The sequence below is a fragment of the Roseicella frigidaeris genome, assembly GCF_003258945.1.
Taxonomy (GTDB): Bacteria; Pseudomonadota; Alphaproteobacteria; order Acetobacterales; family Acetobacteraceae; genus Paracraurococcus; species Paracraurococcus frigidaeris.
This window is the reverse complement of the sequence record NZ_QLIX01000009.1, coordinates 1-112,271: the sequence shown is the minus strand read 5'-3', so window position 1 is coordinate 112,271 and position 112,271 is coordinate 1. Positions and strand designations below refer to the sequence as shown.

General features: G+C 73.3%; 99 protein-coding genes and 2 tRNA genes (1 of these 101 running past the window's edge). 48 read left to right on the top strand and 53 right to left on the bottom strand.

Annotated features, from left to right (window positions below):
* Positions 1-377, bottom strand: the 5' portion of a protein-coding gene (locus tag DOO78_RS13900) for an SDR family NAD(P)-dependent oxidoreductase (RefSeq protein WP_111470415.1). 403 nt of this gene lie to the left of the window's left edge; only the first 377 of its 780 coding nucleotides appear in the window; the start codon lies at positions 375-377; its stop codon lies beyond the left edge, outside the window.
* A 70-nt stretch (positions 378-447) separates the two neighbouring features.
* The gene (locus DOO78_RS13895; protein ID WP_111470413.1) at positions 448-1,824 is read right to left on the bottom strand and encodes an aspartate aminotransferase family protein; all 1,377 of its coding nucleotides are present in this window, start codon (positions 1,822-1,824) and stop codon (positions 448-450) included.
* A gap of 116 nt (positions 1,825-1,940) precedes the next feature.
* On the opposite strand from DOO78_RS13895, the gene DOO78_RS13890 reads away from it, so the two are divergent.
* From DOO78_RS13890 to DOO78_RS13880, 3 genes are all read left to right on the top strand, one after another.
* The gene (locus DOO78_RS13890; RefSeq protein WP_243634542.1) at positions 1,941-3,485 is read left to right on the top strand and encodes a L,D-transpeptidase family protein; all 1,545 of its coding nucleotides are present in this window, start codon (positions 1,941-1,943) and stop codon (positions 3,483-3,485) included.
* A 149-nt stretch (positions 3,486-3,634) separates the two neighbouring features.
* Complete coding sequence (locus DOO78_RS13885; protein ID WP_111470409.1) at positions 3,635-4,108, top strand: surface-adhesin E family protein; 474 nt, start codon at positions 3,635-3,637, stop codon at positions 4,106-4,108.
* Between the two features lie 153 nt (positions 4,109-4,261).
* Positions 4,262-4,627 carry a response regulator gene (locus tag DOO78_RS13880; protein ID WP_165838887.1) on the top strand — a complete coding sequence of 122 codons (366 nt, stop codon included), beginning with the start codon at positions 4,262-4,264 and terminating at the stop codon, positions 4,625-4,627.
* Between the two features lie 60 nt (positions 4,628-4,687).
* Here DOO78_RS13880 and DOO78_RS13875 read toward each other — a convergent pair whose 3' ends face one another.
* On the bottom strand, positions 4,688-5,722 hold the full coding sequence (locus DOO78_RS13875) for an aspartate-semialdehyde dehydrogenase (RefSeq protein ID WP_111470405.1): 1,035 nt from the start codon (positions 5,720-5,722) through the stop codon (positions 4,688-4,690).
* A 318-nt stretch (positions 5,723-6,040) separates the two neighbouring features.
* On the opposite strand from DOO78_RS13875, the gene pqqA reads away from it, so the two are divergent.
* The 6 genes from pqqA (at position 6,041) to DOO78_RS13845 (ending at position 9,930) form a co-directional block, all read left to right on the top strand.
* The gene (gene pqqA / locus DOO78_RS13870; protein ID WP_207802898.1) at positions 6,041-6,133 is read left to right on the top strand and encodes a pyrroloquinoline quinone precursor peptide PqqA; all 93 of its coding nucleotides are present in this window, start codon (positions 6,041-6,043) and stop codon (positions 6,131-6,133) included.
* Between the two features lie 362 nt (positions 6,134-6,495).
* Complete coding sequence (gene pqqB, locus DOO78_RS13865; RefSeq protein WP_111470402.1) at positions 6,496-7,431, top strand: pyrroloquinoline quinone biosynthesis protein PqqB; 936 nt, start codon at positions 6,496-6,498, stop codon at positions 7,429-7,431.
* Positions 7,428-8,174: a pyrroloquinoline-quinone synthase PqqC gene (pqqC, locus tag DOO78_RS13860; protein WP_165838886.1), complete on the top strand. Its 747-nt coding sequence runs from the start codon at positions 7,428-7,430 to the stop codon at positions 8,172-8,174. The genes pqqB and pqqC overlap by 4 nt, the downstream gene beginning before the upstream one ends.
* A gap of 10 nt (positions 8,175-8,184) precedes the next feature.
* Positions 8,185-8,460 (top strand): pyrroloquinoline quinone biosynthesis peptide chaperone PqqD, encoded by a 276-nt coding sequence (gene pqqD, locus DOO78_RS13855; RefSeq protein ID WP_111470400.1) that lies wholly within the window; start codon positions 8,185-8,187, stop codon positions 8,458-8,460.
* Between the two features lie 28 nt (positions 8,461-8,488).
* The gene (pqqE, locus tag DOO78_RS13850) at positions 8,489-9,607 is read left to right on the top strand and encodes a pyrroloquinoline quinone biosynthesis protein PqqE (RefSeq protein WP_111470399.1); all 1,119 of its coding nucleotides are present in this window, start codon (positions 8,489-8,491) and stop codon (positions 9,605-9,607) included.
* 107 nt (positions 9,608-9,714) lie between these two features.
* A complete protein-coding gene (locus tag DOO78_RS13845) occupies positions 9,715-9,930 on the top strand; it encodes a hypothetical protein (RefSeq protein ID WP_111470398.1) in 216 nt (71 codons plus the stop codon).
* 262 nt (positions 9,931-10,192) lie between these two features.
* On the opposite strand, the gene DOO78_RS13840 is transcribed toward DOO78_RS13845, so the two are convergent.
* The gene (locus DOO78_RS13840; RefSeq protein ID WP_111470397.1) at positions 10,193-10,483 is read right to left on the bottom strand and encodes a hypothetical protein; all 291 of its coding nucleotides are present in this window, start codon (positions 10,481-10,483) and stop codon (positions 10,193-10,195) included.
* A 175-nt stretch (positions 10,484-10,658) separates the two neighbouring features.
* Here DOO78_RS13840 and DOO78_RS13835 point away from each other — a divergent pair, with 175 nt between their 5' ends.
* Positions 10,659-11,444: an enoyl-CoA hydratase gene (locus tag DOO78_RS13835; RefSeq protein ID WP_111470395.1), complete on the top strand. Its 786-nt coding sequence runs from the start codon at positions 10,659-10,661 to the stop codon at positions 11,442-11,444.
* 86 nt (positions 11,445-11,530) lie between these two features.
* On the opposite strand, the gene DOO78_RS13830 is transcribed toward DOO78_RS13835, so the two are convergent.
* Positions 11,531-12,628 carry an acyltransferase family protein gene (locus DOO78_RS13830; protein WP_165838885.1) on the bottom strand — a complete coding sequence of 366 codons (1,098 nt, stop codon included), beginning with the start codon at positions 12,626-12,628 and terminating at the stop codon, positions 11,531-11,533.
* Positions 12,629-12,779: 151 nt separating this feature from the next.
* Between DOO78_RS13830 and DOO78_RS13825 the strand changes: the two genes are divergently transcribed.
* Together DOO78_RS13825 and DOO78_RS13820 are read left to right on the top strand one after the other, a co-directional pair.
* A complete protein-coding gene (locus tag DOO78_RS13825; protein ID WP_111470393.1) occupies positions 12,780-13,352 on the top strand; it encodes a nucleoside 2-deoxyribosyltransferase in 573 nt (190 codons plus the stop codon).
* An 82-nt stretch (positions 13,353-13,434) separates the two neighbouring features.
* Complete coding sequence (locus tag DOO78_RS13820) at positions 13,435-14,436, top strand: Bug family tripartite tricarboxylate transporter substrate binding protein (protein WP_165838884.1); 1,002 nt, start codon at positions 13,435-13,437, stop codon at positions 14,434-14,436.
* Between the two features lie 200 nt (positions 14,437-14,636).
* Here DOO78_RS13820 and DOO78_RS13815 read toward each other — a convergent pair.
* A tRNA-Lys gene (locus DOO78_RS13815) sits at positions 14,637-14,712 on the bottom strand.
* A gap of 165 nt (positions 14,713-14,877) precedes the next feature.
* On the opposite strand from DOO78_RS13815, the gene DOO78_RS13810 reads away from it, so the two are divergent.
* On the top strand, positions 14,878-16,557 hold the full coding sequence (locus tag DOO78_RS13810) for a M3 family oligoendopeptidase (protein ID WP_111470389.1): 1,680 nt from the start codon (positions 14,878-14,880) through the stop codon (positions 16,555-16,557).
* Positions 16,558-17,049: 492 nt separating this feature from the next.
* On the opposite strand, the gene DOO78_RS13805 is transcribed toward DOO78_RS13810, so the two are convergent.
* Complete coding sequence (locus DOO78_RS13805) at positions 17,050-17,940, bottom strand: LysR family transcriptional regulator (RefSeq protein ID WP_111470388.1); 891 nt, start codon at positions 17,938-17,940, stop codon at positions 17,050-17,052.
* Between the two features lie 7 nt (positions 17,941-17,947).
* Positions 17,948-18,970, bottom strand: coding sequence for a thioredoxin-disulfide reductase (trxB, locus tag DOO78_RS13800; protein ID WP_111470518.1), 1,023 nt, complete (start codon positions 18,968-18,970; stop codon positions 17,948-17,950).
* Positions 18,971-19,063: 93 nt separating this feature from the next.
* Here trxB and DOO78_RS13795 point away from each other — a divergent pair, with 93 nt between their 5' ends.
* A complete protein-coding gene (locus DOO78_RS13795; RefSeq protein WP_111470386.1) occupies positions 19,064-19,543 on the top strand; it encodes an Lrp/AsnC family transcriptional regulator in 480 nt (159 codons plus the stop codon).
* Positions 19,544-19,574: 31 nt separating this feature from the next.
* Here DOO78_RS13795 and DOO78_RS13790 read toward each other — a convergent pair whose 3' ends face one another.
* The 8 genes from DOO78_RS13790 to carA all read right to left on the bottom strand — a co-directional run bounded on the left by DOO78_RS13790 (position 19,575) and on the right by carA (position 28,389).
* Positions 19,575-20,849, bottom strand: coding sequence for a threonine ammonia-lyase (locus DOO78_RS13790; RefSeq protein ID WP_408887575.1), 1,275 nt, complete (start codon positions 20,847-20,849; stop codon positions 19,575-19,577).
* A 199-nt stretch (positions 20,850-21,048) separates the two neighbouring features.
* Entirely contained in the window at positions 21,049-21,522 is a 474-nt protein-coding gene (gene greA, locus DOO78_RS13785) for a transcription elongation factor GreA (RefSeq protein WP_111470385.1), read from the bottom strand.
* A gap of 242 nt (positions 21,523-21,764) precedes the next feature.
* A complete protein-coding gene (gene carB, locus DOO78_RS13780) occupies positions 21,765-25,010 on the bottom strand; it encodes a carbamoyl-phosphate synthase large subunit (protein ID WP_111470384.1) in 3,246 nt (1,081 codons plus the stop codon).
* Positions 25,011-25,091: 81 nt separating this feature from the next.
* Complete coding sequence (locus DOO78_RS13775) at positions 25,092-25,304, bottom strand: hypothetical protein (RefSeq protein ID WP_111470382.1); 213 nt, start codon at positions 25,302-25,304, stop codon at positions 25,092-25,094.
* On the bottom strand, positions 25,301-25,573 hold the full coding sequence (locus DOO78_RS13770) for a hypothetical protein (protein WP_111470381.1): 273 nt from the start codon (positions 25,571-25,573) through the stop codon (positions 25,301-25,303). The genes DOO78_RS13775 and DOO78_RS13770 overlap by 4 nt, the downstream gene beginning before the upstream one ends.
* Positions 25,570-26,205: a LysE family translocator gene (locus DOO78_RS13765; RefSeq protein WP_111470379.1), complete on the bottom strand. Its 636-nt coding sequence runs from the start codon at positions 26,203-26,205 to the stop codon at positions 25,570-25,572. The genes DOO78_RS13770 and DOO78_RS13765 overlap by 4 nt, the downstream gene beginning before the upstream one ends.
* Positions 26,206-26,208: 3 nt before the next feature.
* The gene (locus DOO78_RS13760; RefSeq protein ID WP_111470378.1) at positions 26,209-26,967 is read right to left on the bottom strand and encodes an SDR family NAD(P)-dependent oxidoreductase; all 759 of its coding nucleotides are present in this window, start codon (positions 26,965-26,967) and stop codon (positions 26,209-26,211) included.
* A gap of 3 nt (positions 26,968-26,970) precedes the next feature.
* Entirely contained in the window at positions 26,971-28,389 is a 1,419-nt protein-coding gene (gene carA / locus DOO78_RS13755; RefSeq protein WP_111470377.1) for a glutamine-hydrolyzing carbamoyl-phosphate synthase small subunit, read from the bottom strand.
* 140 nt (positions 28,390-28,529) lie between these two features.
* Between carA and DOO78_RS13750 the strand changes: the two genes are divergently transcribed.
* From DOO78_RS13750 to DOO78_RS13720, 7 genes are all read left to right on the top strand, one after another.
* The gene (locus tag DOO78_RS13750) at positions 28,530-28,994 is read left to right on the top strand and encodes a GatB/YqeY domain-containing protein (protein ID WP_111470376.1); all 465 of its coding nucleotides are present in this window, start codon (positions 28,530-28,532) and stop codon (positions 28,992-28,994) included.
* 39 nt (positions 28,995-29,033) lie between these two features.
* Positions 29,034-30,995, top strand: coding sequence for a DNA primase (gene dnaG, locus DOO78_RS13745; protein ID WP_111470375.1), 1,962 nt, complete (start codon positions 29,034-29,036; stop codon positions 30,993-30,995).
* A 60-nt stretch (positions 30,996-31,055) separates the two neighbouring features.
* A complete protein-coding gene (gene rpoD / locus DOO78_RS13740) occupies positions 31,056-32,975 on the top strand; it encodes an RNA polymerase sigma factor RpoD (protein ID WP_111470374.1) in 1,920 nt (639 codons plus the stop codon).
* Between the two features lie 74 nt (positions 32,976-33,049).
* Positions 33,050-33,565, top strand: a complete 516-nt coding sequence (locus DOO78_RS13735; RefSeq protein WP_111470516.1) for a GNAT family N-acetyltransferase — start codon at positions 33,050-33,052, stop codon at positions 33,563-33,565.
* Between the two features lie 201 nt (positions 33,566-33,766).
* On the top strand, positions 33,767-33,973 hold the full coding sequence (locus tag DOO78_RS13730; RefSeq protein ID WP_111470372.1) for a cold-shock protein: 207 nt from the start codon (positions 33,767-33,769) through the stop codon (positions 33,971-33,973).
* A gap of 76 nt (positions 33,974-34,049) precedes the next feature.
* Positions 34,050-34,271, top strand: a complete 222-nt coding sequence (locus tag DOO78_RS13725) for a hypothetical protein (RefSeq protein WP_243634539.1) — start codon at positions 34,050-34,052, stop codon at positions 34,269-34,271.
* A 20-nt stretch (positions 34,272-34,291) separates the two neighbouring features.
* Positions 34,292-34,474: a hypothetical protein gene (locus DOO78_RS13720; protein WP_111470370.1), complete on the top strand. Its 183-nt coding sequence runs from the start codon at positions 34,292-34,294 to the stop codon at positions 34,472-34,474.
* A gap of 179 nt (positions 34,475-34,653) precedes the next feature.
* On the opposite strand, the gene DOO78_RS13715 is transcribed toward DOO78_RS13720, so the two are convergent.
* The gene (locus DOO78_RS13715; RefSeq protein WP_111470369.1) at positions 34,654-36,771 is read right to left on the bottom strand and encodes a sodium-translocating pyrophosphatase; all 2,118 of its coding nucleotides are present in this window, start codon (positions 36,769-36,771) and stop codon (positions 34,654-34,656) included.
* Positions 36,772-37,113: 342 nt separating this feature from the next.
* Between DOO78_RS13715 and DOO78_RS13710 the strand changes: the two genes are divergently transcribed.
* The gene (locus DOO78_RS13710) at positions 37,114-38,298 is read left to right on the top strand and encodes an E22 family MetX-like putative esterase (RefSeq protein WP_111470367.1); all 1,185 of its coding nucleotides are present in this window, start codon (positions 37,114-37,116) and stop codon (positions 38,296-38,298) included.
* Between the two features lie 27 nt (positions 38,299-38,325).
* Here the strand turns inward: DOO78_RS13710 and DOO78_RS13705 are convergent, their stop codons facing one another.
* Genes DOO78_RS13705 through DOO78_RS13695 form a run of 3 tightly spaced genes read right to left on the bottom strand, consistent with a single transcriptional unit; the run spans position 38,326 to position 41,590 of the window.
* A complete protein-coding gene (locus DOO78_RS13705; RefSeq protein ID WP_128080056.1) occupies positions 38,326-39,549 on the bottom strand; it encodes a glycosyltransferase family 4 protein in 1,224 nt (407 codons plus the stop codon).
* Entirely contained in the window at positions 39,546-40,175 is a 630-nt protein-coding gene (locus DOO78_RS27505; protein ID WP_165838883.1) for a DUF4214 domain-containing protein, read from the bottom strand. Before DOO78_RS27505 ends, DOO78_RS13705 begins: the two co-directional genes overlap by 4 nt.
* A gap of 41 nt (positions 40,176-40,216) precedes the next feature.
* Entirely contained in the window at positions 40,217-41,590 is a 1,374-nt protein-coding gene (locus DOO78_RS13695) for a glycosyltransferase family 4 protein (protein ID WP_111470365.1), read from the bottom strand.
* A gap of 279 nt (positions 41,591-41,869) precedes the next feature.
* Between DOO78_RS13695 and DOO78_RS13690 the strand changes: the two genes are divergently transcribed.
* Positions 41,870-44,116 carry a glycosyltransferase family 4 protein gene (locus DOO78_RS13690; protein WP_111470364.1) on the top strand — a complete coding sequence of 749 codons (2,247 nt, stop codon included), beginning with the start codon at positions 41,870-41,872 and terminating at the stop codon, positions 44,114-44,116.
* 79 nt (positions 44,117-44,195) lie between these two features.
* On the opposite strand, the gene DOO78_RS13685 is transcribed toward DOO78_RS13690, so the two are convergent.
* From DOO78_RS13685 to DOO78_RS27500, 5 genes are read right to left on the bottom strand one after another with little or no spacing between them, the layout of a single operon-like run.
* Positions 44,196-45,962: a polysaccharide biosynthesis/export family protein gene (locus DOO78_RS13685; RefSeq protein ID WP_243634538.1), complete on the bottom strand. Its 1,767-nt coding sequence runs from the start codon at positions 45,960-45,962 to the stop codon at positions 44,196-44,198.
* Entirely contained in the window at positions 45,952-47,070 is a 1,119-nt protein-coding gene (locus tag DOO78_RS13680; protein ID WP_128080055.1) for a capsule biosynthesis protein, read from the bottom strand. Before DOO78_RS13680 ends, DOO78_RS13685 begins: the two co-directional genes overlap by 11 nt.
* 40 nt (positions 47,071-47,110) lie before the next feature.
* Positions 47,111-47,758: an ABC transporter ATP-binding protein gene (locus DOO78_RS13675; protein WP_111470359.1), complete on the bottom strand. Its 648-nt coding sequence runs from the start codon at positions 47,756-47,758 to the stop codon at positions 47,111-47,113.
* 4 nt (positions 47,759-47,762) lie between these two features.
* Positions 47,763-48,560, bottom strand: a complete 798-nt coding sequence (locus DOO78_RS13670; protein WP_165838882.1) for an ABC transporter permease — start codon at positions 48,558-48,560, stop codon at positions 47,763-47,765.
* The gene (locus DOO78_RS27500) at positions 48,557-48,844 is read right to left on the bottom strand and encodes a hypothetical protein (RefSeq protein ID WP_165838881.1); all 288 of its coding nucleotides are present in this window, start codon (positions 48,842-48,844) and stop codon (positions 48,557-48,559) included. The genes DOO78_RS13670 and DOO78_RS27500 overlap by 4 nt, the downstream gene beginning before the upstream one ends.
* Before the next feature lie 350 nt (positions 48,845-49,194).
* On the opposite strand from DOO78_RS27500, the gene DOO78_RS13660 reads away from it, so the two are divergent.
* On the top strand, positions 49,195-50,940 hold the full coding sequence (locus DOO78_RS13660; protein ID WP_123060025.1) for a capsular polysaccharide export protein, LipB/KpsS family: 1,746 nt from the start codon (positions 49,195-49,197) through the stop codon (positions 50,938-50,940).
* A 167-nt stretch (positions 50,941-51,107) separates the two neighbouring features.
* On the opposite strand, the gene DOO78_RS13655 is transcribed toward DOO78_RS13660, so the two are convergent.
* Positions 51,108-52,502 carry an amidase gene (locus DOO78_RS13655; RefSeq protein WP_111470355.1) on the bottom strand — a complete coding sequence of 465 codons (1,395 nt, stop codon included), beginning with the start codon at positions 52,500-52,502 and terminating at the stop codon, positions 51,108-51,110.
* Positions 52,499-52,690: a hypothetical protein gene (locus tag DOO78_RS13650; protein ID WP_111470353.1), complete on the bottom strand. Its 192-nt coding sequence runs from the start codon at positions 52,688-52,690 to the stop codon at positions 52,499-52,501. The genes DOO78_RS13655 and DOO78_RS13650 overlap by 4 nt, the downstream gene beginning before the upstream one ends.
* 342 nt (positions 52,691-53,032) lie before the next feature.
* Between DOO78_RS13650 and DOO78_RS13645 the strand changes: the two genes are divergently transcribed.
* The 3 genes from DOO78_RS13645 to DOO78_RS13635 all read left to right on the top strand — a co-directional run bounded on the left by DOO78_RS13645 (position 53,033) and on the right by DOO78_RS13635 (position 55,513).
* The gene (locus DOO78_RS13645; protein WP_128080054.1) at positions 53,033-53,299 is read left to right on the top strand and encodes a hypothetical protein; all 267 of its coding nucleotides are present in this window, start codon (positions 53,033-53,035) and stop codon (positions 53,297-53,299) included.
* A gap of 112 nt (positions 53,300-53,411) precedes the next feature.
* On the top strand, positions 53,412-54,617 hold the full coding sequence (locus DOO78_RS13640) for a CaiB/BaiF CoA transferase family protein (protein WP_111470351.1): 1,206 nt from the start codon (positions 53,412-53,414) through the stop codon (positions 54,615-54,617).
* Positions 54,614-55,513: a hydroxymethylglutaryl-CoA lyase gene (locus tag DOO78_RS13635; RefSeq protein ID WP_111470349.1), complete on the top strand. Its 900-nt coding sequence runs from the start codon at positions 54,614-54,616 to the stop codon at positions 55,511-55,513. The genes DOO78_RS13640 and DOO78_RS13635 overlap by 4 nt, the downstream gene beginning before the upstream one ends.
* 165 nt (positions 55,514-55,678) lie before the next feature.
* Here the strand turns inward: DOO78_RS13635 and DOO78_RS13630 are convergent, their stop codons facing one another.
* Positions 55,679-56,215 (bottom strand): lipocalin family protein, encoded by a 537-nt coding sequence (locus DOO78_RS13630; RefSeq protein WP_111470348.1) that lies wholly within the window; start codon positions 56,213-56,215, stop codon positions 55,679-55,681.
* Positions 56,212-57,102 carry a polysaccharide deacetylase family protein gene (locus DOO78_RS13625; protein WP_111470347.1) on the bottom strand — a complete coding sequence of 297 codons (891 nt, stop codon included), beginning with the start codon at positions 57,100-57,102 and terminating at the stop codon, positions 56,212-56,214. The genes DOO78_RS13630 and DOO78_RS13625 overlap by 4 nt, the downstream gene beginning before the upstream one ends.
* A gap of 101 nt (positions 57,103-57,203) precedes the next feature.
* On the opposite strand from DOO78_RS13625, the gene cydD reads away from it, so the two are divergent.
* The 4 genes from cydD to DOO78_RS13605 all read left to right on the top strand — a co-directional run bounded on the left by cydD (position 57,204) and on the right by DOO78_RS13605 (position 61,895).
* Positions 57,204-58,877 carry a thiol reductant ABC exporter subunit CydD gene (gene cydD, locus DOO78_RS13620; protein ID WP_111470346.1) on the top strand — a complete coding sequence of 558 codons (1,674 nt, stop codon included), beginning with the start codon at positions 57,204-57,206 and terminating at the stop codon, positions 58,875-58,877.
* Between the two features lie 5 nt (positions 58,878-58,882).
* Positions 58,883-60,529 carry a thiol reductant ABC exporter subunit CydC gene (gene cydC / locus DOO78_RS13615; protein ID WP_111470345.1) on the top strand — a complete coding sequence of 549 codons (1,647 nt, stop codon included), beginning with the start codon at positions 58,883-58,885 and terminating at the stop codon, positions 60,527-60,529.
* Between the two features lie 128 nt (positions 60,530-60,657).
* A complete protein-coding gene (locus DOO78_RS13610) occupies positions 60,658-61,257 on the top strand; it encodes a hypothetical protein (protein WP_111470344.1) in 600 nt (199 codons plus the stop codon).
* Positions 61,254-61,895, top strand: coding sequence for a methyltransferase (locus tag DOO78_RS13605; protein WP_111470343.1), 642 nt, complete (start codon positions 61,254-61,256; stop codon positions 61,893-61,895). The genes DOO78_RS13610 and DOO78_RS13605 overlap by 4 nt, the downstream gene beginning before the upstream one ends.
* A 24-nt stretch (positions 61,896-61,919) precedes the next feature.
* On the opposite strand, the gene DOO78_RS13600 is transcribed toward DOO78_RS13605, so the two are convergent.
* Complete coding sequence (locus tag DOO78_RS13600) at positions 61,920-65,144, bottom strand: adenylate/guanylate cyclase domain-containing protein (protein ID WP_165838880.1); 3,225 nt, start codon at positions 65,142-65,144, stop codon at positions 61,920-61,922.
* A gap of 314 nt (positions 65,145-65,458) precedes the next feature.
* Between DOO78_RS13600 and DOO78_RS13595 the strand changes: the two genes are divergently transcribed.
* From DOO78_RS13595 to recQ, 3 genes are all read left to right on the top strand, one after another.
* Positions 65,459-66,415, top strand: coding sequence for a radical SAM protein (locus DOO78_RS13595; RefSeq protein ID WP_111470341.1), 957 nt, complete (start codon positions 65,459-65,461; stop codon positions 66,413-66,415).
* Between the two features lie 99 nt (positions 66,416-66,514).
* Positions 66,515-66,913, top strand: a complete 399-nt coding sequence (locus DOO78_RS13590) for an OmpA family protein (RefSeq protein ID WP_111470340.1) — start codon at positions 66,515-66,517, stop codon at positions 66,911-66,913.
* Between the two features lie 66 nt (positions 66,914-66,979).
* Positions 66,980-68,809, top strand: a complete 1,830-nt coding sequence (gene recQ / locus DOO78_RS13585; protein WP_111470339.1) for a DNA helicase RecQ — start codon at positions 66,980-66,982, stop codon at positions 68,807-68,809.
* 112 nt (positions 68,810-68,921) lie between these two features.
* On the opposite strand, the gene DOO78_RS13580 is transcribed toward recQ, so the two are convergent.
* The gene (locus DOO78_RS13580; RefSeq protein ID WP_243634536.1) at positions 68,922-69,911 is read right to left on the bottom strand and encodes a YihY/virulence factor BrkB family protein; all 990 of its coding nucleotides are present in this window, start codon (positions 69,909-69,911) and stop codon (positions 68,922-68,924) included.
* Positions 69,912-70,356: 445 nt separating this feature from the next.
* Between DOO78_RS13580 and DOO78_RS13575 the strand changes: the two genes are divergently transcribed.
* The 3 genes from DOO78_RS13575 (at position 70,357) to DOO78_RS13565 (ending at position 73,629) form a co-directional block, all read left to right on the top strand.
* The gene (locus DOO78_RS13575; protein ID WP_207802897.1) at positions 70,357-72,141 is read left to right on the top strand and encodes a PQQ-dependent dehydrogenase, methanol/ethanol family; all 1,785 of its coding nucleotides are present in this window, start codon (positions 70,357-70,359) and stop codon (positions 72,139-72,141) included.
* Positions 72,142-72,359: 218 nt separating this feature from the next.
* Positions 72,360-72,950 carry a c-type cytochrome gene (locus tag DOO78_RS13570; RefSeq protein WP_207802896.1) on the top strand — a complete coding sequence of 197 codons (591 nt, stop codon included), beginning with the start codon at positions 72,360-72,362 and terminating at the stop codon, positions 72,948-72,950.
* Position 72,951: 1 nt separating this feature from the next.
* On the top strand, positions 72,952-73,629 hold the full coding sequence (locus tag DOO78_RS13565) for a hypothetical protein (protein WP_128080053.1): 678 nt from the start codon (positions 72,952-72,954) through the stop codon (positions 73,627-73,629).
* A 163-nt stretch (positions 73,630-73,792) separates the two neighbouring features.
* On the opposite strand, the gene DOO78_RS13560 is transcribed toward DOO78_RS13565, so the two are convergent.
* The 8 genes from DOO78_RS13560 to DOO78_RS13525 all read right to left on the bottom strand — a co-directional run bounded on the left by DOO78_RS13560 (position 73,793) and on the right by DOO78_RS13525 (position 82,815).
* Positions 73,793-75,547 carry an ABC transporter ATP-binding protein/permease gene (locus tag DOO78_RS13560; RefSeq protein ID WP_111470336.1) on the bottom strand — a complete coding sequence of 585 codons (1,755 nt, stop codon included), beginning with the start codon at positions 75,545-75,547 and terminating at the stop codon, positions 73,793-73,795.
* Between the two features lie 25 nt (positions 75,548-75,572).
* Positions 75,573-76,022: a DUF1499 domain-containing protein gene (locus DOO78_RS13555; protein ID WP_111470335.1), complete on the bottom strand. Its 450-nt coding sequence runs from the start codon at positions 76,020-76,022 to the stop codon at positions 75,573-75,575.
* 25 nt (positions 76,023-76,047) lie between these two features.
* Positions 76,048-76,326 (bottom strand): DUF3253 domain-containing protein, encoded by a 279-nt coding sequence (locus tag DOO78_RS13550; protein ID WP_111470334.1) that lies wholly within the window; start codon positions 76,324-76,326, stop codon positions 76,048-76,050.
* Positions 76,327-76,351: 25 nt separating this feature from the next.
* Entirely contained in the window at positions 76,352-76,951 is a 600-nt protein-coding gene (locus DOO78_RS13545) for a pyridoxamine 5'-phosphate oxidase family protein (protein WP_111470333.1), read from the bottom strand.
* Between the two features lie 12 nt (positions 76,952-76,963).
* Positions 76,964-77,884 (bottom strand): EAL domain-containing protein, encoded by a 921-nt coding sequence (locus DOO78_RS13540; RefSeq protein WP_165838879.1) that lies wholly within the window; start codon positions 77,882-77,884, stop codon positions 76,964-76,966.
* A 286-nt stretch (positions 77,885-78,170) separates the two neighbouring features.
* Positions 78,171-78,911, bottom strand: a complete 741-nt coding sequence (locus DOO78_RS13535; protein ID WP_111470331.1) for a DUF1194 domain-containing protein — start codon at positions 78,909-78,911, stop codon at positions 78,171-78,173.
* 401 nt (positions 78,912-79,312) lie between these two features.
* Positions 79,313-79,891: a DUF924 family protein gene (locus tag DOO78_RS13530; protein WP_111470330.1), complete on the bottom strand. Its 579-nt coding sequence runs from the start codon at positions 79,889-79,891 to the stop codon at positions 79,313-79,315.
* Positions 79,888-82,815, bottom strand: coding sequence for an FAD-binding and (Fe-S)-binding domain-containing protein (locus DOO78_RS13525; protein WP_111470329.1), 2,928 nt, complete (start codon positions 82,813-82,815; stop codon positions 79,888-79,890). Before DOO78_RS13525 ends, DOO78_RS13530 begins: the two co-directional genes overlap by 4 nt.
* Positions 82,816-83,045: 230 nt before the next feature.
* Here DOO78_RS13525 and DOO78_RS13520 point away from each other — a divergent pair, with 230 nt between their 5' ends.
* From DOO78_RS13520 to DOO78_RS13510, 3 genes are all read left to right on the top strand, one after another.
* Positions 83,046-84,230, top strand: coding sequence for a pyridoxal-phosphate-dependent aminotransferase family protein (locus tag DOO78_RS13520; protein WP_111470328.1), 1,185 nt, complete (start codon positions 83,046-83,048; stop codon positions 84,228-84,230).
* A gap of 241 nt (positions 84,231-84,471) precedes the next feature.
* A complete protein-coding gene (locus DOO78_RS13515; RefSeq protein WP_111470327.1) occupies positions 84,472-86,205 on the top strand; it encodes a DcaP family trimeric outer membrane transporter in 1,734 nt (577 codons plus the stop codon).
* 316 nt (positions 86,206-86,521) lie between these two features.
* A complete protein-coding gene (locus DOO78_RS13510) occupies positions 86,522-87,160 on the top strand; it encodes a VOC family protein (RefSeq protein ID WP_123060024.1) in 639 nt (212 codons plus the stop codon).
* A 140-nt stretch (positions 87,161-87,300) separates the two neighbouring features.
* Here the strand turns inward: DOO78_RS13510 and DOO78_RS13505 are convergent, their stop codons facing one another.
* Positions 87,301-87,900, bottom strand: a complete 600-nt coding sequence (locus DOO78_RS13505) for a class I SAM-dependent methyltransferase (protein ID WP_111470325.1) — start codon at positions 87,898-87,900, stop codon at positions 87,301-87,303.
* 134 nt (positions 87,901-88,034) lie between these two features.
* On the opposite strand from DOO78_RS13505, the gene DOO78_RS13500 reads away from it, so the two are divergent.
* Positions 88,035-89,423: a PleD family two-component system response regulator gene (locus DOO78_RS13500; protein WP_111470324.1), complete on the top strand. Its 1,389-nt coding sequence runs from the start codon at positions 88,035-88,037 to the stop codon at positions 89,421-89,423.
* Between the two features lie 198 nt (positions 89,424-89,621).
* Here the strand turns inward: DOO78_RS13500 and rpmG are convergent, their stop codons facing one another.
* From rpmG to DOO78_RS13450, 11 genes are all read right to left on the bottom strand, one after another.
* Positions 89,622-89,789: a 50S ribosomal protein L33 gene (gene rpmG / locus DOO78_RS13495; RefSeq protein ID WP_111470323.1), complete on the bottom strand. Its 168-nt coding sequence runs from the start codon at positions 89,787-89,789 to the stop codon at positions 89,622-89,624.
* Between the two features lie 111 nt (positions 89,790-89,900).
* On the bottom strand, positions 89,901-91,331 hold the full coding sequence (locus DOO78_RS13490) for a S41 family peptidase (RefSeq protein ID WP_111470322.1): 1,431 nt from the start codon (positions 91,329-91,331) through the stop codon (positions 89,901-89,903).
* A 68-nt stretch (positions 91,332-91,399) separates the two neighbouring features.
* Positions 91,400-91,732: a S1 RNA-binding domain-containing protein gene (locus DOO78_RS28525; RefSeq protein WP_341538238.1), complete on the bottom strand. Its 333-nt coding sequence runs from the start codon at positions 91,730-91,732 to the stop codon at positions 91,400-91,402.
* Positions 91,684-93,159 carry a ribonuclease R family protein gene (locus DOO78_RS13485; RefSeq protein ID WP_456309467.1) on the bottom strand — a complete coding sequence of 492 codons (1,476 nt, stop codon included), beginning with the start codon at positions 93,157-93,159 and terminating at the stop codon, positions 91,684-91,686. Before DOO78_RS13485 ends, DOO78_RS28525 begins: the two co-directional genes overlap by 49 nt.
* A gap of 385 nt (positions 93,160-93,544) precedes the next feature.
* A complete protein-coding gene (gene topA / locus DOO78_RS13480) occupies positions 93,545-96,367 on the bottom strand; it encodes a type I DNA topoisomerase (RefSeq protein WP_111470321.1) in 2,823 nt (940 codons plus the stop codon).
* A gap of 72 nt (positions 96,368-96,439) precedes the next feature.
* Positions 96,440-97,591, bottom strand: a complete 1,152-nt coding sequence (dprA, locus tag DOO78_RS13475) for a DNA-processing protein DprA (protein WP_111470320.1) — start codon at positions 97,589-97,591, stop codon at positions 96,440-96,442.
* Positions 97,592-97,705: 114 nt separating this feature from the next.
* Complete coding sequence (gene plsY / locus DOO78_RS13470) at positions 97,706-98,302, bottom strand: glycerol-3-phosphate 1-O-acyltransferase PlsY (protein ID WP_111470319.1); 597 nt, start codon at positions 98,300-98,302, stop codon at positions 97,706-97,708.
* Entirely contained in the window at positions 98,299-99,573 is a 1,275-nt protein-coding gene (gene pyrC, locus DOO78_RS13465; protein ID WP_111470318.1) for a dihydroorotase, read from the bottom strand. The genes plsY and pyrC overlap by 4 nt, the downstream gene beginning before the upstream one ends.
* Positions 99,566-100,516 (bottom strand): aspartate carbamoyltransferase catalytic subunit, encoded by a 951-nt coding sequence (locus DOO78_RS13460; RefSeq protein ID WP_111470317.1) that lies wholly within the window; start codon positions 100,514-100,516, stop codon positions 99,566-99,568. The genes pyrC and DOO78_RS13460 overlap by 8 nt, the downstream gene beginning before the upstream one ends.
* 112 nt (positions 100,517-100,628) lie before the next feature.
* A complete protein-coding gene (gene ruvX / locus DOO78_RS13455; RefSeq protein ID WP_111470316.1) occupies positions 100,629-101,099 on the bottom strand; it encodes a Holliday junction resolvase RuvX in 471 nt (156 codons plus the stop codon).
* A 165-nt stretch (positions 101,100-101,264) separates the two neighbouring features.
* Positions 101,265-103,823: a mechanosensitive ion channel family protein gene (locus DOO78_RS13450; protein WP_111470315.1), complete on the bottom strand. Its 2,559-nt coding sequence runs from the start codon at positions 103,821-103,823 to the stop codon at positions 101,265-101,267.
* 368 nt (positions 103,824-104,191) lie between these two features.
* Here DOO78_RS13450 and gatC point away from each other — a divergent pair, with 368 nt between their 5' ends.
* The 4 genes from gatC to gatB are packed head-to-tail and all read left to right on the top strand — an operon-like array spanning position 104,192 to position 107,856.
* A complete protein-coding gene (gene gatC, locus DOO78_RS13445; RefSeq protein WP_111470314.1) occupies positions 104,192-104,479 on the top strand; it encodes an Asp-tRNA(Asn)/Glu-tRNA(Gln) amidotransferase subunit GatC in 288 nt (95 codons plus the stop codon).
* Positions 104,479-105,969, top strand: a complete 1,491-nt coding sequence (gene gatA, locus DOO78_RS13440) for an Asp-tRNA(Asn)/Glu-tRNA(Gln) amidotransferase subunit GatA (RefSeq protein ID WP_111470313.1) — start codon at positions 104,479-104,481, stop codon at positions 105,967-105,969. The genes gatC and gatA overlap by 1 nt, the downstream gene beginning before the upstream one ends.
* An 11-nt stretch (positions 105,970-105,980) precedes the next feature.
* On the top strand, positions 105,981-106,424 hold the full coding sequence (locus tag DOO78_RS13435) for a hypothetical protein (RefSeq protein WP_128080052.1): 444 nt from the start codon (positions 105,981-105,983) through the stop codon (positions 106,422-106,424).
* Positions 106,408-107,856 carry an Asp-tRNA(Asn)/Glu-tRNA(Gln) amidotransferase subunit GatB gene (gene gatB / locus DOO78_RS13430; RefSeq protein WP_111470311.1) on the top strand — a complete coding sequence of 483 codons (1,449 nt, stop codon included), beginning with the start codon at positions 106,408-106,410 and terminating at the stop codon, positions 107,854-107,856. The genes DOO78_RS13435 and gatB overlap by 17 nt, the downstream gene beginning before the upstream one ends.
* A gap of 257 nt (positions 107,857-108,113) precedes the next feature.
* Here gatB and DOO78_RS13425 read toward each other — a convergent pair whose 3' ends face one another.
* A complete protein-coding gene (locus DOO78_RS13425) occupies positions 108,114-108,392 on the bottom strand; it encodes an NINE protein (RefSeq protein WP_111470310.1) in 279 nt (92 codons plus the stop codon).
* A gap of 245 nt (positions 108,393-108,637) precedes the next feature.
* Between DOO78_RS13425 and DOO78_RS13420 the strand changes: the two genes are divergently transcribed.
* Entirely contained in the window at positions 108,638-109,267 is a 630-nt protein-coding gene (locus DOO78_RS13420; protein WP_111470309.1) for a glutathione S-transferase family protein, read from the top strand.
* A 131-nt stretch (positions 109,268-109,398) separates the two neighbouring features.
* Positions 109,399-109,491 (top strand) — tRNA-Ser (locus tag DOO78_RS13415).
* 46 nt (positions 109,492-109,537) lie between these two features.
* On the opposite strand, the gene DOO78_RS13410 is transcribed toward DOO78_RS13415, so the two are convergent.
* Positions 109,538-110,809, bottom strand: a complete 1,272-nt coding sequence (locus DOO78_RS13410; RefSeq protein ID WP_111470308.1) for a cation:proton antiporter — start codon at positions 110,807-110,809, stop codon at positions 109,538-109,540.
* Between the two features lie 119 nt (positions 110,810-110,928).
* Here DOO78_RS13410 and nhaA point away from each other — a divergent pair, with 119 nt between their 5' ends.
* Positions 110,929-112,137, top strand: coding sequence for a Na+/H+ antiporter NhaA (gene nhaA / locus DOO78_RS13405; protein ID WP_111470307.1), 1,209 nt, complete (start codon positions 110,929-110,931; stop codon positions 112,135-112,137).
* The last annotated feature ends 134 nt before the right edge of the window (positions 112,138-112,271 follow it).

Genomic DNA, 112,271 nt, shown 5'->3' with positions numbered 1-112,271 from the left:
AACACCCATTTCCAGTCGTCGAGCGCGGTCTGGATGGTGCCGAGCCGGGCGCCGCCCGCCCCCTTCGGCGAGATGCCGGCATTGTTCACCAGCGCGTCCAGCCTGCCGCCCTCGGGCTCCAGCCGCTGCCGGATCTCGTCGATGGCGCGCTCGGTGTCCTCCGGGCTCGCCAGGTCGCACTGGATGTGGTCCTCGGGCCCCATGGCCCAGGGGCATTCCTCCGGGAAGGGCTGGCGCGAGACGGTGATGACCCGCCAGCCGGCGGCGGAGAACACCTTCACCGTGGCATGACCGATCCCGCGCGAGGCGCCGGTGAGCAGCAGGACCCGGCGCGCCTGGTTGGGCAGGCGGTGCTGGCCGGCGATGGACGTCGACATGGGAGTCTCCTCGGTCGACCCTCAGGGTAGAGCAGATGCCCCGGGCCCGGATACGCCCGGATGGGCGAATTCACCCGGGCGACGGGCCCGCCCCCGGCGCGGCGGCGGCCAGCAGCGGGCCGCGCGCCGCCAGGAACTCCTCCACGGCGGCGAGGAAGCGGGCGCCGTCCGCCTCCGTCACCGCCAGGGAGAGCGCCGTCATGCCGCGCCGGGCGAGGTAGATCCCGGCCGCCAGCATGTCGAAGAAGAAGAGCTCCCGCAGCCCGTCCTCGGCCGCCGTGGCGGCATAGGGGGCGGTGATCGGGCCGGCGCGGAAATGCGCCGTCATCATGGAGCCGCGGCCGGTGAACTGCATGGCGCGGCCCGAGCGCGCGCAGGCGGTGTTCAGCGCCGCCCGCAGCGCCTCGCCGCGCGCGTAATGCGCCGCGGCGACCGCGGGGGTGAAGATCTCGCCCATGGCGACGCAGCCGGCCGCCATGGACCAGACATTGTTGTTGAAGGTGCCGGCATGCGGCAGCGTCCCCGGCCGGTGGCCGTCGAAGACCGCCATGATCTCGCGCCGGCCGCCGAAGGCGCCGAAGCTCATCCCGCCGGCCATGTACTTGCCGAGCGTCGTCATGTCCGGGGTGACGCCGGTCAGCCCCTGCAGCCCGGCGGGGCCGTGCCGGCTGGTCATCACCTCGTCGAAGACCAGCACCGCGCCGGTCCGCCGCGTCGCCTCCCGCAGCGCCCGCAGGAAGGCGTCGCTCGCCGGGATGCAGCCGCCGGAGCCGAGCATCGGCTCGACCAGCACGGCGGCGAGCCCATCCCCCTCGGCCAGGATGTCGCGGGTCGCCGCCTCCGGATCGTTGTAGTCGGTGAAGGCGAGCGGGATCGGCAGGTTCACCGGGTTGCGCTCGCTGGCGAAGGTCAGCACGCCGCCATGGTAGCCGCCGCGCATCACCAGGGTCTTCGGCCGGCCGGTGAAGGCGCGGGCGGCGGCCAGCGCCATCAGATTCGCCTCGGTGCCGCTGTTGGTGAAGCGCACCTGCTCGACCGAGGGGAAGCGGCCGGCGATGAGGCCGGCGAGCTCCGACTCCCTCTCGCCGACCGCGCCGAGATTGATCCCGGAATCGAGGGCGGCTTTCACCGCCGCCAGGATCCGGCCCTCGGAATGGCCGAACAGCCCGGCGCTGTATTCGCCGAGCAGGTCGAGATACGCGCGGCCATCGGCGTCCCAGAGCCGGGCGCCCGCGCCGCGCTGCATGGCGGTGGGGAAGGGGGCGTAGAACAGCACGCTGCGGGTGTTGCCGCCGGGCATCACCTCGCGCGCCCGGGCATGGAGGGCCGCGCTCCGCGGCCGGGCCGCGGCATAGCTCTCCCGCGCCTCGGCGAGGGCGGCGTCGAGGTCGCTGTTGCGGCCGGGCCCGGTCGGGTGGGGAGTGGCGAGCGGATCGAGCGGAGGCATGGCGGGTCTCCCGGAAGGCGGCCGAGGCTCCCGCGGGCCGGGGGCGGCGTCAACGCGGGGCGACTCGTTGCGGCTTCTGCTTGGCGATGCCGGCCGCCGCCCTGTATCACTGTGCCGTGCGTTCCCTCCCGGCCCTCGCCCTGCTCGCCGCCGCCGCGCTCGTGGTGCCGGCCGCCCATGCCTCGCCGCCCGAGCGGCCGGCCGCCCCGGCCATCGGCGTCCAGGGCGCCGAGGCCCTGCAGCGCCTGGCGCAACGCCTGCAACGCCTGGCCGAGGACGGGCTCGAGCCGCGCGACTACGGCATCCCGTCGGAGGGCCTCGCCCGCTCCGAGCCGGCCGTCTTCGCCGCGGCGCTGCGGCAGGCGGCGGTGGCGGCGCTGGCCGACCTGCTGCACGGCCGGGTGCGGGAGCTGCCAAACCGCCCGGATCTCCGCCGCGACACCGCCGCCCTGCCGCTCGGCCCCTGGGCGGCGGAGCTGGCGGCCGCGGCCGAGCCCGCCGCGGTGATCGACCGGGCGGCGCTGCTGCCGCCGGGCGCGGCGGTGCTGAAGCGGGCGCTGGCCGCGGCCCGCGCCCGCGTCGCCGCCGGCGGCTGGCCGCCCGTGCCCCCCATGCCGGGGATCGAGGCGCTCGAGCCGGGCATGGCCGATGCGGAACGGGTGCTGGCGCTCCGGGCGCGCCTCGCCGCGGGCGACCCGGCGCTGGCCCTGGCCCTGGCCGCGGCGCCGCCCGAGGACCCGCTGGTCTACGACCCGGCGCTGGTCGCCGCCGTGCAGCGCTTCCAGGCGGCGGAGGGGCTGGAGCCGGATGGGCGGATCGGCCGCATGACCTTCGCCGCGCTCAACCGCCCGGCGGAGGTCGCGGTCCGGCAGCTCCGCGTCGCCCTCGACATGCGCCGCGCCGCCGCGCCGCCCGGCGCCGAGCGGCGGATCGAGGTCAACATCCCCTACCAGCGCCTGCAGGTGGTCGAGGCGGGCCGCGTCACGCTGGAGATGGCGGTGATCGTCGGCAAGCCGGCGCGGCCGACGCCGGTGATGCGGGTGCGCCTCACCTCGGTGATGTTCAACCCGCCCTGGGGGGTGCCGGAGCGCAACGCGCGCGAGGACCTGCTGCCGAAATTCCGCGCCAACCCGCGCGCCATGATGGAGAAGGGCTTCCGCGTCTACGGCTTCGCCGATGGCCAACGGGTCGAGCTCGACCCCGCCGCGATCGACTGGCGCGCGGTGCAGAAGGACCGCTTCCCCTACCTCATCCGCCAGGATGCGGGCGAGGCCAATGCCCTCGGCCGGATCAAGTTCGTGATCCCGAACGGCGAGGACATCTTCATGCACGACACGCCGGACCGGGGCCTGTTCCGGCGGGCCGAGCGGGCCTTCTCCTCCGGCTGCATCCGGCTGGAGCGGCCGATGGAACTGCTCGGGGTGGCGCTGCAGGGCACGCCCGGCTGGGACCAGGCGCGGATCGAGCAGGTGCTCGCCAGCCGGCAGACGGCGGTCATGCCGGTCGGCCGCCCCATCCCGGTGCGGCTGCACTACACGACGGCGACGATCGAGGGCGGCGAGGCGCGGCTGCGCCCCGATCTCTACGGCCTCGACGAGGCCTATGCCCGCGCCCTCGACGCGCCGCGCCTGCCGCGCCTGGCCGAGCTGCGGACGCCCTGATCCGGGCGGCGCCGCGCGCGGCCGCCTCGCCGGGAGGGGGTGGCGCGGGCGGGCGCGGCGGTGCAGATGCGTCGGGCCGTGCCGCCGCGCATGGCCGAGTCCGGCGGCAGGTCGCGGCCGGGCGCGCCGCCGCCTCCGGAGCCCCTGGCATGCGTCCACCCGGCCTGACCCCGTCCTGCCTCGGCCTGCTCGTCCTGCTGCTCCTGCCCGGATGCGTGCCGCCGCCGCCCGCCGCCCCGCCGCCGCCCGCGCCGCCCGCGCTCACCCTGGCGCCGCGCGCGGCCTGGCAGCCGATCCCGCTCGACCGCCGCGGCGGGATCGCCGCCGCCTTCGCCGCCTCCGAGGTGGCGCATTGGCAGGAGGGGCTGCGGCGGGTCTGGATCGTGCTGAACCTGGCGACGCCGATCCGCCTGCCCGAGACCGGCGGCCAGGCCCGCAGCGTCGCCTTCCTCGCCGATTACCGCTGCGCCGAGCAGAGCTGGAACCCGATCGAGGGCAATTGGTACCGCAACGCCGATGCTGAGGGGCTCGAGCTCGAGGAGCGGCCGCGCGACCCCGGCGAGCGCGGGGTGCGGCAGGGCACCCTCATCGCCGTCTTCCTGGAGGCGGCCTGCGGGCTGTGACCGCCGCGGCGGGGGATCGGGGGCCGGGGCCGGGCGGAATGATCCATGGCCAGGGCGATCCAACCGCCGCCTGATGCGTTGCCCCGGCGACAGGGGCTGACGGGCCGGCCGGCGCGATGCCGCGCGCGGCCCGGTCGCCGGGAAGGAGGACCGATGCGGGTCTTGCTGATCGAGGACGACGCGCTGGTGCGCAACATGCTGTCCGAGACGCTGGACGGCGACGGCTTCGAGGTGGACGGGCTGGCCAATGCCGAGGATGCGCTGATCCTGCTCGGCGCCGGGCAGGTGCCGGACGTGCTGGTCGCCGACGTCAATCTCGGCGCCGGGCTGAACGGCTTCGACCTCGCCGAGATGGCGCGGGCGCGGCATCCGGATGTCGAGGTGATCCTGATCAGCGGCAGCGCGCCGGAGCCGGCGCGATGGGCCGGCGGGCGGCGCGAGCATTTCCTGCAGAAGCCCTTCGCGCCCGACCGGCTGGCCAGCATGATCCGCGAGGCGGGGGCCGCGCGCGCCCCCTGACGCTGCCCGCGGCTGGACCGCGATCCGCCCGCCCCGGTGGGCCGGAGGCGGCCTGGGCGGTCAGCCTCCCCGGCGCGGCCGGATCAGCCCCTCGGCATGCAGGGCCTCGGCGATCTGCACCGCGTTCAGCGCCGCGCCCTTGCGCAGGTTGTCGGAGACGCACCAGAAGGCGAGGCCGTGCGGCACCGTCGGGTCGCGGCGCAGTCGGCTGACGAAGACCGCATCCTCGCCGGCGGCGTCGACCTGGGTGACGTAGCCGCCATCCTCGCGCTTGTCGACGAGCTGCACCCCCGGCGCCTCGCGCAGCGCCTCGGCCGCCTGTTCCTCGTCGATCGGCCCCTCGAACTCGACATGCACCGCCTCGGCATGGCCGATGAAGACCGGCACGCGCACGCAGGTGGCGAGGACGGCGATGTCCGGGTCGAGGATCTTCCGCGTCTCCACCGCCATCTTCCACTCCTCCTTGGTCTCGCCCTCCTCCATGAAGCGGTCGATCTGCGGGATGCAGTTGAAGGCGATGGGCTTGCTGAACTGCTCGGGCACCGTCGGGTCGTTCACGTAGACGGCGCGGGTCTGGTTGAAGAGCTCGTCCATCGCCTCCTTCCCCGCGCCGGAGACGGACTGGTAGGTGGCGACGACCACGCGGCGGATGCGGGCGATGTCGTGCAGCGGCTTGAGCGCGACCACCATCTGGATGGTCGAGCAATTCGGGTTGGCGATGATGTTCCGCCGCGCGAAGCCCTTCAGCGCCTTCGGGTTGACCTCGGGCACCACCAGCGGCACCTCCGGCTCCATGCGGAACTGGCTGGTGTTGTCGATGACGACGCAGCCGGCCGCGGCGGCGCGCGGCGCATGCACCGCCGAGACGCTGGCGCCGGGCGAGAAGAGCGCGATCTCCGTGCCCTTGAAGTCGAAGCGTTCGAGCGCCTGGACCTTCAGCACCGCCTTCTCGCCGAAGGAGACCTCGAGCCCGGTGGAACGGCCGGAGGCGAGGGCGATCACCTCGCGCACCGGGAAGTCCCGCTCGGCGAGGGTCTTCAGGATCTCGCGCCCCACCGCGCCGGTGGCGCCGACGACCGCAACCCGGTAGCTCATGTGGTGACTCCTGCCAAAGATGATGTGGGGGGCGGATGGCGCTCCGGCCGGGCCTGGCCGGCCCCGGCGCCGGGCGCCGCAGGGGGGCCTCCACGCGCCGCCGCCGGACCGCTTCCAGGGCGGTCCCGGCGCGGCGCGCATGGTATACATTTAACCCTTCGCAGAGGATTGCCTTTCGACCCGCAATTTCAAGTCGTTGCCGATCGTGCCGCGAGGCCGGCCGCGCGCCCCGTCGCCTCCGCCGCCCTCCCTGGCCGCGACATCACTTGATCTGGCCTGGGCACTTGCCCACAATACGGGCAGGCGATCACCGCCTCGATGGAGGAAATCATGGCCTGGAAGAAGCCCCGCGTGACCGAGGTCTCCCTCGCGCTCGAGATCAACAGCTACGCCTGCGCCGAAATCGGCTGAAGCCCGGGCCGGCCTCCGGCTGGCCTGACGCCTCGGCCGCCGCGGATGCCGCCAGGCCCCGGGTTCGACCCAGGGGCCCTGGTACGCCTGCGGAGGGGGATTTGCCAGACGTGCTTGGCAGGCGGCCCGCAAGGATCTGCCGATGAATGGCCAATCCAGGCCTCGCACCCCATGTGCGGGGCCTTTTTCTTGGGCGGCGGCCCGGGGGTGAGGACGGCGCGGTCGAGGGCAGGAGGTCGCCCCCGGGAGGAGGGGGGCGGAGCGCCGGGCGGGCCAGCAGGCCAGGCCGGGAAGGTCCAGGGAGAACGTCCAGAATGACCCGTCCCATCACGCCCATCGCGCCGGCCGGCTGAGCGGCCGCCATGCTGCGCGCCATCGTCCTCGGCGCCGCCGCCGGCGGCGGCTTCCCGCAATGGAACTCGGCCGGGCCCGGCTGCCGCCGGGCGCTGGCCGGCGATCCCGCGGCGCCGGCCCGCTCGCAGGCCTCGCTCGCCGTCTCCGCCGATGGCGAGCGCTGGGTGCTGCTCAACGCCTCGCCCGATCTCCGCCAGCAGATCCTCGCCACCCCGGCCCTGCATCCGCGCCCCGCGCCGGGCGCGATCCGGCATTCGCCGATCGCCGCGGTGGTGCTGACGGGGGCGGAGGTGGACACCATCGCCGGGCTGCTGACCCTGCGCGAGCGGCACGCCTTCGCCCTCTATGGCGCGCCGCAGGCGCTCGACGTGCTGGCCGCCAACCCGATCTTCCAGGCGGTGAACCCCGCCATCGTGCCGCGCCGCGCCCTGCCGCTCGATGCGCCGCTGCCGCTGCGGGACGCGGCCGGCGCGCCGCTCGGCCTCACCGTCGAGGCCTTCGCCGTGCCGGGCAAGGTGCCGCTCTTTCTCGAGGATGCCTCGGGCGCCGATCCCGGCCGGGCGGAGGCGGGCGAGACCATCGGGCTCCGGATCGCGGCCGGCAGCCGGGCGCTGTTCTTCATCCCCGGCTGCGCCGCCCTGCCGCCGGCGCTGGCGGCGCGGCTGGAGGGCGCGGACTGCGTCTTCTTCGACGGCACGCTCTGGCGCGACGACGAGATGCTGCGCGCCGGCGCCGGGCCGAAGACCGGCGCCCGCATGGGTCATATGAGCATCGACGGGCCGGACGGCGTGATCGCCGCCTTCGCCCGGCTCGGCGTGCGGCGGCGCATCCTGATCCATATCAACAACACCAATCCCGTCCTGCTGGCAGACAGTCCGGAGCGCGCCGCGGCCGTGGCGGCGGGCTGGGAGGTCGCGGAAGACGGCATGGAGGTGACGCTGTGAGCGAGACGGATCTGCTGCCGCCAGAGGAGCTGGAGCGGCGGCTCCGCGCCATCGGGGCGGAGCGCTACCATGTCCACCACCCCTTCCATCACCTGCTGCATGGCGGCAAGCTGAGCAAGCCGCAGGTGCAGGCCTGGGCGCTCAACCGCTACTACTACCAGGCGAGCATCCCGGCGAAGGACGCGGCCGTGCTCGGCCGCCTGCCGACGCCCGAGCTGCGGCGCGAATGGCGCCGCCGCATCGTCGACCACGACGGCGACGGGGTGAAGCCGGGCGGCGTCGAGCGCTGGCTGAAGCTGACCGACGGGCTCGGCCTCGAGCGCGGCTACGTCACCTCGCTCGCCGGGCTGCTGCCGGGCACCCGCTATGCCGTCGATGCCTATGTGCAGTTCGTCAAGGAGCGCAGCCTGCTCGAGGCCGTCGCCTCCTCGCTGACCGAGATGTTCTCCCCCGACATCATCTCGCAGCGGGTCTCCGGCATGCTGCGCAACTACGACTTCGTCTCCGAGGAGACCCTCGCCTATTTCACCCCGCGCCTCACCCAGGCGCCGCAGGACGTCGCCTTCGCCCTGGCCTATGTGAAGCAACATGCCCGCACGCGCGAGCAGCAGGAGCAGGTGATGGCGGCGCTGCGCTTCAAATGCGACCTGCTCTGGGCGCAGCTCGATGCGCTGCACCATGCCTATGTCGAGCCGGGCCACATCCCGCCCGGCGCCTGGCGCCCCGGGGAAGCGGCGGCGTGAGCGGCCGGGCATGACCCTCTCGGGCGCCAGCGTGCCGCGGCTCGGCCGCGGCATGAAGCTGCGCGAGGACAAGGCGCGCGGCCAATGGGTGGTGCTGGGGCCGGAGCGGATGTTCGTGCCCGACGAGATCGCGCTCGAGGTGCTGCGGCTGGTGGATGGCGCCCGCCCCGTCGATGCCATCGTCGACGACCTCGCCACCCGCTTCGCCGCGCCGCGGGCGGAGATCCTCGGCGACGTCCTCGCCATGCTGGAGGATCTCGCCGCGAAGGGCGTGGTCGCCACATGAGGGGCGCGTCCCCATATGGAGGGGCAGCATGACCGCTCCCGCCGTCCCGCCCGCCGCTTCCCCCGCCGCTCCCTTGGCGCTGCTGGCCGAGCTGACGCATCGCTGCCCGCTGCGCTGCCCCTATTGCTCGAACCCGACCGCGCTCACCCGGCCGGGCGAGGAGCTCGACACCGCCATCTGGGCCCGCGTCTTCCAGGAGGCGGCGGCGCTCGGCTGCCTGCAGGTGCATCTCTCGGGCGGCGAGCCGACCGCGCGGCGCGACATCCTCGACCTGGTGCGGGCGGCGAGCGAGGCCGGGCTCTACACCAACCTCATCACCTCGGGCGTGCTGACCGGCGGCGCCAAGCTGCAGGCGCTGGCCGAGGCCGGGCTCGATCACGTGCAGCTCTCGGTGCAGGATGCCGAGCCCGCCTCGGCCGACCGCATCGGCGGCTATCGCGGCGGCCATGCGAAGAAGCTGGAATTCGCCCGGCTGGTGCAGGCCTCCGGCCTGCCGCTGACGCTGAACGCCGTGGTGCACCGGCAGAACCTCGATCGCCTGCCGCAGCTCGTCGCGCTGGCGCTCGAGCTCGGCGCCGGCCGGCTGGAGGTGGCGCATGTGCAGTATTACGGCTGGGCGCTCGCCAACCGCGACGCGCTGCTGCCGACCCGGGCGCAGCTCGAGGCGGCGACGGCGACGGTGGAGGCGGCGCGGCGCGCGTTGAAGGGGCGGCTGGTCATCGACTACGTCGTGCCGGACTACTACGCCAAGCGGCCGAAATCCTGCATGGGCGGCTGGGGGCGGCAATTCCTCGCCGTCTCGCCGGCCGGGCGGGTGCTGCCCTGCCATGCCGCGGAGAGCCTGCCGGGCTTCGACTTCCCGAATGTGCGGCAGGTCTCGCTGCGATGGGCGTGGGAGGCATCGGAGGCCTTCAACCGCTTCCGCGGCACGGGCTGGATGCCGGCGCCCTGCCGCGGCTGCGAGCGGGCCGAGATCGACTGGGGCGGCTGCCGCTGCCAGGCCTTCGCGCTCGCCGGCGATGCCGCGGCGACCGACCCCGCCTGCGCCCTCTCGCCGCATCACGGCGTGCTCTCCCTCGCGGTGGAGGCCGCGGTCGAGGCGGGGTTCGAGTTCACATACCGCGAACCGCAGAAGGTCCCGGGCTGAGCACGGGTTGCGGTGCCGGTCCGGCACGCCACTATGCATCCGATCGATCAGGAGAAGGCCGTCCCATGTTCCTGCCGCGTTGCAATCCCCTTGGTCTCCCAGGACCGATGACCGTGGCCGGCACGGCCATGGGCGGCATGGCGGTGCTCGCCGGCATCGGGCCCTTCCTGGCCGGCATCGGCGTCGGCGCCGGTATCGTCGGCGGCGCGATGCTGGCGCGCAAGGCGATGGGGCGGCGCTCCGGCTGGCGCGACGAGCCCGAGGACACGCTGCCGGACCTGCCCGACGAGGGTGAGGCGCTGCAGCCGATGAACCCGATTTAGGACTCCCCCCGAAACCGCGTCGCGGCGTTGCGGGGACCCCAGGGAGTCCCCTCCTGCCCAGGGGGGCGTCACAGCCTGCCGCGGCGAAGCCGCGGCAGGGCAACGGGCGACGGTTCCGACTGGACCATGGTCCGCGAACCCGACTGAACGGATCATGGCCTGGGGCGCTTCCCGCGAACCGGCGTTCACGGGAAGCGCCCTAGGTTCCTGTATTCAGAGCACCTTCACCCGATCAGGCGAGTCCGCCTGATCGGGACCTGCTCTAGCGGCCGGGGCGGGCCTCGCCCTCGCCGGCGATGGCGAGGCCGCTGGCATGGCCGGCCCGCATCGCCTGCCGCGCCCAGGGCGGCGCGGTCGGCAGCCAGGGCGGCAGGGCCGTGCCGATCAGGCCGAGCCTGACGCCCTGCGAGTAGCAGGCAGCGGAAAGCCCTGCATCGAAGGCGCGCCGCCGGCGATGCGCGAGGTGCGCCGCGAGCGCCGCCTCGTCGGGCAGGGACGGGGCCTGGACCCCTTGGGCCGCGGGCTGCCCCGCGGCGGTTGCGTCGCCTCCCATCCAGCCTCCCGCGCCTCGATCCTGCCTCGCGGCAGCCTCGTCCTGGCGCCGTGCCGCCGTCCATTCACGCCGGCGGGGCTGGGCGGAACGTGATGCGTCCGGATCGACCGGCCGCCGGCTTCCCGCCCCGGCGTCGATCTGCTCTACAGCGGCCGGTGCAAAGGGGGAGGGCCATATGCCGGGGGATATCCGCGTCGACATCCGCGAGGCGCCGGCGACCGGCCGCGTCGCCGTCGTGACCATCGCGCACGAGGCGAAGCTCAACACCCTGAATCCGCCGCTGATGCAGGCCTTCATCGCCGCCATGGAGCGGCTCTCGGCGGATGACGGGCTGCAGGCCGCGGTGCTGACCGGGGCGGGCGGGAAGGCCTTCGTCGGCGGCGCGGACATCACCGTCATGGCCGGCCTCGCCGATGGCGCCGCGGCGCGCGACTTCATCACCCTGGTGCATGGCTGCTGCCGCGCCGTCCGGGACTGTCCGGTGCCGGTGATCGGCCGGCTCAACGGCTGGACGCTGGGGGCGGGGCTGGAGCTCGCCGCGGCCTGCGACCTGCGGATCGCCGCCGAGCATGCGCAATTCGGCATGCCCGAGGTGCGGGTCGGCATCCCCTCGGTGGTGGAGGCGGCGCTGCTGCCGGGGCTGATCGGCTGGGGCCGTACCCGCCGCCTGCTGCTGCTGGCCGAGACGATCGGCGCCGCCGAGGCGCTCGCCTGGGGGCTGGTCGAGGCGGTGGTGCCGGCGGAGGGGCTGGACGCGGCGTTGGCGGAATGGCTCGGCCATCTCGGCGCCGCCGGGCGGCAGGCGCTGCGGCGGCAGAAGCGGCTGATCCGGCAATGGGAGGACCTGCCGATGCGCGAGGCGATCGCCGCCGGCATCCCGGCCTTCGCGGCCTCCTGGGAGAGCGAGGAGCCGCGCCGGATGCTGGGCGCCTTCCGGCAGCGCCGGAGGCCGGAAGGCTGACGCGGCCCGGCCGGCCCGGCGCCGGCCGAGCGTGAATCAGGCGGTCGAATGGCCGGGACGCCAATCCGCGACCCTCTGCGGGCGGATCATGGTCCAGGGCGGAGGCCGGGCCCGAGGGGCGCCGGCCGGCGGGCGGCGCGCCAGGCGATCAGCCGCCGCCCGAGCGCCATGCCCGGCCGCTCCACCAGCCGGTAGCCGAGGGCGGCGAGGACCAGCAGCGGCGGCAGGGTGATGGCCAGGGCCGCGAGATAGGCCGCCCCGCCCTGGCCGAAGGTCCCGACGATCCGGGCATAGGCCGGGCGCAGGGCCAGGATCAGCAGGAAGTGGAAGAGGTAGATGCTGTAGCTGCGCTCGCCCAGCCAGAGGGCGGCGCGGCAGCGCAGCAGCCAGGAGGGCCGCAGCGCCTGCCACAGGCAGAGCGCCGCGAAGACCACGCCGAAGAGCAGCAGGTCCGGATTGCCGGGCCCTGCCAGGGGCGCGGCGAGCGGCGAGAGCAGATAGGCCCCGAGGCCGAGGGCCAGCCCGGCGGCCAGCCCCGCGGCCATCCCCTCCCGGGCCGAGCCGCGGACGCGCTCGAAGAGGCGGAAGGCGAGCAGGGCGAGGACGAAGGCGAAGAGGTTGGTGACGAGCGCGGTCTGCGGATAGTCGCTGCCCGGCATCGCGGCTTCCAGCCAGAGGCGCGCCGCCCAGGAGATCAGCGTGGCCAGCAGGGTGGCGCCGGCCATCCCGGCGACGCTGCGCAGGCGCAGCAGCAGCGGCAGGAGCAGGTAGAAGGGCATCTCCACCCCGACCGTCCAGCCCGCCGGCACCAGCCCGCCCTGCCAGCCCGGGACGAAGTTGAAGACGAAGGCGAACTCGGCCGCCACCCGCGCTAGGCCCGGCCAGGCGCCGATCCCGAGGATCAGCAGCGTCATCAGCCAGTAGAGCGGCGCGATCCGGAAGACCCGCTTGACGAGATAGGGCCCCGGCTGCCGCGCCGCCTGCGGGTTGGCCCAGGCGAGCGAGAAGGCCGAGAGCGCGAAGAAGAGATGCACGCCCAAGCCGAAATGGCTGGCGATCCAGGGCAGGGCGGCCGGCACCGCGAGATGCGGGATCGCGTGCAGGTGAAACAGCAGGACCATCATGGCGGCCATGGCGCGGAGCCCATGCAGCCCCGGCAGCAACCCCTGTCTGTCCTGCGCCATGCCGTCCCCTCTCCGGCGACCGCCTATAGAGCAGGTGGCGCCCCGCTGGGAACGACCGGCGCCAGCGGCCCGGAGCGGCATGGCGATGCCGTGATGGCCGCGGCGCATCCTCCCGATTCCGCCAACGCCGCTTCGCAGGCAGCATGGCTCGATGCGAATCTATCTGGCGGGGCCGGAGGTTTTCCTGGCCGATGTCGAGGCCCTGGCGGCCGCGAAGCGCGGCCTCTGCGCCGCGCATGGCCTGACCGGCGTCTTCCCGCTCGACCCGCCGCCGCAGGCGCCCGATGCGGCCTGGCCGGACTGGCTGCGCATCTCCCAGGCGAACGAGGCGCATATCCGCAGCTGCGACGCGCTGATCGCCAACCTCACGCCCTTCCGCGGCCCCTCGGCCGATGTCGGCACGGTCTACGAGCTCGGCTTCATGCGCGCCCTCGGCCGGCCGGTCTTCGGCTACACGCATGTGGCGCGGCGCTTCGGGGCGCGGAGCCTGGCGGCGCTCGGCCCGGCGGCGCGGCGCCGGGCGGACGGCGCCTGGGAGGATGCCGAGGGCATGGCGGTGGAGGAGTTCGACCGCCACGACAACCTGATGCTCGAGGGCGGCATCGTCGCCTCCGGCGGCCGCTTCGAGGTCGAGGCGGTTCCGCCCGACCGGCGCTGGCACGACCTGACCGCCTTCACCCGCTGCGTGGCCGAGGCGGCGCGGGTGCTCGGCGCCTCCGCCTGAGGGCGGGCCGGCCGGTTCCGGCTTCCGACCGCCGGTGTTTCGCGGCATGAGGGCGGGAACGATCGGAGGATACGCCATGAGGATGCCGCGTCGCCGGGCCCTGCCGGCCCTCGTTCTTCCGGCCCTCGCCCTGCCCGCCCTGGCCTTGCCCGCCCTCGTCTTGCCCAGCCGGGCCCGGGCCCAGGAGGTCTGGCCGAGCCGTCCGCTCCGCGTCGTCGTCGCCTGGCCGCCGGGCGGCAGCACCGATACGGCGGCGCGGCTCGTCACCGCGCCGATGCAGCCGCTGCTGCGCCAGCCGATCGTCATCGAGAACCGCGGCGGCGCGACCGGCGCGGTCGGCTCCGGCGTCGTCGTCCAGGCCGCGCCGGATGGCTACACCTGGTTGATCGACGCCTCCGGCCAAGCGGTGAACCAGGCCCTGATGACCGGCCTCGGCTTCGACTACGCCACCGCCTTCGCACCGGTGACGCAGCTCACCCTCCTGCCGGCGCTGCTGCTGGTCCGCAGCGAGGCGCCCATCCGGAGCCTCGAGGCGCTGCTGGCGCATCTCAAGGCCCGTCCCGGGCTGGAGAGCTATGGCAGCAGCGGCATCGGCACCGGCTCGCATCTCGCCTCGGCCCTGCTGCTCAAGCGGGCCGGGCTGGCGGCGACGCATGTGCCCTATCGCGGCGGGGCGCAGCAGATCCAGTCGGTGCTGACGGGCGAAACGCTCTTCACCTTCTCGACCATCCCGACGCCGGCGCCGCTGATCCGCGACGGCCAGCTGCGCGTGCTCGGGATCTCCACGGCGCGGCGGACGCCGGCCTTCCCCGAAACGGTGCCGGTGGCCGAGCAGGGCTTCCCGGGCTTCGCCATCGCCGACTGGCACGGGCTGCTCGCCCCGGCCGGGACGCCGGGCGGCATGATCGGGACCATGGCGGCGGCGGCGGCGACGGCGCTGCGGCAGGAGGAGGTGCGGCAGCGCCTGACCCTGCTCGGTGCCGAGCCGGTCGGGGAGGGGCCGGAGGCCTTCGCCGGCTTCCTCGCCGCCGAGCGCCGGCGTCTTGGCGCCTTCATCCGCGAGGAGGGCATCCGCGCCGAGTAGCGGCCTGGCCCGCAAGAAAAAGGGTGCCCGAACGGATCGGGCACCCTGAGGGGATCAGTGATCGCAGGGATCGGATGTGGCTGTCTCCGATCCGTGGACAGAACGTCGCGCGGCGCCGCGGGTTCGAGCGGGAGCGGCCGGGATGACGCGGTCGGGGGATTGGTCGATCCGGGCGGCCAGGCGTCGGATCGGGGAAAGGGTGGTGGGCGCACAAGGACTCGAACCTTGGACCCGCTGATTAAGAGTCAGCTGCTCTACCAACTGAGCTATGCGCCCGCGGGCGTCGGCCAGGGCCGCGTCCGGGAGGGGGGTTTTAGCGTTCGCTGACGCTTTGTCCACCCCCCAAAGTGCCATCGTCGACACGCGGGATGCGGCGCCTCGGCAGGACGGACCGCGCCGTGCTACGTCCGATCCCTGGACGGTGGAGGCAATGGCGGCGGCATGAACGCGATCCCGAAATTCTCCGGGCTGTCCTTCCCACGCCCGACGCGCGAAAGCCTGGCGGAGGCGCATGCCGGCATCGCCGCGCATCTCGATTCCGGCGCGCTCGTCCCGGCGCTCGCCGCCTGGGACCGGCTTCGCCGCGACCACGAGAGCTGGTCCTCGCTGGCGCATCTGCGCTTCGCCCAGGACACGACGGATGCGGCGGCGAAGGCGGCGCGCGAATATGCCGATGCCCTGGCCCCGGTCGCGGAGGCGCATGACACGGCGCTGAAGCGGCGCCTGCTCGCCTGGCCGGACCGCGCGGCGCTGGAGGCGGCGGCGGGCGGCTTCGCGCTCCGGCTTTGGGAGATGGACGTCACCACCTTCGAGCCCGCGATCGCCGACGACCTCGAGGAGGAGTCCCGCCTCGGCGCCCGCTATACCGAGCTGCTGGCCAGCGCCAGGCTTCCGATCGGCGGCACGGAGGTGAACCTCTCCGGCCTCGCCCCCTATGCCGAGGCGCCCGACCGCGCCACGCGGCACCAGGCGGAGGCGCTCCGCTGGGGCTTCTTTGCGGCGCAGGGCGAGGCGCTCGACGGCTTCTACGACGACCTCGTCCGCCTGCGGCACGGCATGGCGCGGAAGCTCGGCTACGAGAATTACATCCCGCTCGGCTACCGGCGCATGCGCCGCACCGATTACGACGCCGCCGATGTCGCCCGCTACCGCGACGAGGTCGCCGCGCATGTCGTGCCGCTGGTCGCCCGGCTGCTGGAGCGCCGCCGCCAGGGGCAGGGCTGGGACCGGCTGCGCTTCTGGGACGAGGCGCTGGTCGATCCGCGCGGCAATCCCGGCCCGGTCGGCGACCACGACATGCTCTGCGCCCGGGCGCAGAGCATGTTCGACCGCATGGATCCGCGGCTCGGCGATTTCTGGCGGCAGCTCCATGCCGGCGGCTTCACCGATCTGCGCAACCGTCCGGGCAAGGCGGGCGGCGGCTTCTGCACCAGCTTCCCGAGCGTCGGGGCGCCCTTCATCTTCGCCAATTTCAACGGCACCCATCACGATATCGGCGTCTTCACGCATGAGATGGGGCACGCCTTCCAGAACTGGGAAAGCCGCGGCCTGCCGGGGATCGACTATCTCCGGCCGACCATGGAGGCGGCCGAGATCCATTCCATGTCACTGGAGTTCCTGACGCATCCCGAGATCGGCCTGCTGGTCGGCGAGGCGGAGGCCGAGCGGTTCCGCCGCATGCATCTCGAGGTCTCGCTCGCCTTCCTGCCTTATGGCGTCTGCGTCGACCACTTCCAGCACGAGGTCTATGCGCATCCCGAGGCGACGCCGGCGGAGCGGCATGCGATCTGGCAGCGGCTGGAGCGCCGCTACATGCCCTGGACGGATTACGGCGACCTCGCCCATCCCGCGAAGGGCGGGCGCTGGCAGGCGAAGCCGCATATCTACCGCTCGCCCTTCTACTACATCGACTACACCCTGGCCCTGTGCTGCGCCCTGCAATTCTGGACGCGGGCGCGGCGCGATCCCCGGGGGGCGCTCGCCGACTACATCGCGCTCTGCGGCCGCGGCGGCTCGGCGCCCTTCACCACGCTCGTCGCCTCGGCCGGGCTCGCCTCGCCCTTCGTGCCGGGGGCGCTGCGCGACGTGGTGGCGGAGGCGGAGGCGGTGCTCGGCGCCTGAGCCGCCGCCTCCCGCGCCTGGCGCAGGCGCTCGGCCCGCGCCTTGCGCGGGCCGCAGGCGGCGTATTCCTCGGCCGAGCAGTCCACCTGGCTGCAGCTCAGGCACATGTTCATGGCGTCCGGGACGGGCGCGACGACGTGCTGGCGGATGAAGTCGCGGAGTCGCTGCAGGCGCATGGCGGGGACCCTCCCTGGATGGACCAGGATCCCGGGCGCGCGAGCGGCCTGCCTTGCGATACGTCAAGCCATCGATCACGGCAGCGCGACGAATGGCGGCGGGCGTGAAGACGGGGCGCAAAAAAAGGCGGGCGCCAACCCTTGGGGGAAGGCGCCCGAAGTCAACAGGGAGGCTTCACGTCTGGGAGACGAAGGGGTTCGGGGCAGGCCCCGAGTTACCCTGCCCGACCGGGTAGGTCGGACATCCGGGAGCCTAGCGCGCTCGTTGCCATGCAGGTCCGGTCAATGCTGCCACCACCCATGCGAAAATGGCATATCAACCGTGCGTGGCCAATTCCGAGATGAGAAAATCGCGGAAGACAGAGACGCGCTTGGAGTGGCGCATCTCCTCGGGGTAGACGAAATAGGCATCCAACCGCGGCGCCTTCAGCTCGGGCAGCACCTGCAGCAGCCCGTCCAACTCGCTGCCCATGTAGTCCGGCAGGGCAGCGAGGCCGAGGCCGCTCTGCACCGCCCGCAGCATCCCGGTGAGGCTGTTCACCTCGACGGCGGCGCGCCGCGGCGCGCCGGGGCGGCGGCCGGCCTCGCTCAGCCAGTTCACCTCGTCGATCGGCGGCCGGTGGTCGCCCCAGACGACGAGGCGGTGGGCATCGAGATCCTCGGCCCGCTGCGGCATGCCGGCCTGCTTCAGGTAGGAGGGGGCGCCGCAGACCCGCCAGCCGAAGCTCGCCAGGTGCCGCTGGATCAGGTCCGGCTGGCGGGGCGGATGCATGCGGATGGCGACATCCGCCTCGCGCATCGCCAGGTCGAGGTCGCTGTCATCCATCAGCAGGGTGACGCTGACCTCGGGATAGAGCTGCAGGAAGCGCGCCAGCCGCGGCGCCAGCCAAGTGCTGCCGAAGCCGGTGGTGCTGGTCACCTTCAGCCGCCCGGCGGGCCGCTCGCGGCTCTCGGTCAGCAGCGCCTCGGTCATCGCCAGCTTGGCGAAGACCTCCCGCACCGTCCGGTTCAGCGTCTCTCCCGGCTCGGTCAGGATCAGGCCGCGGGCATGCCGGTGGAAGAGCGGCACCTGCAGCGCCTCCTCCAGCGCCTGGATCTGGCGGGAGACGGCGGATTGGCTGAGGTTCAGCGTCTCCCCCGCATGGGTGAAGGAGCCGGCTTCGGCGACCGCGTGGAAGACACGCAGCTTGTCCCAATCGAGCGGCATCGGCGTGTCAGGTCCAGGCTTCCAGGGCGGGCACCGAGTCCGGCAGGTGCGCCAGCCACTTCTCCGCCTCCAGCGCCGCCATGCAGCCGGTGCCGGCGGCGGTGACGGCCTGGCGGTAGATCCGGTCCTGCACGTCGCCGGCGGCGAAGATGCCGGGGAGGGAGGTGCGGGTGCTGCCCGGCTCGGTGAGGATATACCCCTCGGCATCCATCCCGATCTGGCCGCGGAAGAGGGCCGTCGCCGGGTCGTGGCCGATGGCGACGAAGACGCCGTCGAAGGCCCGGTCCTCGACCGCCCCGCTCCTCAGGTTGCGGGTGCGGAGCGCGCGCAGCGCCGGGAAGCGGCCCTCGCCCGCCAGCATCGCCTCCACCACCGTGTCCCAGACCACCGTGATGTTCGGCTTGGCCCGCACCCGCTCCTGCAGGATGCGCTCGCCGCGGAAGGCGTCGCGCCGGTGGATGAGGGTGACGGACTTCGCCAGGTTGGCGAGGTAGAGCGCCTCCTCCATCGCGGTGTTGCCGCCGCCGATCACGGCGACGTCCCTGCCGCGGAAGAAGAAGCCGTCGCAGGTGGCGCAGGCGGAGACGCCGAAGCCGCCGAGCTCCTTCTCGCCCGGCACGCCGAGCCAGCGGGCCTGCGCGCCGGTGGCGATGATCAGGCTCTGCGCCAGATAGGCATCGCCCGAATCGCCCTCGGCGCGGACGGGGCGGTCGGCGAGGTCGATGCGGGTGATCACGTCCTGCACGATCTCCGTCCCGCAATGCTCGGCCTGGGCCTTGAACTGCTCCATCAGCCAGGGACCCTGGATCGGCTCGGCGAAGCCCGGATAATTCTCGACATCCGTGGTGATGGTGAGCTGCCCGCCGGGTTGCAGTCCGGCGACGAGGATCGGCTTCAGCCCGGCGCGGGCGGCATAGATCGCGGCGGTGTAGCCGGCGGGCCCGGCACCGAGGATGAGGAGGCGGGTGCGATAGGTCTTGGGCAAGGTGCGATTCCCGACGGTCGGCGCGAAACGACCATAATTTGGCATCGGCGGGGCGGCCACAAGCGCAAGCCTTGCGGCCGATGCAGTGAGCAATGATATTGCGCCCGAAGCCAGATCACGGCAACGAATCCTGAAAGCATGAGTGCAGTCCCAGATCCCTCCCTCGACGATGTCGATCGTCAGATCCTCGCCGAATTGCAGGCCGATGGCCGGATGACCAATGTGGAGCTCGCCCGGCGGGTCGGGCTCTCGGCGCCGCCCTGCCTGCGCCGGGTGCGGCGGCTGGAGGAGGAGCGGATCATCCGCGGCTACCATGCCGATCTCGACCCCGTCGCGCTCGGCTACGAGATCACCTTCTTCGCCCTGGTCGGGCTGGAGAGCCAGAAGGAGACGGTGCTCACCGCCTTCGAGTCGCGCATGCGCCGCTGGCCCGAGGTGCGCGAGTGCCACATGATCCGCGGCGGCGGCGATTTCCTGCTGCGCCTCGTCGCGCGCGACACCGCACATGAGAATGCGCTGACGGCGCAGCTCACCGCGGCCGAGGAGGTGGCGCGGGTGCAGACCCTGCAGACCATCCGCACCTCGAAGGACGAGGCCGGGGTGCCGATCGCCCGCTGACCCGGCCGGGGCGTGATCGCCTGAGGCTGCTCTAGCCCTGGACCGGCGCGCTGCAGCCCCGCCGGACCACGTAGCGCCCGGCCTCCAGCGCCGCGACGATGGCATTGCCCTGCGCCGTGTCCCGGACCTCGACCATCAGTTCGAGCTCGGCGCTCTGCACGCTCGGCGCCGCGAAGAGGCGCTGGTGGCTCACCTCGATGACGTTGCCGCCGGCGGCGGCGACCCGGGCGGCGATATCGGCCAGCACGCCCGGCCGGTCGGGGATGTCGAGGTGCAGCCGCAGGATCCGGCCGTCGCGCAGCAGGTTGCGCAGCAGGACATTGGCCAGGATGCGGGCATCGATGTTGCCGCCGGTGATCACGGTGCCCACCGCCTTGCCGGCGAAGCGCTCGGGGAAGGCGAGGATGGCGGCGAGCCCGGCGGCGCCGGCGCCCTCGGCCACCAGCTTGGCGCCCTCGGCGAGCAGGGCGATCGCCTGCTCCACGGCGCGCTCCGGCACCACCAGCACCTCGGTGCCCATCTGCCGCAGCAGGGCGAGCGGCGCCTCGCCGACATCGCGGACGGCGATGCCCTCGGCGATGGTCGGCCCGCCGACCGCGACCGGGCCGCCGGCGAGGCGCTGCGCCATGGCCGGGTAGCCCGCCACCTCGACGCCATAGACCGGCAGCCCCGGCCGCAGCTCCCGCGCCGCCGCGGCGCAGCCGGCCAGCAGGCCGCCGCCGCCGACCGGGAAGACCAGCGCATCGAGCGCCGGCGCATCCTCGAGCATCTCGAGCACCATGGTGCCCTGGCCGGCGATCACGCCCGGATCGTCATAGGGATGGATGAAGGTGAGGCCGTCCCGCAGCGCCAGCTCATGCGCATGCGCCGCCGCCTCGGCCAGGGTTTCGCCATGCAGCACCACCCGGGCGCCCCAGCCCTCGGTGCGGACCACCTTGGTGGCCGGGGTGAATTGCGGCATGACGATCGTCGCGGCGATGCCGGCGAGCGCCGCATGCCGGGCGACGGCCTGGGCATGGTTGCCCGCCGACATGGCGACGACGCCCGCCGCCCGCTCCCGCACCGTCAGCAGCGCGATGCGGTTCGCCGCGCCGCGCTCCTTGAAGGCGCCGGTGGCCTGCAGGTTGTCGAGCTTGAGGAAGACCTGCGCGCCGACCGCCCGGGAGACGGCGTGCGAGGGCAGGGTCGGGGTGCGGAGGACGGCGCCCGCGATCCGCCGGGCGGCCGCCCGGATGTCGGCCAGGGTGACGGGGGCGGGAGCGACGGGCAGCGGCACGGCGTCGCCATCCAGGGCCAGGGCGCGCAGGGGCAAGGGCGGGGTCCTTCGCGGCAAGTCTCTCGATCCGCCACCGGCCGGGACGGGCAGGGGCCGATGGCGGGCAGCGCCCTATACGCCGATCCCCGGGCGGGAGCGACGCAGTTCGCCGCGAAGCGGCAACACGTTCCATCCAGTCATCGAACCACCCGGGCGGCGGGGCGCCCCGAGGCCGCCGGACCCGGCCGGCTCAGCGGAAGGCGACCGCCGTGATCTCATAAGCGCGGGCGCCGCCCGGCGCCGGCACCTCGACATTGTCGCCGACCTTCTTGCCGATCAGCGCCTTGGCCAGCGGCGAGGAGATGGAGATCGAGCCCAGCTTCATGTCCGCCTCGTACTGGCCGACGATGCGGTAGGTTTTCTCCTCCTCCGTCTCCTCGTCGACGACGGTGACGCGGGCGCCGAATTTCACCTGGTCGCCGGAAAGCTTGGAGACGTCGATCACCTCGGCGGCCGGGATGATGGTCTCGAGCTCGGCGATGCGGCCCTCGATGAAGGACTGCTTCTCGCGGGCCGCGTGGTACTCGGCATTCTCGGACAGGTCGCCATGCGCCCGCGCCTCGGAGATGGCGCGGATGACGGCCGGGCGCTCCTCGACCTTCAGCTGCTTCAGTTCCTCCTCCAACTTCGCCAGACCTTCCGCGGTCATGGGGAACTTCTGCACGGCAAGCCCTTCCTTACGAGCGGTGGCGGGCGAGTTCGGTGGCTTCGCCCGCGGGAACGCGACCGGCGGCTGCCACCCCCCGCCCGCCGGATGGCAGGCGCGGCGGGGCTGGCGACGGCGGGAAACAGAGCGGCCGAAGCGAAGTTCCCTGGCACCCGGAGGGCCGCCGACGATGCCGCATCCGAGCCGATGCGCACCGCAATTGCCGTCCGTCGGGCCGCGCCGGGTTCCGCGCCGTCCGCTCAAAATGAACGGGTAAAATAGGACTGTAGCGGCGCCACATCAAGGGTTCCGGCCCGGAGGGCGGCAATCGCATGCACCGCCGCCCGGGCGCCGGCCGCCGTCGTGTAGTGCGGCACCCCCTGGGTGAGGGCGGAGCGGCGGATGTCAAAGCTGTCCGCCACCGACTGGCCGCCGCCGGTCGTGTTGATGACGAGCTGGATATCACCGGACTTGATGGCGTCCACGCAATGCGGCCGGCCCTCGAGCACCTTGTTCACCGTCTGGCAGGCGAGCCCCGCCTCACGGATGCGGGCGGCGGTGCCGCGGGTGGCGACGATGCCGAAGCCCATGTCGATCAGCCGCCGGGCCAGCACCACGGCGGCCGGCTTGTCGCCCTCCTTGACCGAGATGAAGGCGGTGCCGGCGAGCGGCAGCTTCACCCCGGCGCCGAGCTGCGACTTGGCGAAGGCCCGCTCGAAGGAGGTGTCGAGGCCCATCACCTCACCGGTCGACTTCATCTCCGGCCCGAGGATGACGTCCACGTTCGGGAAGCGGTTGAAGGGGAAGACCGCCTCCTTCACCGCGACATGGCGGTAGACCGCCTCGCCGTCGAGGCCGAATTCGGCGAGCTTCGCCCCGGCCATCACCTGGGCGCCGATCTTGGCCACCGGCACGCCCGTCGCCTTGGCGACGAAGGGCGCGGTGCGCGAGGCGCGGGGATTGACCTCGAGCACGTAGATCTCGCCGTCCTTCACCGCATACTGCACGTTCATCAGCCCGACGACCTTGAGCGCCCGGGCCATCGCCTCGGTCTCGGCGCGCAGCTCGGTCACCACCGCCGGCGGCAGCGAATAGGGCGGCAGGGAGCAGGCGCTGTCGCCGGAATGGATGCCGGCCTCCTCGATATGCTCCATGACGCCGGCGACGAAGACCTTGCCGTCGGCATCGGCGATGCAGTCGACATCCACCTCGATCGCGTCCTGCAGGTACTGGTCGATCAGGATCGGGTTCTCGCCCGAGACCTTCACCGCCTCCTGGCCGAAGCGCAGCAGCTGCTCGCGGTTGTAGGCGATCTCCATCGCCCGGCCGCCGAGCACGTAGGAGGGGCGGACGACGACCGGATAGCCGATGCGCTCGGCCTCCTGCACCGCCTCGCCGAGGTCGCGCACCGTGCCGTTCCGCGGCTGCTTCAGCCCGAGGCCCTTCAGCAGCTGCTGGAAGCGCTCGCGGTCCTCGGCGATGTCGATCGCCTCGGCGCTGGTGCCGAGGATCGGGATGCCGGCTTTGTGCAGCGCCTGGCTGAGCTTCAGCGGCGTCTGCCCGCCATACTGCACGATGCAGCCGAGCAGCGTGCCCTTCTCCTGCTCGCGGCGGATCAGGGAGATGACGTCCTCGCCGGTCAGCGGCTCGAAATAGAGGCGATCGGAGGTGTCGTAGTCGGTCGAGACCGTCTCCGGGTTGCAATTGACCATGATGGTCTCGAAGCCCGCATCCTTCAGCGCGTAGCAGGCATGGACGCAGCAATAGTCGAACTCGATGCCCTGGCCGATGCGGTTCGGGCCGCCGCCGAGGATGACGATCTTCTGCCGCTCCGTCGGCCGCGATTCGCAGACCGGCTCGCCGAAGCCGCCCTCATAGGTCGAGTACATGTAGGGCGTCTCGGAGGCGAACTCGGCGGCGCAGGTGTCGATGCGCTTGTAGACCGGCGTGACGCCGAGGCCGAGGCGGGCCGCCTCCACCGTCGCCTCGGCCTGGCCGGTGAGCTGGGCGAGGCGACGGTCGGAGAAGCCGAGCGCCTTCAGCCGGCGCATCCCGACCGGCGTCCGGGGCAGGCCCTGGGCGGCGACCTCGCGCTCGGCGGCGACGATCGACTCGATCTCGCGCAGGAACCAGACATCGAATTTGCTGGCCTCCTGCACCTCCTCGAGCGAGACGCCGGCCCGCAGGGCCTGCGCCGCCATCAGCACCCGGTCCGGCTTCGGCGTGGCGAGCGCGGCATGGAAGGCCTGGGCGGAGCCATCGCCCGGGGCCGCCACCTCGTCGAGGCCGGAAAGGCCGGTCTCGAGGCTGCGCAGCCCCTTCTGCAGGGCTTCGGCGAAGCTGCGGCCGATCGCCATCGCCTCGCCCACCGACTTCATCGAGGTGGTCAGCGTGGGCGGGGTGCCGGGGAATTTCTCGAAGGTGAAGCGCGGGATCTTCACCACCACATAGTCGATGGTCGGCTCGAAGCTCGCCGGGGTGACGCGGGTGATGTCGTTCGCCAGCTCGTCCAGCGTGTAGCCGACGGCGAGCTTGGCCGCGACCTTGGCGATCGGGAAGCCGGTGGCCTTGGAGGCCAGCGCCGAGCTGCGCGAGACGCGCGGGTTCATCTCGATGATGACCATGCGCCCATCGGCCGGGTTGATGCCGAACTGGACGTTGGAGCCGCCGGTGTCGACGCCGATCTCGCGCAGGCAGGCGATGGAGGCATCGCGCATGCGCTGGTATTCCCGGTCGGTCAGCGTCAGCGCCGGGGCAATGGTGACGCTGTCGCCGGTATGGACGCCCATGGCGTCGAGATTCTCGATCGAGCAGATGATGATGCAGTTGTCCGCGCTGTCGCGGACCACCTCCATCTCGAACTCCTTCCAGCCGAGCACGCTCTCCTCGATCAGCACCTCGCTGGTCATCGAGGCGGAGAGCCCGGCCGAGACGATCTGCTCGAACTCCTCCTTGTTGTAGGCGATGCCGCCGCCCGTGCCGCCGAGGGTGAAGGAGGGGCGGATGACGCAGGGCAGCTTCACCAGCTCGAGCCCGGCCCGCGCCTCCTCCATCGTGTGGGCGATGGCGCTGCGCGGGCTCTCGATGCCGATCTTGGTCATGGCGTCGCGGAATTTCAGCCGGTCCTCGGCCTTGTCGATCACCTCGGCGCGGGCGCCGATCAGCTCGCAGCCGTATTTCTCCAGCACCCCCGCCTCGGCCAGCTTGAGCGCGGTGTTCAGCGCCGTCTGCCCGCCCATGGTCGGCAGCAGCGCATCCGGCCGCTCCTTGGCGATGATCTTCTCGACCATCTCGACGGTGATCGGCTCGATATAGGTGGCATCCGCCAGGCCCGGATCGGTCATGATCGTCGCCGGGTTGGAGTTCACCAGGATCACCCGGTAGCCCTCGGCGCGCAGCGCCTTGCAGGCCTGGGCGCCGGAATAGTCGAACTCGCAGGCCTGGCCGATGACGATCGGGCCGGCGCCGATGATGAGGATGGAGGAGAGGTCGGTGCGCTTCGGCATGGGGGCGTTCCGGTCGTCTGGGGCGTGGCCGCTTGCGGTGGGCTCAGTGGGGAGCCTGCGTCACGCGGTCAAGCATGGGGGCTAGCGGGCGGTGGGATCGGCGGGGGGCAGGCAGTCCGGCCGTTGCCGCGCCTCGGGCGGCAGCAGCCGGCCGATGCCGCGGCGGGTGCGGTCGGCCTCGCATTGCGCGCGCCGCTGCTCCGGCGTGGGCGGTGCGGCGGTGCAGGCGGCGAGCAGCGCCAGCATGGCCAGCAGGGGCGGCAACAGGGATGGCAGCAGGGGCGCACGGGTCATCGCCGCTCCTCCCGCCGCTCTTCCCGCCGGGCCGCCAGCAGCAGCGGCGGCAGCAGCAGGGCGTGGCAGAGCAGGATCAGCAGGACGGCCGAGAGCGGCTCGCCCGGCGTGGCATAGGCGGCGCTCACCGTGTTGATGCCGAGGCTGAGGCCGAAGGCGCGCCAAGCCGCCTGCCGCGGCGGGCCGAGCCGCTTCAGCAGCATCGCCAGCACGGCGAGAGAGAGGCCGGTCCAGGAGAGGGCGAGCAGCGCGATGAAGACGAGCGTCACGGCGCCCGCTCCGTCGTCGCCAGCTTCACCGCCAGCAGGCCGAGCGCGCCGCCGAGCAGCCAGCGCTGCGCCGCCATCCAGCCGGGATGCGCGCCGAGCAGGCGGGCGGTGCCGGCCGCGCCGAGGACGAGCAACGCATCGAACAGGGTGCAGACGGCGATCTGCACGCCGCCGAGCATCGCCCCTTGCAGCAGCACATGGCCGCGCGCCGGGTCGATGAAGGGCGGCAGCACCGCCATGTAGAACAGCGCCACCTTCGGGTTGAGCGCGGCCGTCGCGGCGCCGATGCCGAACAGCCGCGCCGCCGGCTCGCGCGGCAGTGCCCGCGGCGCGAAGAGCGGCTGGCCGCCCGGCCGCAGGCTCTGCCAGGCGAGCCAGAGCAGATAGGCCGCGCCGCCGAGCCGCAGCACCTCCCAGGCATAGGGGATGGCAAGCAGCGCGGCGGTGATGCCGGCGGCGGCGCAGAGCATGATGACGAGCGAGCCCGCCTGGCAGCCGAGCAGCGAGACCAGGCCCGCCCCCGTCCCCTGCGCCAGCGAGCGGGAGACGAGGTAGAGCATGTTCGGCCCCGGCGTCAGCGCGAGGCCGAGCGAGAGCGCGGCGAAGACCAGCAGGGCCTCGGGGCTCGGCACGGCTCAGCCGTTGACCGAGAAGCCGCCATCCACCGGGATGGCGGTGCCGGTGATGAAGCTCGCCGCGTCGCTGGCGAGGAAGGCGGCGATGCCCTCGAAATCCCGGGGGTCGCCCCAGCGGCCGCGCGGCGTGCGGGCGAGGACGTTGTCGTTCAGCGCCGGCATGTCCGAGCGCGCCTTGCGCGTCAGGTCGGTGTCGATCCAGCCGGGCAGCAGGCAGTTCACCGTGATGCCGTCCGGCCCCCAGGCCACCGCCATGGAGCGCGTCATCTGCACCACGCCGCCCTTGCTCGCGCCATAGGCGGCATGGAAGGGCAGGCCGAAGATCGAGAGCATGGAGCCGTTGTTGATGACGCGCCCATGGCCGCCCGCCTTCAGATGCGGATGCGCCGCCTTGCTCGCCAGCATGGCGCTGGTCAGGTTGGTGGCGATCACCTTGTGCCAGTCGGCGAGCTCATAGACCTCCGGCCGGTTGCGGATGTTGATGCCGGCATTGTTCACCAGGATGTCGAGCCGGCCGAAGCGCTCGACGCAGCGCGCCACCATGGCGTTCACGCTCGCCTCCTCGGTGACGTCGACGACCACCGCCTCGGCCTCGGCGCCGAGCGAGCGCAGCGCCGCCACGGCCTCGGCGTTCTTCGCCTCGTTCCGCCCGGCCACCATCACCGCGGCGCCGGCCTTCGCCAGGCCGCGGGCGAGGCCGAGGCCGATGCCGCCATTGCCGCCGGTGACCAGGCCGACGCGGCCCTGCAGCTCGAACATGCCTTATCCTCCCTTGTGCTTCTCGATCATGTCGACGAAGCGGTGGAACAGGTGATGGCTGTCGCTCGGCCCTGGCGAGGCCTCGGGATGGTACTGCACCGAGAAGGCCGGCCGGTCGGTGGCGGCGAGGCCCTCATTCGAGCCGTCGAAGAGCGAGACATGCGTCACCCGCACGCTCGAGGGCAGGCTTTTCGGGTCGATGGCGAAGCCGTGGTTCTGGCTGGTGATCTCGACCTTGCCGGTGGTGAGGTCCTTCACCGGCTGGTTGGCGCCGCGATGGCCGCGCTCGAGCTTGTAGGTCCGGCCGCCGAGGGCGAGGCCGAGAAGCTGATGGCCGAGGCAGATGCCGAAGACCGGCACCTTGCTCTCCAGCACGCCGCGGATCGCCGGCACGGCGTAGTCGGCGGTCGCCGCCGGGTCGCCCGGGCCGTTCGAGAGGAAGACGCCGTCCGGGGCGTGGCGCAGGATCTCCTCCGCCGTCGCGGTCGCCGGCACCACCGTCACCTCCAGCCCGGCCGAGGCGAGGCAGCGGAGGATGTTGCGCTTGGCGCCGTAATCCACCGCGACCACCTTGTGCCGCGGCGCAGCCTGCTTGCCGAAGCCGGCGGGCCAGGCCCATTCCGTCTCGTCCCAGCGATAGGCCTGGCGGCAGGAGACCTCCTTCGCCAGGTCCATGCCCTCGAGCCCCGGCCAGGCCGCGGCCTGGGCCCGCAGCGCCGGCAGGTCGAAGCGGCCATCCGCGGGATGGCAGAGCACGCCGTTCGGCGCCCCGCCGTCGCGGATGCGGATGGTGAGCGCCCGGGTGTCGAGGCCGGCGATGCCGGGCACGTCGTGGCTTTTCAGCCAGAGGTCGAGATGGCGGGTGGAGCGGTAATTCGCCGGCTCGGTCACGTCCTGCTTGACGACGAGGCCGCGGGCGACCGGCGTCGCCGCCTCCAGATCCTCGGCATTGGTGCCGACATTGCCGATATGGGGGAAGGTGAAGGTGATGATCTGCCCGGCATAGGAGGGGTCGGTCAGCGTCTCCTGGTAGCCGGTCAGGCCGGTGTTGAAGCAGACCTCGGCGACCGGCGGCTGGCCGGGGCGGCTATGGGCGCCGAAGCCGCGGCCCCAGAAGACGCTGCCGTCGCCGAGCACGAGGCAGGCCGTCGCGCCTTCGGGGATGGCGTCGGGGGCGGTCTCGGTCTGGGGCATGGGGGTCTCCGCACGGGAAGCAGGGCCGGCCTCCGGGGCGCCGGGGGGCGGCGCGCCGGGAAGCTCGGACAGGGACAGGCCGGTGGCGGCCAGGATGGCCGGCCAATGGCGGGGCGGGATAGCCCGGGCCTGGCGCCATTTGCGCACCGCCTCGGTCCCGATGCCGCAACGCTGCGCGGCGGCGTCCGGGCCGCCGAGGAGAGCGATGATGTCTTCGACCGTCCGCATGGCACAGGTATGTGGGAAAGTATTTCCCAGATCAATGGTGATGATGGAAAATGGGAAAACGATTCCCGGAGCCCGGTCTCCCGAGCCGCCGCCCGGCATGCTACAGCCGCGCCCCCACCGCCCATCCAGCGAGGAACGCCATGGCCGAGGACCTCCGCAGCCGTTTCACCGCGGCGCTCAAAGCCGCCATGCTGGCCAAGGACACGGCGCGGACATCGACGCTGCGCATGATCCTCGCCAAGCTGAAGGACACCGACATCGCCGCCCGGCCCTCGGGCATCGAGCAGGTGCCGGAGGAGCAGATCGTGGCCATGCTGCGCGGCATGGCCAAGTCCCGCCGGGAGAGCGTCGAGCTTTACCGCCAGGGCGGCCGCGAGGAGCTCGCCGCCAAGGAGGAGGCGGAGATCGCCGTCATCGAGGGCTTCCTGCCGCAGCAGATGGATGAGGCCGCGACCCGCGCCGCCATCGCGGCCGCCATCGCCGAGACCGGCGCGACGGGCGTGAAGGAGATGGGCAAGGTGATGGCGGTGTTGCGCGCGAAGCACGCCGCAAGCATGGATCTTGGCAAGGCCGGCCCGCTGGTGAAGGCGGCGCTCGGCGGCTGATGCGCGGCGGTCCCGCCGCCGCTACACTGTGCCGCAGCGATGGCCCTCCCGCCCGCCTTCCTCGATGAGCTGCGCGCCCGGACCCCGTTGCACGGGCTGATCGGCCGCAAGGCGCGGCTGGTCCGCAACGGCCGGCAGTGGAAGGGCTGCTGCCCCTTCCACAACGAGAAGTCCCCCTCCTTCTACGTCTATGACGACCATTTCCATTGCTTCGGCTGCGGCGCGCATGGGGATGCCATCACCTTCCTGATGCGCGCCGAGGGGGCGAGCTTCCCCGAGGCGGTGGAGCGGCTCGCCGCCGAGGCGGGGATGCAGGTGCCGAGGCCGACGCCCCAGGCCGCGGCGCGGGAGCGGCGGGCGCGCGACCTGCACGAGGTGCTGGCCGCCGCGGCCGCGGCCTATCAGCGCCGCCTCGCCCAGCCGGAGGGGGCGGCGGCGCGCGACTACCTGCACCGCCGCGGCCTCACCGAGGCGACCATCGCCCGCTTCGGCCTCGGCTGGTCGGGCGAGGGGCGGGGGGCGCTCGCCGCCGAGCTGAAGCCCGAGGGGATCGAGCCGGCGCAGCTCGTCGCCGCCGGGCTGATGAAGCCGCGCGACCCGGAGCGGCCCGAAGCCGGCCTGGTCGACATGTTCTTCGGCCGGGTGATGTTCCCGATCCGCGACCGGCGCGGCCGCATTATTTCCTTCGGTGGGCGTATCCTCGGCGACGGCCAGCCGAAATATGTCAATGGACCGGAAACCGAGCTCTTCCAGAAACGGCGGGGCCTCTACGGGCTGGACCTGGCGCGGGAGGCGGCCTTCCGCGGCGCGACGGTCCTGGTGGTCGAGGGCTATATGGATGTCATCGCCCTGCACCAGGCAGGCTTCGGCGGCGCCGTGGCGCCACTGGGGACCGCCCTGACGGCCGAGCAGCTCGGGCTGCTCTGGCAGATGACGCCCGAACCCGTGCTCTGCTTTGACGGCGACGCCGCAGGCGGGCGGGCCGCCGTGCGCGCGGCCGAGATCGCCCTGCCGCTGCTCAGCCCCGAGCGCAGCCTGAGGCTGGCGACCCTCACCGGCGGCGAGGATCCGGACACGCTGGTGCGGAAGGGGGGCGCCCGGGTCTTCGAGGCGGTGCTCGAGACGGCGAAGCCGCTCTCCGCCGCCCTCTACGACCTGCTGACGGCGGGCCGGCCGCGGGCGACGCCCGAGCAGCGCGCCGCCCTCCGCGGTCAGCTCGAGGCGGCGGCGCGGCTGATCCCCGACCGCATCCTCTCCGGCGAGTATCGCCGCGTGCTGCTCGACCGCTTCTTCGAGGAGCAGCGCCGCCCAAGGCCAGGTGGCGGGCCGGGCGGCGGCAGCGGGCCGCGCCGGGGCGGCGCGGGGCGGCGCGGCGAGGCGCTGGCGCCGCCGCCCGGGCTGCAGCGCCGGCCGATCGACATCGCCGCCATCCGGCTGGAGCGGGCCCGCAACCTGCTCGCCATCCTGCTGCGCCACCCCGCCATCCTGCCCGATGTCGAGGAAGCCCTCATGACGCTCGACCTGCCGGCGGGTCCCTGCGAGGCCCTCGGCCACGCCCTGCTGGACTGGCTGCGCGGGGCGGAACTCCTTGACTCGGAAGCCCTGGCAGGCCACCTCGCCCAGAACGGTATGCAAGATACCGTGGCCTGGGCCGTGCGGGCCACCGGGCTCTGCGCCGCGGCGCATCCCACGGCCCAGCCGAAAGAGGCGCTGGATGGCTGGTGGCATTTCTTCGGGCTGCTGCGAGGCGAGGCGGAACTGATCAAGGACCAGACGGAAGCGCAACGTCTCCTCACAGACCGCAACGACCCGGCTGCGCAGAAGCGCTTGATCGGACTGACGAAGGCGCTCGCCGCCCTGCGGGCCGGCGAGACCGAGGCCATCCCGGAGGAAGCATCGCAGGACCAGTCCCCGGATGGGGCCCTGGACGGGGCGCCCGCCGGCGCCGCATGGGGCCCGGTGACGTCCCGTGGGGCATTGCGGGACGACACCATAGGGTAGGGGCAAGGCACGGGCATCCCGGGTCGCCGGGAGGTTCGTCGCGTCGATGGAGCGGACAGTATGGCGAGCAAGGTCGCGAGCGGCACCGAGATGGTCGAGAGCCGTGACGAGGCGGTGGAAGGCGTACTGATCGACATCCAGTCGGCCGCGGTCAAGAAGCTGATCGCCCGCGGCAAGGAGCGCGGCTACGTCACGGTGGACGAGCTGAACGCCGCCTTGCCTTCCGACCAGGTCTCCTCCGAGACCATCGAGGACCATCTCGCCACCCTCAGCGATCTCGGCATCAACGTCGTCGATGCCGAGGAGAGCGAGGATGGCGAGGCGCCCGCCGCCAAGCCCGCCGCCGAGGACCGCGACAAGGAGGAGGACGAGGAATCGGGCGGCAATGTGGACGAGGAGAGCATCGGCCGCACCGATGACCCGGTCCGCATGTACCTGCGCGAGATGGGCTCGGTTGAGCTGCTCTCGCGCGAGGGCGAGATCGCCATCGCCAAGCGCATCGAGGCCGGCCGCGACATGATGATCGGCGGGCTCTGCGAGAGCCCGCAGACCTTCAAGGCGATCATCGCCTGGCACGAGGCGGTCAAGGAAGGCCGCATGCTGCTGCGCGACGTCATCGACCTCGAGGCGACCAACGCCGCCGACACGCCGGATGGCGGCCCGACCGAGCAGGCGGAGGAGTTCGAGGAGGGCGAGGAGGGCGAGGGGCTCGGCCTCTCCCTCTCGGCGCTCGAGGAGAAGCTGAAGCCCGAGGCGCTGGCCGCCTTCGAGGCGATCGAGGCCGCCTATTCCAAGCTGCAGAAGCTGCAGCACAAGCGGATGGAGGCCTATACCGCCGGCGAGGACCTCGCCGGCAAGTCGGAGAAGACCTACGAGAAGGCGCGGGCGGAGCTGGTGGCGCTGGTGCAGAAGGTGCACCTGCACAACAACCGCATCGAGGAACTGGTCGAGCAGCTCAAGCACATCAACCGCAAGCTGACGGCCCTCGAGGGCCAGGTGCTGCGCATGGCCGAGGCGAGCAAGGTCAAGCGCGAGGAATTCCTCGAGCAGTGGCGCGGCAGCGAGCTGGACCCGGGCTGGTTCGAGCGGCTCTCCCGCCTCAAGGGCAAGGCCTGGGCCAATTTCATCCTGCGCTCGCAGGAGGATGCGGAATCGGTCCGGGCGCAGATGTCGATCATCGCCAACGACACCAACCTGCCGATCGGCGAGTTCCGCCGGGTCTATGCCACCGTCTCGCGCGGCGAGCGCGACATGACCCAGGCGAAGAAGGAGATGATCGAGGCCAACCTCCGCCTCGTCATCTCCATCGCCAAGAAATACACCAATCGCGGCCTGCAATTCCTGGACCTGATCCAGGAGGGCAATATCGGCCTGATGAAGGCGGTCGACAAATTCGAGTATCGCCGCGGCTACAAGTTCAGCACCTATGCCACCTGGTGGATCCGCCAGGCGATCACGCGCAGCATCGCCGACCAGGCGCGCACCATCCGCATCCCCGTGCACATGATCGAGACGATCAACAAGCTGGTGCGCACCAGCCGCCAGATGCTGCACGAGATCGGCCGCGAGCCGACGCCGGAGGAGCTGGCCGAGAAGCTCGGCATGCCGCTCGAGAAGGTGCGCAAGGTGCTGAAGATCGCCAAGGAGCCGATCAGCCTCGAGACGCCGATCGGCGACGAGGAGGACAGCCATCTCGGCGACTTCATCGAGGACAAGGCGGCGATCATCCCGCTCGACGCCGCCATCCAGTCGAACCTGCGCGAGGCGACGACGCGGGTGCTCTCCTCGCTGACGCCGCGCGAGGAGCGGGTGCTGCGCATGCGCTTCGGCATCGGCATGAACACCGACCACACGCTGGAGGAGGTCGGGCAGCAGTTCAACGTGACGCGCGAGCGCATCCGCCAGATTGAGGCCAAGGCGCTGCGCAAGCTGAAGCATCCGAGCCGCAGCCGGAAGCTGCGCAGCTTCCTCGACAATTAAGGCGGCGGGCTCGGGCCTTGGCCGTGGCGACGGAGACGATCATCCCGGTCGCGGTCGACGTGACCTTCCTGCGCATGGACCGGCGGCCGGAGAACCCGGCGCGGCCGCTGCCGGCCGGCGCGACGGTGGTGCCGGCGCGGCGCTGCACCACGGCCTTCTACCGCTACCTCTACCACACGGTCGGCCACGATTATTGCTGGTGGCTGCGCCGCACGCTCGCCGAGGGCGAGCTCGCGGCGATCCTGCGCGACCCCGCCATCACCATCCATGTCCTCTACCAGGATGGCGAGCCGGCGGGCTTCTACGAGCTCGACCGGCGCAACCGGCCCTTCGCCAACATCGCCTATTTCGGCCTGATGCCGCATGCCATCGGCCATGGGCTGGGCCGCGCCTTCCTGCGGCACGCGGTGGACGCCGCCTGGGCGGAGGGGCCGCGCGGCGTGACGGTGAACACCTGCACCGCCGACCATCCGCGGGCCTTACCGAATTATCTCGCCACCGGCTTCAGCCGGCTGCGGACGGTGCGCGAGATCTGGCAGGTGCCGGCGCGGCTCGGCCTGCCGATACCGGAGCGGCTGCGCTACCGCTGAGCCGGAATTCTGCCAATTGCGGCGGAGGGGCATTGTCCTTTCCGCGCTTTGGGCGCATGGTATCCGGGTCAACCCGTCTGGTTCGGCCTGTTTCGTTTGCTCATTCCATGAGCGCCGAGCCTGGTTCCCGTCCCGTCATGGCAGATTGGCCTGTCCCGCGACGGTCGTGGGACGGAACCTACGCATCTATGGATTCCATCTATGTCCACTGGCACCGTGAAATGGTTCAACGCAACCAAGGGCTATGGCTTCATCCAGCCTGAGGACGGCACCGCCGACGTCTTCGTCCACATCTCCGACGTGCAGCGCGCCGGCCTGCAGGGTCTGAATGATGGCCAGCGCATCACCTTCGACGTGCAGCGCGGCCAGAAGGGCAAGCTCTCCGCCTGCAACCTGAAGGTCGATTGAGCTTGACCGACCGCCCGGGGGCCGGCTGCGGCCCCGGGCGGCCGTCATTCCTGCCTGCCGCAGCCCGAAAGGCAGGATGACCATGGTCGGACCGCACCGTTTCACCGTCGGGCAGCAGGTGGAATTCGTTCCCCATCGCTTCGACGGCAATATTCCGCGCGGTCCCTACACGGTCGTGCGGCAGCTGCCCGGTTCGGACACCGACCGCGAGTACCGGGTGAAGCATCAGCGGGATGGGCATGAACGCGTCGTGCTGGAGAGCCAGCTGCGCGGCGGTCCCGCTGCCGTCTTCTCGTGAGCAACTGAGCGGAGCCGGGCGTGGCGCGACGACCGAATTACGGACAGCAACGAGCCGAGATCAATCGCGGCAAGCAGGCCAAGAAGGCCGAGAAGCAGCGGGAGCGCGACGAGGCGGTCGCCCGCCGCAAGGCCGGGCGGGACGGCGAGCCCGAGGATGAGGCGCCGCCGGAGCTCGAGCCGGAGCACGTGAAGCCCGATTGAGCCGCGGCGCCGCATCGGCGCCGGTTCTCATGCTGGAAGAGGGCCGGCGGGGCAACCCGCCGGCCCTTTTTTGTCCTCAGGGCGTCGTCACCCGATCCGGTGGGGGCCACCGGATCGGGATCTGCGCCGGGCGCGGAATCGCCCGGCATGGAGGAGGCGAAGGCGCGCCGGCGGCGCGCTCAGCCATGCGCCAGGATCGCCAGCAGCAGCAGGGCGACGATGTTGGTGATCTTGATCATCGGGTTCACCGCCGGGCCGGCGGTGTCCTTGTAGGGATCGCCCACCGTGTCGCCGGTCACCGCCGCCTTGTGGGCCTCCGAGCCCTTGCCGCCATGGTGGCCCTCCTCGATGTACTTCTTGGCGTTGTCCCAGGCGCCGCCGCCGGTGGTCATGGAGACCGCGACGAAGAAGCCGGTGACGATGACGCCGATCAGCATCGCCCCCAGCGCCTCGAAGCCGGCCGCCTTGCCGGCGATCGCCTGCACCCCGAAATAGACGACGAGCGGCGAGAGCACCGGCAGCAACGAGGGGACGATCATCTCCCGGATCGCCGCCTTGGTGAGGATGTCGACGGCGCGGCCGTAATCCGGCCGGTCGCGCCCCTCCATGATGCCGGGCTTCTCGCGGAACTGCTTGCGCACCTCCTCGACCACGCTCATCGCCGCGCGGCCGACGGCCGTCATCGCCATGCCGCCGAACAGGAAGGGCAGGGCGCCGCCGAAGAGCAGCCCCATGACGACATAGGGGCTGGAGAGGCTGAAGGTGAGCTGGCCGACCCCCTGGAAATAGGGATAGGTCGCGGCGTTCTGCGCGAAGAAGGTCAGGTCCTGGGTGTAGGCGGCGAAGAGCACCAGCGCGCCGAGGCCCGCCGAGCCGATCGCATAGCCCTTGGTCACCGCCTTGGTGGTGTTGCCGACCGCATCCAGCGCATCGGTGGTGACGCGGATCTCCTTCGGCAGGCCGGCCATCTCCGCGATGCCGCCGGCATTGTCCGTCACCGGCCCGAAGGCGTCGAGCGCGACGACGACGCCGGCCAGCGCCAGCATGGTGGTGACCGCGATGGCGATGCCGTAGAGTCCGGCGAGGTTGTAGGTGACGAGCACGCCGGCGATGATGATCAGCGCCGGGATGGCGGTGCTCTCCATCGAGACGGCGAGGCCGCGGATGACGTTGGTGCCGTGGCCGGTCACCGAGCTCTCGGCGATCGCCTTCACCGGGCGGTACTCGGTGCCGGTGTAGTACTCCGTCACCACGATGATGAGGCCGGTCACCGCCAGCCCGACCACGCCGCAGAGAAAGAGCGCGAGCGGGCTGAAGACGACGCCGCCCGCCGCGATCGGGCCGCTGCCGAAGATCAGGTAGGTGAGCGGCAGCAGCACGACCAGCGAGAGCACGCCGGTGACGATGAAGCCCCGGTACATCGCGCCCATGATCGAGTTGTTCGCCGGCAGCTTGACGAAATAGGTGCCGATGATCGAGGTGATGACGCAGACCGCGCCGATCGAGAGCGGATAGAGCATCCCGAGCGCGAGCCGGTCCAGCGGGAAGGCGATGGCCGCGAGCACCATGGTGGCGACCATGGTCACCGCATAGGTCTCGAACAGGTCGGCCGCCATGCCGGCGCAGTCGCCGACATTGTCGCCCACGTTGTCGGCGATGGTGGCCGGGTTGCGGGGGTCGTCCTCGGGGATGCCGGCCTCGACCTTGCCGACCATGTCGCCGCCGACATCGGCGCCCTTGGTGAAGATGCCGCCGCCGAGCCGGGCGAAGATGGAGATGAGGGAGGCGCCGAAGCCGAGGGCGACGAGTGCGTCGATCACCGTGCGGTCGTTCGGCGCCAGGCCGGCGATGACGGTGAGCACGAAGAAGTAGACGGCGACGCCGAGCAGGGCGAGGCCGGCGACCAGCAGCCCGGTGATGGCGCCCGACTTGAAGGCCACGTCGAGGCCGGCGGCGAGCGACTGGGTGCTGGCCTGGGCGGTGCGCACGTTGGCCCGCACCGAGACGTTCATGCCGATGAAGCCGGCGGCGCCCGAGAGCACCGCGCCGATCAGGAAGCCGATCGCCACCGGGAAGCCGAGCGTGAGGATGATAAGCACGAAGAGCACCGCGCCGACGATGCCGATCGTGGTGTATTGCCGCCGGAGATAGGCCGAGGCGCCTTCCTGGACCGCCCTTGAGATTTCCTGCATCCGGGCCGTTCCGGCGTCGAGCGCCATGACCTGCCTGGCGGTGACCACGCCGTAGGCGATGGATGTCGCCCCCAGCAGGATCACCAGCAGCAACGAAAAGGTCATCAAAGTCGCAACCCCCCTTCTGTCTTGTCTGTCGTCTGGTCGGGCGCCTGGCCGGGCGCTGGCCGACCCGCGAAGCGGCCGGGGGGAGGCCGAGCGCCGCGGTGGCGGTCGGCCGGCCCGGCTGGGTCGGACGGCGCGCCATCGCGCGGCGCAGGCAGGCAAGGCTAAGCGGGGCTGCGGCAGGGGCGCAACGGTGAGGCGGCGTCCCAATGCTCCCGGCGCCGCTTTTTCCGCCGCCCGCGGCGGCCGCGAAATCCGGCGCCGAGGTTGCCATGCGGCCGTCTTGCTGCCGCCTTGATTGCCTCCCACCATGCCCGGCGGGACGAGGGGGAGAGCAGGGGCATGATCCGACGGCGGGGTCTCCTGGCCATCGCAGGGGCCACGGCGGGGCTGGCGGGGCTGCCGGCGCCTCCCGCGGGGGCGCAGGAGGTGGTGGAGAAGCGCGTCTTCGAGGCCGGCAGCGTCCAGACCCGCGGCGGCGCGACCATCCCGAAGACCCGCATCGGCTACCAGACCATGGGCGAGCTCAATGCGGCGGGGGACAACGCCGTCCTCATCTGCCACTTCTTCAGCGGCAACAGCCATGCCTTCGGCCGGCTCGCGCCCGGCGGCTCCGCCGGCTACTGGGATGCCATCATCGGCCCCGGCAAGGCGATCGACACCGACCGCTACTTCGTCGTCTCGGCCGATACGCTGGTCAACGTCAACGTGCCCGACGCCAACACGGTGACGACCGGCCCGGCGAGCATCAACCCCGACACCGGCAGGCCCTGGGGCATGGGCTTCCCCGTGGTCGCCATGCGCGACTTCGTCGAGGTGCAGAAGCGGCTGCTCGACAGCCTCGGGGTGAAGCGCCTGGCCCTGGTCGCCGGCCCCTCCAATGGCGGGCTGCAGAGCATCGAATGGGCCGCCGCCTATCCGGATTTCGTCCTCCGGGCGATGCCGGTCATCGCCGCCGAGATCGATGCCTGGATGCAGGGCTGGCTCGATCTCTGGGAGAGCCCCATCCGGCTCGACCCGAACTGGCGCGAGGGCGATTACTACGGCCAGGGCCGGGAGCCGCCGCTGCGGGGCCTGGCCGAGGCCTGGAAGATCGTCACCCTGCAGGCGCGGGACCGGATCTGGGCCCGGCAATTCGACCGCAAGCTGCCCGAGGGGCAGGACCCGGCGCGGCGCATCGCCGACCGCTTCGCCATCGAGAAATGGCTCGACGACGCGGCGATGGCGCGGGCCCGCACCTCGGACGCCAATTCCTTCCTCTACATGGTCCGCGCCAACCAGCTCTTCCTCAACGACTATCCGAGCCTCGCCGCCGCCGTGGCCGGGGCGGCGCCGCGCTGGCTGGTGATCTCCTCCCCGACCGACCGGGTCTTCCTGCAGCCGGGCGTGGAGGAGTTCGTCGCGGCGCTGCGCAGCGCCGGCAAGCAGGTGCAGACCGCCGAGGTGACCGGGCCGCTCGGGCACCTGAACGGCGTCGTCGCCATGGCGCCGGTCGCCGAGCAGGTCCGCGCCTTCCTCGCCGACTGAGGCGCCGGGGCCGTTGCCGGCCTGCCGTCAGGGGGCCGCCGGCCGGCCGCCGCCCCAGTCGGCGATCGCCGCCCGATAGGCGCGGGCCGAGGCCTCGAGGCTGCAATGCCGCCGCAGATGCGCCCGCGCCGCCGCCCCCTGCGCCGCCCGCCGGTCGGGATCGCGCAGCAGCGCGGCGAGCAGCGCCGCCAGCCGCGGCGCCGGCTCCGGCCCCGGCGGCAGCCAGGTGACCGCCGCCGGGGGCAGCTCCGCCGCCGGCCCGGCCCCGTCGACCACCGCCGGCAGCCCCAGGCCGAGCGCGCGGACCAGCGCCCCCGAACTCTCCCCGGCCAGCGGATGCCGCAGGTTGACCAGCAGGTCGGCGGCCCGGGCATGCCGCAGGAAATCGTCCTCCGACAGCCAGCCGGTCACCCGCACCCGGCCCTGCAGCCCGAGCCGCGCCAGCAGCCCCGGCAGGTCGAGCGCCGGATCGGGCGCGCCGGCGACGAGGTAGAGCAGGTCCGGCATCGCCGGGACCAGCCGCGCCACCGCCTCCAGCACCAGGTCGATCCGCTTCGCCGGGGTCGCATGGCCGAGCGAGAGCAGGATCGGCCCCCGTGCCGGCAGGCCGAGCTGCGCCCGCGCCGCCGCCTGGTCCAGCCCGTCGAACCGCGCCACCGCCGGCGAGAGGTGGTGCGGCACGATCCGCAGCGGCGGGCCGCCCGGGCGCCGCACCCGGCCTGCGGCGAAGCGGCTGTGCAGGATGACGCCATGCGCCCGCGCCAGCACCTGGCCGTGCAGCGGCAGCAGGAAGCGCAGCATCGGGTCGAAGAGGCCCGCGGCGCGCCGGCGGGCGATGCGCCGCCCGGCCTCGCCATGCTCGGCGACGAGCGCCGCCTCATAGGCCGCCGGCCGTCCCTGGCCGAGCGTCAGCGCCTCCACCAGGTGGTGCAGCACCGGGTCGTGCAGGGTGACGATGCCGGGCCGGCGCAGCGCCGCGCCATAGGCATGCGCATGGTCGAGGCTGTTGCCGACCTGGTGCAGATGCGGCCAGGCCCAGAGATCCGGCCGCTGCCGGTAGGCGAGGAGCGGCAGGACCTCGACGCCGGGCAGGGGGGGCACGCCGCGGTGCTGCGCCACCACCGCGACCACCGGCAGGTCGCGGGCCAGGTCCGGCAGCAGCTCCGCGGCATAGCTCGCCACCCCGGACCGGGCGGGCGGCAGCGGGGTGAAGACCACCAGCCCCTCGCCTGGCGCCCCGGGGCGGCTCACGCCATGGGCCGCGCCTCCAGGGCGAGAAGCCGCGCCTCCACCGCCCGCAGCCGCGCCTCGCATTTCGCCTCGGCCGCCGCCACCAGCCCGGCGGCATGCTCGGCGACCAGCCGCGCCACCGAGCGCAGCGCCGCCTCGCGCAGCGCCGCAGCCTCCCCGCCCGCCGGCCCGAGCAGCCCGTCCAGCCGCTCCGTCACCTCGCGCCGCAGGGCGTTGATCTCGAAATACAGCGCCGCGTCGCGCGCCTCGATCAGCGAGGCATCCGGCCCGGCGCCGGAGAGCAGGCCGGTCGCCTCCCAGAGCCGGGCCACCTCGCGCTGCAGCCATTCGGTGCGGAGGGCGAGGGAGAGGGCGAGGAGGCGATGCGGCCCCGGCGGCACCGCGGGGCCGTCCTCGAAGCCGATCCGGGCGCCGAAGCGCGCCGCCTCGGCCGACTCCGCCATCTCCCGCAGGGCCTCGCGCCGGCGTTCGGGCCGTCCGGCGATGGCCTCGCGGTAGTGGCGATAGCCGGCGGCGTCCGGCCAGCGGCCGAGCAGGGCGAGGTAGAGGTTGACGACGAAGTCATGGTCCTCGCCGCCGAGCAGCTCGGCGGCGGTGAAGCGCCGCGCCTCGGGTGGGGTGTCCACGCTGTCGCTCTCCAGGGACAGGCGCCTCGGCGCAGGCGAGGCTACTCGGCCGCCAGCCGGATCTCCGGCGTCGCCTGCGCCGCGCGGGGCGCGATGCCGAGCCTGGCATAGAGCGCCTCGAGCCGGGCGGCGTAGCGCTCTGCGCTGAACTGCGCCGCCTGCCGCGGCCCCGCCTCGGCGAGGCGGCCGCGCAGCGCCGGGTCGCGGTCGATCGCCCGGATCGCCTGGACCAGGTCCGAGATGTCGTAGGGATCGACCTTCAGCGCCGCATCGCCCACCACCTCCGGCATGGAGGCGGTGTTCGAGGTGATCACCGGCGTGCCGAGCAGCATGGATTCGAGCGCCGGCAGGCCGAAGCCCTCGTAGAGCGAGGGGAAGAGCACGCCCCGGGCGCCGCGGATCAGGTTCACCAGCAGGCGGAAGGGCGCGTAGTCGAGCAGCATGACCCGGTGCCGGGTGCGGAGGACCGAGCCCTCCTGCACCAGGTAGCGCACATGGTCGTCGTGCAGCAGCCGCAGCTCCTCCTCCGACTTCCAGGCCTTCTTGCCGACGATGACGAGCGGGCCCTCGACGCCGCTGGCGAGATAGGCCTGGATCAGCCGTCCGACATTCTTCTTCGGCTCGATCGCGCCGAAGAACAGCCAGTATTTCCCGGCCTCGAGGCCAAAGCTGCCATTGATCTCGGCCTGCACCTGCTCCATCGGCAGCTCGCGCAGCCGGCGCGGGATGTCGACCGCCTGGTAGGTGTTGGTGACCCGCTCCTCGGGCACGCCGAGGAGGGAGATGATGTCGCGCTTCGAGGCCTCGGAGACCGTGACGATATGGTCCGCGACCTGGCCGAGCATGCGGTTGAGGCGGAAGTACCGGCGCTTGTTGTCGAGGGTGGTGTAGGGCAGCCGCAGCGGCACCAGGTCGTGCATGGTGTAGATGTTGCGGGCGCCGCGGGCGCGCAGCGCCAGCGGATAGGTCCAATGCATCAGGTCCGGCGTCGCCGGGATGTCGACGGCGAGCCGGGTGTTGAACAGCCGCTGATGCGTGCTGGATTGCTGGAACAGGTCCTGCGAGTTCCAGATCTCGTCGAAATGCGGCAGGCGGTCGCGGAAGGTGGTCGCCACGACGCGGCCGGTGATCGGCACCGGCACGCCGAGCTCGCCGAAGGGCGCGCGCAGCAGGCGGCGCGAGCGCCGCAGGGCGACCAGCCATTTCGGCGGGGCGCCGACGCGCTCGTCGAAGAAGGCGATCTCGCGGATCAGCTCGGCGGAGGAGGGCGAGGCGCGCGTGCCGTAGAGGACGCCGACCTCATGGCCCAACCGGCCGAGGGCGAAGCTCAGGTTGCGCGCATAGGTCGCGACGCCCGTGCCCTGGCTGAGCGCCAGATTGTAGCCATCCAGAAACACCCGGGCGGGACGCGTCATCCCCGATCTCCATGGCTCGACATCGCCGATCCCGCGCGGAGCCCGGCGGCGGCAGGACATGCGATGCCGGGGAATGGTTATCGCGCCGTTAACCCCGGCCCCCGGCGGAATGCATTGCGATTTCGGTCCGATCCGCTCCGGTTCATCAAGGGGTAAGCGAAAGCGCGCGTCCACCATCGGGGCCATGCCGATCTCGGCTGCCCACGGACACGCAAGGGGAGTGTCCCGATCCCGGACTCCGCGGGACTTCGGGGAGGGGGCACCAGGCAGGACTCGCCGATGGACATGCCAGTGCAGGATGCGACCCGGGACGAGGCGCCGGCCGGGCCGGAGGCGCTGCGGGAGCGCGGCGACCGGCTGCGCGACGCCGGCGCCTGGGCCGATGCCGCCGAGGCCTATGGCGCCTATCTCCGCCTGTGCCGCGACGATGCCGCGATCCTCGTCCAGTATGGCCATTGCCTGAAGGAAGCGGGCGATCCGCGCGGGGCGCTGGTCTGCTACCGCGAGGCCGAGACGCTCCGGCCGGAGGACGGCGACATCCAGCTGCAGCTCGGCCACGCGCTGAAGCTGCTCGGCCGGCCGGCGGAGGCGATGGACGCCTATGCCCAGGCGCTCCGCCTCGACCCAGGCAATGCCGGCGCGCGGCACGAGCTGCTGGGCCTGGTCGCGCCCGGCCCGCCGGCGGAGCCCCGCCTGGCCGAGCCCCTACTGGCCGAGCCCCCCTTGGCCAAGCCCCCGCCGGCCGCCCCGCCCGCGCCGGCCCCCGCGCCCCAGGCCAGCCCCGCCGTCGCGGCCGGGCTGGCCTTCGATGCCTCCGACCTGCTCGACTATGTGCGGCACAACCGCGCCCCGACCGGCATCCAGCGGGTGCAGCTCAACATCATCCGCGAGGCCCTGCAGGGCGGCGGGGCGGACGCCGTCCAGGTCTGCGCCTTCGATCCGGCGGCGGGCGCCTGGCGGGCGGTGCCGGCGCCGCTCTTCCTCGAGCTCGCCCGGCTCTCGGCGACGGGCACCGACACCGCCGACCCCGCCTGGGAGGCCGTGGTCGCGGCCGCCGGCGAGGCGGCGAGCGGCGGCGCCGTGCTCGCCTTCACCCCCGGCGCCGCCCTCATCAACCTCGGCACCTCCTGGTGGCTGCCGGGCTATCTCGCGCGGATCCGCCAGGCCAAGGCGCGGTTCGGCCTCCGCTACGTGCCCTTCCTGCACGACTGCATCCCCCTGCTGGTGCCGGAACACTGCGCCGAGGGGCTGGTCGGGGAGTTCGCCCGCTGGTTCGCCGGGCTCTGCCTGCATGCCGACCAGGTGCTGGTGAACTCCGCCTGCACCGGGGCCGATTTCCGCCGGCTGCAACGCGCCCTGCTGCCGACGCTGGAGATCCCGAGCAGCATCGTGCCGCTCGACGCCGCCCCGGATGCGGTCGCGCCGGGCCCGTTGCCGCCGCGGCTGCGGGAGGGCCGGCCCTTCGTCCTCTTCGTCGGCACCATCGAATCGCGCAAGAACCACCTGCTGGTCTTCCAGGCCTGGCTGAGCCTGGTGCGCCGCCACGGCGCCGAGCGCGTGCCGGACCTGGTCTGCGTCGGCAAGCAGGGCTGGCTGGCCGAGTCGGCGCTGCGGCTGCAGGCGCGGTCCGCCATCCTCCGCGCCAAGGTGCACCTGCTGCACGACATCCCGGACACGGGGCTGGCCGCGCTCTACCGCGGCTGCCTCTTCACCCTCTACAACAGCTTCTACGAAGGCTGGGGACTGCCGGTCACCGAGAGCCTGGCGCATGGCAAGGTGGCGCTGGTGCCGGAGCATTCGGGGCTGCGCGAATCCGGCGCGCCGGGCGCGGTCTTCTTCGCGCCGAACAGCGAGCCGGACCTCGTCGAGCAGGTCTGGCGGCTGAGCGCCGATGCCGAGCACCGCGCCGCGCTCGAGCAGCGCGTGGCCGCGCAGTTCCGGCCGCGCCGCTGGGCCGAGATCGCGGCGCAGGTGCTGCGGGAGGTCGCCGAGGCGGGCCCGCCGCTTCCCGCGCCGCTCGCCCGCCTCGCGCCGCCGCTCGGCACGCCGCACCGCATCGCCCTCCTGCCGGAGGGCGCGCCGCTGCTCGCCATGGCCCTGGCGGATGCGATGCGCGAGGGGACGGGCTGGTCGACGCTGGAGGATTGGGGCTGCTGGGCGCGGCCCGGCGAGAGCCGGCTGCGGCTGCCCTTGCCGCCCGAGGCCGACGGCACGCCGCTGCGGGTCTATCTCGAGCTCCAGGCGCCGGCGGAGCCGGTGCTGTTCCGGCTGCAGGCCGGGCGCGAGACCGGCGCGCCGCCGCTGGCGCGGCGCTTCGAGGCCAGGCCGGGGGCGCGGCTCGTCGTCCTGTTCGCGCTGCCGGCGGAGGTGGCAGGGGATCTCGTCGTCTCGATCGACCCGGCCGTCGCGGCGGGGGCCGGCGCGTCGCGGATCGGCGTCCGCAGCCTGATGGCGTGCCGGGCGGAGGACCTCGCCGCCCGGCTCGGCTATCTCGAACGGCAGGCGATCGCCAGCCCGGTCGATTGAGGGGGCGGGGGCGCGGGCGGCCCGGCACCGCCCCGCCTCGGCCGGGTGGGCCCCGTGCCTGGGCACGGGGCCCGCGGCGTCAGAGGAAGATGCGCGTCGCCACCGCGATCTGGTAGATCAGCCCGAGCAGGTCGCTGCCGATCTGGAAGATCTTCGGGTCGAGCCGCGGCAGGACGATGAGCTCGTCGCCCGGCCGCGGCAGCTCCTGCGGGTCGAGCAGCAGCTCGCCGCTCGCCCGGCGGATCATCAGCGAGCTGTCGCTGCCGCGCGGCGTGTAGCCGCCGGCCGACCTCACATAGTCCACCAGCCGCATCTCCGGCCGCCAGACGACCGCCCGCGGCGCCGTCACCTCGCCGGCGACGAGCACCGTCTGCGACCGCTCGGGGATGACGACGACGTCGCCATCCTCCAGCCGGATCGGCGCGCACTGGCCCTGCGTATCCATCACCACCAGCCGGCCCTCGGGCTGGGTGCGGCGGGCGCGCTGGATGTAGGAGGAGACGAGGTTCGCCTCGCTCGAGCGGATGGCGGCGACGCCGGTGGTCGGCGAGACCGCCATGAAGAGCTGCCGCTCCAGCCGGTCCAGCGCCTCGTCGATGGCGCGGCGCTGCTGCAGCGCCACCGAGGGACGCAGCAGGAAGACGGAGCGGGTGTCCGCCAGCACCGGGTCCACCGCGATGTGGTCGAGCAGCTGGCAGAGCTGCGCGTCGCGGTCGGCGACCAGCACCGAGGGGCCGATGCGGCTGCCCTCGACGGTGACGCGCACGGTGCGGGCCGGGCTGTCGGTGATGAAGCTGATCGTGTCCTGGTCCTGCAGCACCAGGCCCGGCACCTCGGAGAGCGCCACGTAGCGCGAGAAGGGCTGGCCGCCCCGGGTGCCCTTGACCACCGCATTGGTGGCCGAGGGCAGGGGGCGGGCATACTCGATCATCTCGCGCCCGGTCATGACCCGGCCGGGCACCTCGAAGAGGTAGTTGTTGCGCACCGCGCCATCGGCCCCGACCACGGCGCGCTGGCGGGCGACCACCAGCGTGTCGCCCTCCTGCAGCCGCAGCGGCGGCAGCCGGCCGTCGAGGAGGAAGCGGTAGAGGTCGATGTTGGCGATGGTCCGGCCGCCGCGCTGCAGCGCGATCTCGCGGTAGGAGCCGCGCCCGGGATCGACGCCGCCGGCCCGCACCAGGAAATCCACCACGCTGTCGGCGGCCGAGCCGGCGAAGCGGCCGGGGGTGCGGACGAAGCCGGTGACGAAGACGCCGATCCGCTGCGTCGAGAGCAGCACGGCATAGACCTGCACCTGGTTGGTGTAGACCTTCTGCACCTCCGACTGCACCGCGGCCTGCAGGTCGCCGGCCCGGGTGCCGGCGACGCGCACCGGCCCGATATTGGGCAGGAAGAGCATGCCGGAGGGATCGACCTGGCCGACCACCTCCGCCTCGACCGCGCCCCAGACCCGGACCGAGACGCGGTCGCCGGGGACGAGGAGGTAGTTCGGGTTCGGCGCGTCGCTGACCGCCGTCGCCTCCCGCGTGAAGAGGCTGGCGCCGAAGACGGCCGTGGTGCCGGCGGCGCGGTTGTCGTCGCCGAGCGGGCCGGTGACGATCGGCCCGCCCTCGGACTGGGTCGTCGTGCCGGCGCGGTTCGTCACCACGCCGCCGCTGCCGCCGACGAGGGACTGGGCCGACTGCACGTCCGGCGCCGCCGAGGGCGGCGAGGCCAGGCGCGAGCTGAGGCCGATCGCCTGCATCTGCTGCACGTACTGCATCGGCGTCTGCGCCATCGCGGGGTCGCCCGCGGGAAAGGCCGCGATCAGCCCGGCGAGTGCCGCGATTCCGAGATTAGGACGCATGTTCCCGCATTCCTGCAATGAGCAGCCAGGCCAGCCCGTAGAGCACGGCCAGGCAGATGAAAATGTAGAGGGTGGTCAGCGTCGCCTTGGGGTAACGGGCGTATTCGGCGAGGTTCGGCTCGACGACGCGCAGCAGGAAGATCTGCTGCCGCTGCGCATCGGCGCGGGCGCGCTCGAGCGAGGCGTTGGCGGAGGCGAGCTGGCTGAGCGCGAGCTCGCGTTCCACGCTCAGGCGCTCGAACTCGCCGACCTGCTGCGAGACGCCGTCCTGGGTGTTGCCGAGCCGATGCCGCTCCTCCGTCACCTGGGCGGTCAGGGCCGCGACCTTGTTGCGGAGCGGCAGCAGCGCCGGGTTGTCGGGGCGCGAGAAGCGCTGCGCTTCGGCCAGGTCGGCGCGGGCCTGGGCGAGGGCGCCCTCCAGCCGGCCGATATTCTCGAGGGCGAGGCCGGCGGAGCGGGTGGGATCGACCGCCCGCTCGCGCTCGCGGAAGCGGCCGATCTCGAGCTGGATGGCCTTCAGCCGGGCCTCGGCGCGGCCGACATCCTCCCGCGCCACGCGCAGCCCGTCCTCCTGCATGCGGAGGTTCAGGCGGTTCACCAGCTCCTCGGACAGCGCCAGGAGGTGCTGCGCGACCAGGCGCGAATCCTCGGAGCGGAAGCTGCGGACGCGGAGCGTGGTGATGCCGCTCGTCGTGTCGTACTCGGCGTTCGCCATGCGGCGGAAATAGTCGAGCAGCCGCTCGGCGGTCGGGTCCGACCACCAGAGCCGGGCGAGCGCGTCGGCCTCCGGGCGGCGGAAGATCTCGACCACCGGCAGGCGCTGCCGCAGCGCGGCCACGGCGTCGTGCGACTGCAGGTAGTCGCGCACGCCCATCGCATCCTCGGAGGCCGGCTTGAAGCCGGCGCCCTGCGCCATCTCCGCCAGCGCCCCGGCCCCGCCACCGCCGCCGCTGGAGCGGCCACGGACCAGGAAGCGCGCCTCGGCTTCGTATTGCGAGGCCGCGAAGCCGAACAGGTAGAGGGCGGCGAGCAGCGTCGGCAGCAGCACCGTCACCTTGAAGGCGTTGCGTTGCAGGACGCGGCGGGCACGGGCGAGCAGGCCGGGCATCGGGACCGGACCGGACCAGCCGGCCGGATCGATGGCGGCCTCAGGCAGCCTGGTAGGCTGCGATCGCTTGGTCCAGATCGTCATAGCGGATCAACCTACCATCCTCGAGGATTGCTGCGGTCTTGCAGAAGGCGCGCACGGTCTCGGCCTGGTGCGAGACGAGCAGCAGGGAGGCGCGCGCGTTGAGGTCGGCGAGCGCCGCGCGGGCACGCTCGGCGAAGCGGCTGTCGCCGACCGCGATCGCCTCGTCGACGAGGTAGCAGTCGAACTGCACGGCGAGCGACAGCGAGAAGCCGAGGCGGACCGTCATGCCGGAGGAGTAGGTCCGCACAGGCATGCGGAAGTAGTGGCCGAGATCGGCGAAATTCTCGACGAACTCCACCGTCTCCTTGATCGGCTTGTCGTAGATGCGCGCCAGGAAGCGGGCGTTGTCGGCGCCGGAGATGCTGTAGTGCATGGCGCCGGCGAAGCCGAGCGGCCAGGAGACGCTCATCCGCCGCTCCACCCGGCCGCGGTTCGGGTGCTCGACGCCGGCGATCAGCCGCAGCAGGGTCGACTTGCCGGCGCCGTTGCGGCCAAGGATGCCGACCTTCTCGCCGGGCATGAAGGTGATGTCGACGCCGCGCAGCACCTCCTTGGGGCCGAAATGCGTCGGGTAGCTCTTGTGGACGTCGTGCAGGCGGATCATGGCGTCAGACGATCAGGTGCCTGCGCGCCTTCCGCAGCGCCGCCATGCCGAGCAGGTTCAGCGCCGCGATCCAGGCGACCACGTAGGGGACGTCGTAATGCGTCGGCACCTGGTTGCCGTAGAGCCCGTTCCGCACCAGCTCGAAGCAGTGCACCGTCGGGATCGTCAGCACCGCCCGCTGCATGTCGCTCGGCAGCCAGAAGACCATGAAGAAGGCGCCGGTCAGGCCCATGGAGAGATAGGTGGCGAGATGGGTGATGCGGTCGAACAGCTCGGTGTAGACGCTGCCCGCGGCGATCAGCAGCGCGATGCCGTGCGCCAGGCCGAGCATCAGCACCATGCCGAGCACCATCTTCGCTGTCTCCACCGGCCAGACATCGACCGTCGCGCCGAACAGCGCGATGTAGAAGGCGAGCGCGATGCCGACCGCGGCGCCTTCCAGCAGGTGCCGCGAGAGCATGATGTCGAACACCGTGATCCGGCGGTGGTAGAGCAGGGACTGGTTGCCGACGATGCCGACGGGCGCCCGGTTCACGATGCCGCGGAACAGGTAGAAGGGGATGTAGCCGATCACCCAGAAGACGAAGGGCTCCAGCCCGCCGGGCAGGGCATGGCCGGAGAGCTGGTGCAGCGCGCCGATCGCACCCCCGAGCAGCATCGGCTCGAGGAACAGCCAGACATAGCCGAGATTGTCGCGCCCGAAGCGCGTGCCCATCTCGCGCAGCATCAGCGCGCCGATCACCCGCAGCTGGATCCGGCCGCAGGACCACAGGCTCGCCTGCGGCCCGATCACCTCGCTCACGGCCGGGCCGCGCCGCTGCCGAGCAGGAGCGGCCGCGTCGCCGTCCAGCCTTGCTCGGACCGGCAGTAGAGGCTCGACCGGCCGGCGCCGACCAGCACCTCCCGGCATTCGCGGCCGCTCGCCGCGGCATAGCTGCGCACGACCTGCATCTGCGCCAGGCCGCCATCGGCGAGCACCACCCGGCCGCTCTGCCCCTGCGCCGCGCCGCCGAGGAACTGGCCGAGGCCATCCCGCGGCGCCGCCGCGGCGGCCGGTGGCGTCGTCGTCGCGGGCGCGTCCCGCATCCCGCCGCAACCGGCCAGGAGGAGCAGCCCGCCAGCGAGTGCCGCCCTGGGACGGATCCCGAAACCCGGCCGCCCGGACATGCCCGAGAGCAGATTCATATCTTCGCAGCCTCCGCGGCTTCCTCTACCGACACTCGAATGAGGAGCAACCAAATTCCTGGGAACGTTTTGCACCCTCTGGAGCGCTGCGCCCGAGGCCGCTGGACCGGACCTGTCTGATGGCGGGGACTCGGCCCTCGGCACGCCCCGCGACCATGCCGTTGCATGCTGTCCAGACTCTTGATGTTCCGGGGGCTGCGCCGGACCGGCGCGCCGGCCCAGCGGGATGCCCATCAGGACGCCAGGCGGACGTGACGGAGGGCCCGTTCCGCGCCCCCCGCTTCGGGCGGGCCTGGGCGCCGGTGGCGGCGGTGGCGGGGACGACCGAGGCGGCGATCGCCCGCGGCCTGGCGGCGGCGCTGGCCGATCCGGCGGCCTGCCGCGCGGCGCGCGCCGTCATGCGGCAGCTGCGGGCGGCGCGGGTCGGCGGCGCGCCCGGCCTGCCGGATCCGGGGCCGGCCGGGCTCGGCCTGCCCGCCGGCGGCGCGGTGCTGCTGATCGATCCCGGCGATCCGGCGCGGGCGGCCGCGGCGGCGGCGATGCTGCGGGCCGCCCAGGCGATGGGCCAGGCGACGGGCCAGCCGCTCCTGCTCGCCCTCGATCCGGAGGCGCCGCCGGGGGCCAGGCCGCTGCTCGCGGCCGAGGGCCTGCGCCTGCTGCCCGGCCGCCTCGCGCCCTGGACCCTGCTCGAGCTCGCGGCCGGCCTGCACACCCTCTCGCCCGAGCTGGCCCTGCTGGCCGGGGCGGCGGGGCTGCCGGCGCGGCTGGCGGGCGCCGCGCCCTGGGGGGGCGCCGCGCCCGAGGCCGCCTTCGCCGCGCTCCTCGCCGCCACCCGCTGGACCGATCCCTTCCATGCCCGGCCCTGGACAGCGGAAGAGGGCATCGCCCAGCTCGCCGCCTGGCGGGAGGCGGAGGCGGCGAATCGCCGCATCGTCGCCTGCACCGGGATCGAGTGGTTCAAGCTCCGGGCGATGCGGGCGGCCCTGGCCGGCCAGGCCGGGCCGCCCCGCATCGTCATGCGCGGCAGCACTGCGATCCGGCTGGCGCGCGCGGCGGGCGGCGATGCCGCGGTCTGGGCGTCGGTGATGCCGGAGACCCTGCCCGCCCGCGCCGCCGCGGCGGGGGTGGGGCTGGTGCGGATCGAGGACGGCTTCATCCGCTCCGCCGGCCTCGGCGTGCATCGGGCGCGCGCCGGCTCGCTGGTGCTGGACGGGCTCGGCATCCATTACGACCCGGCGCGGGAGAGCGCGCTGGAGCGGCTGCTGGCGGAGACCGCCTTCGATCCGGCGCTGCTGGCGCGGGCGGCGCGGCTGCGGGCGATGCTGCTGCGGTCCGGCGTCACCAAGTACAACCTCGTCGGCGAGGCGCGGCTGCCCGCCCTGCCGCCGGGGCGGCGGGTGATCCTGGTGCCCGGGCAGGTGGAGGACGATGCGGCGGTCCGCCTCGGCGGCGGCCGGGTGCGCGACAATCTCGGCCTGCTGCGGGCGGTGCGCGAGGCCAATCCCGAGGCCGTCATCCTCTTCAAGCCGCATCCGGATGTCGAGGCGGGCATGCGCCGTGGCCGGGTGCCGCCCCGGGCGCTGGCGCGGCTGGCCGACCATGTGCTGCGCGAGGTGCCGATCGGCCCGCTCTACGGCGTGGCGGAGGAGGTGCACTGCCTCTCCAGCCTCGCCGGCTTCGAGGCGCTGCTGCGCGGGCTCCGCGTCACCACCTGGGGTCGGCCCTTCTACGCCGGCTGGGGGCTGACCGAGGACCGCGACCCGCCGCCGCGCCGCGGCCGCCGCCTCAGCCTCGATATGCTGGTGGCCGGGGCGCTGATCCTGCACCTGCGCTGCATCGACCCGGTCACCGGCCTGCCCTGCCCGCCGGAGGTGCTGGTCGAGCGGCTGGCGGAGCGGCGGGGGCCGGCCGCGCCGGCGCCGCGAACCCCGGCGGCGCTCCGCGCCTTCACCGCCCGCTGCTCCCGGGCCCTGGCGGGATGGTGGGCGGCGCGATAGGGGCCGATGCTGGCCGCGCCCGAAGCCGCGGCGCCTTGGCGCGCCTGTCGGGCCTGTCGCTGCCCGTTGCCCTGGCGCGGCTTTGCCGCGCCGGGCCGTGACGCGCCCCGGGGCGTGAGCGAATCCCCGGGGCCCCGCGACGACGCGCGGCGGCTTCGCGGGGAATGCTAGAGCTGCGGCATCATCTCCCGCCACGGCGCGGCGCGCTCATAGCCCGCCGCGGCCCGCAGGATCAGCGCCTCGCTGAAGGCGGGCCCGACGAGCTGCATCCCGATCGGCAAGCCGGCCGCCTTGCTGAGGCCGCACATCACCGAGACCGCCGGATGGCCGGTGACGTTGAAGGGCGTGCGGGCCTGCCGCGGATAGGTGCGCTCCACCTCCGCGGCATCGTCGATCCGGCAGGCCGGGTCCATCGAGCTGGCGCAGAGCAGCAGGTCCACCTCGGCGAAGGCCGCCTGCACCGCCTCGGTGAGCTGCCGCCGCCGCCGCTGCGCCTGCACGTAGTCGGCGCCGGTGATGAACATCCCCGGCAGCAACCGCCGCCGGGTGAGCGCGGCATAGTCGCCTGGCCGCTCGCGCAGCCAGGTCTCGTGCACCGCCGCGGCCTCGGGCAGCATGATGGCGCGGTTGACGGCGGCGAACTCGCCGAGCGGCGGCAGGGTGACATCCCGCAGCACCGCCCCCTCGGCGGCGAGCAGCGCCGCAGCGGCCTCGAGCGCGGCGCCGACCTCGGGGCTCGCCGGCACGTCGCGTTCGTGGAAATGCCGCACGACGCCGATCCGCAGCCCGGCGACGCCGCCATTGAGGCCGAGCGTGTAGTCCTCGGCCGGGCGCGCGGCGCTGCCGGGGTCCTCCGGGTCGTGCCCGGCGATGGCGTTCAGCAGCAGCGCGTTGTCCCGCACCGTCCGCGTCATCGGCCCGACATGGTCGAGGGTGAAGGAGAGGGGAAAGACGCCGCGGCGCGAGACCAGGCCGTAGGTCGGCTTCAGCCCGACCAGGCCGCAATGCGTCGCCGGATGCCGCACCGAGCCGCCGGTATCGGTGCCGAGCGCCGCCGGCAGCAGCCGCGCCGCGACCGCCGCGCCCGAGCCGGAGGAGGAGCCGCCCGGATGGTGCGCCGTGTTCCAGGGGTTGCGCGCCGGCGGGAAGGGCAGGTCGAAGGCCGGGCCGCCGATGGCGAATTCATGCGTGGCGAGCTTGGCCGGGAAGAGGGCGCCCGCCGCCCGCAGCCGCGCCACCACCGCGGCATCCGTGGCCGCGACATGGTCGAGCTGCAGCTTCGAATGGCAGGTGGTGGGCTGGCCGGCGAGGTCGATGATGTCCTTCAGCCCGACCGGGATGCCGTGCAGCGGCGTGCGCGGGCCATGGCTGGCGATCTCGGCTTCGGCGTCGCGCGCCGCCGCCAGGGCGTCCTCCGCTAGCAGGCGGATCACCGTGTTCAGCCGCGGCTCCAGCGCCGCGATACGGGCCAGGCAATCCTGCAGCAGCTCGACCGGGGAGAGCCGCCGGGCGGCGATCAGCGCCGCCGCCTCGGCCAGCGGCAGCAGATGCGGCGCCGTCACCGGCCTGCCTCCGGCGCGCGCTGCGCCGGCAGCGGCTCGGCGGCGGGGTCGGCGGGCCGCGCGAAGGCGGTGCGCAGCCGGGCGGCGGCGGCGATCGCCTGCTCGACATCGGCGCGGTGCTCGGCCCAGGCGCGGCGCAGCCCGGCGGCCTCGGCCAGGATGGCGTCGCGTGTTGCGGATTCGGACATCGGGCGGTGGGCCCCCTTGTTGGAACGGCCGCCGGTCGCCGGGCGGAGCGGGTGCGGACCAACCCGCCGGAGGCCTCGGCCGGGATGCTGGCCGAGTTCCGGGGGCGGTGGAAGCCGCGCGGCGCCGGCCCAGCGAAAATCATGCCGTCCCGAGGGCGGGCGCGGCCATGCGTCCGGCGCGTTGTGGGGCGCGCGCATCATGCGCCGCGGCATTTGGCGCGGCAGGGAAACATCGCCGTGAGCGAGCGTTCGCCGCTGGTGCGGGCAGCCCATGATGCCCCTGCGGCGGCGCGCCAGCCCCGCCACGACGACAGAAAGGACGGAAGAATGCGCCTGACCGGTTTGACCGCAGCCCTGGCCGCCCTGGCCTTCACCTTCACCGCCGCCTCGGCCGATGCCGCCGGCAGCAAGCATCACGGCAAGGCGCGCGCCGCCGCGAGCGAGGACACCATGGCGGACCAGCTCAACGCCCAGAGCCTGGCGCGGGCCCAGGCCGGCACCAACTCCCCGGGCGCGGGCAGCGACACCACCGGTTCGCTCAACCGCATGAGCGAGCAGGACGCCGCCAAGGGCAAGGCGATGCCGCAGCCGCCGATGCCCTTCCGCTGAGCGCGCGGGCCGGGGCGGCGCCGCACCGGGTCTGACGGCCCGGGCCCGGCCGCCCCGGCTGGCGCCACGGCCCGGTTCCGGCCGGCGCCGATCTGGCCTATGTCTGCCGACCATGTCCGAGAAAGATCCCGCCGCGGGACCCGCCCGCCTGCCGCTCGCCGGCCTTCGCATCCTCGAGCTCGGCCACTACATCGCCGCCCCCTTCGCCACCCGGCTGCTGGCCGATCTCGGCGCCGAGGTGATCAAGGTGGAGCCGCCCGAGGGCGACCCGGTGCGCGGCTGGGGCTCTGAGGTCGGGGGCCATGCGGTCTGGTTCAGCGTGCATGGCCGCAACAAGCTCTCGGTCACGCTCAACCTGAAGGATGCCGGGGACAAGGCGAAGCTGCGCCGGCTGGTCGCCCGCTCCGACGCGCTGGTGGAGAATTTCCGCCCCGGCCAGCTCGAGCGCTACGGCCTCGGCCCGGCCGAGCTGCACGCGGTCAACCCGCGCCTCGTCATCGCCCGCATCAGCGGCTACGGCCAGGACGGCCCGTACCGCGACAAGCCGGCCTTCGGCGCCATCGGCGAGGCGATGGGCGGGCTGCGCCACCTCACCGCCAATCCCGGCCAGACCACGCTGCCGCCGCCGCGCTGCGGCGTCTCGATCAGCGACGACCTCGCCGGCATGTATGCCGCCATGGCGCTGGTCGCCGGCTGCTGGCAGGTGAAGGGCGACCCGGCGGCCAGGGGCCGGATCATCGATGTCGATCTCGTCGGCAGCGTCTTCTCGCTGATGGAGGGCATGCTGCCGGAATACGGGCTGTTCGGCTGGGTGCGGCAGCCGCAGGGCGCGGCGATCAAGACCGCGGCGCCGACCAACACCTATCCTTGCGCCGACGGCAAGTGGCTCTGCATCGCCGGCAATTCCGACCTCATCTTCCGCCGGCTGATGGCGGCGATCGGCCGGCCCGAGGCCGCCGCCGAGCCGCGCTTTGCCACCAATGCGCTGCGCTGCGAGAACGTGGCCGAGCTGGATGCGATGATCGCCGCCTGGACCCGGACCCTGCCGGCCGCCGAGGCGGAGGCGGTGCTGGAGACCGCCGAGGTGCCCTGCTCGCGCCTCTACGACATGCGCGACTGCGCCGAGGACCCGCATTTCCGGGCGCGGCAGATGGTGATGCCGGTGCAGGACCCGCTGATCGGCGAGGTGCTGCACCCGGCCGCGCCCTTCCGCCTCGACGGCGTCAGCCCGCGCGAGATGGTGCGCTGGACGGGCCCCGCGGCGGGGGCGCACAACGAGCAGGTCTTCGAGATGCTGGCGAAGGAGGAAGGCGCATGACCGGGCAGGTGGAACTCTCGGAGGTCGCGCCGCGCGACGGGCTGCAATCCATCGGCCCCTTTGTGCCGACCGAGACCAAGATCGCGCTGGTCCGCGCCTGCTACGAGGCGGGGCTGCGGCGGATGGAGGTGGGCAGCTTCGTCTCTCCCCGCGCCGTGCCGCAGATGGCCGATACCGGCGCGGTGCTGCAGGCGGCGAAGCAGCTCGCCGGCCTCGAATGCACGGTGCTGGTGCCGAACCGCAGGGGCTTCGAGGCGGCGATCAATGCCGGCGCCGACCGGCTCGGCCTCTTCATGTCGGTGACGGAGAGCCACAACAAGGCGAACCTGAACCGCAGCCGGGAGGAGAGCTTCGCCGATCTCGCCGCCATCGTGCGCGAAACGCCGAAGGGCACGAAGATTCGCTTCAACCTCTCCTGCACCTTCCACTGCCCCTTCGAGGGGGTGGTGCCGGTGGAGGAGGCGATCGCCTTCACCGGCCGCGTCGCCGCGCTCGACCCGGAGATGGAGATCGCCCTCGCCGACACCACGGGCAATGCCTCGCCCGACCAGGTGCGGCAGGTCTTCGCGCATGCGCTGAAGACCTGGCCCAACCCCTTCGCCTTCCATGGCCATGACACCTACGGCATGGGCGTGGCGAATGTGACGGCCGCCTGGGAGGCGGGCTGCCGCATCTTCGACGCCGCCTCGGGCGGCATCGGCGGCTGCCCCTTCGCGCCGGGCGCGACGGGCAACGTGGCGATGGAGGATGTGGTCTGGCTGTTCCGGCGCATGGGCGTCGAGACCGGCACCGACTGGCCGAAGCTGCTCGTGGCGGCCGATCTGGCGGCGGCGGTGCCGGGCGCCACCCCGGGCGGCGCCATGCGGCGGGTGCCGGCGGCGCGGCAGGCGGCATAGGTTCCCCACGACGTCGCTGCGCGCCGTCGCGCGGGCTCCTGATGCCCTTTGCGCCCAATGCGCGTCACGGCCCGCCGCGGCGAAGCCGCGGCAGGGCAGCGGCGGTGGCCAGGGGCGTCCTTGTCTCGTCCGGGCGCGGGGCAGGGAGGCGAGGCGCCCTCAGCCCTATCCGCGCTGCTGCCGCGCCACCTTCAGCGGCGCGAGGTCGTAGCCATTGGCGCGGGCGATGCCGAGCGCCCGCTCGAATTCGGCCTCCGGCAGGCGCGGCGTGCGGGAGAGCACCCAGAGCCAGCGACGCGAGGGCTCGCCCACCACCGCCCAGCGATAGTCGGGATCGAGGCCGATCACCCAGTAATTACCGTAGAAGGGCCAGAAGAAGCTGACGCGCAGCCGCGCCCCCTGGCTGCCCTCCACCACATAGGCGGTGGCCGTCGCCTCGCGCGGCGCATCGCCGGCCAGCGCGTTCAGGCAGCGGTTCACCACCGCCACCTGCCCATCCGGGCGCAGGCTGTAGCTGGCGGTGACGTCCTCGCAGGAGACGCGGGCGGAATCCTGCGCCCACATCGGCAGCCGCGCCACCTCGTGCCAGGTGCCGAGATAGCGCGACAGGTCGACCGCGGCGACGGGTTGTGGCGTTGTCGCATCCGGCCGGGCGACGCAGCCCGGCAGCAGCAGCGCCGCGGCCAGCAGGGCGCGCTTCATGGCACCACGCCCTCCGGCAGGCCGGCGGCATGGTCGTGGATGCCGCCCGCCGTGGCGAACCAGACCGCGTCGCGCCGCGCCGCGATGGCGGCGAGCGCGCCCCGCAGCGCCCGCAGCCGGTAGGGATGGCCGATGATGTAGGGGTGCAACGCGATGCCCATGACCTGTGCAACACCGTCGCGGGCCACCTGTTCCAGCCGCTCCTCGAACTCGGCGCGGATCATGGCGGCGAATTGCTCGGCCCCGTCCTTGCGGGCGACGATCGCGGGGATGTCGTTCAGCTCCTGCGGATAGGGGATGGCGAGCAGCCGGCCGCGCCGCGTCGCCATCCAGACCGGCTGGTCGTCCATGCACCAGTTGAGCGTGTAGGCGTAGCCCGCCTCGGCCAGCAGGTCGGGCGTCGCATGGCTCTCGGCGATCCAGGGGGAGAGCCAGCCGCGCGGCGGCCGGCCCTCGTGGCGGGCGATGGCGGCGGTGCTCTCGGCGATCAGCCGCCGCTCCGCCGCCTCCGGCAGCACGCTCTGGCGCTCGGAATTGGTCCGCCCATGGCCGGCGATCTCGTCGCCCCGGGCGCGGTGCGCGGCGACGAGCTGCGGCGCATGGTCGTAGAGCGCGGCGTTCAGCAGCACGGTCGCCGGCAGGCCGAGCTGGTCGAGCAGCTCCAGCAGCCGCCAGGCGCCGACCCGGTTGCCGTAGTCGCGCCAGGCATGGTTGAGCACGTCCGGCTGTGGCCCGCCGGGGGCGAGCTCGGCGCCCAGCCCCTCGCCGAAGGCGAAATGCTCGAGGTTGACCCCGAGATAGACCGCGAGCTTCGCCCCGCCGGGCCAGGCATAGCGTGCCCGGTCCGGCCAGGGGTGATAGGCGAAGCGGCCATGGTGCGGCAGCATCGGCGGACTCCGGAACCTTCCGTGCCCATCTGGCCGGAGCTTTCCGCCCCGGGCAAGGCGGGCGCCGTGGCGGCAGCCGCGGCACCGGACTACAAAGTGCCATGGACTCTCCCTCGGCAGCCCGTGACGACGCGGCCCGGGCGCTGTTGCGCCGCGAATCCCGAGCCCTGCGCCGGCAGGTCGGGTTGCCGATCCTCCTCGGTCTCGGCGGCCTGCTGGCCGCCATGGCCGGCGCCTGGCTGGTGGCGCGGCTGCTGGCCGGGCTGCTCGGCCATGGCGAGGCCGGCTGGGCGAGCCTCGCCATGGCCGCCGGCCTCGCCCTGCTCGGCGCCGGCCTGACCCTGGCGCAGGAGCGGGCGCAGCTCGCGGCCGGCGAGGCGGCGCGCGCCCGGCTGCGCGACGCCGCCTTCGCCCGGCTGCTGGAGCACGCCCCGGCCGATCCCACCGGCATCGGCGAGCGGGTGTCGCTGGTGGTGGACCGGATCGAGGCGCTGGACGGGTATTTCGCCCGCTGGATCCCCGCCGCCGCCCTCGCCATGGTCGGGCCGGTGCTGGTCTGCGCCGCGCTCGCCTGGGCCGATCCCGGCAGCGGCGCCATCCTCGCCGTCGCAGGCCTGCTCTACCCGGTCGCCATGGCCTTGACCGGCATCGGCGCGGCGCAGGCCAGCCGGCGGCAATTCGAGGCGCTCGGCCGCCTGTCCGGCCGCTTCCTCGACCGCATGCGTGGCTTGCCGACCCTGGTGCTGTTCAACCGGCAGGAGGCGGAGGCGGCGGCGCTCGGCAAGGCGGCGGCGGCGCTGCGGCAGCACACGATGAAGGTGCTGCGCGTCGCCTTCCTCTCCGGCACGGCGCTGGAGCTGCTCTCGGCCGGCGTGCTGGCCTGCCTCGCCTGGCGGCACCGCAGCCTGCTGACTGATGGCGGCGACCCGACGGCCGCGCTGTTCAGCCTGCTGCTGGTGCCGGCCTTCTTCGCGCCGCTGCGCGGCTTCGCCGCGGCCTACCAGGACCGGCTGCATGCCGCGGGCGCGGCCACCGCCCTGGCGCCGCTGCTCGCCGGGGAGACCGGGCAGGGCCTGCTGCTGGCCGAGCTGCCGCCGCGCGTCACCGTCACCTTCACCGAGGTCCGCCTCTCCTACGACCCGGCCCGGCCGCCGGCGCTGGATGGCCTCTCCTTCCGCGCCAGCGCCGGGGAGACCCTGGTGCTGGCCGGCGCCTCGGGGGCCGGGAAATCCTCGGCGCTGCGCATCCTGATGGGCTTCGTCCGGCCGGAAGCCGGACGCGTCGCGATCAACGGGCAGGACGCCATGGCGCTCTGCCCCGCCGAGCTGCGGCGGCTTTCCGCCTATGTCGGGCAGCACCCGCACCTCTTCCGCGCCACGCTGCGCGAGAACATCCGCCTCGCCCGGCCGGAGGCGACGCCGGCGCAGGTGGAGGCCGCGGCCCGCGCCGCGCATGTGCTCGACTTCGCCGAGGCGCTGCCGCAGGGGCTCGACACGCTGGTGGGGGAGGGCGGCTGGGGCCTCTCCGGCGGCCAGGCGCAGCGCGTGGCGCTGGCCCGCGCCTTCCTGCGCGACCGGCCGCTGGTGCTGCTCGACGAGCCGACGGCGCATCTCGACCCGGGGACCGAGGCGCTGGTGATCGACAGCCTGCAACGCCTCTGCATCGGCCGCACCGCCATCATCGCCAGCCATAGCGGGGCCCGGGCCCGGCTCGGCCGGGTGCTGGAGATCGCCGGGGGCCGCGTCGCCGGCGCGGCGCGGGCGGCGGAGGGCTGAGCGGCATGCGGCGCGACCTCCTCCGCGTCCTCGGCCTCTGGCGGGGGCAGGCCGGCTGGCTGCTCGCCGGCATCCTGGTCGCCGCCGGCTCGGCGCTGCTCGGCGTGGCGCTGCTGGCCCTGGCCGGGCAGGGGGTGGCGGCCGCGCTCGGCGGCTCGGCGCTGGCCGGCGGCATCGCGGTGCTGCTGCTCCGGCTGCTCATCCTGCTGCGCCCGGCGGCGCGCTGGGCGGAGCGCATGGTCACCCATGCCGCCACCTTCCGGGCGCTCGCCGATACCCGCATCTGGTTCTTCCGCCGCCTCGCCGAGCGGCTGCCGGCCGGCATCGGCCTCGGCCGCTCCGGCGACCTGCTGGGGCGGCTGGTCGCCGATGTCGATGCGCTGGACGGGCTCTATCTCCGCAGCCTGGTGCCGGCGCTGGCCGCGCTCGCGGTGGTGGCCGGCGGCGCGGCGCTGCTGGCCGGGGCGCCGCTGCTCGCCGCCGCCTTCGCCCTGCCGCTCGGCCTCGCCCTGGCGCTGCCCTTCCTGCTCGCCCCCGGCGCGGCGCGGGCGGCGGGCGAGGCGGCGCGGGCCCAGGGGCGGCTGCGCGCCGCGGCGATCGATCCGCTGCTCGGCGCCGAGGACGTGCTGGCGGCGAATGGCGAGGCCGCCGCCGCGACGCGGCTCTCCGAGGCCGGCGAGCGGCTCGCCGCCGCGCAGCGCGGCCTCGGCTGGCGCAGCGCCATCGCCGGGGCGGCGGGCGGGCTGCTGGTGCAGGCGGCGCTGCTCGGCGCCCTGGCCTGGGGGCTGGCGAGCGGGGAGGGCGGCGCGGCCCTCGCCGTGCTCGGCCTCTTCCTGGCCGTCGCGGCGGCCGAGACGCTCGGCCTGCTGCCGCGGGCCGGCATCGCGCTCGCCAGCGCCGCCGCCGGGGCGCGGCGGCTCTTCGAGCTGGCCGATGCGGCGCCGCCGGTGGCCGAGCCCGCCCGACCGGCGCCGGAGCCCGAGGGCTATGCGATCCGCATCGAGGGGCTCGACTTCGCCTGGGACCCGGCGCGCGGCCCGGTCTTCCAGGGCCTCGACCTCGACCTGCCGGAGGGCACGCGGCTGGCGCTGCTCGGCCCCTCGGGCATCGGCAAGTCCAGCCTGGTCGCCCTGCTGCTGAAGCTGGCGGCGCCGCAGGCCGGGCGGATCACCCTGGGCGGCACCGACATCGCCGATCTGCCGGCCGAGTTCGTCCGCCGCCGCATCGCCTGCCTCACCCAGGATGCGCGGCTGTTCGACGACAGCATCGCCGCCAATCTCCGCCTCGCCGCGCCGGCCGCGCCCGATGCGGCGCTCTGGCGCGCCCTCGACCGCGCCGGCATCGGCGAGCTGGTGCGCGCCCTGCCGGAAGGCCTGGCGACCGGCTGCGGCGAGGGCGGCGCGCGCTTCTCGGGCGGCCAGGCGCGGCGCATCGCCCTCGCCCGGGTGCTGCTCTCGGCGGCCCCGGTGCTGGTGCTGGACGAGCCGACCGCCGGGCTCGATGCCGAGACCGAGCGCGCCTTCCTCGAGACGCTGGAGGCCGTCACCGCCGGGCGCACCGTGATCCTGGTGACGCATCGCCTGACCGGGGCGGAGCGGCCGACCCGCATCCTGCGCCTGGTCGGCGGCCGGGCCCTGCCCGCGGCGGGGTGAGGCCAGGCGCAAATCGTCCTTGATCCGCGACGACCGGTCGCCGAACCTGCCGGGCGCGACGGGCCGGCGCGGGCCGCCGGACGCGCGCTTCGTCGCCATCAATCGGCTTCGGCCCCAGGGGGATGCGCATGGGCGGCTTCATGAAATCCGACGACATCTTCGTCGACACCTTCCTGAACATGCTCAACCTCCGCTTCGGGCCCTCGATGCAGGACGAGGAGAAGGAGTGGTTCACCGGCATCGCGGAGCTGGCCGCGCTGCAGAAGGAGTTCGAGATCTTCCGCGAGGGCCGCAGCTTCGCCCGCAGCGTCGCGCTGCTCAGCACCGGCGGCTTCTACAACCCACGGGCCAAGGCGCGCTGGTACGCCTATCTCGAGACGCTGAGGACCATGCGCTCCTCCGAGCCGGAGACCGATGGCGACACCGCCATCGTCCGCGCCCTCCTGGCGAACCTCGCCGCCGCCAGCCCGCTGCCGGTGCATTTCACCAGCCATCTCGCCGAGGGCCGCGACGCGGCCCGGTGGAGCGTGCTGATCGCGGCGCCGCAGCGGCCGCTGCACTACATGGCGGGCGACTACCTCACCATCTCGCTGCCGATGCGGCCGCGCGGCGGGCGCTCGGGCGGTGGCGGCGCGCCGCCATCCGCGGCCCCAGACACGCCGCCCCCGGCGCCGAAGCGGGGCGGCGAGGCCAGGAAGGCGACGAAGAAGAAAAAGAAGGACAAGTGACGCCGGCGCTTGCCGCGGTCCGGGCGACGGTCGGGCGCTACTACGGCGACCGCCTGCGCCGCCACGGCGCGACGCCGCTCGGCGTCGACTGGCGCTGCCTGCCGACCCAGCAGCTCCGCTTCGCGCGGCTGCTGCAGGTGGTCGGGTCCTGGGAAGGGGTGTCGCTCAACGATCTCGGCTGCGGCTATGGCGCGCTGCTGGACTTCCTGGCGGAGCGCCACGACCTCGCGCGCATCGACTACTGCGGCACCGACCTGTCCGCCGCCATGATCCGCCGCGCGCGGCGGCGCTGGCCGGGCCGGGGCTTCGCGGTCGGCGCCGTGCCGGGCCGGGTGGCGGATTACGGCCTGGCGAGCGGCATCTTCCATGTCCGGCTCGACCATCCGGTGCCGCTCTGGGAAGCCTGGATCCGCGAGACGCTCGGCGGCCTGCACGCGACCAGCCGGCTGGGCTTCGCGGTGAATTTCATCCTGGCGCCGACGGACGGGGGCACGGGCCGGGAGGGCCTCTACCGCACCCGGCCGGAGCCCTGGATCGCCCATTGTGAGCAGGTCCTCGGCGCCAGGGCGACACTGGCCGAGGGGGACGGGCTCGGCGAGTTCACCCTGCTGGTGCGGCGCCAGCCCGCGGCCGACTGATCCCGGAAGGCGCGCGGCAGGGCGTCACGCGTCCGGGCCGTCGCGCCCCTCCGCGATGCGGGCCAGGCGCTCCGCCACCGGGTCGAGGCGCCGGCGCAAGCTGATGGCGCCGGTCTGCGCGATCAAGGCCTCGGCCCGGTCGAGGAGCGTCGTCGCGCGCGGCGCCCCCTCGGCCCCCTGCTGGTCGAGCCAGGCCGCGGCCTGGGTGATGCAGGCCCGGCCCTCGGCGAGGCGCGCATTGCGCCGCCGCGCCAGCTGCTCGGCGGCCAGCGCGGTGGAGAGCGCCTGCGACGCCGCCCCCATGCCGCGCCGGCATTCCGCCAGCCCGGCCAGCATGTCGGCCTCGATCTCCATCGCCACATGCGCCCGGCGCACCAGGTCGAGCCCCTCGGTGTAGAGCCGCGCCGCCTCCGCCGCCTCGCCGATCCGGGCGCGGTAGCTCGCCTCGCAGTCGAAGGCCCAGGCCTGGAGGTAGGGCATGCGGTGCCGCGCCGCCATGCCGGAGAGCAGCAGGGCATGCCGCCCCGCCTCGGCCAGGTCGCCCTCCAGGATGGCGATCTCGCTCAGGCCGAAATGGCCGATGTAGCGCACCGTGGGCGCGACCAGCGCCTCGTCCAGGGCCAGCATCCCGGCGAGGCAGGCGCGCGCCTCGGCCAGCCGGCCGAGCCGCAGCAACACCCGCCCGCGCAGGCTGGTGACCCAGTGGCCGATGTTGAAGCCGAGGAATTGCTCGTCCTCCGGCTCCAGATGCGCCAGCCCGGCGAGCGCCGCGTCGCTCGCCGCCAGCGCCTCGCGCAGCAGCCCGGCCCAGCCATAGGCCTGGCAGAGCGAGGCGTTGAGCGTGGCGGCGCGGCCGGCGTCGCGCCCGGGCTGCAGCAGCGCCATGGCCTGCCGCACGCGGGCGACATAGGCATCCGCCGGCCCGCCGCTCGCCCCGGCGATCCGGCCGTCGACGAAGTGCAGCAGCGGCACCATGCGGTCGTCGATCTCGCGCGCCCAGGCCAGCGCCTCCTGGATGTAGGGCTGCGCCGCCTCGGCGGTCATGCCGTCCATCCAGCCGCGATAGGCGACCTGCGCGCTGGCCATGATGCGGAGCGGGTCGGTGGCCGGCGTCCGCGGCTGGGCGCGCAGCAGCTCGCGCACCCGGTGCCAGTGCCGCACCGCCTGGGCGTGGCTGGAGCGGCCGGCGAAATGCGCCGCCCGCGCGCCGTAGATCGCCGCCTCGCGCGCATGGCCCGCCGCCTCGTGGTGATAGGCGAGCAGGCCGGCGGACTGCTCCAGCCGGCCGGTGCCCTGCTCCGCGCCCTGGGCCTCGAGGAAGGCGGCGACGGCGGCGTGCAGCGGGGCGCGGCGGGCCCGGAGCTGCGTGGCATAGGCGACTTCCTGGATCATCGGGTGGCGGAAGGCATAGGTCACGCCCTCCGGCCCCGGCTGCGTCGTCAGCAGCCCGGCCTCGCAGAGCTGGGTGAGGCCGGCATCGATCTGCGGCACCGGCAGGCGCGAGACCCGCTCGAGCACGTCGAAGGCGACATCCTTGCCGATCACCGCGCAGAGTTGCAGCAGCCAGCGCTCCGGCGCCGCCAGCCGGTCGATGCGGGCGCCGATCACCGCCTGCAGCGTCGCCGGCAGGGTCGGGGCGAGCTGCTCCACCCGGGTGCCGGGGGCGAGGGCGAGGGCGCCCGGCGGGCCGGTCAGCGTGCCGGCCTCGACCAGGGACCGCACCAGCTCCTCGGCGAAGAAGGGGTTGCCGCCGCTGCGCTCCACCAGCTCGTCGCGCAGCCGCGCCAGCTCGCGCCGGCGGCCCAGCAGCTCGCCGACCAGGGCGCCGATCTCCTCCTGCCCCATCTCCTGCAGCGTGATCGCCTGCGGCTGCGCCTCGCGCAGCCAGGCGGCGCGGAATTCCGGCCGGTAGTTCAGCAGCAGCATGGTCCGGCTGCCCGCGGCGGCCTCGGCCAGCGCCGCCACCACCCCCTCGCTGGCGACGTCGAGCCAGTGGAGATCCTCGATGAGGATGAGCGAGACCTGGTCCCCGCGCTGCCGCAGCAGGGCGGCGAGGATCTCGCGCAGCCGCTGCAGGCGCAGCGCCGGCTCGATCTGGCGCGGGCTCGCCTCCGGGCAGGGGATGCCGAGGAAGCCGCAGACGAGCGCCGCATCGGCGGCGAAGCCGGCCTCCAGCCGCGCCAGCCGCGCCGCCACCCCTTCCGGCGTCGCGTCCTCCTCGGCGCGCGTCTGGTCGAAGAGGAGCTGGCGGAGGATGCCGATCACCGGGCTCAGCGGCGTCTCCCGGCCATAGGAGAGCGCCCGAGCATCGTGCACGGTCACGCCCTGGGCGCGGCACCAGGCGGCGAATTCGAAGCAGAGCCGGCTCTTGCCGACCCCGGGGGCGCCGGCGATGGCGACCAGCTGCGCGGCGCCGGTGCCGGCGGCGGCGAGCGCCTCGCGCAGCAGCCGCATCTCCGCCGCGCGGCCGCGGAAGGAGGTGCGGCCGGGGGCGTGGAAATCCCGCCCCGGCAGCGTCGCCGCCAGGCCGAGGAGGCTGTGCAGCCCCATCGGCGCCGGCACGCCGCGCAGCGCGTGCCGGCCGAAGGGCTGCGTCCGGCAGGGGCCGCGGACCAGCCGCTCCACCGCATCGGAGATCAGCACCGTGCCGGCCGGGGCGAGGGCCATGATCCGGTTCGCCACATGGATGGTCAGCCCATGCGCCTGGCGCGCCCGGCCGGGATCGGCATCCGGCGCATCGGCGACGATCTCGCCGACATGCAGCCCGATCCGCAGCGTCGGCGCCCCGGGCGCGGGCGGGAAGGCGGCCTGCAGCGCGAGCGCCGCCTGGCAGGCGAGCACCGCATGCCCCTCCTGGGCGCGCGGGGCGCCGAAGAGGGCCATCAGCCCGTCCTCGAGGGTGGTCGCCACCGTGCCGCCATGCCGCTCGACCGTGCGGCAGAGGACCGCGATGATCTGCTCGAGCCGTTCCATGGCCTGCTCGGCCGCGAGCGCCGCCACCAGCTCGGCGGAGCTGGGGATGTCGACGAAGAGAACCGTCGCCTGCTTCAGCTCGCCGCTGCCGCGGGGCGGGCCGGGCGGGGGGGCCGGCAAGCCGGCGCTGAGGGCGAGCCCGCACTGGCTGCAGAAGAGGCTGTCGGGCGGGTTGGCATGGGCGCAGGCCGGGCAGACCGGCCCGAGCCGGGCGCCGCAGCGGCTGCAATGGTGCCGGGCCTCGGGATTTGCCGCGCCGCAGGCCCCACATCGCATCGCGTCACCCCGCCTGCCGCCCTGTCCCACTGCTGTTCGCCCGGGCGTGGCGAAAGGAAACATGCCGGCGGCAAGTCCCCGGGCGCTGTGTCCCGGCGGTCGCCGGCACAGCCCGGGCCAGGAGGTTGCATGGGCCGTGCCACAGGATGGAGCCGGGCGGGGCGCCTCGCCTTGCGCTGCATCAAGCCGCCTTGCCAGGCGGCCCGGGCGCCGCCATGGAGGGGGTGGGTGTTTCCGCCCGGACGGGCTGCTCTGGATCCACGCGGCCCGGTGGCGTCGCCGCCACGAGACAGGGTCCGAGGAGCCTGCGCCGCATGTCCGTCACCGCCAGGCCGGCGCCGCCGCTCGATCCGGCCAAATTCCGCGACCCGCGCCTGACCGCGAAGGGGGAGGAGCGGGCCCAGGTGCGGCTGGCGGCGCTGCGGACGCTCTGGGTGAACACCGGCACCCTCTGCAACATCACCTGCCGCCATTGCTACATCGAGAGCAGCCCGCGCAACGATGCCCTGGCCTATCTCGGCGCCGCGGAGCTCGAGGCCTATCTGGCCGAGATCGACCGGGAGGCGCTGCCGGTGGAGGAGGTGGGCTTCACCGGCGGCGAGCCCTTCCTCAACCGCGACCTGCCGCGGATGCTGGAGGCGGTGCTGGCGCGCGGGCTCCGGGCGCTGGTCCTGACCAACGCCATGAAGCCGATGCGCAACCACGCGGCCGCGCTGCTGGCGCTGCGCGCGGCGCATGGCGACCGGCTGACGCTGCGCGTCAGCCTCGACCACCACACGGCCGCGCTGCATGACCAGGAGCGCCAGGAGGGCAGCTTCGCCCAGGCGCTGGCGGGGCTGGGCTGGCTGGCGCGGCAGGGCTTCCACCTGCATGTCGCCGGCCGCGCCGGCTTCGGGGCCGAGGGCGAGGCGGCGATGCGGGCCGGCTTCGCCCGGCTCTTCGCCGCGCACGGCATCCCGGTCGATGCCGCCGACCCGGTGGCGCTGATGCTCTTCCCGGAGATGGATGCCGGCATCGACGTGCCGGAGATCACCACCGCCTGCTGGGGCATCCTGCGCAAGAGCCCGGAGAGCCTGATGTGCGCCTCCTCCCGCATGGTGGTGAAGCGGCGCGGCGCGGCGCGGCCGGCGGTCCTCGCCTGCACCCTCCTGCCCTACGACCCGCAATTCGAGTTGGGCGCGACCCTGGCCGAGGCGGCGCGGCCGGTGCCGCTGAACCATCCGCATTGCGCGAAATTCTGCGTCCTCGGCGGCGCCGCCTGCTCGCGCTGAGGGCCGGGGCCGCCGCCAGGCCGGGGCCGCTGCCGTCGCGGTTGACGGCAGGGCGGTTTCGGGGAGCAATCCTGTTCCTCATCGAACCGGAGTCGTGCCATGCGCCGCCGCCTCGCCCTCGCCGCCCTGCCCCTGCTGGTCCTGGCCGCCTGCCAGCAGCCGGCGCCGGCCCCGGCGCCGCTGCCCGTCCCGGTGGTCTTCTTCAACGCCGACAGCGCGGCGCTGGACGACCAGGCGCGCGACGTCATCGCCCAGGCGGCGGCGGCGGCGAAGCAGCGGCCGGACCAGCCGGTGCGCGTCCGTGGCTTCGCCGCGCCCGACAGCGGCAGCGGCGCCTTCAACAAGGCGCTGGCGGCGCTGCGGGCGCAGCAGGTGGCCGACCAGCTCGTGGAGGCCGGCATCGATCGCGGCCGCATCCGCCTCGAGCCGCGCGGCGCGGTGGCCTATGACAGCTTCCCGACCGAATCGCGGCGGGTGGAGATCGTGATCGGCGGCTGAGGCTCCGGGCGGCGCGGCGGTGCCGCGCCCCGCTTGGAATCCGCGGCGGCGTGCTATAGGCGCCGCATGCTTGATCAGCCGAGGCAGGACAGCCCGGGCGAGACGCCCGAAGCCGTCCTCCATCGCGTCTTCGGCCATCCCGGTTTCCGCGGCCGCCAGGAGGAGATCATCCGCCATGTGATGGCGGGCGGCTCCGGCCTCGTCCTGATGCCGACCGGCGGCGGCAAGTCGCTCTGCTACCAGGTGCCCGCCCTCTGCCGGCCCGGCCTCGGCGTCGTCGTCTCGCCGCTGATCGCGCTGATGGAGGACCAGGTCGCCGCGCTGCGGCAGCAGGGGATCGCCGCCGCGGCGCTGCATTCCGACCTGCCCGAGGAGCAGGCGCGGGAGGTTCGGCGCGAGCTGGCCCAGGGCGCGCTGAAGCTGCTCTACGTCTCGCCCGAGCGGCTGCTGCTGGACGGCACGCTGGACTTCCTGGCCCGCCGGCCGCTCGCCCTCTTCGCCATCGACGAGGCGCATTGCGTCAGCCAGTGGGGGCATCACTTCCGCCCCGAATACCGCGGCCTCGGCCTGCTGGCGGAGCGCTTCCCGGCGGTGCCGCGGCTGGCGCTGACCGCGACCGCCGATCCGCGCACCGTCGAGGACATCCGCGCCCAGCTCGGCCTGAGCGACAGCCCGGTCTTCCGCGGCGGCTTCGACCGGCCGAACATCCAGATCGCCGCCGCGCCGCGGGAGAGCGAGCGCGGCCAGCTCCGCGCCTTCATCAAGGCCGCCTCCGACGGCACCGGGGCGGGCATCGTCTATTGCGGCAGCCGCGCCAGGACCGAGCAGACCACGGCCTGGCTGCAGGCCGACGGGCATGACGCGCTCTGCTTCCATGCCGGGATGGAGCCGGCGGCCAAGCGCGAGGCGCATCGCCGCTTCGCCCGCGGCGATGCCGTCATCATGGCCGCGACCATCGCCTTCGGCATGGGGATCGACCGGCCGGATGTGCGCTGGGTGGCGCATCTCGACCTGCCGCGCTCGCCGGAGAGCTGGTACCAGGAGATCGGCCGCGCCGGGCGGGACGGGCTGCCGGCCCGCGCCCTGCTGCTCTACGGCGCCGGCGACATCGCGCTCGCCCGCCACCGGATCCTGGAGAGCCCGGCGCCGGAGGAGCAGAAGCGGATCGAGCGGGCGCGGCTGGAGGCCATGGTCTCGATCGCCGAGGCCGCCACCTGCCGCCGCCGCATCCTGCTGCGCTGCTTCGGCGAGGACGGGCCGGAGCATTGCGGCGCCTGCGATGTCTGCCGCAGCCCGCCGCGGCTGTTCGACGGCACGGTGCCTGCGCAGAAGCTGCTGAGCGCCGTGCTGCGCACCGGCCGCCGCTTCGGCGTCGGGCATCTGGTGGACGTGCTGCGCGGCCGCGTCACCGACAAGGTGGCGCAGTTCGGGCATGACCGGCTGCCGACCTTCGGCATCGGCAAGGACCTCTCGGACCAGGCCTGGCGCGGGGTGGCGCGGCAGCTCGTCGCCATGGGCGCGCTCGACGTCGCCATCGAGAACCATGGCGAGCTGGTGCCGACCGAGGCGGCGCGGCCGATCCTGAAGGGCGAGCAGCAGGTGATGCTGCGGGCCGAGACGCTGCGCGAGGCGGCGCCGCGCGAGCGGGCCGGCCGCGGCACGCCGCCCGCCATGGCCGGGGACCCGCTCTTCGATGCCCTGCGGGCCTGGCGCAAGCGCGAGGCGGAGGCGCAGGGGCTGCCGGCCTACATGATCTTCTCCAACGAGACCCTGGCCTCGATCGCGACGATGCGGCCGCAGGATGCCGAGGACCTGGCGATGGTGCCTGGCGTCGGCCGCAGCAAGCTCGAACGCTATGCCGACGAGGTGCTGCGCCTGGTCAAGGCGCAGGGGTGAGGCGCATCGCCTGGCGCACGGTCGCCTGCGGGGGGGATCGGCGGAGCCGTGGCCCAGGCGACCCGACAGGCGTTGGACCGTGCTCCGCGAAGCCGTGTGAGCGGATCATGGTTTAGCGCCGGCGCTTCAGCAGGGTCAGCGCCACGGTGGTCAGCGCCGCGGCGCCGACGGCCGGGGCCATGCTCGGCCGCTCGCCCTTCGGCCGCTCGTGGCGCCGTGGCCGGCAGGGATTGATCGGCCCGGCGGCGAGCGCCTCGCGCGCCTCCTCGTTGCCCTGCACGCCGGCCCAGACCTTGGTGAACTCGGCGCCGAGCAGGAAGATCTGCGCCGAGTAGTAGATCCAGATCAGCACCGCCATCAGCGCCCCCGCCGCGCCATAGGTGCTGGTGATGCCGCTGGTGCCGATGTAGAGGCCGATCATCCACTTGCCGATGGTGAACAGGAAGGCGGTGACGAGCGAGCCGATGCCGACGTCGCGCCAGCCGATATGCCGGTTGGGCAGCGCCTTGTAGACCCCGGCGAAGACGCAGGCGGTGAGCAGGAAGGAGAGGCCGAAATTGGCCAGCCCGATCAGCTCGCCGGTCTCCGGCACCAGCTCCGTCGCCCAGCTGGTGATCGCCGCCAGCACCGCGGTGGCGATGATCGAGCCGAGCAGCAGGACGCCGGTGCCGAGCACCAGGGCGATGCTGACGAGCTTGTTGCGGACGAGGTGCAGCAGCGTGTCGCGCTCGACCGGCGGGGCGCGCCAGATGACGTTGAGCGCCGCCTGCACCTCGCTGAAGACGCTGCTTGCCGTGACGAGCAGGACGACGATGCCGATCACCGCCGCGATCTGCCCCTGCTGGCGGTCCGCGGCGCTGCGGATCAGCCCCTCGACCACCTGCGCGCCGGTCTCGCCCATCATCTCCTCGAGATGCTGCGCGACCGCGCCCTCGACCGCCTGCGAGCCGAAGAACAGGCCGGCGATGGCGATGGCGATGACCAGCAACGGGGCGAGCGAGAAGAAGGTGTAGTAGGCGATGGCGGCGCCGCGGCTCATCGCGTCGTCCGCGATGTAGCCCTCGACGGTTCCGCGGATAAGGTCCCAGAGCCTCTGCAGCATGCCCCTCTCCCTGCTGCGGGACGACGGTCCTGCCTGCATCCGCGGCAGAACGGGCGGTGCGGTCCCCCGGTTTCCGCCAGCCTCCCCGGCCCAGCATCCCATGCCGGGCGCGGGATTGGCGAGACTGCCGGGCTCGGGCGCCTGGCTGGGGCCGGCCTTGGGGCCGCCTTCCCGTCGGCGATGGCCAATCCTCCCGCGGGGCGATAGGGAGGTGTCCCGACCCGGGGTCGCGCCCGGCCCGGAGGGCGGTTGCCGAACATGTCGATTTCGCAATCTTTCGGCGAAATTCCTAAAGTTGCCTTGCCCTTGGGCTGTGCTGATCACAAAATCTCGCGCGACTTCTGAGGCCCTTGGCCGGCGCGCGCTTCCGCGAGCATGGTTCGCCTCAGCACGAACCGAGACGGAAAAAAGTCCGGGGCCGCCGGAAGACGGGAGAGGAAATAGAGTGTCCAGGATCCACCATCTTGGCCGGGTCAGCGCCTATGCGCTGACCTGCGCGCTCGCAGCCGCATCGCTGGGCCAGCCCGCCCGCGCCGCCGACCAGGTGACGCCGGAGCGGCTGCAGAACGTGGAGAAGGAGCCGGGCAACTGGCTCAACCATCACCGCAGCTATGACGGCCAGCGCTTCACCCCGCTCGACCAGATCAACCGCGACACCGTCAAGACCCTGCGCGTGGCCTGGACCCTGCACCTCGGCGGCACCGAGGGCGGCGGCATCTGGAGCCATGGCGGCCTCGAGGGCACGCCGATCGCCGAGAACGGCTTCCTCTACGTCACCGATGGCTGGGGCTCGGTCTACAAGGTGGATGCCCGCAACGGCCGCGGCAAGCTGCTCTGGAAGATGGACCCGAAGACCGACCATGACTGGGCCGGCGCGGTCGCCTGCTGCGGCGTCGACAACCGCGGCGTGGCGCTCTGGGGCAACCTCGTCGTCTCGCACTCCCTCGACGGCCGGCTGATCGCCACCGACAAGGAGACGGGGGAGGTGGCTTGGCAGCGCCAGGTCGCCGATCCGGAGAAGGGCGAGGTCATCACCGCGGCGCCGCTGGTGGTGAAGGACCTCGCCATCACCGGCGTCTCGGGCGCCGAATACGGCATCCGCGGCTGGATCGCGGCGACCGACCTGAAGACCCAGAAGGAGGTCTGGCGCACCTACACCATCCCGGCCAAGGGCGAGCCGGGCTCCGAGACCTGGAAAGACAGCCACAACGCCGCGGCGACGGGCGGCGGCTCCACCTGGGTCACCGGCAGCTACGAGCCCGCGACCAACACGCTGTTCTGGGGCGTCGGCAATCCCGGGCCGGACTGGGACCACGAATACCGTCCCGGCGACAACCTCTACACCGACAGCACGCTGGCGATGGATCTCGATACCGGCAAGATCAAGTGGCATTTCCAGCACACGCCGAACGATCCCTATGACTACGACAGCGTCTCGGAGAAGGTGCTGATCGACCTGCCCTCGGCCGGCGCCGCAGGGCCGCGCCGCCTGGCGCTGACCGCCGACCGCAACGGCTTCGCCTACGCGCTCGACCGGGAGAACGGCAATTTCGTCTGGGGCACGCCCTTCGTGAAGCGGGTGAACTGGACCTCCGGCCTCAATCCCGAGAGCGGCAAGCCGAACGAGTACGACCCCAACAAGTCGATCCAGCCCTACCAGCCGGCCTCCCTCGCCAACCGCAAGAACGGCAAGGCCGTCATCTGCCCGGGCAACATGGGCGGCAAGAACTGGCCGCCGACCGCCTACAACCCGTCGCTGCGTTACTGGTACATCCCGGTGATCGAGAGCTGCAACACGATCACCAACGAGGAGATGAAGCCCGGCGTCTCCTTCAAGCCGCGTGAGTTCTTCACCGGCGGCGGGCCGAGCCAGCATGAGCGGATCACCGGCAGCGTCACCGCCATCGACGTCACCACCGGTAAGATCGCGGCCAAGCTGGAGACGCATTTCCCGCAGCTCGGCGGCTTCCTCGCCACGCGCGACCTGCTCTTCGGCAGCCAGCCGGATGGCGAGATCTTCGCGCTCGACGCCAAGACGCTGGAGAAGGTCTGGTCCTTCGAGGCGGGCGGCGGCGTGAACGCCCCGCCGATGACCTTCATGGCCGATGGCAAGCAGTACATCGCCATCCTGGTCGGCCTCGGCGGCGCCTGGGACAAGTGGTTCGTCGAGGCGACGCCGGAGCTGAAGGCGGTGCCGCCGAGCTCGACGCTCTACGTCTTCGCGCTCTGACGCCGGCGGCCCCGGCCCCTGGCGGGGCCGGGTCTGCCTCCGGGCGCGCCTCCCGGCCGTGTCCCGCGCGGCGCGCCGCAGGGCATGGCCGCTGGGCTGCCTCCGGCGCCGGCTGGGGCCGGCCGGGTCCCCGTGGCGCGGATCGCCCGGATGGAGATGACGGCGGCGGGGCGCTCCCCAAGCGCTCCGCCTTCAAGCCATTCTGCGGAGCCTGTGCATTGTTCAGCAAATCCAAACGCCGGACCGGCTGGGTCGCCCTCGCGGCGATCGGCCTCGGCCTCGCCGGCGCGGCCGGCCTCACGCGGCTCGCCGCCGCCGAGGGGCGCCTCAGCTCGGAAGGCCCGATGATCAAGCCCAACGAAGCCGGGATGAAGGTCTACAAGGAGGCCAACTGCGTCGGCTGCCACAAGTGGCACGGCGATGGCGGCGGCGGCTATGGCGGCGCGGCGCTGTCGCTGCGCGCCACGGCGCTGACCAAGGAGCAGATCATGGAGGTGGTGCGCTGCGGCCGGCCGAATACCGGCATGCCCTACTTCAACCGCGACGCCTATGCGGCGAAGGAGTGCTACGGCGTCGGCCGCGAGGAGCTGGGCGAATCCGCGCCCATGGCCGGGCCGCGCTTCCTGCGGCCGCGCGAGATCGAGGCGGTGGTGGATTACGTCCTGGCCGAGATCCGCGGCAAGGCCGAGCCGAACTACGCCGATTGCACGGCCTTCTTCGGCGACAGCTCGCGCATGTGCCAGCATTACCGGCCCGCCGGGGCGGAGGCGGGCGCGACCGATGCCGCCGGCCGTCCGATCGGCCGCTGAGATGGTCCTCCATCCCCGTGCCGGTGCCCCGACCGGCTTCCTCCCGGCCGGCTTCCTCCTGACCGGCTTCCTCCTCCTCGGCCTCGCCGCCCCGGTCCGGGCGGAGGAGACCGACCTGCGCGAGTTCCGCATCGGCATGCCGGTCGCCGCGCTGCCGGCGAGCGGCTATGTCGATCTCGCCTGCGCGGCGCGGCCGGAGACGCGGCTGGCGGCCTGGAGCGAGTACCGGACCTGCCCGGCGGAGCCCGAGACCGGCCTGCACGAGGTCAGCTTCCGCTACGACGAGACCACGCCGCTGGCACGGTCGAGCGAGCGCTTCGCCGGCACCAAGGTGGCGGGCCAGCCGATGCTGCTCTCGCTGCTGATCGGCGATGACGGCCGCCTCGACGGGCTGCGCATGCGCACCGACCCGGCGGCGAAGCTGTTCGAGCGCCGTAAGGCCTTCCTCTTCGGCGACCAGGTGAAGGCCCGTTACGGCGAGGAGGGCTGGGCCTGCCGCAGCCTGCCGCCGGGCGACGAGGAGGCGCCGGTGGGCGGCATCTTCATCAAGGAGCATTGCGACAAGCAGACCGCGGACCGGCAGTACCGCCTCGAACGCTGGCTCTACCGGCACGAGGGCGAGGAGCTGCGCAAATTCTCCGGCGGCAGCATCGTCACCATCCTGCGCCGCAACGGCTGATACGAACGGCCGTTGCTGGTGACCCATCAACGGCCCCCATGGGCAGTCCCCTTGGCGCCGGGCGCAACCCTCCGGTTGGCTTGTGTCTTTGGCGCATTGGCGGCGGCGCCCATCCGGGCGCCCGGCCCTGCGGGCCGCAAGGCGGAGCCCCGTGCGCCGGGTATCAGGCCGGCCCCGCCTGCAACCGCCCGTCCTGCAACCGCCCGTCCTGCAGCCGCAGCGCCCGGCCGTGATACTGCGCGACGGCCGGGCGATGCGCGATCGAGACCAGCGTGGTGCCCGGCAGCCGCTCCCGCAGCAGGGTGTAGAAGCGCGCCTCGGCCGCCGGGTCGAGGCTCGCCGTCGCCTCGTCGAGGAACAGCCAGTCGGGCTTCAGCAGCAGCGCCCGGGCGAGCGCCAGGCGCTGCTGCTCGCCGCCGGAGAGGTGCCGGTCCCAGGCCTCCTCCTGGTCGAGCTTCGCGGCGAGATGGCCGAGCCCGGCATCGATGAGCGCGGCCCGGATCGCCGCATCCGGGATGTCGGCCGCGTCGCGCGGATAGCAGACGGCGCGGCGCAGCGTGCCGAGCGGCAGGTAGGGCCGCTGCGGCAGGAACAGCACCGAGGCGCCCGCCGGCACCCGCACGCGGCCGGCGCCGAAGGGCCAGATGCCGGCGATGGCGCGGAACAGGGTGGATTTCCCGGCGCCGGAGGGGCCGGTGACCAGCACCGATTCCCCCGGCGCGATCCCGGCCGAGGCGCCTTCCAGCAACACCCGGCCATCGGGCAGGGCGAGGGTGACGGCATCGAGGGCGAGGTCGCGGCGCGGCGCCGCCTCGGCCCGCACGCCTTCCCCGGCGTCCACCGCGCGGCGCGCCGCCTCGGTGGCGTCGAGGAAGCCGGTGATGCGCTGCACCGTGGCGCGCCATTCGGTCAGGTCGGCGTAGTTGTCGACGAACCAGGACATGGCGCCCTGCACCGAGCCGAAGGCGTCCGCCGTCTGGGTCAGGGCGCCGAGCGGGATGCGGCCGGCGAAGAAGGCGGGCGCCGCGACCACCAATGGGAAGATCGACGCCACCTGGGAAAAGCCGGCGGTGAAGGCGGTCAGCCGCTTGGTGGCGACCATGATGCCCCACCAATTCTCGATCACCGCCTGGAAGCGCTGCAGCAGGCCGCGCTTCTCATCCGCCTCGCCGCCATAGAGGGCGACGCCCTCGGCATTGTCGCGCAGCCGCATCAGGGCATAGCGGAAATTCGCCTCGACCCGCTGCTGGTTGAAGTTGAGCGGAATCAGCGCCCGCCCGACCCAATGCGCGAGGCCGGTACCAATCAGGGAATAGATCAGCGCCACCCAGACCATGTAGCCGGGGATCTGCAGGCCGAAGACCGTCGCCGGGCCGGACAGGCCCCAGAGCACCAGGACGAAGCTGAACAGGGTGACGAGCGATCGCATTAGCCCGAGGCCGAGGACGAGGCTGTCATCGACGAAGAGCCGCAGATCCTCGGCGATGCGCTGGTCCGGGTTGTCGGTGCCGGGATCGGTGAGGGCGATGCGGTAATAGGCGCGTTCGGCCAGCCAGCGATCGAGCACCTGCCGCGTCATCCAGCCGCGCCAGCGGATCTGCAGGGCCTGCCGCAGGTAGAGCTGGTAGATGGCGATCAGGATGTAGAGCGCGGCGACGAAGACGAAGCCGGGCATCGGGCCGCTATCGGTCTGCCGCCACCAGAAGAGCAGCGCCCAGAAGGCCGCGGCATCGTTCTCCTGCAGGCTGTTGAACAGCTCGCGGTTCCAGTAGCTGAGCAGCACGCTCATGCCGACCAGCGCCAGGTTCAGCAGGATGACGGTGCCGAGCAGCAGCCGCGCCCGCCAGCGTTCCTCGCTCCGCCAATAGGGGCCGGCGATCCGCCAGGCATCGTGCAGGAAGGAGCCGAGGCGGCGCATGCAGGTCTCCGGTGGGCGCGGGCGGTCAGCGGCGCCGGAGCGCGGCGTCGAGGGCGGCGAGCCAGGACTCGACGCGCTTGCGGTTCACGCCGAGATCGGACCAGCCGAAGAGGCTGCGGGAATAGAGGAACAGCCCGGCGCCGGCGGGGCCGGGCACCAGCTCGGCGGCGACGATGTCCGGATAGTTCATCAGCGCCGAGCGGGCGACCCATTGCATCTGCCGCCGCTCCGGCCATTCGCCGTAGCGGAAGACGCGCGGCATGCCGTCGCCGAGGCCGCGCAGCACCGGCCAGGCGGTGGCGGCATCCACCGGCAGGGGCGGCACGCTGATCTGCGCCTCCGGATGCGCCCCTGGCGGCGCGGCCAGGCAGGTATTGGGCGAGGCGGGCAGGCGGAGGCGGGCGAAATCGACCGGGGTCGCCGGCGGCAGGCCGCCCGCGCCCCGCGCCAGCAGCGCGGTGATGGGCGTGCTCATGCCGCCCCGCCCATCGCCCGGGCGGTCATGCCGCGGCGCTCCCGCCGGGCTGGCGCAGGCGGATGACGCCGCGCGCCTCGGCGGCGGGCACCGGCTTGCCCTTGCGCAGGATCTCCAGCCGGCCCTCGGCGGCGAGCGCCAGCGCGGCCCGCCGCACCGGGCCGAGCAGGGACCGCCAGGCGGCTTCGTCGCCGGCGGCGAGGCTCCGGGCCACGTCGTTGGGGCTGACGGACTGCCCGGGGCTGCGGGACGCCGTCAGGCGCAGGATCTCGGCGGCGATGGCGGGCGGCTCGGGGGATGGCATGGCGGGGCAGAATACGCCCCGCCCGTCAGGGCACCAGCCAGGTTTCGTGCAATCCATCCGCCGTCCAGAGGAACCGGGCGCGGCGATGCCCGGCGCGGCGCAGGTCGAGCCATTCCATGCGGTCGAAGGTGAAGCGGATCAGCGCAAACTGCGCCGCCGCGCCGGCCGCATCGTCGGGCGCCGGCGGCGGCGCGGCGACCGGCCTGCCGGGGCCGGAGAGGGCGGCATAGCTCAGCCGGCTGGCGGGCGGGCAGGCGGCCCAGGCCGCTTCGGCCGCGGCGTCGCCGACATGCAGGGCGGCGCGGCCGGAGAGGCGGAGCTGGATGCCGGCGGCGGGGTCGTGGATATGCAGCGCCGCGCGCGAATCGGCCGCGAGCTCGGCGCATTTCGCGCTGCGCCGGTCGGTGTGCAGCGCCAGGCGGCGCGCCGCCGCATCGACCGCGCGAAGGACGAGGCTGCGCTGGGCCGGGGCGCCATCGAGGCCGATCGTCGCCAGGGTGGGCGTGCGGAAAGGGCTGCCGCGATCCTCGACGCCGCAGGCGAGCCGCCGGAAGGCCTCCGCGCGGAGGCCGGCCAGGGTGTCCGGCAGGGGCGGCGCGGACGGCGCGGGCGGGGAGTGCGGCATGCGCCGCCGAGGCTACAGCCTCCGGTCCGCGGGGTGGAGCATGATCGCCGGGGATGCGTCATCGGGCGGGCGGCAGGCCCCGCCGGCGGCCTGCCGCAGGGCCGGGCCGCCTCCGAGAAGGCGATGCGCCGCCGCGGGACCTGGCTGCATCGGGGCGGTCGGGCCGACCAGCGCCTCCAGCGGCGCCGGGCGACCGAGGAGGAAGCCCTGCACCTCGTCGAAGCCGAGCCCGATGGCGGCCTCGAGCTGCTCCGGCCGCTCGACGCCCTCGGCCACCAGCCGCAGGCGCAGGCTGCGGGCGAGATCGCGGATCGCCCAGAGGATGGCGAAGTCCTTCGCATCCTCCGGCAGCCGGGCGATCAGGCTGCGGTCCAGCTTGATGGTGCTGAAGGGCAGCTCCCGCAGGCGCTGGAAGGAGCCGTAGCCGGCGCCGAAATCGTCGAGGGCGATGCCGATGCCGCAATCCCGCAGGCGACCGAGCATGGCGGCGGCCTCCGCCATGTCCCCGAGCGGCAGGGTCTCGGTGAGTTCCAGCTCCAGCCGTTCCGGCGGCAGGCCGCTCTCGGCCAGGGCGGTGGCGACCTGGGCCGGCAGGCGGCCGCTCAGCACCTGCCGGACGGAGACGTTGATCGAAACGCGGCCAAGCTCGGGGTGCCGTGCGGCGTCCGCCATGGCCTGGCGCAGCACCCAGCCGCCAAGCGCCAGGATCAGGTTCGACCCCTCGGCGATCGGGATGAAGGTGTTCGGCGGAACCTGGCCATAGCGGGCATGCCGCCAGCGCAGCAGCGCCTCGGCCCCCAGGCGGCGGCCATCCACGGGATGGACGCGCGGCTGGTAGTGGATGGCGAGCTCGCCACGCGCCGGGGCCTGGCGCAGGGCGCCGGCGAGCTGCCGGCGCAGCTCCTGGTCCAGCAGGGTCGTGGCGATCGCCATGGGGCGATCCAGCGGTGTTGGCGGCATCCGGCCCATTCTCCGTGCAGCGGCAGGATGCGGGCCTGGGATGAAGCGAGGGCTAATGCCAACGGCATGACTGCGTCATGCAGGCCGAGCGCCCGAACGGGCGCCGTGCGTCGCGCCGTCAGGCGCGCCTGACGGCGCGACGGCCCAGGCAGACCGGAGGGTTGCGCCCGGCGTCTGAGGCGCAGGACGGTGAAGCCGTCCTGCGCTCGGCATAGGAGCGCGGCGTGAAGCCGCGGCGCCGCGCCGGGTCCGCCAGCCCTCAGGCGAAGCGCTCGACCCTGGCGCCCGGCAGCGGCACCGCGGCGATCTCGCGGATGATCTTGCGCCGCACCGCCGCCGCGAAGGCGGGAAAGCCCTCGGCGACGACGAGGAAGGCGCCGGGGCCGCCGATCACCTCCTCGCGGTAGTAGACATCGAGCGGCGGCAGCCCCGAGGTCTGCGCGAAGGGGCTGGGCTGGCGGTCGAGCACGGCAAGGCCGTTGAGGACGATGCCCTGCGCCAGCGCCTCCTCCCGCGCCTCGGCCACCGGCCGGCCGGAGTTGTTTACCCCGTCGCCGGAGATGTCGACCACCCGGCGGGTGCCCTCGAAGCCCTGGCCGAATTGCCGGACGGCGAAATCCATGGCGCCCGAGATCGAGGTGTAGAGCCAGGTGCGGCGCGGCGCGGCGGCGATGGCATCGGCGAAGCCATGCGCGCTGGCCGGGCTGTCGAGCCTCGTCCAGGGCACCGCCACGCTCTGGATGTTCCAGTCGGACCAGGTGAACAGCGTGCAGGCAATGGCGCCGACCGGGCCGCCCATGATGCCCTCGATCAGCCGGCGGTCGCGGAAGGCGGCCTCGTAGCCGGCGAATTGCAGCTCCTGCTCCTCGCCGTCGACCGAGCGGCTGACATCGACGGCCAGCACCAGCTCGACATCCACCGGCGTGGCGGCCCGGGCGCGGGCGATGCGGAAAAGGGCGGGCGAGGCCAGTGCGGCACCCAGCAACCTGCGACGGAGCATGCGACCCCCATTTGCGCCGGTGCCTGGCCGCGGGCGGCGGCCGGCAGGATCCGGCATGGACCGGAAGGCGGGGCCGTGGCTGTGCTGCTCCTCGTATTCCCAACAGGATAGGGGGGATTTTGCTGCGCCGCAAGAAAATGTTGCGATGCACAATTCAGCGCGCCGTGAGGCCTGGGGTGCCAGGCGTGGCGCAGCCGCCCCGGAGCCGCCCGGCTCGTGGCGGCCTGGACCATGGCCCAGGCCATTGTTCGATCGCGTGATTCACGCCTTCGGTGCGTTCCCCTCAGGCGATCACGCTCTGGAGCAGATCCCGATCAGGTGGACTCACCTGATCGGGTGGCGATGCTCTGACAACAGGAGCCTAGGGCGCTTTCCGTGACCCGGTGTTCACGGGAAGCGCCCTAGAACCCCGCGCCGGGCTGGGCGAGATAGGCCTCCTCCTCGGGCGTGCTGGGGCGGCCGAGGATGGCGTTGCGGTGCGGGAAGCGCCCGAAGCGGCGGATCACCGCCCGATGCCTCCAGGCATAGTCGATGCTGCCGCCGGGCGCCGCATGCACCGGATCGTCGCGCAGCCCTTCGAAGAGCGCGACGGAGAGGTCCTGGTCCGCCAGCGCCTCGCCATGCTCGAAGGGCAGGTAGAGGAAGCAGCGCGCGGTCGGCGGCAGGGCGAGGTCGTGGCGGTCCCGCAGCACCGCCTGGCGGGCGACCCGTCGTGCCTCGGGATCGCTGGCGAAGGCGGCGGGCGTGCCGCGATGCAGGTTGCGGGGGAACTGGTCGAGCAGCAGGCAGAGCGCCAGCGCCCCCTCGGGCGTCGCGGCCCAGCCCGCCAGCGCCCCCTCCCGCGCCGGCGCCAGCATCTGGCCGAAGCCGTCGCGGCAGGCGGCATCGAAGCCCGGATCCGGCTTGAACCAGCGCGCCAGCTGCCAGGTCGTGAGATCCGGGCCGAACCAGAAATCGAGCAGGGCGGCCTGCGGGCTCATGCCAGGGCCCTCTCCAGCACCCGCACGCTGTGCAGCGCCTCGCGCCCGGCGAGATCGGCGATCTGGTGGCGGCAGGAGGTGCCGTCGGCGACGATGAGGTGGTCGGCGGGGGCGGCGCGCACCGCCGGCAGCAGGGAGAGCTCGGCCATGGCCTTGGACACCTCGAGATTGGCCGCTTCATAGCCGAAGCTGCCGGCCATGCCGCAGCAGGAGGAGGTGATCGGCACCACCTTCAGCCCCGGCACCAGCGAGAGCGTGGCGACGGCGGCGGGGAAGGCACCGAAGCTCTTCTGGTGGCAATGGCCGTGGACATGCGCCGCCGGCGCCACCGGCTTCAGGGCGAGGCGCGGCGTCTCGCGCGCCAGGAATTCCGAGAGCAGCAGGGCGCGTTCCGCCAGCGCCGCGGCCGGCGCGCCGGGCAGCAGCGAGGGAAACTCGTCGCGCAGCGTCAGTAGCGAGGAGGGCTCGAGGCCGATGACCGGGGAGGGGAAGGGGGCGAGGGCCTCGAGGGTCCGCCGCGCCTCGGCCCGCGCCGCCTCCACCAGCCCGGCGGCGAGCAGGGTGCGGCCCTCGTCCAGCGGCCGGGCGCCGCGGGGCGGCCGGGCGAGGGCGACGCGATACCCGGCCGCCCGCAGCACCCGGATGGCGGCGCGCAGGTTCTCCGGCTCGAAATAGCGGTTGAAGACATCGGGGAGGAGGATGACCTCGCCCTCCCGCCCATCCGGCGCCGGCAGCTCGGCGTCGTGGAAGGCGTCGCGGCGGAAGCGCGGCAGGCTGCGCCCGGCGGCGAAGCCGAACAGGCGTTCGGACAGCGCGGCGAGGCCGGGCACCCGGTCCCGCGCATTGGCGAGGACGGGCAGCATGCTGGCGAAGGGCGCCCAGCGCGGCAGGCTGGCGATCAGCCGCTCCTTGGCGCCGATGCCATGCGTCCTGGCGCGCGCCGCCAGCGCCTCGATCTTCAGCTTCGCCATGTCGATGCCGGTCGGGCATTCGCGCCGGCAGCCCTTGCAGGAGACGCAGAGCGAGAGCGCCTCCTGCACCGCCTCCGAGGCGAGGGCGCCCGGCAATTGCCCGGTCAGCGCCAGGCGCAGCGTGTTGGCGCGGCCGCGCGTCAGGTGCCGCTCGTCGCGCGTGGCGCGGAAGCTCGGGCACATCACGCCGGCATCGAATTTGCGGCAGGTGCCGTTGTTGTTGCACATCTCGACCGCGCCGAGCAGCCCGCCCTGCGGGCCGGGCCAGGCGGACCAGTCGAGCGCCGGCGTCACCGCGGCATCGGCCCGGTAGTCGGGGAAGTAGCGGAACAGGCTGCGGTCATCCATGCGCGGCGCCCGCACCACGCGGCCGGGATTGAGCAAGGCGCCGGGATCGAAGGCATCCTTCACCTGCTCGAAGGCGCGGGCGATGCGCGGGCCGAACATCGGCTCGTTGAACTCGGAGCGGACGATGCCGTCGCCATGCTCGCCGCTATGGCTGCCCTTGTACTCCCGCACCAGGGCGAAGCATTCCTCAGCGATCTCCCGCATGCGCCGCACATCGCCCGGGTCCTTCATGTTCAGCACCGGCCGGACATGCAGGCAGCCGACGCTGGCATGGGCGTACCAGGTCCCCTTGGTGCCGTGCTTCGCGAAGACCTCGTTCAGCCGCTCGGTGTAGTCGGCGAGGTCGGGCAGGGCGACGGCGCAGTCCTCGATGAAGGAGACCGGCTTCCCGTCGCCCTTCATGCTCATCATGATGTTGAGCCCGGCCTCCCGCACCTCGGCGATCGCCGCCTGGAAGCCGGGCTCGGTCGCCCGCACCACGGCGCCGGGATAGCCGAGATCGGCCATCATCTCCTCCAGCCGGTCCAGCGCCTGCAGCAGCGGCGCCTCCTCATGGCCGTGGAATTCGACGATCAGCAGGCTGTCCGGCTCGCCCCGGACCATGCGGTCGATGGTCGCGCGGTAGATCGGGATGGAGCGGCCGAGATCGATCATCGTCCGGTCCACCAGCTCCACCGCCTCCGGGTCGAGCGTGACCAGGTGCTGCGAGGCCGCCATCGCGGCGCGGAAGCTGGGGAACTGGCAGATGCCGAGCGCCTTGCGCGGCTTGATCGGCCAGAGCTGCAGCTCGAGCGCGGCGGAGAAGGCGAGCGTTCCCTCGCTGCCCACCAGCAGCCGCGCCAAGTTGCCGCGCCCGGCCGCGCGCGCCGCCGGCGTCAGCGCATCGAGGTTGTAGCCGCCGACGCGGCGGAGCTGGTCGGGGAAGCGGGCGGCGATCTCCGCCGCCTCGCGCGCGCCGAGCGCCCGCAGGCGCTGCACCAGATCGGCGATGCCGGCCGGCACCCCGGCGCCGAGATTGTCCGGCAGATCGCCGAAGCGGAAGCGTGTGCCATCGGCGAGCAGCGCGTCGATGGCGCGGACGTTGTCGGCCATCAGCCCGTAGCGGATGGACTTGCTGCCACAGGAATTGTTGCCCGCCATGCCGCCGATGGTGCAGCGCGCCCAGGTCGAGGGATCGACCGGGAAGAACAGCCCGTGCCGCTTCAGCGCCTCGTTCAGCGCGCCGAGGGCGATGCCGGGCTGCACGGTGGCGCTCCGCGCCGCCGGGTCCACCGCGATCACCTCGCGCAGGTGTTTCGTGCAGTCGAGCACGAGGGCGCGGTTCACCGTCTGGCCGCACTGGCTGGTGCCGCCGCCGCGCGGCAGCACCGGGATGCCCTCCTCGCGGCAGATCGCCAGCGCCGCCTCCACGTCCTCGATGCGGCGCGGCACCAGCACGCCGATCGGCTCGATCTGGTAGATGCTGGCATCGGTGGCGTAGCGGCCGCGATCGGCGGCGCTCCACAGCACCTCGCCCGCGGTCTCGCGCGCCAGCCGGGCGGCGAGGCGGCTGTCGCCGATGCGGGCGCGGGCGGGCAGGGCGGGCGGCGGGGTGAGCTGGTTCATTCGGGCGTCGTCCTGCGGCGGCGGGCAGGCTGCCCCGGCCGGCCGCGATTCCAGAAGGCGGTGCTGCGCCGCCGCGCCCGGGCGGGGAAGGGGGGCGGGGCGGCGGCCGGGAGAGTAGCGGCGGGGCCCCGGCCTGTCCGATCTATAATGCTCATCAATCCGAACACGGCTTCTCATTGGCGCCCGGGATGGATCGGGGTGATAACCCCCGCCGAGCGAGGAGGCGACCCATGGCCTATTACGAATCGAAGCCCGTGGCCGGCCGGCATTTCCTGCAGATCCCGGGCCCCACCAACGTGCCGGACCGCGTGCTGCGGGCCATGGACAACCCGACCATGGATCATCGCGGCCCGGATTTCGGTCGCTTCGGCAAGCAGCTCCTGGAGAAGATCCGCGCGGTCTTCAAGACCGAGGGCCCGGTGGTGATCTACCCGGCCTCCGGCACCGGCGCCTGGGAAGCGGCGCTCGCCAACACCCTCTCGCCCGGCGACCGCGTGCTGATGTGCGAGACCGGCTGGTTCGCGCATCTCTGGCGCGAGATGGCGGGCCGGCTCGGCCTCGAGGCGCAGTTCGTCGAGACCGACTGGCGCCGCGGCGCCGATGCCGCCGGCATCGAGGCGGCGCTGCGCGAGGACAAGGCGCATGCGATCAAGGCGGTCGCCGTGGTGCACAACGAGACCAGCACCGGCGCCACCTCCCGCATCGACGAGGTGCGGCGGGCGATCGACGCCGCCGGGCATCCGGCGCTGCTGCTGGTCGACACCATCAGCTCGCTCGGCTCCATCGACTACCGGCACGACGAATGGGGCGTCGACGTCACCGTCGCCGGCAGCCAGAAAGGGCTGATGCTGCCGCCCGGCCTCTCCTTCAACGCCGTCTCGCAGAAGGCGCTGCGGGCGGCCGAGGCCGCGACGCTGCCGCGCAGCTTCTGGGACTGGCGGCCGATGCTGAAGGCGAACGAGACCGGCTACTTCCCCTACACGCCGGCGACCAACCTGCTCTACGGCCTCGACGCCGCGACCGACATGCTGCTCGAGGAGGGGCTCGAGAACGTCTTCGCCCGCCACGACCGCTTCGCCGAGGCGACGCGCCGCGCCGTGCGCCACTGGGGCCTCGAGATCCAGTGCGAGGAGCCGCGGCACTACTCCTCCTCCCTCACCGCCGTGCGGGTGCCGGAGGGGCACAGCGCCGACGGGCTGCGGCGGACGATCCTCGAGCGCTTCAACATGTCGCTCGGCAACGGCCTCGGCCGGCTGGGCGACCGCGTCTTCCGCATCGGCCATCTCGGCGATTTCGGGCCGCTCTCCCTGGTCGGCACGCTGGGCGGGGTGGAGATGGGGCTCGCCGCCGCCGGCGTCCCGCACAAGCCGGGCGGGGTGCAGGCGGCGATGGCCTATCTGAACGGCAATGCCTGACGGCACGGCCCGGTTGCCGTTGACGGCGGCGCTTGTCACGTCGCGGTGACGCCGGAGGTTAGCGGTTCTCCTCGCCCACCCGCCTCCGGCAGGCTGCTGGCGCCGCCGCGTCGCGGCCAAGTCCAGAGGCCGCAAGCATCCGCGGCATGCCGCGCAGGATGCGGCGCTGCTTGCGGCCCACGCTCCGCCGGGGATCAGGGGCGCCGGTCCAGGGCCGGCACGGGATGGTGGGGGACTCCGGGTGTCGCATCGTCATTGGCGCGACGGCTTGACGGCGCTCGCCGTCGGCATCGGCATGATCTGGCCCCTGGCGCCGGCCGGCGCGCAGGACGCCGGCGCGCAGGACAGCAGCGCGGCGCTGATCGAGGCGCTGCGCCGGCAGGTGGACAGCTTGCAGCGCCGGCTGGAGGCAATGGAGGCGCGGGAACGGAGCCGCGCCGCGCCGCGCGAGACCGCCCGCACCGCCGCGGCGCGCCCGGCGCCCGAGGCGCCGCCGCGCCCCGCCGCAACCGCGCCCGGCCCGGCGGCGCCGAGCCAGGCCGCCTCGGGCCCCGCGCCCGGCGCCACCCGGGCCCCGCCGCCCGTCGCAACCGCGTCCGGCGCCGCGGCGCCGGCCCCAGCCCCGCCCAGCGCCGGCACCGCCGTCGTCCAGGCGCCGGCCGGCAGCGCCGCCCAGGGCCCGGTGCCGTCGCAGGGGGCGCAGCAGCCGCCGCCCGAGCTCGCCGCGACCCTCGGCAGCATGCCCGGCTCGCTGCGGATTCCCGGCACCGGCACCTCGGTGCGGCTCTATGGCTTCGCGGTCGGCCAGATGCTGATCGACGGCGGCGCCCGCAACCGCTCGGACGTCGTCACCGCCCAGAGCATCCCCCTCTCGCCGGGCGCCGCCGCGCGCCAGGGAGGCGAGGTGCTGTTCAGCGCCCGCCGCTCGCGCCTCGGCATCGAAACCTCGACCGACACCGACTGGGGGCCGCTGCACACCGTCGTCGAGATGGATTTCGCCGGCGCGCAAAGCACCGCCTCGCTGCAGAGCCAGTCGAGCAGCAACAGCTACATCCCGCGCCTGCGCCACGCCTATGGCGAGCTGGGGCCGGTGCTGATCGGCCAGACCTGGAGCCTCTTCTTCGACGAGAACTACCCGCAGCGGCTGGACAATGCGACGCCCTTCGCGGTCTCCAACGTCCGCCAGGCGCAGTTCCGCTACACGCAGAAATTCGCCCATGGCCTCAGCCTCGCCGCCAGCTTCGAGCAGCCCTACACCGATCTCACCTTCAGCGGCGGCGTGCGCTACGCCGATATGGACACCGGCAGCGCCCCGCCGCTGACGCTGGACAAGGCGCCGGACGTGCTGGCGCGGCTGCGCTGGGAGGATGCCGATTTCGGCAGCCTCGCCCTCACCGGCCTGGTGCGGCCGCAGATGACGGCGAGCAACGATGGCGACTTCGTCGCCGCCAACCGCTACCGGGCGAGCGCCACCGGCTGGGGGGTGCAGCTCTCCGGCATGGCGAAGGTCTTCGAGCGCGACCGGGTCTATCTCCGCTTCGCCTATGGCCAGGGCATCGGCCGCTATCTCGATTCCACGGCCAATGGCCAGGGCAGCGTCAGCAATGCCGGCCTGGCCGGCGTGGCGCCGGACGCGGTGCGGATGGACGAGGTGCCGCTGGTCGCGGCGCTGCTCGGCTACACACATTTCTGGACCGACACGCTGCGCAGCAACGCCACCATGGGCTGGGCCTCGCTCTCCTATCCCGCCTATGCGCGGCAATTCGCCGCCGGCGGCGCCGCGCTGCTGAACAAGGATATCGGCCAGGGGGTGCTGAACCTGATCTGGAGCCCGGTGCCCCGGGTCGATCTCGGCCTCGAATATCTCGGCACCACCCGCACCCTGCTGCGCGGCCTGCCGGCCGGCGCCGGCACCGAGGGCGCGAAGGGCGGCGTCTCGCACCGGGTGGTGCTCTCGGGCCTGTTCCGGTTCTGACGACAAAGCGGGGTCCGCTTGACCTGCCGCAATCCCTGCCGCAGCAGGATCGGCATGATGCGTGCCGGAACCGGCCGCGGGCCGCCTGGCCGTTGGGCATCCGCCCGCGCCTGGGCCAGGATGGATGCCGCCGCGGGCCGGCCGGCCGGAGACGCGCCTAAGGCGCGATGGATCGGAGACGCGCCTGAGGCGCGATGGACTGGAGACGCGCCTGAGGCGCGATGGACTGGAGACGCGCCTGAGGCGCGATGGACTGGAGACGCGCCTGAGGCGCGATGGGTCGGAGACGCGCCCCGGGCGCGATGAGGGAGGAAGCATGGCCGAGATCGACCACATCGTGCTGGGCGCGCGGACGCTCGCCGAGGGCGCCGCCTTCGTCGAGCAGCATCTCGGCGCGAAGCCGCGGCCGGGCGGGACCCATGCCGGCTTCGGGACCCACAACATGCTGCTCGGCCTCGGGCGCGGGGCCTATCTCGAGATCATCGCGCCGGACCCCGACCAGCCGGAGCCGCCGCATGGCCGGCTCTTCGACCTCGACGACCCGGCGGTGAAGGTGATGCTGGAGGCCGAGCCGCGGCTGATCGCCTGGGTGGCGCGGACGCCGGTGCTCGATGCCATGATCGCCCGGCTCGGGCCGCGCGGCGGCGAGATCAAGCCGATGAGCCGCGGCGAGCTGCGCTGGCGCATGGCCTTCCCGCCGCAGCGCCAGGACATGGACAACCTCATCCCCGCCCTGATCGAATGGCCGGGCGAGAGCGCCTCGACCCGCATCCCCGACAGCCATGTGCGGCTCCTGCAGCTCGAGGCCGAGCATCCGGAGGCCGATGCCGTACGGGCCGCGCTGGCCGAGCGCGGGCTGGAGGAGGCGCTGCGCGTCCGCCGCAGCCCGCATGCCCGGCTGATCGCCCGGCTGCGCCGCGCGGATGGCCAGGAGGTCACGCTCAGCAGCGGCTGAGGCACAGCCAGGAAAACATTGCATAGGTGAATAGATCACCTGTAATCTTCAACCCTGCTTCCCCGCTGTGCTAGAAGCGTTGCACCGGAAGTGGCGGATCGCCCGCTACTACGACTCTTTAGGCGAGGCGTATGCGGGCATTATCGCCTGGGTTGATAGCGCCATACGCTGGCAGGCGGGAAGTTCAGAGGCGTCCAGGCCTCCCGCCGCGCCCGCAGGCCGAGCTTCCCATGCGGCAGGGGCGAGGTGACGCAGTAGGTGTAGAGCAGGAAGCCCCGCCCGGGCGCGACCGCCTCGACCGCCGCCACGAAGCGCCGCTGCTGCGCCAGTGGCAGCAGCACCAGCGGAATGCCACAGATCGCGGTGCCGACCCGGCCGTGCCAGTGCGCCGGCAGCGCCCGCTCCAGGGCGAAGGCGTCGCCGCAGATCACCTGCACGCCGGGCATGACCGCACGCAGGTGCTCGGCCATGGCCGGCACGATCTCCACCACCACCAGCCGCTCCGCCGGCACGCCGGCGGCGAGGAGGGCGCGGGAGACGACGCCGGTGCCGGCGCCGAGCTCGAGCACCACCTCGTCGGCGGCGCGCTCGACCAGGGCGGCGATGCGGCGGCAGAGGCTGGGCGAGGAGGGGATGATCGAGCCCATCTGCAGCGGGTTCGCCATCCAGCGGCGGAAGAACAGCCCGGCATTGCTCGCCTGGCGCCGATCCGCATCCCCGCCCGCCGTAAGTTCCGACATGCCGGCCTCCGCCCCGATGCTGCGCTGGCCGGGCGCCGCCCGACCGGGGCCTGCATAGGATCGCCGAGGGGGCTGGCGAAGCCCCCTCGCGCCGCCCGGGGCGCCGCAAGCCGCGGAATTCACGGGGCTGACACATGACGGCGCGGATTCTCGTGGTCGACGACGTCCCGGCCAATCTCCGCCTCCTCGAGGCCAAGCTGCTCGCCGAGTATTACGAGGTGGCCCTGGCGGCGAACGGGCCGGAGGCGCTGGCCATGGCCGAGCGCTGGGCGCCCGACGTCATCCTGCTCGACGTGATGATGCCCGGCATGGATGGCTACGAGGTCTGCCGGCGCCTGAAGGCCGCGGAGGCGACGGCGCATATGCCGGTCGTCATGGTCACGGCGCTGATCGACCAGGCGGAGCGGGTCCGCGGGCTCGAGGCGGGGGCGGACGACTTCCTCTCGAAGCCGGTCGACGACGCCACCATGTTCGCCCGGCTGCGTGCCCTGCTGCGGGTGAAGCAGGTGCTCGATGCTTGGCGGCAGCGCTCCGAGACCGCCCGGCAGCTCGGCATCGAGCCGCCGCCCGAGCCGAGCGCCGGGATCGCCGGCGCCCATGCGCTGGTGCTCTCCGAGACGCCCGGCGAGGCCGGGCAGATCGCCGCGGCGCTCGCCGAGGATGGCGTCGTCGTGCACGAATCGACCCGGTCCGACGAGGCGCGCCACGCCCTGCTGGTCGGCGGCTTCGACCTCGCCGTTCTCTGCCTGCCGCCGGAGGGCGGCGACGTGCTGCGGCTGGCCTCGCGGCTCCGCGCCGAGGCGGCGACGCGCGACCTGCCGGTGCTGCTGGCGGCCGATCCGAGCCAGCGCGGCCTGGTGCTGCGCGGCTTCGATCTCGGCGCCAACGACCATGTGCTGCGGCCGATCGATGCCAACGAGCTGCGCGCCCGGGCCCGCAACCAGGTGCGGCGCAAATGGTACCAGGAGCGGCTGCGCAACGAGCTGGACCGCTCGCTGGAGCTCGCGGTGACCGATGCGCTCACCGGCCTGCGCAACCGCCGCTACGTGCAGCGGCACCTGGACGGCGTGTTGCGCGGCACGGATGCCGCCGTGATGCTGCTCGACGTCGACCGCTTCAAGTCGATCAACGACACCTATGGCCACGCCGCCGGCGACGTGGCGCTGAAGGAGGTGGCGGAGCGGTTGAAGTCGCATCTCCGCGCCGTCGATGTCCTGGCCCGCTACGGCGGCGAGGAGTTCATGGTGGTGCTGGCCGGGGCGCCGACGGATTACGCGGCCATGGTCGCCGAACGGCTGCGCGGGGCGCTGAGCGGCGATCCGATCGCCATCGGCCCGGCGCTGCTGCCGGTCACGATCAGCATCGGCCTGGCGATCGCGCCGGCCGGCTGCTCGGTCGCCGGCGCCGTCGCCGCCGCGGATGCCGCCCTCTACCGCGCCAAGGCGGCCGGGCGGAACCGGGTGGAATCCGCGGTGCCGGAGGATTTCATCGCCCCGCCACCGGCCTCGGTGGCCGGCGGCTAGGGCGTGATCGCCTGAGGTGGACTCACCGAAAGGCGTGAGTCCCACGATCGGACAATAGCCTGGACAGGTCGCGCAATGCGAACGGCATGAATATTCCATTCATGCCGTTGGCCCGCCCTGGCGCCGCGCATGCCGAAGGGCGGCCGGGTTGCCCTGGCCGCCCGGTCGCGCCGTGCTGACGAACCGCGGAGAGGCTGGCTACTTGATCTTCGCTTCGCGGAAGACGACGTGCTTGCGCGCCACCGGATCGTACTTCTTCTTCTCCAGCTTGCTCGTCGTGGTCCGCACGTTCTTCTTCGTCACGTAGAAGAAGCCGGTGTCGGCGCTGCTGACGAGCTTGATCTGGATGGTATTGGCCTTGGCCATGATGACGCCTTCGTCGTGTTCGGTCTGCCGGGCTGGCGGAAGGGGCGGGACAGTAGCGGGCGGGGCGCTGGCGTCAAGGATTCGCTGTGCCGGCCCGGCCGCCCGGGCGCCTCACGGCCTGGCCGCCGTGTCATAGGCCGCGGCCTGCTCGATCAGCGTCTGCGCCACGGCGAGATCGGCCGGCCGCCCCTCGGCCGGGGGGCAGGCGCTGCGCAGCGCCGTCACCTCGCTGCCGGGCACCGGCGCCCGCGCCGTCCGCAGCCGCGCCAGCACCCGGCCCATGGGGGCCTCGCCGCGGCGGAGCTGCGCCAGGGCGGCGGCGACGGCCTCCGCCCCGAGGCTGGTGCAGACCGCGGGCAGGACCCCGAGCCCCTGGATCGGCCAGCCGCGCGGCGCCAGCACCCGCGACCAGGTGACGAGCAGCTCGCCGCCGTTCGGCAGCGGCACCACCGCCTGGATCAGGCCCTTGCCGGTGGTGGCGCTGCCGACGATGACGCCGCGCCCGCGATCGGAGAGGGCGGCGGCCACGATCTCCGCCGCCGAGGCGGTGCGGCCATCGACGAGGACCACCAGCGGCACCCCGCGGGCGAGGTCCGGGCCCGCGGAGATGTAGGTCCGCGCCGCGTCGGGGTGGCGGCCGCTGGTGCGGGTGACCACGCCATCGGCCAGGAAGGCGCTGGCGACCGCGACAGCCTGGCCGAGCAGCCCGCCCCGGTTGCCGCGGAGGTCGAGCACCACCCCGCGCGGCACCGTGTCCTGGAAGCTGTCCTGCAGCACCTCGGCGAGCCGCGTGTCGGTGGCGTTGGAGAAGCCGTCGAGCCGCAGCCAGAGGATCTCCTCCTGCCGCCGCGCATGCACCGTCTCGGGCGGGACGGTGCTGCGGAGGAGATAGGCGTTGAAGCGCCGCCGGCCGCGCTGGATGCGCAGCGCCACCTCGGTGCCGATCGGCCCTTCCAGCAGCGCCGCCGCGGCGGCGAGGTCGCGGGAGGAGAGGGGGGTGCCGTCCACCGCCAGCACCCGGTCGCCGAGCCGCAGCCCGGCCTCCGCCGCCGGCGAATCCGGCGTCAGGCTGGCGATGACGACGGCCGCCCCGGGCCCGGTCGCCAGCCGCAGCCCGAGGCCGGTCTGGCCGACGCGACGGGCCCGCGCCGCCGTCGCCTCCTGCGGCGTCATGTAGCGGCTGTAGGGGTCGAGGTGGTTGAACAGCTCCTCGAAGCCGCTGCGCAGCATCCGCTCCGGCCCGGCCTCGCGGATCGCCGGCGAGGCGCGCCAGGCGGCATCGAACATGGCCGCGAGCGCCGCCGCCAGCGCCGGCGCCGCCGCCTCGGGGGGGCCGTTAGCCGGCAGGCTGGGCATCGGCCGGGCCGAGAGCAGCCGGTCGGGGGCGGAGAGCAGCAGGGTGTTGCTCTGCAGCTCGGTCTGCAGCGCCGGCTCCAGCACCGCGAGGCCGCGCATGGTCCACAGCCCGAGCTGCGCCGGCGCGACGAGGTCGAGATGCCGCTCCAGCACCGCGCCGAGGGCGGTCGCCAGCACGGCCTGCACGGTCTCGCGCGGGAAGCCGCCCGGCTGCGCCCCGGCGGGGAGGGGGCAGAGCAGCAGCAGCAGCAGGATCAGGAGCGGCGGCGTGTCGGCGAACCGGATCGGGCGCGGCCCGGCTGGCGCCGCGGTGCGGGAATTCCCTGCATCAGGTGAAAGACCATGCCACCGGTGCGGGGGGTCGCCTCGACCAGCCTCACCTCCACCGCCTGTCCCAGGCTGAAGGTGAGACCGGTCCGCTGGCCCGACAGCGCATGTCTGGCCTGGTCCTCGGTCCATCGATCGTCCGGCAGCGACGCGAGGGGAAGGATTCCACTTGCGCCATTCGCCTCTACGGTGACGAACAGACCGAAGCGTGTCACCCCGGAAATGCGCGCCTCGAACACCTCTCCGATTCGATGCGACATGAATGCCGCAAGGTAGCGCTCGGTGGCGTCCCGCTCGGCGGCGGCGGCGCGCCGCTCGGTCTGGGTGACATGCTCGCCGGTCTCGGCCAGGCGCGCCGCCTCGGCCTCGGCGAGGCCGTCATGGCCGAGCCGCAGCCCGCGNTATTCTCGGGGTCGTAGGCCGCCTGGGACTGGCTGCGCAGCACCGTCTCGTGCACCAGCCGCTCCTCCGGCCGGCCCCGCACCTGCTCCAGCAGCTGCGCGAAATCGCGCGGCCGCAGCCGGTCGGAGGCGGGCAGGGACAGGCCAAAGGCCTCGAGGAAGGGCCGCAACCCCTCGAGCTTGCGGTCGGCCGGCCGATCATGCACCCGGTAGAGGCAGGGCTGGCCGAGCCGCTCCAGCTCCTCGGCGGCCGCGACATTGGCTGCGACCATGAACTCCTCGATCAGCCGGTGGCTGTCGAGCCGGGCCCGCGGCTCCACCCCCAGCACCTCGCCCCCAGGGCCGAGCCGCACCCACCGCTCCGGCAGGTCGAGCTCGAGCGTGCCGCGCCGCTCGCGCGCCGCCAGCAGGGCCCGGAAGGCGCCCCAAAGCGGCGCCAGCGTGCCGGTCGGGTCCTCGCCCGCCTCCGCGGCCGCCTGCACCGCCTCGTAGGTGAGGCGGGCGGCGCTCTGCATCAGGCCGCGGCCGAAGCGGTGGCTGCTCTTGGTGCCGCCGGCATCGAACTGCATCTCGACGAAGAGGCAGCCGCGCGGCTCGCCCGGGCGCAGGCTGCACCAGCCGTTGGACAGCGCCTCGGGCAGCATCGGCACCACGCGGTCAGGGAAGTAGACGCTGTTGCCGCGCGCCCAGGCCTCGCGGTCGAGCGCCGAGCCGGGGCGGACATAATGCGCGACATCGGCGATGGCGACGATGACGCGCCAGCCGCTCCCCTCCGGCGCCGCCCAGACCGCGTCGTCGAAGTCGCGGGCATCCTCGCCGTCGATGGTGACCAGCGGGATGCCGCGCAGGTCCTCCTGCCCCTGGAGGGTCACGCCCCCGGCGCGGGCCGCCTCCTGCACCGCCTCGGCCGGGAAGATCTCCGGGATGCCATGGGCATGGATGCAGATCAGCGAGATCGAGCGGGCCTCGCCCATGCGGCCGAGCCGCTCGGTGATCCGCGCCGGGCGCAGGCCGAGGGCGCGGCCGGGCAGGGGCTCGGCGAGGACGATCTCTCCCGGCAGGGCGCCGCCCTCCTCGCCCGGCGGCACCACCCATTCCGCCCGGTGCCGCCGGTCGGTCGGGATGAGGCGGCCTTCCTCATAGATGCCGAGCAGCCGCGCCGGCCCGCCGGCGCCGATCCGCTTGACCGTCCGCCCCTCGTATTTCCCCGCCCCGATCGGCCGCAGCCGGGCCAGCACCCGCTCCCCGGGCGCGAGCGCCGCCTGGCCGGCGGGCTCGGGGCGCATGTAGATGACCGGCATGCGGCCCTGGCTCTCCGGCTTCCAGCCGAGCGGCCGGGCGATCGGGTCGCCATCCGGGTCGGTGCCGGTGACCTCGATCACCGCCATCTCCGACAGCCGCCCCGGCCTCTCCTGCAGCCCGGCCAAGACGCCGCGCCGGCCGGCGGGCAGCAGGCTGCCATCGGCCTTCAGCTCGGCCAGCAGGGCGCGGAGCGCCGGGCGCTGATCGACCGAGAGGCCGAAATGCCGGACGATCTCGGTCTTGCCGAGCTTGCCCGGCTGCGCCGCGAGGAAGCGCCGCAGCTCCTCCTTCGACGGCAGCGGGGCATCCGGCGGCCCGGGCGGGCGGTCCGGGCGGGCGGGATCGCCGCCGACGGGGCGGCGGGCCATGTCAGGCCTTGCCCGTCCGCTTCGGGGCGGCGGCCTTGCGGGCGGGCGGCTTGCGGGCCGCGGGCTTGGCCGGGGAGGATTTGGCGGCCGGCTTCGGCTTGGCGGCGGCCGGCTTGGCGGCGGCTCCGCCGGCAGCCTTGCGCGCGGCCGGCTTGCGCGCCGCCGGGCGGGCTGGGGCCTCGGCCGGTGCGGCGTCATCGGTGGCGGCGGCGCCGTTGGCCGCCGCCCGCCGCGGCTTGCCCTTGGCCGCCGTCTTCGCGCCGGCCTTGCCGCGCGGCGCCAGCACCTTGCCCTTCTCGGCGAGCAGGGCGACGACCTCCTCCAGCCCCGCCTCCTCCATCGTCAGGGTGCGCGGCAGGTTGGCCACCGTCTTGCCGTGCTGGGCATAGGGGCCGAAGCGGCCCTTGCGGATCTCGACCGAGACGCCGTCCTTCGGATGCGGGCCGAGCACCCGCACCTTCGCCCGGGCCTTCGCCAGCAGCTCCATCGCCCGGTTCATGCCGAGGGAGAGCACGTCATCCCCGGGCTCGAGCGACTGGTAGACCGAGCCCAGCTTGATATAGGGCCCGAAGCGGCCGAGCCCGGCCTGGATCTCCTCGCCGCTCTCCGGGTCGCGGCCGATCACCCGGGGCAGGGAGAGCAGCCGCAGCGCCCGGTCGAGATCGAGCGTGTCCGGGTCCATGTCGCGCGTCAGGCTGGCCCGGCGCGGCTTGGTCGGCTTGCCCTTCGCGTCGGTGCCGCCCTCGCCGAGCTGGACATAGACGCCATAGGGGCCGCGGCGGACCGTGACCTTCTCGCCCGTCGCCGGGTCGGTGCCGAGCTCGCGCGGGCCCTCGGTCAGCCCCGTCGCGCCCTCGCCCTCGGCGCCGGGGGCGACGAGCGGGCGGGTGTAGCGGCAGTCCGGGTAGTTGGAGCAGCCGATGAAGGCGCCGGTCCGGCCGAGCCGGAGGCCGAGCCGGCCGTTGCTGCAGGCCGGGCAGGCGCGCGGATCGGCGCCGTCGCCGCGCTCGGGGAAGAAATGCGGGCCGAGCTCCTCGTCCAGCGCGTCGATGACGTCGCTGATCTTGAGGTCCTTGGTGGCGTCGACGGCCCGCTTGAACTCATCCCAGAAGGCGCGCATCACCGCCCGCCAGTCGACCCGGCCGCCGGAGATCTCGTCGAGCTGCTCCTCGAGCCCGGCGGTGAAGCCGGTATCGACGTAGCGCTCGAAGAATTTCACCAGGAAGCTGGTGACCAGCCGGCCGCGATCCTCGGGCAGGAAGCGCCGCTTCTCCAGCTTGACGTAGTCGCGGTCCTGCAGGGTCTGCAGGATCGAGGCATAGGTGGAGGGCCGGCCGATGCCGAGCTCCTCCAGCTTCTTGACCAGGCTCGCCTCGGAATAGCGCGGCGGCGGCTGGGTGAAGTGCTGGCTCGCCGTGACCTCGCCGCGCTTCAGCGGGTCCTGCTCGCGCATCGGCGGCAGGGTGCGGCTCTCCTCGTCCTCCTGGCTGCCGGTGACGAGGCCGGCGCGGGCATCGGCCGCCCGGTCGTCCTCGTCCTCGCGGTAGAGCTTGAGGAAGCCGTCGAAGGCGATGACCGAGCCGGTGGCGCGCAGGATGGTCTTCCGCGCCGCATCCGCCACCTCGACCGTGGTCTGGTCGAGCTCGGCCGACTGCATCTGCGAGGCGACGGCGCGCTTCCAGACCAGCTCGTAGAGCCGGCGCTGCCGCTCATCCAGGTAGCGGGCGACCCGCTCCGGCGTGTTGCGCACATCGGTCGGGCGGATCGCCTCATGCGCCTCCTGGGCGTTCTTCGCCTTGGAGGTGTATTCGCGCGGCGCCCCGGGCAGGTAGTCGGCGCCGAACGCGCCCTTCACATGGTCGCGGATGGCGGTGATCGCCTCGCGCGCCATCTGCACGCCATCGGTCCGCATATAGGTGATGAGGCCGACCGTCTCGCCGGCGATGTCGACACCCTCGTAGAGCTGCTGCGCCGTCCGCATGGTCTGCTGCGCGCCCATGCCGAGCTTGCGGCTCGCCTCCTGCTGCAGGGTCGAGGTGGTGAAGGGCGGCGGCGGGTTGCGCCGGACCCGGCGCTTCTCGACCGAGAGGACGCTGAAGGTGCCCGCCTCGACGGCCGCCTTGGCGCGCAGCGCGCTGGCCTCGTCCGGCAGGTCGAACTGGTCGAGCTTCTTCCCGCCGAGATGCGTCAGCCGGGCGGTGAAGGGGGCGCCGACCGGGGTGAGGAAGCGGGCCTCGACGGTCCAGTACTCGCGGGCGCGGAAGGCCTCGATCTCGGCCTCGCGCTCGCAGATGAGGCGCAGCGCGACCGATTGCACCCGCCCGGCCGAGCGGCTGCCGGGCAGCTTCCGCCAGAGCATCGGCGAGAGGGTGAAGCCGACCAGGTAGTCGAGCGCCCGGCGCGCCAGATAGGCATCGATCAGCGGCGCGTCGAGGTCGCGCGGATGCGCGATGGCGTACTGCACCGCCCGCTTGGTGATCTCGTTGAAGGTGATCCGGTGGACCTCGACGCCCTTCAGCGCCCCCTTGCGGGCGAGCATGTCCTGGACGTGCCAGGAGATCGCCTCGCCCTCGCGGTCGGGGTCGGTGGCGAGGAAGAGGCGGCGGGCGCCGCGCAGCGCCCGGGCGATCTCGTTGACCTGGCGCTCGCCGCGATCCTCGGATTCCCAGTCCATGGCGAAATCCTCGTCGGGACGGACCGAGCCGTCCTTCGGCGGGAGGTCGCGGACATGGCCGAAGCTCGCCAGCACCGTGAAGTCGCGGCCGAGATACTTGTTGATGGTCTTGGCCTTGGCCGGGCTTTCGACGACGACGACGTCCGTCATGGACTCCACATATCCTGTAGCCGAGCCCGGATGCAGGGCCGGCGGCGCGAAGGGCGAGGCAGGCCCGCCGCCTCAGCGCCCGTCCTGGCCACTGGCGAGGAGCGCCACCCGGTTGCCCGGCAGCAGCTCCACCCGCCCGGCCAGTTCAAGATCGAGGAGGATCGCCTGGATCGCGGAGGGCGACAGGTGGCAGCGCCGCACCACCTCGTCAACCGCTATTGGATTGGCTCCAAGCAATTCAAGCACTTGGGCCGAAGGCGTGGCGGGGATCGACGAGTCCGCCGGCGCCGCCGCGCGGGTCGGCCGCGCCGCGCCGTCCCGTTCCGGCCTCGGGATGAAGAGCGGCGCGGCGCGCGGCGCCGCCGGCAGATGCGCCAGCACGTCCTCGGCGGATTCCACCAGATGCGCCCCCTGGCGGATCAGGTCGTTGGAGCCGCGGCAGCGCGGGTCGAGCGGGCTGCCGGGCACGGCGAAGAGCTCCCGCCCTGCCTCCAGCCCCAGCCGCGCGGTGATCAGGCTGCCCGAGCGCGGCGCCGCCTCCACCACCAGGATGCCGAGGGCGAGGCCGGCGACGATGCGGTTGCGGCGCGGGAAGTGGCGGGCGAGCGGCGCGGTGCCGAGCGGCGCCTCGGCCAGCACCGCCCCGCCCTCGGCGGCGATCCGCGCCTGCAGCCCGGCATTCTCCGGCGGATAGGGCAGGTCCGGCCCGCCGGCGATGCAGGCGATGGTGCGGCCGCGGCGCAGCGCCCCGAGATGCGCGGCGGTGTCGATTCCCCGTGCCAGGCCGGAGACCACGGCCAGCCCCGCCGCGGCCAGCGCTTCCGCGAGGTCCTCGGCCATGCGCCGGCCGGCGGCCGAGGCGTTGCGGGCGCCGACCAGCGCGACCGCCGGCGGGGCGAGCGCCGCCGGATCGCCGAGCAGGGCGAGCACCGGCGGCGCGTCCTCCTGCAGCGCCAGCAGGGGTGGGTAGGGCGGCTCGCCGGCGAAGAGGAGCTGGCCGCCGAGGCGTTGCAGGGCCTCGACCTCCCGCCGCGCCGCCGCCGCCGGGGGCACGGCGAAGGGCGCGCCGCGGCGCGCGGCGAGGCGGGGCAGGGCGGCGAGGGCGGCGCCGGCGCTGCCATGCCGCTCGAGCAGCCGCTGGTAGGTGAGCGGGCCGATGCCCTCGGTCCGGGCGAGGCGCAGGCGGGCCAGGGCCTCGGCCTCCGAGAGGGACGGCGCGGTCATGTCTGGGTCTCGGTCCGGCACGGCTCCCCCGGCGGCCGCACCTTGCCGATCCGGCGCGCGCCGCGCCATGTTATGCCATCAGAACGTCAATGTCTCTCTACGGTAAGGAGAGACTCATCCCGTCCGGCCGATCCGCGGCTCCGTGCCGGCGCGCAGCCGGGCGATGTTCCCCCGGTGCCGCCAGAGCACCAGCGCGGCGATGCCGGCGGCGAAGAGGGCCAGGTCCGGGCGCCCGGCGAGCGCCGCGATGACCGGCGCCGCGAGGCAGGCGGCGATCGCCGCGGCCGAGGAGATGCGGGTCGTCGCCACCACCGCCAGCCAGACCAGCAGCGCCCCGAGGCCGAGCCACCAGGCGGCGGCCAGCAGCACGCCGCCCCCCGTCGCCACCCCCTTGCCGCCCTTGAAGCCGAGCCAGACCGGGAAGGCATGGCCGAGCATGGCGCCGAAGCCGGCGAGGAGGCCGGCCACCTCGCCCCAGAGCGCGGCCGCGAGCAGCAGCGCCGCCACGCCCTTCAGCAGGTCGAGCAGCATCGTCGCCGCGGCCAGGCCCTTGCGGCCGGTGCGCAGCACGTTGGTCGCGCCGATATTGCCCGAGCCGATCTGGCGGATGTCGCCGAGCCCGGCCGCCCGGGTCAGCAGCAGCCCAAAGGGCACCGAGCCGAGCAGGTAGCCCAGCGCCAGGGCCAGGGCGAGCGCGAGCGGCGAACTCATCCGAAGACCCGGCGGCCGGCCTTCCAGGTGCCGAGGACGCGGCCCTCCAGCGCCCGGCCGTCGAAGGGCGTGTTCTGCGCCTTGCCCGGCAGCTGCCCGTCCTTCACCTGCCAGCCACGCTCGAGATCGAGCAGGACGAGATCCGCCGGCGCGCCCTTGGCCAGCCGGCCCGCCGGCAGGCCGAGCAGCCGCGCCGGCCGCGCCGTCAGCAGGTCGAGGGCGGCCAGCAGGCCGAGCTGGCCGCCATGCACCTGCGCCAGGGTGACGCCGAGCAGCGTGGCCAGCCCGGCCCCGCCGGCCTCGGCCTGGGCGAAGGGCAGGCGCTTGTCGTCGGCGTCGCGCGGCTGGTGGTCGGAGGCGATGGCATCGATGGTGCCGTCCGCCAGCGCCGCCACCACCGCCTGCCGGTCGGCCTCCGGCCGCAGCGGCGGCGAGAGCTTGGCATAGGTGCGCCAGTCGCCGATCGCCGTCTCGTTGAGGTCGAAATAGGGCGGCGCGGTGTCGCAGGTGACGGCGAGCCCCTCCGCCTTGGCGGCGCGGATCAGGGCGAGGGCGGCGCCGGTGCTGACATGGGCGAAATGCACATGGCCGCCGGTGATGCGGGCGAGGGCGATGTCGCGCGCCACCATCATCGCCTCGGCGGCCAGGGGGATGCCGGGCAGGCCGAGCCGGGTCGCCAGCTCGCCCTCGGTGGCGGCGCCGCCGGCGGCGAGGCTCGGCTCCTCCGGGTGCTGCACCACGAAGCTGCCGAAGGCGCGGGCATAGGAGAGGGCGAGGCGCATGGTCCGCGCCCCGGCGATGGCCCGCCGGCCATCGGTGAAGGCGATGGCGCCGGCCTCCTTCAGCAGCCCGTATTCGGCGAGCTCGCGGCCCTCGCAGCGCTTGGTCGCGGCGCCATAGGGCAGCAGGGTGAGGCTGCCGGTCGCCTCGCCCCGCCGCAGCACGAACTGCACCAGCGCCGGGTCGTCGAGCGGCGGGTCGGTGTCGGGCAGGGCGCAGAGGGTGGTGATGCCGCCCGCGGCGGCGGCGGCGGCGGCCGAGGCGATGGTCTCGCGGTGCTCATGCCCCGGCTCGCCGATATCGGCGCGGAGATCGACCAGGCCGGGGAGGAGGCAGAGCCCCGCGCCCTCCACCAGCGCGGCGCCCTCGGGACGCCCCTGGCCGCTGCCGAGATCCTCGATCCGCCCCTCGCAGACCAGCAGGTCGCCCACCGTGTCGAGGCCGGAGGCGGGGTCGAGCAGCCGGGCGCCGGCGATGACGAGGTCACGCATTGCGCCGCAGGTCCCGCGCCAGCACGTCGAGCACCGCCATGCGGCAGGCCACGCCCATCTCCACCTGTTCGCCGATCACGCTGCGCTCCGGGTCGTCGGCGATCGAGCTCTCGATCTCGACCCCGCGGTTCATCGGGCCGGGATGCATGACGATGGCATCCGGCCGGGCGACGGCCAGCTTCTCCCGGTCGAGGCCGAAGAAGCGGAAGAACTCGCGCGAGGAGGGGACCAGGCCGCCGGTCATCCGCTCCTTCTGCAGCCGCAGCATCATCACCACATCGGCGCCGGCCAGCCCGGCCCGCATGTCGTGGAAGACCTCGACGCCGAGCCGCGCCGCCTCGGCCGGGATCAGCGTCGGCGGCCCGACCACCCGCACCCGGGCGTTCATCGCCGTCAGCAGGTGGATGTTCGAGCGGGCGACGCGGCTGTGCAGCACGTCGCCGCAGATGGCGACGACCAGCCCCTCCAGCCGGCCCTTGCGGCGGCGGATGGTCAGCGCGTCCAGCAGCGCCTGGGTCGGGTGCTCATGCGTGCCGTCGCCGGCATTGATGACGCTCGCGGAGACCTTCTGGCTGAGCAGGGCCGGGGCGCCGGACTGGGCGTGGCGCACCACCAGCAGGTCGCAATGCATGGCGTTCAGCGTGGCGGCGGTGTCGAGCAGCGTCTCGCCCTTGTTCACGCTGCTGGTCGAGACCGACATGTTGATCACGTCGGCGCCCAGCCGCTTGCCGGCCAGCTCGAAGGAGGTGCGGGTGCGGGTGCTGTCCTCGAAGAAGAGGTTGATCAGGGTGCGGCCGCGGAGCAGGTCGCGCTGCGTCTTCCCCGAGCGGTTGAGCAGGGCGTAGCTCTCGGCCAGGTCGAGCAGGGCGCCGATATGGGGCGGCTCCAGCCCCTCGATGGCCAGCAGATGGCCGCCGGGCAGGATCGGGAAGGAGAAGGACATCGGGACTCGCGGGCTGCGGCGGGCGGCAAGCTAGCCTTCCCCGCCCAAGGGGCCAAGCCGAGGGGCCGAGCCAGGGGGTCCAGGCCATGGGAAGGGGCCAGGCCGGCGAGGCTCAGGCCGGGGCCGGCCGCGTGGCGTCGAGCGCCGATTGCAGGGTCCAGGCCGCGGCGGCCGCATCCACCGCCGCGGCCCGCCGGGCCCGCGTGACATCGGCCGCGATCATCGCCCGGTTGACCGCCGCGCTGCTCAGCCGCTCGTCCCAGAGCGCGACCGGCAGCCCGGCCGCCTCGCCCATCGCCATGGCCCAGTCCTTGGCCGCCTGCGCCGCCGGGCCGAAGGAGCCATCCATGCCGAGCGGCAGCCCGACCACCAGCCCGCCCGCCCCTTCCTTCCGGGCGATCGCCGCCACCTCGGCGGCATTGGCCTTCAGCTTGCCCCGCTTCAGCGCGCCATAGGGGCTGGCCAGCATCAGCAGCACGTCCGACAGGGCGACGCCGATGAGCCGGCTGCCGGGATCGAGGCCGATCAGCCGCTGGCCGCGGGGCAGGCCGGCGCGCAGGGCGGGGAGGGGCAGGACGGGCATGCGGGCCCTATAGGGCGGATGCCCGGCGGACGGGAGCGCCCCGCCCGCCTGCCCGCCGGGCCGAGCACCCGGATGGGCGCCGCGTGGCACGTGGCCAAGGTTTGCGGAGCAAACCGCCCGGCGCTTGAGGGGCCGTTGATGGGGCACCAGCAACGGCCGGTCGTATCAAGCGGTGTTGCCGAGCGCGGCCGGCGGCGGCGAGCGCGGCTCGGCGCCCGAGGCGGGGCTGGCGGCACCGGGCGGCCGTTGCGGCGCCGGCTCCGGCCGGTGCGGCCGGCTGAGGATGATCGAGCGGGTCGGCACGGCGATCTCGATGCCGAGCTCCTGGAAGCGGCGCTTGATGCGGCGGTTGAACTCCCGCTGCACGCCCCAGCGGCCGGAATCGGTGCATTTGATCTGGCCGAGCACCGTCGCCGTCGCGCCATCCACTTGGTCGACGCCCCAGAGGGCGAAGTCGTCGAGGATGTTGTGCCGGAAGGCCGGGTCCTCGCGCAGCGCGGCGCCGATCTCCTTCAGCACCTCGCCGACCCGGTCGGTGTCCTCGTCGAAGGCGACGGTGACCGAGACGGCGGCGTTGCCGATGCCGCGATTGGTGTTGGTGACGGTGGTGACGGCGCTGAAGGGGATGACATGCACCGAGCCGTCGCCGGCGCGCAGCCGGATGGTGCGCACCGAGAGCGCCTCGACCGAGCCCGAGAGGCCGGAGACCGTCACCCAGTCCCCCACCTGCATGGTGTTCTCGAGCAGCAGGAAGATGCCGTTGATGATGTCCTGCACCAGCTTCTGCGAGCCGAAGCCGAGGGCGACGCCGATGATGGAGGCGCCGGCCAGCAGCGGCGCGATGTTGACCCCGAGCTGGCTGAGCGCGGTGAAGCCGACCACGATCACGATCGCGGTCAGCAGCGCGGTGCGGAGCAGCGGCAGCAGGGTGCGCAGCCGGGTCGCCCGGGCATAGTCGCCCTCGGCCACCATGCCGTTGATCTGGTGGTCCATCCAGGCGATGGAGGCCTCCCAGATCACCACCGCGATGACGATGGCGATGGCGATGAGCAGCAGGGTCTGGGCCAGCCTCTCGCCCAGGCGGCCATCCTGGAACCAGGCGAAGGCGTCGACGCCCCAGACCTGCAGCACGGCGAGCGCGGCGATGACGCCGAGCAGCAGGGAGACGCTGCGGCGCAGCAGCGGGTAGTAGCGATTGGCCCGCGCCTCCAGGAAGGGGAGCTGCGCGGTCTGCTCCGGCCGCAGCCGGAAGATGCGGTCGAGCATGCCGAGGATGGCGATGATCGCCAGCCGCGCGATGGCCAGCACCACCAGCGTCACGCCGAAATAGCGGAACAGCAGGCTGTAGCCGTTGCGGATCTCGAGCGCCCAGACGAACCAGACCGCCAGCAGCAGGATGATGGCGAGGATGTGCCAGGTGGCGGCCAGCCAGTTGCGCACCCCGGCGAAGGCGGTGTGGCTGCCGGCGGGGGCGGCGATCCAGGCCGCCACGCGCTTGCGGGACTGCAGGATGACGACGATCAGCAGCAGGTGGTTGGCCAGGATCACGAGCTTGGCCAGCGACTGGTAGGCCGAGGGGAAGAGGCCGAGGATCCGGGCGATCTCGAGCACCGCCATGCCATAGACCGCGACCCGCGACAGGCGCGCCAGCCAGACCTCGACATAGGCGGCGGTCTCGTCGGTGACGTTGAAGAGGCGGAGCAGCGGCTGGTCCGGCGAGACCAGCGCCCGGCCGACCGCCATGACCACGTGCTGCACCACATAGGCGTTCACCGCGGTCAGGATGATGAGCCGGGGAGCCCAGCCGGCATCGACCGGGGTGGCCAGCAGCAGGTTGCCGACCGCGGCGAAGACGCCGATCGGGACGAGCTCGAGCAGCAGCCGCAGCAGGGCGAGCGGCAGGCGATTGAGGAAGCGCAGCTCGCCATGGCTGACGATCGCCTCCCCCTCGGCATGCGGCGCGGCGGCGGCCCGGGCCCGGCGCCGCTCCGCGCCGCGGCGCGCCGCCTCCACGACCATCCGCTGCGGCTGGCGCAGGGCGCGGCGGACGAGCCATTGCGCGGCCCAGGAGAGCAGCAGCACCACGGCGAGCTTCCAGCCGGCATCGAGGGCGGCCGCCTGGGCGGCGGGGCTCCGCACCGTGTGCAGGATGGCGGACCAGACCAGGGGCAGGTCGGCCAGGGTGCGGCCGGTGGCGGTGAGCTGGCCCGCCGCGTTGCGCAGCCAGGTGGAGCTGGCCTGGATCAATTGCCCGAGGACGCTGTCCGAGGTCAGCGAAACGTGCTCGGGCGGGGCGGGCGCCGCCGTGGCGGGGGCGGCGCCGGCGGCGGGCGCCCCGGCGGCTGGTGCACTGGCCGAGGGCGCGGTGGCCGCCGGTGCGGCGGGCGCGTTGGTTGCGGGCGCGGCGGGCGCCGGGGCATCGGCCGCGGGCGCGGCGGAGGGGCTGGCCGGGGCCGCCGGGACGGCGGGTGAGGGCGCCAGCCGGGCGAGGGCGTCGAGGGCGGTCAGCACCTCGCGCAGCCGCGCCGGGTCCCGCAGCAGCTCGGCGGCGCGCCGGGCCTCCTCCGGCGCCAGCGCGGTCGGCGCCGCAGCCTGGCCCGCCGCGAGGTCGCCAGTCGTCTGGGCGCGGCCCGGCGCGGCCGGCACCAGCAGGCCGAGGAGCAGCAGGGCCAGGGCCACGATCCAGGGACGGGCCAAGGCCGGGCCGGTGGGCCTGCCGCCCATGGTCCGGATCCTCGGTGGTGCCTGTCGCGACTGCGGGACCATCATCCGGCCGGTCATCCTTCTGTCTGGTTCGGGGCGCGGGCGGCCCGGCGCCCATGCGGCGCGGCGGATCCGCGGCCGGGTCGCCTCCGCGGGTGGGGCAGCCGGCCTCCGGCGCCGCCGCGGGGAAGACGTCTCGCCGCGCAGAAAGGCCCGAGGCGGGGATGGGTTGCAACCCCGGGCGGGCATGGGGGGCCGGGCGCGGCCGCCGCCGGCCCGCCTTCGGCCCCCTGTCGGCCCTTGACTTCGCGGCGCCCAGTGGCTTCCTCGCCTGCTGTCGCCACTCTCCATCGCCACACCCAATCCGCAACTGGGGTCGCATCTCGAACATGTCGCTCGATACCGAGACCGTCCGGCGCGTCGCGTCGCTCGCCCGCATCCATCTGGAGGAGGAGGAGATCGCGCGCCTGCAGGGCGAGCTCAACGGCATCCTCGCCTGGGTGGAGCAGTTGCAGGCGGTCGATACCAGCGGCGTGGAGCCGATGGCCGGCGGCGGCGCGACCATGCTCCGCCTGCGCGCGGACGCGGTCACCGATGGCGGCATCGCCGAGGCGGTGCTGGCCAATGCGCCCGACCGCGCCGGCGACTATTTCGCCGTGCCCAAGGTGGTCGAGTGATGCACCCGACGGATTTCACGCTCCGCGGCGCCATGGAGGCGCTGAACGAGGGGCTGGTCAGCAGCGTCGAGCTCACCCGGGCGCATCTCGAGGCGATCGAGGCGCTGAACCCGCGCCTCAACGCCTACATCACCGTGACCGCCGAGCGGGCGCTGGAGCAGGCGAAGGCGAGCGACGCGCGCCGGGCGGAGGGCCTCGCCGGGCCGCTGGAGGGCGTGCCGCTCGCCATCAAGGACCTGTTCTGCACCGCCGGGACGCGGACCACGGCCGGCAGCCGCATCCTCGGCAATTTCGTGCCGCCCTACGAGAGCACGGTCAGCGGCAACCTGCTGCGCGACGGCGCCGTCTTCCTCGGCAAGGTCAATCTCGACGAGTTCGCCATGGGCTCGTCCAACACCACCAGCGCCTTCGGGCCGGTCGAGAACCCGTGGTCGCGGGCCAACGACCCCGATACCCGGCTGGTCCCCGGCGGCTCCTCCGGCGGCTCGGCGGCCGCGGTCGCGGCGCGGCTCGCGCTCGGCGCCACCGCCACCGATACCGGCGGCTCCATCCGCCAGCCCGCCGCCTTCTGCGGCATCGCCGGCATCAAGCCGACCTATGGGCGGTGCAGCCGCTGGGGCATTGTCGCCTTCGCCAGCAGCCTCGACCAGGCGGGGCCGGTGGCCCGCACGGTCGAGGATTGCGCCATCCTGCTCCGCTCCATGGCCGGCTTCGACCCGAAGGACAGCACCTCGGCCGACCTGCCGGTGCCGGATTTCGCCGCCGCCTGCGCCCGTGGCGTCAAGGGGCTCAGGATCGGCGTGCCGCGGGAGTACCGGCTGGAGGGGATGCCGGCCGAGATCGGGCGGCTCTGGGAGCAGGGGCTGCAATGGCTGCGCGACCAGGGCGCCGAGACGGTCGAGATCAGCCTGCCGCACACGAAGTACGCGCTGCCGACCTATTACATCGTGGCGCCGGCCGAGGCCTCCTCAAACCTCGCCCGCTATGACGGCGTGCGCTTCGGCCTGCGCGAGGCGGCAAAGGACAGCGACCTGCGCGACCTCTACGAGCGCACCCGCGCCGCCGGCTTCGGGCCGGAGGTGCGGCGGCGGATCATGATCGGCACCTATGTGCTGAGCGCCGGCTATTACGACGCCTACTACCTGAAGGCGCAGAAGATCCGGGCGCTGATCAAGCGCGACTTCGACCAGGCCTTCCAGGGCGTCGACGCCATCGTCACCCCGGCGACGCCCTCCGCCGCCTTCGGGATGGACGAGCGGCAGGACGACCCGGTGACGATGTACCTGAACGACGTCTTCACGGTGACGGCGAACCTCGCCGGCCTGCCGGGCCTCGCCGTGCCGGCGGGGCTGGATGCGCAGGGCCTGCCGCTCGGGCTGCAGGTGATCGGCCGGGCCTTCGACGAGGAGACGGTCTTCGCCGTCGGCGCGGCGATCGAGACGGCGGCGGATTTCCGCGCCGTGCCGGGGCTGCGGGCGGGGGCGGTGTGACGCCGGAGGCGATGCCGCCGGCCGCGGACGGCCCGGCGCTGTCCCTGGCCCTGGCCCTGTCCCCGGCCCCGGCCCCGTCCCCGGCGCTGTCCCTGGCGGCGAGCCTGCGCCATATCCATGCCGCCGCCGCGGCGCGGCGCTATGTCAGCTATGGCGGGCTGGCGGCGGCCAGCGGCCTCGGCTGGAGCGCGGCGCGGCGGCGGATGGACCCGCATCTGTTCGATCTCTGCCGGCGGGCGGCGGCGCGGGGCTGGCCGCTGCTCTCGGCCATCGTGGTGGACCGGCCGAGCCTGGCGCATGGCGCCATGCGCGGCCGGCCGCTGATCGGCTTCGCCCGGGCGGCGGAGCGTCTGGGGCGCATCGTGGGCGGCAATGCCGCGGAATTCCTGGCCGAGGAGCAGCAGCGCGTCTTCGCCTGGGCAGAGAGGGAAGGGGACCATGTCCTTCACGCTTGAGGGCCCGAGCGGCCCCTGGGAGATCGTCGTCGGCCTCGAGGTGCATGCCCAGGTGACGAGCGAGGCCAAGCTGTTCAGCGGCGCGGCCACCGCCTTCGGCGCGGCGCCGAACAGCCAGGTGAGCTTCGTCGATGCCGGCTTCCCCGGCATGCTGCCGGTGATCAACGGCGAATGCGTGGCGCAGGCGGTGCGGACCGGCTTGGGGCTGCGCGCCCAGATCAACCTGTGGTCCCGCTTCGACCGCAAGAACTACTTCTATGCCGACCTGCCGCAGGGCTACCAGATCAGCCAGTATGCGCATCCGATCGTCGGCGAGGGCCGGATCGAGATCGAGCTGCAGGACGGCAGCACGAAGACCATCGGCATCACCCGGCTGCATCTCGAGCAGGATGCCGGCAAGAGCCTGCACGACCAGCACCCGAGCAAATCCTATATCGACCTGAACCGCTCCGGCGTCGCGCTGATGGAGATCGTCTCCGAGCCCGACATGCGCAGCCCGGAGGAGGCCGGCGCCTACCTGACCAAGCTGCGGCAGATCCTGCGCTACCTCGGCACCTGCGACGGCAACATGGACGAGGGCAGCTTGCGGGCGGATGTGAACGTCTCCGTCCGCAGGCCGGGCGAGGGCTACCGCACCCGCTGCGAGGTGAAGAACGTCAACTCCATCCGCTTCGTCATGCAGGCGGTGGAGGCCGAGGCGCGCCGCCAGATCGAGGTCTGGGAGGCGGGCGGCACGGTCGAGCAGGAGACCCGGCTGTTCGAGCCGGCGCGCGGCATCACCCGCTCGATGCGCTCCAAGGAGGATGCGCATGACTACCGCTACTTCCCCGATCCCGACCTGCCGCCGCTGGTGCTGGAAGCCTCCTGGGTGGAGCAGCTCAAGGCCGGCCTGCCCGAGCTGCCGGATGCGCGCCGCGCCCGCTACGTGGCGATGGGGCTCTCGCCCTACGACGCGCATGTCCTGACGCTCGAGAAGGAGACGGCCGCCTATTTCGAGACGGTGGCGCAGGGGCGCGACGCCAAGATCGCGGCCAACTGGGTGATGGGCGACCTCTTCGCCGCCATCAACCGCACCCGGACCAGCATCGCCGCGCCGCCGGTCAAGGCCGAGTATCTCGGCATGCTGCTCGACCTGATGCAGGACGGCACCCTCTCCGGCAAGCTGGCCAAGGAGGTGTTCGAGGCGATGGTGGAGACCGGCACCTCGCCCGGCGCCATCGTCGAGGAGCGCGGGCTGCGGCAGGTGACGGATGCGGGCGCGATCGAGCGCATCGTCGCCGGGGTGCTGGAGGCGAATGCCGGCAAGGTGGCCGAATACAGATCCGGCAAGGAAAAGCTGTTCGGCTTCTTCGTCGGCCAGACCATGAAGGCCATGCAGGGCAAGGGCAACCCGGCCCTGGTGAACGAGGCGGTGAAGAAGCTGCTTGGCTAGAGCAGATCCTGTCCGGATGACCTCATCCGGACAGGTGAAGATGCTCGCACGGGAAGCGCCCTAGAATGTCATCGCCTGAGGTGGAAACACCGAAGGCGTGGCTCACGCGATCAAACGCCGCGCTGGACCATGATCCAACCGGCTTTCGCGGCGCTGCCTCGGGCGCGTGCCGCGGCTGCCGGGCCGGGCCTGGAAACCCGGCCTGCGGCGCGCCACCCGTCGGGGGTCGGGCGGGCGCCGGCCGGTGGGCCTGGCTCTCAGGCCAGGGCGGGCATCCCGGGATCGGTCTCGCGCGCCATGGAGGGGATCAGCAGGGCATCGGCCAGGGCCCAGGTGCCGGTCGCCACGAAGCCGAGGAGGCCGAGGCCGCTCCAGATCAGGGGGATGGAGAGCAGGCTGATCGCCGCCATGCCGGCCCCGGAGAGGCCACGGCCGAGATAGATCCGGTGCAGGCCGAACAGCCCGCAGAGCGCCAGCAACAGATAGGCAAGCCCGATCGATTTCCGGCGCGTGCCCGGCAGCGTGACCGCACTCATGACAGTAGATCCCCCTGAACGCCGCGAATCGTGCCCCTCACGTCGCGACGCCGAGGGGCACGCTGCGGCATGGTCCTGGGAAAGGGAAGCAATTTCCACGGGCTGCGCAGGTTTGTTGCATTGCCGTGGCCGCCCTGCAACGCCGTCTGCCGCGATGCAGCGGAGCTGGCCCGGCGGGCTCGGGGCTGGCCGGCGCGCGGTTCCGCGATAGGCTGGCGCGACGGAGACGCCACGGAGGGCAGCCGATGATCGACCTCTACACCTGGAACACGCCGAATGGCCGCAAGATCAGCGTCGCGCTCGAGGAGATAGGCCTGCCCTACCGCGTGAAGCCGGTCGACATCACCAAGAACCAGCAATTCGATCCGCATTTCCTGAGCTTCAGCCCGAACAACCGCATCCCGGCGATCATCGATGCCGAAGGGCCGGGCGGGCAGCCGATCTCGGTCTTCGAGAGCGGCGCCATCCTGCTCTACCTCGCCGAGAAGACCGGCCGCTTCCTGCCGCGGGACCTGCGGGCCAGGGTGCCGGTGCTGGAATGGCTGATGTGGCAGATGGGGGGCTTCGGGCCGATGCCGGGCCAGGTGCATCATTTCCTGATGCAGCCCGAGGGACCGGCGCGCGACTACGGGCTGAAGCGCTACCATGCGGAGACGCAGAGGCTGTACGGCGTGCTGGACCGGCGCCTGGCCGGGCGCGACTACGTGGCGACGGACGGCGAGCCGAGCATCGCCGATTTCGCCATCCTCGGCTGGGCCTGGCGGCATGACCGGCATCAGGTGCCCTTCGATGCATTGCCGAACGTTGCCGCCTGGTATGAGCGGATGATGGCGCGCCCGGCCACCGCCAAGGGATTCGAGGTCGCCCTGTCCTGAGACACCGGTCCTGAGGCACCGGTCCCGAGGCCCCGTTCCGGAGGCATTGGCGCCCGGCGCGGGGCGTTTGACGGCTGGGCACGCCGCCTGTAAGAGGCGCGCTGCATACGTCGTGGGCCTGTCACTTCTGCGGAGGGGTGGCCGAGTGGCTGAAGGCGACGGTTTGCTAAACCGTTATAGGGGGTCAACCTCTATCGTGGGTTCGAATCCCATCCCCTCCGCCATCGGCCGGCCGCTCATAGGCGGCCCGGCCGAAATCGGGCCGCGGCCCTAGGTCCCGTCCCCCAGCACCTCGCCCGTGTCCGGATCACGCCCCTGCCGCCGATCGAGCGAGCGCATGATCGGCGTGACGGTCAGGCCGTGCAGCAGGATCACCAGGCCGACGAGCCCCCAGAGCCGCCCGGCTTCCGCCACCTCCATCCGGTTCAGGCCATAGGACAGGTAGTAGAGCGAGCCGACGCCACGGATGCCGAAGAAGGCGAGCGTCAGCGTCTCGGTCCGCTCGGCCCGGAAGCCGGCGAGGCCGATCAGCCCGGCGACGGGACGGATGACCAGCAGGATCACCAGGGCCAGGCAGGCGTCGATCCACGAGACGGGAGCCAGCAGCCCACGGATCAGCGCGCCGCCGAGCAGCAGCAGGATCATCATCGCCAGCCGCTCGACCTGCTCCGTCACCTCGTGCATGCGGGTCTGGAAGTCGTGCTCGCGGTGGGTGCGGCGGAAGGTCAGCGCGGTCACGAAGACGGCCAGGAAGCCGTAGGAGTGGATGATCTCGGTCAGGCCATAGGAGACCAGCGTCGCCGCGATGGCGATCAGGCCGTCATCGGTCCGGACGAGCTTCTTCTCGGCCGGGACGTGGAAGGTCAGCCAGCCGAAGGCGCGGCCGATCAGCCAGCCGCCCAGGACGCCGGCGCCGATCTCCCACACCACCCGATAGCCCAGCCATTCGGCGAACCAGGGCTCGCCCGTGCCCGCCGCGGCAGCCAGGGCGATGGCAAGCTGGACGAAGGGGAAGGCGAGGCCGTCGTTCAGCCCGGCCTCGGCGGTGAGGCCGAAGCGCACCTCATCCTCCGCGCCGGTCTTCGGCGGGCCGACCTGCACATCCGCCGCCAGCACCGGGTCGGTCGGCGCCAGGCTGGCGGCCAGGAGCAGCGCCACCGGGAAGGACAGGCCGAGCGCCCAGACGGCAAGGCCGGTGATGGCGGCGATGCTGAGCGGCATGGTGATGGCCAGGAGGCGCCAGGCCACCATCCAGCGGCGCCATTCGAAGACGCGGTCGAGCTTCAGCCCCGCGCCCATCAGCGCGATGATCACCACGAACTCCGTGAAGCGCTCCGTGACGTCGAGGTGATCGTAGGGCAGGGGCCGCCAGGTCACCTGTGGCAGCGAGAATAGCGCCGCGCCGATCCCGAGGCAGACGATCGGCAAGGACAGCGGCAGGCGCTTCAGCGCCAGGGGCAGCCAGGCCACGAGAGCGATGAGGAGACCGAGGCCGGTGAGAGCGAGGATGTAGGGATCGGGCAGCCATTCGCCTTGCGCCATGAAGGGGTAACAGCCGGGGGCGGCGAATGTTTGCAGAAGGCGGGGCGCCGGCCGGGGCTTTGCGCGGCGGAGGCGGGACGGTACCAAGGCCTCCGCTTCCACATCGCCCGGACTCCCCGATGGCCCACCGTCCGGCGCTGCGCCGCCCGATCCCGATGCTGCGCGAATTCCTGGAGAGCGAGGCGGCCGGCGGCCTGGTGCTGATGGCGGCCGCGGCCGTCGCCCTCCTTCTCGCCAACTCGCCGCTGGCGCCGGGCTACCAGGCGGCGCTGCATGCCGCGATCGGGCCGCTCAGCCTCGAACACTGGATCAACGATGCGCTGATGGTGCTCTTCTTCCTGCTGGTCGGGATGGAGATCAAGCGCGAGTTCCTCGGGGGCGAATTGGCGAGCTGGCCAAGGCGGGCCCTGCCGGGCTTCGCCGCGGCCGGCGGCATGGCAGTGCCGGCGCTGATCTATGCCGGCTTCACCTGGCAGGACCCGGCGGCGCTGCGCGGCTGGGCCATCCCCTCGGCGACCGACATCGCCTTCGCGCTCGGCGTCATCTCCCTGCTCGGCGACCGGGTGCCGAGCGCGCTGAAGGTGTTCCTGGCGGCGCTCGCCATCATCGACGATCTCGGCGCCGTGCTGATCATCGCCGTCTTCTACACGGATGCCCTCTCGCTGCCGGATCTCGGCCTCGCCGCCCTCGTGCTGGCGGCCCTGGCCGGGCTGAACCGCGCCGGGGTGCGGCGGCTCTGGCCCTATCTCCTGCTCGGCCTGCTGCTCTGGCTGCTGGTCTTCCGCTCGGGCGTGCATGCGACGATCGCCGGCGTCGCGCTGGCGCTGACCATCCCGCTGCGGACCGGGGGGGCGCAGGCGGCGGGGGGGCGAGCCGCGCCGCTGCTCCGGCTCGAGCACCACCTCCAGCGGCCGGTGGCCTTCCTCGTCGTGCCGGTCTTCGGCCTGGCCAATGCCGGCCTGCCCCTCGCCAACCTCAGCGCCGATGCCTTGACCGCGCCGCTGACGCTCGGGGTCGGACTCGGCCTGCTGGTCGGGAAGTTCATCGGCGTCTTCGGCAGCGCCGCGCTGGTCATCCGGCTCGGCCTGGCCGACCTGCCGATGGGGGCGAGCTGGCCGCAGATGGCCGGCGTCTCCCTGCTCTGCGGCATCGGCTTCACCATGAGCCTCTTCATCGGCATGCTGGCCTTCGAGGACACGCCGCTGCTGCTCGGCGAGGTGAAGCTCGGCATCATGCTCGGCTCGCTGCTGGCCGGGCTGGCCGGCTGGACCGTGCTGCGCCTGCTGCACCGGGGTGGCCCATCGCCTGGGCCCCGGCCTCGGCGCTGACAGGCGCGCCGCGGCGTTCGCGCCCGGCGGCGATCTGCTCTAACAGGCTGCTGAAGAAGTCGCACGCGACGGGGGATTTCTGGTCTGGGGACGATTTTGCCGGTTGGCGGTGGTGTGCTGACTGCCTTTGTTTG

Coding starts and splice junctions, on each gene's coding strand:
- DOO78_RS13895 (WP_111470413.1), bottom strand. CDS start 1,824: ATGCCTCCGCTCGATCCGCTCGCCACTCCCCACCCGACCGGGCCCGGC.
- DOO78_RS13885 (WP_111470409.1), top strand. CDS start 3,635: ATGCGTCCACCCGGCCTGACCCCGTCCTGCCTCGGCCTGCTCGTCCTG.
- DOO78_RS13880 (WP_165838887.1), top strand. CDS start 4,262: ATGCGGGTCTTGCTGATCGAGGACGACGCGCTGGTGCGCAACATGCTG.
- DOO78_RS13875 (WP_111470405.1), bottom strand. CDS start 5,722: ATGAGCTACCGGGTTGCGGTCGTCGGCGCCACCGGCGCGGTGGGGCGC.
- pqqA (WP_207802898.1), top strand. CDS start 6,041: ATGGAGGAAATCATGGCCTGGAAGAAGCCCCGCGTGACCGAGGTCTCC.
- pqqB (WP_111470402.1), top strand. CDS start 6,496: ATGCTGCGCGCCATCGTCCTCGGCGCCGCCGCCGGCGGCGGCTTCCCG.
- pqqD (WP_111470400.1), top strand. CDS start 8,185: ATGACCCTCTCGGGCGCCAGCGTGCCGCGGCTCGGCCGCGGCATGAAG.
- pqqE (WP_111470399.1), top strand. CDS start 8,489: ATGACCGCTCCCGCCGTCCCGCCCGCCGCTTCCCCCGCCGCTCCCTTG.
- DOO78_RS13845 (WP_111470398.1), top strand. CDS start 9,715: ATGACCGTGGCCGGCACGGCCATGGGCGGCATGGCGGTGCTCGCCGGC.
- DOO78_RS13840 (WP_111470397.1), bottom strand. CDS start 10,483: ATGGGAGGCGACGCAACCGCCGCGGGGCAGCCCGCGGCCCAAGGGGTC.
- DOO78_RS13835 (WP_111470395.1), top strand. CDS start 10,659: ATGCCGGGGGATATCCGCGTCGACATCCGCGAGGCGCCGGCGACCGGC.
- DOO78_RS13830 (WP_165838885.1), bottom strand. CDS start 12,628: ATGGCGCAGGACAGACAGGGGTTGCTGCCGGGGCTGCATGGGCTCCGC.
- DOO78_RS13825 (WP_111470393.1), top strand. CDS start 12,780: ATGCGAATCTATCTGGCGGGGCCGGAGGTTTTCCTGGCCGATGTCGAG.
- DOO78_RS13820 (WP_165838884.1), top strand. CDS start 13,435: ATGCCGCGTCGCCGGGCCCTGCCGGCCCTCGTTCTTCCGGCCCTCGCC.
- DOO78_RS13810 (WP_111470389.1), top strand. CDS start 14,878: ATGAACGCGATCCCGAAATTCTCCGGGCTGTCCTTCCCACGCCCGACG.
- DOO78_RS13805 (WP_111470388.1), bottom strand. CDS start 17,940: ATGCCGCTCGATTGGGACAAGCTGCGTGTCTTCCACGCGGTCGCCGAA.
- trxB (WP_111470518.1), bottom strand. CDS start 18,970: ATGCCAAATTATGGTCGTTTCGCGCCGACCGTCGGGAATCGCACCTTG.
- DOO78_RS13795 (WP_111470386.1), top strand. CDS start 19,064: ATGAGTGCAGTCCCAGATCCCTCCCTCGACGATGTCGATCGTCAGATC.
- carB (WP_111470384.1), bottom strand. CDS start 25,010: ATGCCGAAGCGCACCGACCTCTCCTCCATCCTCATCATCGGCGCCGGC.
- DOO78_RS13775 (WP_111470382.1), bottom strand. CDS start 25,304: ATGACCCGTGCGCCCCTGCTGCCATCCCTGTTGCCGCCCCTGCTGGCC.
- DOO78_RS13760 (WP_111470378.1), bottom strand. CDS start 26,967: ATGTTCGAGCTGCAGGGCCGCGTCGGCCTGGTCACCGGCGGCAATGGC.
- carA (WP_111470377.1), bottom strand. CDS start 28,389: ATGCGGACGGTCGAAGACATCATCGCTCTCCTCGGCGGCCCGGACGCC.
- DOO78_RS13750 (WP_111470376.1), top strand. CDS start 28,530: ATGGCCGAGGACCTCCGCAGCCGTTTCACCGCGGCGCTCAAAGCCGCC.
- dnaG (WP_111470375.1), top strand. CDS start 29,034: ATGGCCCTCCCGCCCGCCTTCCTCGATGAGCTGCGCGCCCGGACCCCG.
- rpoD (WP_111470374.1), top strand. CDS start 31,056: ATGGCGAGCAAGGTCGCGAGCGGCACCGAGATGGTCGAGAGCCGTGAC.
- DOO78_RS13735 (WP_111470516.1), top strand. CDS start 33,050: ATGGACCGGCGGCCGGAGAACCCGGCGCGGCCGCTGCCGGCCGGCGCG.
- DOO78_RS13730 (WP_111470372.1), top strand. CDS start 33,767: ATGTCCACTGGCACCGTGAAATGGTTCAACGCAACCAAGGGCTATGGC.
- DOO78_RS13725 (WP_243634539.1), top strand. CDS start 34,050: ATGACCATGGTCGGACCGCACCGTTTCACCGTCGGGCAGCAGGTGGAA.
- DOO78_RS13715 (WP_111470369.1), bottom strand. CDS start 36,771: ATGACCTTTTCGTTGCTGCTGGTGATCCTGCTGGGGGCGACATCCATC.
- DOO78_RS13710 (WP_111470367.1), top strand. CDS start 37,114: ATGATCCGACGGCGGGGTCTCCTGGCCATCGCAGGGGCCACGGCGGGG.
- DOO78_RS13695 (WP_111470365.1), bottom strand. CDS start 41,590: ATGACGCGTCCCGCCCGGGTGTTTCTGGATGGCTACAATCTGGCGCTC.
- DOO78_RS13690 (WP_111470364.1), top strand. CDS start 41,870: ATGGACATGCCAGTGCAGGATGCGACCCGGGACGAGGCGCCGGCCGGG.
- DOO78_RS13685 (WP_243634538.1), bottom strand. CDS start 45,962: ATGCGTCCTAATCTCGGAATCGCGGCACTCGCCGGGCTGATCGCGGCC.
- DOO78_RS13680 (WP_128080055.1), bottom strand. CDS start 47,070: ATGCCCGGCCTGCTCGCCCGTGCCCGCCGCGTCCTGCAACGCAACGCC.
- DOO78_RS13675 (WP_111470359.1), bottom strand. CDS start 47,758: ATGATCCGCCTGCACGACGTCCACAAGAGCTACCCGACGCATTTCGGC.
- DOO78_RS27500 (WP_165838881.1), bottom strand. CDS start 48,844: ATGCGGGACGCGCCCGCGACGACGACGCCACCGGCCGCCGCGGCGGCG.
- DOO78_RS13650 (WP_111470353.1), bottom strand. CDS start 52,690: ATGTCCGAATCCGCAACACGCGACGCCATCCTGGCCGAGGCCGCCGGG.
- DOO78_RS13640 (WP_111470351.1), top strand. CDS start 53,412: ATGTCCGAGAAAGATCCCGCCGCGGGACCCGCCCGCCTGCCGCTCGCC.
- DOO78_RS13635 (WP_111470349.1), top strand. CDS start 54,614: ATGACCGGGCAGGTGGAACTCTCGGAGGTCGCGCCGCGCGACGGGCTG.
- DOO78_RS13630 (WP_111470348.1), bottom strand. CDS start 56,215: ATGAAGCGCGCCCTGCTGGCCGCGGCGCTGCTGCTGCCGGGCTGCGTC.
- DOO78_RS13625 (WP_111470347.1), bottom strand. CDS start 57,102: ATGCTGCCGCACCATGGCCGCTTCGCCTATCACCCCTGGCCGGACCGG.
- cydD (WP_111470346.1), top strand. CDS start 57,204: ATGGACTCTCCCTCGGCAGCCCGTGACGACGCGGCCCGGGCGCTGTTG.
- cydC (WP_111470345.1), top strand. CDS start 58,883: ATGCGGCGCGACCTCCTCCGCGTCCTCGGCCTCTGGCGGGGGCAGGCC.
- DOO78_RS13610 (WP_111470344.1), top strand. CDS start 60,658: ATGGGCGGCTTCATGAAATCCGACGACATCTTCGTCGACACCTTCCTG.
- DOO78_RS13600 (WP_165838880.1), bottom strand. CDS start 65,144: ATGCGATGTGGGGCCTGCGGCGCGGCAAATCCCGAGGCCCGGCACCAT.
- DOO78_RS13595 (WP_111470341.1), top strand. CDS start 65,459: ATGTCCGTCACCGCCAGGCCGGCGCCGCCGCTCGATCCGGCCAAATTC.
- DOO78_RS13590 (WP_111470340.1), top strand. CDS start 66,515: ATGCGCCGCCGCCTCGCCCTCGCCGCCCTGCCCCTGCTGGTCCTGGCC.
- recQ (WP_111470339.1), top strand. CDS start 66,980: ATGCTTGATCAGCCGAGGCAGGACAGCCCGGGCGAGACGCCCGAAGCC.
- DOO78_RS13580 (WP_243634536.1), bottom strand. CDS start 69,911: ATGCTGCAGAGGCTCTGGGACCTTATCCGCGGAACCGTCGAGGGCTAC.
- DOO78_RS13565 (WP_128080053.1), top strand. CDS start 72,952: ATGGTCCTCCATCCCCGTGCCGGTGCCCCGACCGGCTTCCTCCCGGCC.
- DOO78_RS13560 (WP_111470336.1), bottom strand. CDS start 75,547: ATGCGCCGCCTCGGCTCCTTCCTGCACGATGCCTGGCGGATCGCCGGC.
- DOO78_RS13555 (WP_111470335.1), bottom strand. CDS start 76,022: ATGAGCACGCCCATCACCGCGCTGCTGGCGCGGGGCGCGGGCGGCCTG.
- DOO78_RS13550 (WP_111470334.1), bottom strand. CDS start 76,326: ATGCCATCCCCCGAGCCGCCCGCCATCGCCGCCGAGATCCTGCGCCTG.
- DOO78_RS13545 (WP_111470333.1), bottom strand. CDS start 76,951: ATGCCGCACTCCCCGCCCGCGCCGTCCGCGCCGCCCCTGCCGGACACC.
- DOO78_RS13540 (WP_165838879.1), bottom strand. CDS start 77,884: ATGGCGATCGCCACGACCCTGCTGGACCAGGAGCTGCGCCGGCAGCTC.
- DOO78_RS13535 (WP_111470331.1), bottom strand. CDS start 78,911: ATGCTCCGTCGCAGGTTGCTGGGTGCCGCACTGGCCTCGCCCGCCCTT.
- DOO78_RS13530 (WP_111470330.1), bottom strand. CDS start 79,891: ATGAGCCCGCAGGCCGCCCTGCTCGATTTCTGGTTCGGCCCGGATCTC.
- DOO78_RS13525 (WP_111470329.1), bottom strand. CDS start 82,815: ATGAACCAGCTCACCCCGCCGCCCGCCCTGCCCGCCCGCGCCCGCATC.
- DOO78_RS13520 (WP_111470328.1), top strand. CDS start 83,046: ATGGCCTATTACGAATCGAAGCCCGTGGCCGGCCGGCATTTCCTGCAG.
- DOO78_RS13510 (WP_123060024.1), top strand. CDS start 86,522: ATGGCCGAGATCGACCACATCGTGCTGGGCGCGCGGACGCTCGCCGAG.
- DOO78_RS13505 (WP_111470325.1), bottom strand. CDS start 87,900: ATGTCGGAACTTACGGCGGGCGGGGATGCGGATCGGCGCCAGGCGAGC.
- DOO78_RS13500 (WP_111470324.1), top strand. CDS start 88,035: ATGACGGCGCGGATTCTCGTGGTCGACGACGTCCCGGCCAATCTCCGC.
- rpmG (WP_111470323.1), bottom strand. CDS start 89,789: ATGGCCAAGGCCAATACCATCCAGATCAAGCTCGTCAGCAGCGCCGAC.
- DOO78_RS28525 (WP_341538238.1), bottom strand. CDS start 91,732: ATGTCGCATCGAATCGGAGAGGTGTTCGAGGCGCGCATTTCCGGGGTG.
- topA (WP_111470321.1), bottom strand. CDS start 96,367: ATGACGGACGTCGTCGTCGTCGAAAGCCCGGCCAAGGCCAAGACCATC.
- dprA (WP_111470320.1), bottom strand. CDS start 97,591: ATGACCGCGCCGTCCCTCTCGGAGGCCGAGGCCCTGGCCCGCCTGCGC.
- plsY (WP_111470319.1), bottom strand. CDS start 98,302: ATGAGTTCGCCGCTCGCGCTCGCCCTGGCCCTGGCGCTGGGCTACCTG.
- pyrC (WP_111470318.1), bottom strand. CDS start 99,573: ATGCGTGACCTCGTCATCGCCGGCGCCCGGCTGCTCGACCCCGCCTCC.
- DOO78_RS13460 (WP_111470317.1), bottom strand. CDS start 100,516: ATGTCCTTCTCCTTCCCGATCCTGCCCGGCGGCCATCTGCTGGCCATC.
- ruvX (WP_111470316.1), bottom strand. CDS start 101,099: ATGCCCGTCCTGCCCCTCCCCGCCCTGCGCGCCGGCCTGCCCCGCGGC.
- DOO78_RS13450 (WP_111470315.1), bottom strand. CDS start 103,823: ATGGGCGGCAGGCCCACCGGCCCGGCCTTGGCCCGTCCCTGGATCGTG.
- gatC (WP_111470314.1), top strand. CDS start 104,192: ATGTCGCTCGATACCGAGACCGTCCGGCGCGTCGCGTCGCTCGCCCGC.
- gatA (WP_111470313.1), top strand. CDS start 104,479: ATGCACCCGACGGATTTCACGCTCCGCGGCGCCATGGAGGCGCTGAAC.
- DOO78_RS13435 (WP_128080052.1), top strand. CDS start 105,981: ATGCCGCCGGCCGCGGACGGCCCGGCGCTGTCCCTGGCCCTGGCCCTG.
- gatB (WP_111470311.1), top strand. CDS start 106,408: ATGTCCTTCACGCTTGAGGGCCCGAGCGGCCCCTGGGAGATCGTCGTC.
- DOO78_RS13425 (WP_111470310.1), bottom strand. CDS start 108,392: ATGAGTGCGGTCACGCTGCCGGGCACGCGCCGGAAATCGATCGGGCTT.
- DOO78_RS13420 (WP_111470309.1), top strand. CDS start 108,638: ATGATCGACCTCTACACCTGGAACACGCCGAATGGCCGCAAGATCAGC.
- DOO78_RS13410 (WP_111470308.1), bottom strand. CDS start 110,809: ATGGCGCAAGGCGAATGGCTGCCCGATCCCTACATCCTCGCTCTCACC.
- nhaA (WP_111470307.1), top strand. CDS start 110,929: ATGGCCCACCGTCCGGCGCTGCGCCGCCCGATCCCGATGCTGCGCGAA.